The organism is Streptomyces sp. NPDC046379 (genome assembly GCF_055587785.1).
In genome coordinates, this window is record NZ_JBVJFP010000018.1 from 1 (window position 1) to 111,739 (window position 111,739).

Consider the following 111,739-nt stretch of genomic DNA (forward strand, 5'->3'; position numbering starts at 1 on the left):
CCGGATCCCCCCCCCCCCCCTCGCGCCCCCCCCCCCCCCCCCCCCCCCCCCCCCCCCACCCCCCCCCCTCCCCCTCCCCCCCCCTCCCCCCCCCCCCACGCCGGACCGCACGCCGAACCACCCGACGGCATCCGCCGGGACGGTCACTTCGCCGATTCGTCCAGGGCCCGCAGCACATCGGCGATCAGGTCCTCGGGGTCCTCCGCGCCGACCGACAGCCGGATGAAGCCCTCCGGCACCGCGTCGCCGCCCCAGCGCCCGCGCCGCTCGGCCGTGGAGCGCACCCCGCCGAAGCTGGTCGCGTCGTCGACGAGGCGCAGGGACTCGAGGAAACGGTCGGCACGCGCGCGTGAGGGCAGCGTGAAGGACACCACGCAGCCGAAGCCCCGCATCTGCCGCGCGGCGATCTCGTGGGAGGGGTCGTCCGGCAGACCCGGATAACGCACGGCCAGGTCCTCGTGCCGGTCGCGCAGGGCCTCGGCCACGGCCAGCGCCGTCGCGTTCTGCCGGTGCGCCCGCAGCTGGAGGGTGGCGATCGACCGGTGCGCGAGCCAGGCTTCCATGGGCCCCGGGATCGCTCCGACGATCTTGCGCCAGCGGCGTACGGCCGTCATCGCGTCGCCCGCGCGGCCGGTGACGTACCCGAGGAGGATGTCGCCGTGCCCGGTCAGCTGCTTGGTCCCGCTGGCCACCGAGAAGTCGGCGCCCAGTTCCAGCGGGCGCTGTCCGAGGGGGGTCGCGAGGGTGTTGTCGACGGCCACCAGCGCACCGCGCGCGTGGGCGGCGTCGGCCAGCCGCCGCACGTCGCACACGTCCAGCCCGGGGTTGGACGGCGTCTCGATCCACAGCAGCTTCGCGCCGTCGAGGACGTCGAGCTGGGCGTCGCCGCCGGTGGGCGCGGTGCGCACCTCGATGCCGTACGCCTCCAGCTGCGCGCGTACCAGCGGAAGCACCTGGTAGCCGTCGCCGGGCAGCACGACGGCGTCGCCCGCGCGCAGCTGGGAGAAGACCACCGAGGAGATGGCGGCCATGCCGGAGGCGAAGACGAGCGTCTCGACGCCGTCCTGCCCGGGCGCCTCCAGTTCCCCGATCGCCCGCTCCAGATGGGTCCAGGTGGGATTCTCGTCGCGGCCGTAGGTGTACGGGCCCGCGGCCTCGCCGGGCAGGTGGAAGTGGGCGGCGAACACCGGTCCCGGCAGGGTCGGCTCGTGCTTCACCGGTTCCGGAAGCCCCGCACGCACCGCGCGCGTGCCGTCGCCGTCGTATGCAGCGGAATCGTTCATGCCGCTCGTCCTTCCACTTGCTCGCGTACCGCGGCGAGCAGACCGTCGCTCGCCGCCTCCACCATCTCAAGGCACTCCTCGAAGCCGTCCATCCCCCCGTAGTACGGGTCCGGGACGTCGAGGTCGTCGCCCGCCGCGGGGTCGTAGGAGCGCAGCAGCCGCACCTTCGCCGCGTCCTGTTCCGTCGGCGCGATGCGGCGCAGCGCGCGCAGGTGGCCCGTGTCGAGGGCGATGACGAGGTCGAGGCGGGAGAACCACGACGGCTGGAACTGCCGGGCGACGTGCTCGCCGGCGTAGCCGTTCGCTTCGAGGACCGCCACGGTGCGCGGGTCGGCCGGGTCGCCCTCGTGCCAGCCGCCGGTGCCGGCGCTGTCGGCCCCGACCAGACCGTCGAGCCCCGCCTCGGCCACCCGGGCACGGAAGACGGACTCGGCCATCGGGGAGCGGCAGATGTTGCCGGTGCACACGAAACAGACGCGGTAGGTCATCGGCTCAGTCACCGTCGGGCAGGACCAGGTGGAGCGCCCAGGAGACGACCGAGACGATCAGGCCGCCCAGGACGGCGGTCCAGAAGCCCTCGACGTGGAAGCTCAGGGAGAACTCGTCGGCCAGCCAGGACGTCAGCAGCAGCATCAGCGCGTTGACGACCAGCGTGAACAGGCCGAGCGTGAGGATCAGCAGTGGCAGGCTCAGCAGCTTGACCACCGGCTTGACCAGGAAGTTCACCACGCCGAAGAGCAGCGCGACGACGAGCAGGGTGCCCGCCTTCTTCGCGGTGCCGTCACCGGTCAGCGTGATCCTGTCCAGCAGCCAGACCGCGACCGCCAGGGCCCCCGCGTTGGCGAGCGTCTTGACTAGGAAATTCATCATGTGTCTGATCGTGGCAGACGAGATCGGTGACGAGTACGGGCGCGAGGTCGACGAAACGATGAAGGCATTCCGGCTGGACGAACTGGAAGCGGAACGGGCCGCCAACGACGGCGCCTACCTCCAGTTCCTGCGGGAGCGGAACATGTCGGTCGGCCTGTACGCGCTCGACGCGGGGGACCACGACCCGCAGCAGCCGCACGCCCAGGACGAGGTGTACTTCGTGGTGAGCGGCCGCGCGGCGATCACCGTCGGCCTGGAGACCACCCAGGTGGCCCGCGGCAGCGTCGTCTACGTGCCGGCCGGGGTGGCCCACAAGTTCCACCACATCAGCGAGGATCTGCGGGTTCTCGTGGTGTTCTCTCCCCCCGAGAGCTGATCCGCCGTCTCGGGGTTCCCTAGGGGAACGGTCAGGGGAGGACAAGGGGCGCGGGACCCCCGCCGGCCCCCCGTGCCCGCCTAGCATCGAGGCAGGACATCCGAGAACCACAGAGAAGGACGAGGGCGATGCGAGAGATCTTCGCGGGTCTGCCGTGGTGGGTTAAGTGGATCGCGGTGCCGGTCATCGCCCTGGTCGTGTTCGGCGGACTGATCGCCAGCGTGGTCGGCTTCGTGATCGGCCTGCTGTTCAAGGTGTTGGTGTTCGTGGCGCTGGTCGGCGGACTCATCTACGTCGTCAGGAAGTTCACGACGAACTCGTCGTCGCGTAACGACTGGTGAGGGGTGCGGGTGACGGGAACCGGTAACAGGACGCGCCGGTTCCCTCGGCCGGGGGAAGTTTTCGGCACCGGCGGCGTGTGAGCGGTGGCAGAGGGTTAGAGTCCGGAACTCGACGCGGGAACACCCGCGCGTGGCGCACACCCCGTACTCCCCCCTCCCGTGTTCCCCGCACGGGCTGCCCTCTCGCGCTTCGGGAGCGACCCTTGGCCACGGTTGACACCGCACCCGCAGGATCCCCGGCATCCCTCCTCCCCGCCCGGCACGCCCTCCCGGAACCGACGCTGAGCGTCCGGCCCCCCGAACAGCCCTCCGCGCCGAGGGCGGCACCGGGGCGCAGCCGCCCGACGGGCGCCCCTGCGCAGCGCCGCCCCGCGGCCCCGCCGCCCCCGGACCGCTCCACGACGCTCATCGGATCCGTGCAGCGGGCGATGCGCCTGCTGGAAGCCGTCGCCCGGCATCAGCACGGCGCTCCCGCCAAACAACTGGCCCGCGAGACCGGCCTCGCGCTGCCCACCGCCTACCACCTGCTGCGCACGCTGGTGCACGAGGGCTATCTGCGCCGCGACCGGGGGCTGTTCTTCTTCGGGGAGGCGGCCGAGCGGCTCGGCCGCCGCGGAGCACAGCAGAAACGTCGCACCACCGTGAGCGACGTCCTGGCCCGCTGGCGGGATTCGATCGGTGCGCCCGTCTACTACGCGACGTACCGCGAGGGTGAAATCCAGGTCCTCTGTGTCAGCGACGGTCCGGGCCGTCCGGCGGGGCGGGAATGGGCCGACTTCCGGGAAACCGGCCACGCGCACGCCCTCGGCCAGTGCCTGCTCGCCCAACTGGACGACGCCGCCCGGCGTGACCACCTCGACCGCCATCCCGTGCGGCCGCTCACCCCGTACACCGTCCCGAACGGCCATGAGCTGCTACGACGCCTCGACCGCGTCGGCCGCACCGGGCCGGTGATCGAGCATCAGGAGTACGCGCTCGGGACGGTCTGCGCGGCGGTCCCCCTCACCATGGGGGACACGGTCGGGGCCCTCGCCCTCTCGCTCCCTCACCGGCAGGCCGATCGGCTTCTGGCCGCGGCGCGACAGCTCCAGCGGGAGATCGGCCGTCTGATCGAGCAGATCACGCCCTCTATCAGTATCTGAAAACTCACTCCTTGTGATCTGATGGGCACGTTCAGCAAGATGTCATCAGTATTCGAGGTCCATTCCCGGCCAGTCGACGGCGAACGACGGGGTAAGCGATGCGCGAGACCGTACAGGCAGAAGTCATGATGAGCTTTCTCGTGTCCGAGGAGCTCTCCTTCCGCATCCCGGTGGAGCTGCGTTATGAGACATGTGATCCCTACGCCGTGCGGCTGACCTTCCATTTGCCCGGTGATGCCCCGGTCACCTGGGCGTTCGGGCGGGAGTTGCTGATCGACGGCGTGGGCCGGCCCTGCGGAGAGGGCGATGTGCGGGTCGCGCCGGTCGAGGCGGAGACGCTGGGCGACGTCCTGATCCGGCTTCAGGTCGGGAGCGACCACGCCCTGTTCCGCTCCTCCGCCGCGCCGCTCGTCGCGTTCCTCGACCGCACCGACAAACTGGTGCCGCTGGGCCAGGAGGGGGCGCTCGCCGACTTCGACGCCCACCTCGACGAGGCGCTGGACCGCATCCTGGCGGAGGAGCAGAGCGCGGGCTGACGCCGCCGGGGCACCGCCGCCGGAGCACCGCCGCTGGAACGCCGCCGTCGGAACACCGCCGCCGGAACTGGCGGTGGCGTAACGCTTCGTGGGGCGCGGCGCCGCTCAAGTGCGCAGGCGGCGCCCTGTGCCGGTGCGCCGCCTCAGCGCTTACGACGGCGTCCCTTGCCGGTCCGCGTCGCCGGGGCCGCGACGCCCGGCTGCGTCGTCGGCGCCCCGCCGGACCGGTCGGCCGACACCACCAGGGCCGCCAGCGCCGTGGTCACCGGCACCGACGCGACCAGGCCGATGGATCCCACCAGCGTGCGCACGATCTCCTCGGCGACCAGCTCGCTGTTGGCGACCGTCCCGACACTGCTCTGGGCGATCGAGAACAGCAGCAGCAGCGGCAGGGCGGCGCCCGCGTAGGCGAGGACGAGCGTGTTGACCACGGAGGCGATGTGGTCGCGGCCGATCCGGATGCCCGCCCGGTACAGGCCGCGCCAGCCCATCGTCGGGTTGGCCCCGTGCAGTTCCCACACGGCCGAGGTCTGGGTGACCGTGACGTCGTCCAGGACGCCGAGGGAACCGATGATGATGCCGGCGAGCAGCAGGCCGCTCATGTCGATCGTCGGATACAGGCCGTGGATCAGGCCGGTGTTGTCGTCGGTGTTGCCGGTGAGGGCGGCCCAGCCGTTGAACAGCGAGCCGAGGACGCCGATCAGCAGCAGCGAGATCAGCGTGCCGAGTACCGCCACCGAGGTGCGGGCGGACAGGCCGTGACACAGATACAGGGCGATCAGCATGATCGCGCTCGCCCCGATCACCGCCACGACCAGCGGGTTCGATCCCTGCAGGATGGCGGGGAGGATGAAGAAGTTCAGCACCATGAAGCTGATCGCCAGGGACAGCAGCGCCATGACGCCGCGCAGCCGCCCGACGACCACGACGGCGAGCGCGAAGACGCCGGCGAGCAGCGCCATCGGGAACCGGCGGTTCACGTCGGTGACGGAGTACTGAAGATCCTCGGGCGCGGACGGCTCGTAGGCGACCACGACCTCCTGGTCCTCGTGCAACTGCCGTGACTGGTCGGGCTGAACGATCTCGGTGAACGTACGGCCCTTGTCCTCGCCGGTGTCGATCCGGATCGTCGCCCGCTTGCAGGTGCCGTTGGCCTGCTGCTGCGCCGAAGAGCCCTCGGCGGTGGAGGTGTCGCCGGTCGGGGTGTCGGCCGAGGCGTTGACCGAACCGCAGTCCAGTTCCTCGATCTCGGTGACCGTGGCCCGCTGCGTCTGCCGGTCGAAGCCGACGCCGGTGCGCTCGTGCGGCGGGGCGCCGCCCGGCCACAGGACCGCGAGCCCTACCAGCACGGCCGCGGCGAAGGGGATGAGAACGGCGGCGATCACCTTGCGCAGATGCAGGGAGACGGGGGCGGCGGGCCCGTGGGCGTGGCTGTGCGAATGCCCGTGGCCGCCGTGCCCCCCGCCGTGTCCACCTCCGTGGCCGCCGTCGCGCCCGCCCCCCTGCTCACCACCGCGTCCACCACCGTGGCCGCCGCCGTCACCGTCACCACCGTGACCGTGACCGTGCCCCGAGCCACCGCGACCGTCACTCGCGCCGTGCCCACTCCCGCCGAACCCGCCGAACCCACCCCCGCCGCGCCCGGAGGCCCCGCCCTGTCCTTGTGGGTCTCCCCCCTGCCCGGGGCCGAAGGCGGACCTGGCGGTCAGGCCCGTGTCGCCCGGGCCGGTTCCGCGTGGGGGTACGGGCGGCGGGAACGGAGGCTGCTGATTCGTGGTCACCGCCCGATCATCGCAAGAACGACCGGGGCCCTCTGTTCACCGCGCCCGAATTGACGCTAGCGTGGGGGCACCTTTGTACACGCGGGAGCTCGGAGCACCGGGCTGAGAGGGCGCTGACCTCCGTCTTCGCGATGTTTCACGTGGAACGTCACGCACCACGCGTGATGTTTCCCATGAGACACCGCCGAGCGGAAGCCGCTGCGTCGACCGCCGAACCTGTTACCGGGTAATGCCGGCGTAGGGAGATCGGTCTCATGACCAACAAGGACGCACGCACGCCTGCCTCCACGCGGACCCAGACCCCTGGAACGTCCGACGGGGAGGCCGGGAAGTCCATCGGCTGGCACAAGGCGTACGTCGAGGGCTCACGCCCCGACCTGCGGGTGCCGGTCCGTCAGGTGCATCTCAGCAACGGGCAGTCGGTCACGCTCTACGACACCTCGGGCCCGTACACCGACCCACTGGTCGACACCGACGTCCGCAGGGGCCTGCCGCCGCTGCGGGAGAACTGGATCGTCGCCCGCGGCGACACCGAGGAGTACGCGGGCCGTCCCGTCCGTCCCGAGGACGACGGCATCAAGCACACCTCGCCGCGCGGCGGGCTGCGCAACCTCGACGCGGTCTTCCCCGGCCGGCCCCGCCAGCCGCGCCGCGGCCGGAACGGGCAGGCGGTCACCCAGCTCGCGTACGCCCGCCGGGGCGAGATCACGCCCGAGATGGAATTCGTGGCCGTACGCGAAAACGTTTCGCCCGAGGTCGTGCGCGAGGAGATCGCGGCGGGCCGGGCCGTGCTGCCCGCGAACGTCAACCACCCGGAGATCGAGCCGATGATCATCGGCAAGCGGTTCCTGGTGAAGGTGAACGCCAACATCGGCAACTCGGCGGTGACGTCCTCCATCGAGGAGGAGGTCGAGAAGATGACCTGGGCGACCCGCTGGGGCGCCGACACGGTCATGGACCTGTCCACCGGCCGCAACATCCACACCACCCGCGAGTGGGTGCTGCGCAACTCCCCCGTCCCCATCGGCACGGTGCCGCTCTACCAGGCCCTGGAGAAGGTCGACGGCCGGGCCGAGGAGCTGACCTGGGAGATCTACAAGGACACGGTCATCGAGCAGGCCGAGCAGGGCGTGGACTACATGACGGTGCACGCGGGTGTGCGCCTCGCGTACGTGCCGCTCACCGCGAACCGCAAGACAGGCATCGTCTCGCGCGGCGGCTCGATCATGGCGGCGTGGTGCCTGGCGCACCACAAGGAGTCGTTCCTCTACGAGAACTTCGAGGAACTCTGCGAGATCCTCGCCGCGTACGACGTCACGTACTCCCTCGGCGACGGCCTGCGGCCGGGCTCCATCGCGGACGCCAACGACGAGGCGCAGTTCGCGGAGTTGCGCACGCTCGGGGAACTCAACCGGATCGCCAAGCGTTTCCACGTACAGAGCATGATCGAGGGCCCGGGCCACGTCCCGATGCACAAGATCAAGGAGAACATCGACCTTCAGCAGGAGATCTGCGATGAGGCTCCGTTCTATACGCTCGGCCCGCTGACGACGGACGTCGCGCCGGCCTACGACCACATCACCTCCGGCATCGGCGCCGCCATGATCGCCTGGTGGGGCACGGCCATGCTCTGTTACGTCACCCCGAAGGAGCACCTGGGCCTCCCCAACCGGGACGACGTCAAGACCGGCGTGATCACCTACAAGATCGCCGCCCATGCCGCAGACCTCGCCAAGGGGCACCCGGGCGCGCAGGAGTGGGACGACGCGTTGTCCGACGCGCGGTTCGAGTTCCGGTGGGAGGACCAGTTCAACCTGGCCCTCGACCCGGACACGGCCCGGGAGTTCCACGACGAGACGCTGCCGGCCGAGCCGGCCAAGACGGCGCACTTCTGCTCGATGTGCGGGCCGAAGTTCTGCTCGATGAAGATCTCCCAGGACATCCGCCGTGAGCACGGCGGCAACCGGGCGGAGATCGAGGAGGGCATGGCGCGGAAGTCGCAGGAGTTCGCGGCGGCGGGCAACCGCGTGTACCTGCCGATCGCGGACTGACGTCCGGGTCCGATGTCCGGGGGCCGATGGTCCGCGGACTGACGTCCGGGTGCCGACGGCCGCCCGTTTTCGCCGACGCCCGCCCTCCCCAGGGCGGGGCGGGCTCGGCGAGACTGGGGGCATGACCGTGCAATCCATGAGCAAGGGCTCCAACCTTCCCGTCGACGCCCCCGTGGTGCGCGTCGAACTCGCCTGGTCCGGCGGCCCCGGCGTGCCCGACGTCGACGCCTCGGCCCTGCTGCTCACGGAGGCGGGGCGGGTGCGGGACGACGGCGACTTCGTCTTCTACAACCAGCCCCGGCACGCGTCCAACGCCGTGACGCACCTCGGGAAGCGGAGTGCCGGCGGCAACGCCACCGACACGGTCGAGGTCGACCTGCGTTCGCTGGAGCCGGCCGTCGACCGGATCGTGCTGTGCGCGTCGGCCGACGGCGGGACCTTCGGGCAGGTGCCGGGGCTGTCGCTGAGGCTGCTCGACGCGGGGTCGGGGAGCGAGGTCGCCCGGTTCGACATGGAGGCCGGACCGGAGACGGCGTTCATCGGCGGGGAGCTGTACCGGCGGCAGGGCAAGTGGAAGTTCCGCGCGGTGGGCCAGGGATACGCCTCCGGCCTCGCGGGCCTCGCGACCGACTTCGGCATCACCGTGGACGACGCCCCGGCGGCCCCGCCCGCTCCGGCCCCCGCCCCGTCGGCACCGCCCGTCGACCCCCGGTCGGCCGCCTGGCCCGCGCCGACCCCGACCCGGCCGGCCACGCCGCCTCCGCCCGCCCCGCCGAGGCCCGTCCCGCCCGCCGCCACCCCTCACCCCACGGTCCCTCCCACCACCCCACCCCGCCTCACCAAGGGCGAGGAGCACCTCCCCGTCGACATGCGCAAGCGGCTCTCTCTGCGCAAGGAGCAGGTCGCCGTCAGCCTGCGCAAGCACGGCGCGACCGGCGTCACCGCGCGCGTCGTGCTGGTCCTCGACGCCTCCGGGTCCATGTCGTTCCTCTACTCCAAGGGCACCGTCGCCGACGTGGTGGAGCGGATGGCCGCGGTCGCCGCGCAGCTGGACGACGACGGTGAGATGCAGGCCTGGACGTTCGCCTCGAACCCCGCCCGGTTGCCGGACCTGCGGCTGGGCGAGCTTCCCGAGTGGCTGCGGCTGCACGTGCGCGTCGGCGAGATGAGCCTGTTCCGCCGTCGCGGCCGGAAGAAGGGGCTGGTGGAGGGCCAGGTCGACATGCGGGACGTCGGCATCCAGAACGAGGAGCAGAAGGTCATCGCCGAGGTGCGCCGGTTCGTCCGGGACAACCCGGCGGCGGCGCCCACGCTGGTGCTGTTCTTCTCCGACGGCGGCGTCTACCGCAACGCCGAGATCGAGCGTGAGCTGCGCGAGGCCGTGGAGGAGCCGGTCTTCTGGCAGTTCGTGGGGCTCGGCCGCGCCAACTACGGGGTGCTGGAGCGGTTCGACGCCCTGCCGGGCCGGCGCGTCGACAACGTCGGCTTCTTCGCCGTGGACGACATCAGTACCGTGCCGGACCAGGAGCTGTACGACCGCCTGTTGTCCGAGTTCCCGCTGTGGATCACGGCCGCACGCCAGGCGGGCATCATCTGAAGGGCACCCGATGGCGCCCCCACCCCGACGCGGAGCCTCGGGTGAGCCTCCGGGCCTCCGCAGGGGGAGGGAGCGCGTGAACCGGGCCCGAGCGGCCGTGGCCGTGCGACGCCCCAGCCATACGACGCCCCAGCCGTGCGACGTCGTGCCATGACGACGCCGTATCCGTGCGACGCCGTCGCGGTCGCGCAGTGCCGCGGCTACTCCGGCTGGTGTTCCGGCCCCCCGAAGTCCGGGCTGCTGTAGTCCGGGCTCGAGTAGCTGGGCCGGGTCCCGGTCGCCGGGCCGCCGCCCGGGCTGGTGAAGCCGGGACGGCCGTAACCGAGGTGCGGTATCCGGCTGGTCGTCGGTGCGGGCGGAGCCGGTTGCCGGGCGGCCGGTCCGGGCTCGGCGAGAAGCGCCTCGCGCAGGAACGGCAGGATGCCGTTCTCGAGCAGGGACGCGCGCCAGGCTTCCCTGGCCCTGGCCACCTCCTCGTTCAGCCGGTCCTGGGCGCGCGACGCGGGGGTGGGCCGGTTGCGCAGGGCGGTGCGCAGCAGGGCGACCGCCGCGACCAGGATCGCGACCGCCGTGATGCCGCCGAACGCCCACCCGGCGGTGAGCAGGGTGTCGGCGAACGCCGGTTCGGGCGAGAGCATTCTCAGGACGTAGCCGACGATCAGGAAGATCGCCGCGGCCGTGCCGGCCAGGACGGGCGCGAGGACCGCGACGACGGCGCCGGCGCCGGCGCCGGCGGCCTCGGCGGCCTCCCCCATGGTGGTGGCGAGCCCCACCGCGGAGGAGCCCGGTTCGCCGGAGCCGGACTCCCGCGCGGACGACGGGGTGGACGGCGCCGGGCGGCGCAGTTCCTCGCGGACCTTCACGTAGTGCTGGTACTCGGTCGCCGCGGCCGCCGTGATGAGGGCGGTGGCGTCGAGGGCCAGGGCGCGCAGTTGTTCGTGGGTCGGCCGCTGTCCTGCCATGGCCGGTCCCGGGCGGTGTGGTGCGGAGCGCAGCGCCTCATCGAGGAGCCGCACGTACTCCTGGCGGTCCTCGCTCAGCAGGTGCTGCGGAACGCTGTTCATCTGCATCCCCCGATGCTCCGTAGGGCTTGGGGCTCGCACGCTGACGAGCCGTCGGGCAGAAACGGAGGGGAGCCTGCTACGGATAAGCCGATGGTAGAGCGGTCACGGCGTGCCGTGACAGGGGGTTTCCGGAAATTGGGTCGTGGCCTGCGCCGTCGCGCGCGGCGCGGGACCGCCGGTCCGGGGTGCCGGTGAAGGGTCAGATGTCGAGGGGCAGTTGCTGGACCAGCAGTTTTCCGGCCATGGTCACGCCGCCGTCCATCGCGATGGCGAGCCCGTCGGCGTAGACGTGCGGTCCTTCGATCGTGGGCCCGGAGGTGTCCTCGCCGTCCTCGGAGCCGACCTCGCCCAGCAGATACGGGATCGGGCTGTGGCCGTGAACGATGCGGGTGCCGCCGTACGTATCGAGCAGGGAGCGCACGGCGTCGGCGCCGCCCTCGTCGCGGAAGGAGAAGCGCTTGGTGAACTTGCGGAACAGGTCCCAGACCTCGTCGGCGTCGTTGCGCGTCAGGGTCTCGCGGACGTTGTCGTTGACGGCCTCGATGGAGTCGCCGTAGTCGAGATAGGCCGTGGTGTCCGAGTGGACGAGCAGGTGGCCGTCGGTCTCGGTGAGCGCGTCGAGACGGGCCATCCACTGGAGGTGGTGGTCCTGGAGACGGTCCATGTCGGTCTTCTGGCCGCCGTTGAGCAGCCAGGCCGCCTGGAAGGTGGCGGTGCCCGCGCCGGAGTTGACGGGGGTGTCGCCGAACCGCTTGGCGCCGAGCAGGAGCAGCTCGTGGTTGCCCATCAGGGCCTTGCAGTAGCCGCCGGCCGCCGCGGCCTCGGCGGACAGCCGCATGACCAGGTCGATGACGCCGATGCCGTCGGGGCCCCGGTCGGTGAAGTCGCCCAGGAACCACAGCCGGGCGGTGCCCGCGCACCACTGGCCGGCGGCGTCGATCAGGCCCTTCTCCTGGAGTGCGGCGACGAGTTCGTCGAGGTACCCGTGGACGTCGCCGACGACGAACAGCGGGCCGGGTCCGGCGGCGGGCTGGGCGACCGGCGCGGCGGCGGGGTCGACGGTCACCTGAACCGTGTCACCGCGGTTGATGACCGGCAGGTCGCGCCGGGTGGGGGTGTACCCGTCCGGCGGGTCCACCGGCTCGGCGACGGGCACGGGCGCCGGGACGGGCGCCGCGGCCGCGGTCTCGCCGGGGTGGGCGCCGTGGACGTACGGGCCGGTCTCGTGGACGTATGCGGGCACCCGGAAGTCGCGCAACGTCGCCGTCCGCTCCACCTCGGGTCCGGGACCGGCCCCCTGAGTCATCGACCCCTCCACCATCGCGCCGCATCTGCACCGCTCGTGACTGCCTGGTCGCAACGGCCCGCGGTGCCGTGCGCCCATCATAGGAATGCGGATCGCGCTGTGTGATGACCCAGGGGTGGTGAATCGGAGCCGGACTCCGGTTCACCGCGGCTTTCGCCCCGATTGGGCAGGGCTTTCCCTGCCGGGCCGGCCTCCGTTCCCGACCCGGACGGGGCCGTCGCCGCCGTCGGGCCTTCCCTATTCGGGTGACCTCGGCGGGCTGACCGTGGTGCGCGGTGGTCGGCGCTGGGAGGAGGTCCGCACGATCAGCTCGGTGGGTATCACCTGCTCGACCGGCTGGTCGGAGTCGACGCCCTCGATGGCGTCGATCAGCAGCTGGACCACGGCCGTGCCGATGCGCCGGGGCTTGAGGGAGAGCGTGGTGACGGGTGGCTCGGTGCTGGCGTACACGGTGGACTCGCTGCAGCAGACCAGCAGCAGGTCGTCCGGGACGCGCAGTCCGTAGCGGCGGGCGGCGGCGAGCAGGTCGGTGCCGTTGGGGTCGAACAGGCCGTACACGGCGTCGGGCCGGTCGGGCCGGGCGAGCAGCCGGTCGGCGGCGACGGCGCCCGCGCACGGGTCGTGCGCCGGGTAGGCCTCGTACACCGGGTCCTGGCCCACCCGCTCGCACCAGCGCAGGTAGGCGGTGGTCGACAGATGGGTGTAGGTGTCGGTGGTCGTGCCCGTCAGCAGGCCGATGCGGCGGGCGCCGGCGTCGGCCAGGTGGTCGAGGATGCCGAGGACGGCGGCCTCGTGGTCGTTGTCGACCCAGGCCGTGACCGGGAGCGAGCCGGCCGGGCGGCCGTCGGAGACGACCGGTAACCCCTGGCGGACCAGCTCGCTGACGACCGGGTCCTGGTCGGAGGGGTCGATGACGACCGTGCCGTCCAGGGCGACGTTGGACCAGACGTCGTGGCGCGAGGTCGCGGGGAGGATCACGAGGGCGTAGCCGCGGGCGAGCGCGGCCGAGGTGGCGGCGCGGGCCATCTCCGCGAAGTACGCGAACTCGGTGAAGGTGAAAGGTTCATCCCCGTACGTGGTCACGGTCAGGCCGATCAGCCCCGACTTGCCGGTACGGAGGGTCCGGGCGGCGGCGGAGGGCCGGTAGCCCAGTCGGTCGGCGACCTCACGGACGTGGCGTCGGGTGGCGTCCGGGAGCCTGCCCTTTCCGTTGAGGGCGTCGGAGACGGTCGTGATGGAGACCCCGGCGGCGGCGGCAACGTCTCTGATGCCCGCCCGGCCCGGCCGACTGCCTCGACGTGAGGTTTCCGCGCGGCTCACCTGGTGCTTCCCTGCTGCTGTCATGGCGAGCCGATAGTAGGGCGCAGAGGACGGGGTAGCGCGGACGCATATGCACCCACTGACAGGCACGTTTCTGCAAGGTTATGACCTGTCAACTGCCTTGGAATGAAAGGATGTTGTCGTTCTCTGGTGCAGGAGGTGACCTATCCGCGCTCATGGGCCTGTCGAGCCCCCGATGTTTCGAAGAGGTCTCAACTCACCTGTACGGGGGACGCGCGCCACGGCGCAAGCCACCGGCGCATAGATATATGTGTAGCGCGCCCCTCGATTCGTACGCCTTCCTGCCGTGATGCCCATGATGCCGGTGCGGTGGGGCCGGACGAGCGGGTTCCGGCCTGTTCAGTGCGGAGCCGAATCCTCATAAGGTGAGAAGTATTGGAAGCCGGCGCCGCTCAGGGGCCGCCGGTGATCGCGAGGAGGACTGCGGTGAGCGAGACGAGCCCCAAGCTGCGCGCGGTGCTGGAGGGGATCCCCACCTACAAGCCGGGCAAGCCGGCCGCGGCGGACGGCCCGGTGGCCTACAAGCTGTCCTCCAACGAGAACCCCTATCCGCCGCTGCCCGGCGTGCTGGAGAGCGTGGTGGCCGCCGCCTCGTCCTTCAACCGCTACCCCGACATGGCGTGCACGGGGCTGATGAACGAGCTGTCCGAACGCTTCGGCGTCCCGGTCTCCCACCTCGCCACCGGCACCGGTTCGGTCGGTGTCGCCCAGCAACTGCTGCAGTCGACCGCGGGACCGGGCGACGAGGTGATCTACGCCTGGCGCTCTTTTGAGGCTTATCCGATCATCACGCAGATCAGCGGGGCGACGCCCGTGCAGGTGCCGCTGACCCCGGGCGCCGTGCACGACCTGGACGCGATGGCGGAGGCGATCACCGAGCGGACCCGGCTGATTTTCGTCTGCAACCCGAACAACCCCACCGGCACGGCCGTCCGCCGGGCCGAGCTGGAGCGTTTCCTCGACCGGGTGCCGGACGACGTGCTGGTCGTGCTGGACGAGGCGTACCGCGAGTTCGTCCGGGACCCCGAGGTGCCGGACGGCCTCGAGCTGTACCGCACCCGCCCGAACGTCTGCGTCCTGCGGACCTTCTCCAAGGCGTACGGCCTCGCCGGTCTGCGCGTCGGCTTCGCCGTCGCCCACGAGCCGGTCGCGGCGGCGCTGCGCAAGACCGCCGTCCCGTTCGGCGTGAGCCACCTCGCCCAGGAGGCCGCCGTCGCCTCGCTGCGCGCCGAGGACGAGCTGCTGGGCCGGGTCGGCTCGCTGGTGTGCGAGCGCAACCGTGTGCTCGACGGGCTGCGCGCGCAGGGCTGGACGGTGCCGGACACCCAGGCGAACTTCGTCTGGCTGTCGCTGGGGGAGCGCACGACCGCCTTCGCGGCGGCGTGCGAGCAGGCGGGCGTGGTGATCCGCCCGTTCCCGGGCGAGGGCGTGCGCGTCACGATCGGGGAGACCGAGGCGAACGACATCTTCCTGAAGGCTGCGGAGGCGTTCCGCAAGGAGTCCTGACCCCCGCCACCCGCTGGAATCCGAGGCCGCCGGCCCGCCGTGAGGCAGGCCGGCGGCCTCGGCGTCATGTGGCCGCCATGTGGTCGCGTCCAAGGGGTTGACGTCACACCGGACCCCCCTTCCGGGTCTGAAAAGCAGTAGGTCATAATTGCTTGTGAATGTGAACGCGTTCACAAGCGTGTCTGTTTTCACCCGAGATTGGCGACGACGTGGACATGGCTCTGGCGCCGGAAACCCTGGCGCGATGGCAGTTCGGGATCACCACCGTCTACCACTTCCTGTTCGTCCCCCTGACGATCTCCCTCGCCGCGCTGACGGCCGGCCTGGAGACCGCCTGGGTGCGCACGGGGAAGGAGAAGTACCTCCGGGCGACCAAGTTCTGGGGCAAGCTCTTCCTGATCAACATCGCGATGGGCGTCGTCACCGGCATCGTGCAGGAGTTCCAGTTCGGCATGAACTGGTCCGACTACTCGCGCTTCGTCGGCGACGTGTTCGGCGCGCCCCTCGCCTTCGAGGCCCTGCTGGCCTTCTTCTTCGAGTCCACCTTCATCGGCCTGTGGATCTTCGGCTGGGACAAGCTGCCGAAGCGCGTCCACCTGGCCTGCATCTGGCTCGTCTCGGTCGGCACGCTGCTGTCGGCGTACTTCATCCTCGCGGCCAACTCCTGGATGCAGCACCCCGTCGGCTACCGCATCAACGAGGAGAAGGGCCGCGCCGAACTCACCGACTTCTGGCTGGTCCTCACCCAGAACACCACGCTCAACCAGGTCTTCCACAGCTTCTCGGCGGCCTTCCTGACCGGCGGCGCCTTCATGGTGGGCATCGCCGCCTTCCACCTGATGCGCAGGCGCCACATCCCGGAGATGCGCACCTCCCTGCGGCTCGGCCTGGTCACGCTGGCCGTCGGCGGACTGCTCACCGCGGTCAGCGGCGACAGCCTCGGCAAGGTCATGTACGAGCAGCAGCCGATGAAGATGGCCGCGGCCGAGGCGCTGTGGGACGGCGAGGGGCCGGCGCCCTTCTCGTTGTTCGCCTACGGCGACGTCGACGAGGGGCACAACAAGGTGGCCCTGGAGATCCCCGGCCTGCTGTCCTTCCTCGCCCACAACGACTTCGACGAGTACGTGCCGGGCATCCACGACACCAACAAGGCCCTCCAGGAGCAGTTCGGCCCCGGCGACTACAAGCCCATCGTGCCCGTCGCCTACTGGGGCTTCCGCTGGATGATCGGCTTCGGCATGGTCTCCCTCTCCCTCGGCCTGCTGGGGCTGTGGCTGACCAGGAAGCGGTTCCTGCTGCCCGCCGCCCTGCGCACCGGAGAGGACGAGGTGCCGCGTCTGGTGCTGCTGCGCAAGCCGCTCGGCGCCCGGCTCACCCGGACGTACTGGCTGCTCGCGCTCTGGACCATGGCGTTCCCGCTGGCCGCCAACTCCTGGGGCTGGATCTTCACCGAGATGGGCCGCCAGCCCTGGGTCGTCTACGGCGTGATGCAGACCCGCGACGCGGTCTCCCCCGGCGTCTCCCAGGCCGAGATCCTCACCTCGATGATCGCCTTCTCGCTGCTGTACGCCGTCCTCGCCGTGATCGAGGTCAAGCTGCTCGTGAAGTACGTCAAGGCCGGCCCGCCGGAGCTGACCGAGGCCGACCTCAACCCGCCCACGAAGATCGGCGGCGACGTCCGTGACGCCGACAAGCCGATGGCCTTCTCCTACTAGGCCGAGGGAGCCGCACAGTCATGGAACTGCACGACGTCTGGTTCGTCCTCATCGCCGTCCTGTGGACCGGCTACTTCTTCCTGGAGGGCTTCGACTTCGGAGTCGGCATCCTCACCCGGCTGCTGGCCCGCGACCGGCCCGAGAAGCGGGTGCTGATCAACACCATCGGCCCCGTCTGGGACGGCAACGAGGTCTGGCTGCTCACGGCGGGCGGGGCCACCTTCGCCGCCTTCCCCGAGTGGTACGCCACCCTCTTCTCCGGCTTCTACCTGCCCCTGCTCGCCATCCTGCTCTGCCTGATCGTCCGCGGCGTCGCCTTCGAGTACCGCGTCAAGCGGCCCGAGGAGAGCTGGCAGCGCCGCTGGGAGGCGGCGATCTTCTGGACCTCGCTGCTGCCCGCGTTCCTGTGGGGCGTCGCCTTCGGCAACATCGTGCACGGGATGAAGATCGACGCCGACTTCGAGTACGTCGGCGGGCTGGGGGACCTCCTCAACCCCTACGCCCTGCTCGGCGGGCTGGTGACGCTGACGCTGTTCACCTTCCACGGGACCGTGTTCGTCGGGCTCAAGACGGTCGGGGAGATCCGGGAACGCGCCCGCGCGCTGGCCCTGAAGGTCGGCGCCGTCACCACCGGCGTGGCCGTGCTCTTCCTGCTGTGGACCCAGGTCCACAGCGGCGACGCCAAGAGCCTGGTCGCCCTCGTGGTGGCCGCAGGTGCACTGCTCGCCGCGCTGAACGCGGTCCGGGCCGGGCGCGAGGGGTGGGCGTTCGCCCTGTCCGGCCTGACCATCGTGGCCGCCGTGGCGATGCTCTTCCTGTCCCTCTTCCCGAACGTCATGCCGTCGTCGCTCGACGAGAGCTGGAGCCTGACGGTCACCAACGCCTCGTCGAGCCCGTACACCCTGAAGATCATGACCTGGTGCGCGGCGATCGCCACGCCGATCGTCCTGCTCTACCAGTCGTGGACCTACTGGGTGTTCCGCAAGCGGATCGGCACCCAGCACATCGCTCCCGACGTCGCGCACTGAGGTGTGTTTCACGTGAAACCAATCGACCCCCGGCTCCTTCGGTACGCCCGCGCCACCCGTCTCTTCCTGGTGGCGGTCGTCGGCCTGGGCGCCGTCGGCGCCGGGCTGGTCGTCGCGCAGGCGATGCTCATCGCGGAGATCGTGGTCGGCGCGTTCCAGCACGGCATGACCGCCGGGGAACTGCGCACTCCGCTGCTCCTGCTGGTGGCGGTCGCCGGTGGCCGGGCGGTGGTCTCCTGGCTCACCGAACTCGCCGCCCACCGGGCGAGCGCGGCGGTGAAGTCGGAGCTGCGCGGCCGGTTGCTGGAGCGTGCCGCGCGGCTCGGACCCGGATGGCTCGCCGGTCGGCCCACCGGTTCGCTGGTCGCGCTCGCCACGCGCGGCGTCGACGCCCTCGACGACTACTTCTCCCGCTATCTGCCCCAGCTCGGTCTCGCCGTGGTCGTGCCCGTGGCGGTGCTGGCGCGGATCGTCACCGAGGACTGGGTCTCCGCCGCGATCATCGCGGGCACGCTGCCGCTCATTCCGGTCTTCATGATGCTGATCGGCTGGGCCACGCAGTCCCGGATGGACCGTCAGTGGCGGTTGCTGTCCCGGCTGTCCGGGCACTTCCTGGACGTCGTCGCGGGGCTTCCGACCCTCAAGGTGTTCGGCCGGGCCAAGGCGCAGGCCGAGTCGATCCGGCGGATCACCGGCGAGTACCGGCGGGCGACGATGCGGACGCTGCGGATCGCGTTCCTGTCGTCCTTCGCGCTCGAACTGCTCGCCACGATCTCGGTCGCGCTGGTCGCCGTGACCATCGGCATGCGGCTGGTCCACGGCGACATGGACCTCTACGTCGGCCTCGTCGTCCTCGTCCTCGCCCCCGAGGCGTATCTGCCGCTGCGGCAGGTGGGCGCGCAGTACCACGCGGCGGCCGAGGGGCTGGCGGCGGCGGAGGAGATCTTCGAGGTGCTGGAGACGCCCGTCCCGGCTGCCGGCGCCGGTGCCGCTCCCTCGGGCGCGCCGGCGCTCTCCTTCGAGGGCGTGACGGTCCGCTACCCCGGGCGGACCGCCGACGCCGTGTCGGACGTGTCGTTCGAGGTCGAGGCCGGGGAGACGGTCGCGCTGGTCGGGCCGAGCGGAGCGGGCAAGTCGACGCTGCTGCACGTGCTGCTGGGCTTCGTGGAGCCGGTCCGGGGCCGGGTGCGTGCCGGGGGAGTCGATCTCGCCGACGTCGACCCCGAACAGTGGCGGTCCCGGATCGCCTGGGTGCCGCAGCGCCCGCACCTGTACGCCGGGACGATCGCGGAGAACGTCCGGCTGGCCCGCCCCGACGCGGACGACGCCGCCGTACGCCGGGCCCTCGCGGACGCGGGCGCGCTGGAGTTCGTCGACGCCCTGCCCCGGGGCGCCGACACCCCGCTCGGCGAGGACGGCACCGGGCTGTCCGCCGGGCAGCGGCAGCGGCTGGCGCTCGCGCGGGCGTTCCTCGCGGACCGTCCGGTGCTCCTGCTGGACGAGCCGACGGCCGCGCTCGACGGGCGGACCGAGGCCGAGATCGTGGCGGCGGTACGGCGGCTGGCGGCCGGGCGGACCGTGCTCCTGGTGGTGCACCGGCCCGCGCTGCTGGCCGCGGCCGACCGGGTCGTACGCCTCGACGGCACCGGCTCCCCCGCCGCCCCGCGCTCCGTGCGGCCGGTGTCGGCTGCGCTGGGGCGTGCCGGGACAGGTCTGTTGCCGGGTGCGGGGCTCGACCTGGACGCGACCGGGCCGGTTGCCCCGCCCTCCGCGCGGCCCGCGCGGGCCGAGGCACGGCTCGCCGGGACGGGCCTCTTGCCGGGCGCCGGGCCGGTCCCGGACCCTGCCGCCCCGCGCTCCGTGCGGCCGGTGTCGGCTGCGCTGGGGCGTGCCGAGACGGGTCTGTTGCCGGGTGCGGGGCTCGACCTGGACGCGACCGGGCCGGTTGCCCCGTCCTCCGTGCGGCCCGCGCGGGCCGAGGTGCGGTTCGCCGGGACGGGTCTCCGGCCGGGCGCCGCGGCGGTCCAGGAGCCGATTGGGCTTGCCGATCCGCCCTCCGTGCGGCCCGCGCCGGGTGCGGTACAGCCCGCCGCGACGGGCCTCCTGCCGGACGCCGGGCCGGAACCGGACGCGAGCGGGCCCGCGGCCCCCGCCGTGCGAGGCGTCCTCGCCCGTGTCCGCGCCCTCTCCGGCGCCCGGCGCGGCCGGCTGGGCCTGGCCCTGCTGCTCGGCAGTCTCGCCCTCGGCAGCGCCGTCGGCCTCATGGCCACGTCCGGCTGGCTCATCTCCCGGGCGTCGCAGCAGCCGCCCGTGCTGTATCTGATGATGGCCGTGACCGCCACGCGGGCCTTCGGCATCGGCCGCGCGGTGTTCCGGTACTCCGAGCGGCTGGTGTCGCACGACGCCGTGCTGCGGATGCTCGCCGACACCCGGGTCGCCGTCTACCGGCGGCTCGAACGGCTGGCGCCCGCCGGGCTGCGCCGGACCCGCCGGGGCGACCTGCTGTCCCGGCTGGTCGCCGACGTGGACGCCCTCCAGGACTACTGGCTGCGCTGGCTGCTGCCGGCCGGCGCGGCGGTCGCCGTCTCCGTCGCCTCCGTCGCCTTCACCGGTCGGCTGCTGCCCGAGGCCGGGGCCGTCCTCGCCGTCGGGCTGCTCGCGGCCGGGGCGGGCGTGCCGCTGGTCACCGGCGTGGTGGCGCGGCGGGCGGAGCGAAGGCTCGCCCCCGCGCGGGGGGTGCTGGCGACGCGCGTGGCCGACCTGCTCACCGGCACCGCCGAACTGACCGTCGCGGGCGCCCTGCCCGCCCGTACCGCCGAGACCCGGCGGGCCGACGCCGAGCTGACCCGGATCGCGTCACGGCAGGCCACGGCCACCGCCGTCGGGGACGGCCTCACCGCGCTGGTCTCCGGCCTGACGGTCACCGCCGCCGCACTGGTGGCCGCGCAGGCGGTCGCCGCCGGGCGGCTGAGCGGCGTCGCGATGGCCGCGGTCGTACTGACGCCGCTGGCCGCCTTCGAGGCCGTGCTGGGGATGCCCGTCGCGGTGCGGTTCCGGCAGCGGGTACGGCACAGCGCCGAGCGCGTGTACGAGGTGCTGGACGCCCCGGCGCCGGTGCGCGAGCCGGAGCGTCCCCGGCAGGCGCCCGCCGCTCCGTTCCCGCTCGTCGTCAAGGGCCTGACCGCACGGCACGCGGGGCAGGACCGGGACGCGCTCGCCGGTGTCGACCTCACCCTCCGGGAGGGGCGCCGCGTCGCCGTCGTCGGGGCGTCCGGCTCCGGCAAGACGACGCTGGCCCAGGTGCTGCTGCGGTTCCTGGACGCGGACGCCGGCTCCTACACGCTGGGCGGCGTGGACGCGTCCGCGCTGGACGGCGACGACGTGCGACGACTCGTGGGGCTGTGCGCACAGGACGCGCACCTCTTCGACAGCTCGGTGCGGGAGAACCTGCTCCTCGCCCGCCGCGGGGCCACCGAAGCGGAACTGCGCGCCGCCCTCGCCCGGGCCCGGCTGCTGGAGTGGGCCGACAGCCTGCCCGAAGGGCTCGACACGCTCGTCGGCGAGCACGGGGCGCGGTTGTCCGGCGGGCAGCGGCAGCGGCTCGCGCTGGCCCGTGCGCTCCTCGCCGGCTTCCCCGTCCTCGTCCTCGACGAGCCCGCCGAGCACCTCGACCTGCCCACCGCCGACGCCCTCACCGCCGACCTGCTGGCCGCCACCGAGGGCCGCACCACCCTGCTGGTCACCCACCGGCTGGCGGGCCTGGAGGCGGTGGACGAGGTGATCGTGCTGGCGGGCGGGCGTGTGGTGCAGCGGGGCACGTACGCGGAGCTGATCGCTGTCGACGGGCCCCTGCGGGCGATGGCGGCACGGGAGGCGGAGGCGGATCTGCTCGTGGCCGCGCGGTAGAGCCGACGGGGCGTCGGACGAGACAGAGCCGACGGGGCGTCAAAAGCGGGCCCCCGACACGCCGAAGGTCCCCCATAAGGGCCGCGGTGTCCCCCATGCGTACGACGTGAACAGGCCGCGGGCGCCCCGCGCGGGCCACGATCGCTGACATGCGCTCATCCCGCCGCCGTCTCCTGATCGTTCCGGTGCTGCTGTGCGCGCTCGCCGTGCTCGCGGCCAGGCCGGCCGGCGAGGCACCCGCGGGCGGTGCCGGTCCCGGGGCCGGTGCGGAGGTGGCGCGGCTGTACGAGGAAGCGGCCGTGGCGACGCAGCGGTACGAGGAGGGGCGGCGCGAGGCCGAGGCGCAGCGGGCGCGGGCGCGGCGGTACGAGGAACTCCTCGACCGGCAGCGGCGGGAGCTGGGAGTGCTGCGCGAGGACCTGGGCCGGATCGCCCGCTCCCAGTACCGCACCGGGGGCGGGCTGCCGTTCACCGCGCGGATGCTGCTGGCGGACGATCCCGAGGAGCTGATGCGGCGGCAGCGGGTCGTCTCGCAGGCCGATCAGGCGGTGGAGAAGGCGATCGAGGACAGCCGCCGTGCGGAGGCCGGGCTCGCCGCCGACGAGGCGCGGGCCGCCGCCGAGTGGCAGGAGCTGGAGCGGCGCAACGCCGAGCTGGCGGAGGTCAGGAGGACGATCGAGCGCAAGCTGGAGGAGGCACGGCGGCGGCTGGAGGGGGAGGCCGCGGCGTCGGCCGCCGCGGGCAGCTGCCGTGGCGCGGTCCGGCTCGACCAGCCGCCGACGACGCTCGCCGAGGACTGGGTCGCGCCGGTGGAGACGTACGCGATGTCCGCGGGCTTCGGCAGCGGCGGCGCGCGCTGGGCGAACCGGCACACCGGGCAGGACTTCGCCGTGCCCGTCGGCACGCCGGTGCGCTCGGTCGGCGCGGGCCGGGTGGCGGCGGTGTCGTGCGGGGGCGCCTTCGGCATCGCGGTCGTGGTCGGGCATCCGGGCGGCTACTACACGCAGTACGCCCATCTGTCGTCGGTCGCCGTGGACCAGGGGGAGCGGGTGCGGCCGGGGCAGTGGATCGGGCTGTCGGGCTCGACCGGGAACTCCACCGGCCCGCATCTGCACTTCGAGGTGCGGGTGACCCCGCACCTCGGCTCGGGTGTCGACCCGGTGCCGTGGCTGGCCGCACGCGGCGTGCGGCTGTGACGCCCGGTCGACAGAACGTTTCCTCAGCCCTGCCGCTCCGCCACCAGCCGCTCGATCACGACCGCCACCCCGTCGTCGTTGTTGGCGACCGTCCGCCCCGAGGCGGCGGCCAGCACGTCCGGGTGGGCGTTGCCCATCGCGTACGAGCGCCCGGCCCAGGTCAGCATTTCCAGGTCGTTCGGCATGTCGCCGAAGGCGACGACCTCCTCGTGCGAGATGCCGCGCTCGGCGCAGCACAGGGCGAGCGTGCTGGCCTTGGAGACGCCGGGGCCGCTGATCTCCAGCAGGGCGCTGGGGCTGGAGCGGGTGACGTTGGCGCGGTCGCCGAGGGCGAGGCGGGCGAGGGTGAGGAAGGCGTCGGGGTCGATGGCGGGGTGGTAGGCGAGGATCTTGAGGACCGGCTCGTCGGCGGCGGGCGCGCCGGGACCGAGCAGCTCCTCGGCGGGGGCGCAGACGTCCGGGCGTTCCATGTGCAGCCTGGGGTAGTCGGGCTCCTGATGGAAGCCGTACGTCTGTTCGACCGCGTACACGGTCCCGGGCGCCGCCTCGCGCAGCAGCCGTACGGCGTCGAGGGCGTTCTCGCGCGCCAGTTCGCGCACCTTCACGAACCGGTGGGCGCCCGGGCCGCCGTGCAGGTCGACCACGGCGGCGCCGTTTCCGCAGATGGCCAGGCCGTGACCGTGGACGTGATCGCTGACCACGTCCATCCATCGGGCCGGGCGGCCGGTGACGAAGAAGACCTCGATGCCGGCCCGCTCGGCGGCGGCCAGAGCGGCGACCGTGCGCGGGGAGACCGACTTGTCGTCCCGGAGCAGGGTGCCGTCGAGGTCGGTGGCGATCAGCCGGGGCGGGATCGTGGGGGCCGGGGTCTCGGGCTGTCTGGTCGCTGAGGTCACCCGGCCATTCTCGCGCATATGCCCGCACGCCCGTGCGGGACTGCGCACAGCTGAGTGAATACCGATGGTGTGCGCGGTTCCCGGCCCCGCCGGAGGCCGCCGTAGGCTCTGGGGCATGAGTCTGCGCCTGAGCACCGTGATCCTGCCCTACCGCCGCTGGCACGAGGGGGGCCGGGAGACGTGGCGGCGGGCGGAGGAGCTCGGGTTCCACGCCGCCTACACCTACGACCACCTGTCGTGGCGGTCCTTCCGGGAGGGGCCGTGGTTCGGCGCGGTGCCGACGCTGACGGCCGCCGCGTGCGTCACCGAGCGGATGCGGCTGGGCACGCTGGTCACCTCGCCGAACTTCCGGCACCCGGTGACCCTCGCCAAGGAGCTGATCTCCCTGGACGACGTCTCCGGCGGCCGGATCACGCTCGGCATCGGCGCGGGCGGCACCGGCTTCGACGCCACCGCGCTCGGGCAGGAGCCGTGGACCCCGCGGGAGCGCGCCGACCGCTTCGCCGAGTTCGTCCCCCTGCTCGACCGGCTGCTGACCGAGAACGGCCCGGACGGCACGTCGTACGCGGGTGATTTCTACTCGGCGCACGAGGCGCGCAACATCCCGGGCTGTGTGCAGCGGCCCCGGCTGCCCTTCGCGGTGGCGGCCACCGGGCCGCGCGGGATGCGGCTCGCCGCCCGGTACGGCCGGGCGTGGGTGACCACCGGCGATCCCCGGCTGTACGAGTCGGGGACGCCCGAGCAGTCCCGGCAGGCCCTGGGCGACCAGGTGGAGAAGCTCGGCAAGGCGTGCGCGGAGACCGGCCGGGACGCGGACTCGGTCGACCGGATCCTGCTCACCGGGTTCACCCCGGACCGGGGCCGTCCCCTGGAGTCCCTGGACGCGTTCGTGGACTTCGCCGGCCGCCACCGTGACCTGGGCTTCGACGAGCTCGTCGTCCACTGGCCGATTCCCGACTCGGACTTCGCCGCGGACGAGACCGTCTTCGAGCGCATCGCCACGGAGGCGCTCGCCCAGCTGGGCTGAGCCCTTGGAGACCCGGCGGCCGGACCCGCAGGGCGGGTCAGTGCGGCTCGGAGAAGCGCAGGTAGCGGGCCGGAACCGCGTCGGTCAGCCAGACGCCGTTGGCGCTGACGTGGAAGACGTGGCCGGCACGGTGCATGGCGGCGGCGTCGACGGTGAGGACGACGGGCTGGCCCCGGCGCGCGCCGACCCGGGTCGCCGTCTCCCGGTCGGCCGACAGGTGCACGGCGTGGCGGCTCATGGGGCGCAGGCCCTCGGCGCGGATGGCGTCCAGGCTGCTCGCGACCGTGCCGTGGTAGAGGAACGGCGGCGGCGTCGCCGGTGGCAGCCCGAGGTCGACCTCGACGCTGTGGCCCTGGCTGGCGCGGATCCGGTCGCCCTCGACGGCGAAGCGTTTCTTGTCGTTGGCGGCGACCACATGGTCCAGCTCCTCCCGGCTGAACCGGAACCCGTGCGCCGCCGCCGCGGCGATCAGCGCGTCGATCCCGACCCAGCCGCCCTCGTCGAGGACCAGCCCGATCCGCTCGGGCTGGTGGCGCAGATGCTTGGCGAGGTACTTCGACACCTTCACGGCGCGTCTTTCGTCCATCCCGACAGGGTGCCGAATGAGACGTGGATCACGCACATGATTTTGGACCCGATGTTTGATCCACAGCGAACTCGGGTTATCCACAGGGGAATTGAAGAAACTGTGGACAACCCGCCTTGCATTTCAGGGTTGTTCGTCGACTCCTGTGACGGATGGGGTCTTTGATGCCAACGCGTCCAACGCCCGTGCCTGCACCTCTCGTTCGGCAGCCAGCGCGATGAACCGCTCGGCGGCCTCCGCGCCAACCAACGCCTCCACCGCCCGCATCGTGTCCGCGGGAACGCGCACGAAACGGGCCTCCTCCGCCGCTGTACCGGCGTCCTTCGCGACCAGGTGGCGGCGCAGGTGGCGCGACGCCAACATCCCCATTGCGCGCGCCAGTTCCGCATCCACCGTCTGCCGTGCGAGGGGACGCATCCGGCGTACCAGGGAGGCCGCCTCGTCGGCGTCCGGGCCGGCCGGTCCGTGCGGGCCCCGCAGATACGGAGCGAAGACGTGCTCGGTGGCGAACTCCAGGAAACGGGACGCCATGTGCTCGACCTGCGTCCTCAACTCCCGCAGATGCCCGGTGATCGCGGACAACGGCACCCCGGCGGCGTGCAACTCCACGGCGACCGCCAGCTCTTGCGGGCTCGGTACGACGAACTCCTCCCCGTCGCCCGGGACCTGCTCCAGCACGCCCAGCTCCACCGCCTCGGCGATCGCCGCGTCGTCGGGGGCGTCGCCGCCGAAGCGTTCGGCGAGTTGTGCGCGGGAGATGCGCGCCGGCTCCTCGGTGCTCCACGGACCGTCCGCCTCGGCGATCAGCCCGAGGACGCCGCTCAGACCACGGCCGGTGTCATGGGCGTCCAGCAACTCCTTGATCGAGGCGAGGGTGTAGCCCCGGTCGAGGAGGTCGGCGATCCGGCGGAGCCGGACGAGGTGGGCGTCGGTGTAGGCGCCCGCCCGGCCACGGCGCTCCGGCCTCGGCAGGACGCCGCGATCCTGGTAGGCGCGTATCGTGCGGACCGACGTGCCGGTGAGGTGGGCCAGGTCCTCGATACGGTAACTCCCGGACGTGCCGCCGCTCATGGCGCCGCCCCGCTCACAGCCGCGGCTCCACCCGGGCCAGCGCCCGCAGCGCCCCCGGCGCGAACCGGGAGAGCAGCCGCCCGCCCCGCGCCTCCCAAGTGATCGCCACCACCGGCTCGTTGCGCGCCACCGCCCGCACGATCGCGGCGGCGACCTTCTCCGGCCGGTAGTTCCGCAGCCCGAACAGCCTGACGACACGCTGCCGTCGGCGCTTCTCCTCCGCCGCGTCCACCCCCACGAAACGCGCCGTCGACGTGATGCCGGTGTTGACGAAGCCGGGGCAGACCGCGCTCACCCCGATGCCCCGGCCCGCCAACTCCGCGCGCAGGGACTGGCTCAGCATCAGCACCGCCGCCTTCGACGTGCCGTACGCGGGCAGGGTCCGGGTGGGCAAGTACGCCGCCGCGGAGGCGACGTTGACGATGTGGCCGCCCTGCCCGCGCTCGGCCATCTGCCGGCCGAAGAGGCGGCACCCGTGGATCACGCCCCACAGATTCACGTCGAGGACCTGGCGCCAGTCCTCCGCCGTCGTCTCCAGGAACGGCCCGGCCAGCCCGATCCCGGCGTTGTTGACCAGGACGTCCACCACGCCGTACTCGGCGGCGACCTTCCGCGCCAGCTCCTCCATCGCCCGTTCGTCCGACACGTCGGCCGTCTCCGCCCAGGCTTCCCGCGCCCCCGACCGCAGGGCCTCCTCCGCCGTGCGCACCGCGCCCCCGGCGTCCCGGTCGACGGCGATCACCCGAGCCCCGGACGCGGCGAACGCGAGCGCCGTCGCCCGGCCGATCCCGGAGGCCGCGCCGGTGACCAGCACCAGCTGCCCGCCGAACCGGTCGGCGTACCGGCCCATCGGCGTCGGCCCGCGCCGGCCGCCCTCACCGCCGCCTCCGCCGCCTCCGCCGTCCTCGTGGGCGAGCACGAACTCGCCGATCCAGTCGGCCAGCCGGTCGGGACGGGTGCGCGGGACCCAGTGCTTGGCGGGAAGCGAGCGGCGGGTCAGCCGGGGGACCCAGCGCTCGAGTCCGTCGTAGAGGCTCTTGGAGAGGAAGACGTCGTCCAGCGGCGTGATGAGCTGCACCGGAACGTGCGCGTGCGCGTCCTCGCGGGGTCTGCGCAGTCGGCGCCGGACGTTGTCCCGGTACAGCCATGCCCCGTGCGCCGCGTCCGACGGCAGCGACGAGGTCGGGTAGTCGCCGCGGGGGATGCTCTCCAGACGCTCCAGCAGGCGCGGCCAGCCCTTGCCGAGGGGCCCGCGCCAGGCCAGTTCGGGCAGCACCGGCGTGTGCAGCAGGTAGACGTACCAGGACTTGGCGCCCTGCCCGAGCAGCTGGCCCACCCGCCGTGGCGTGGGGCGCCTGAGCCGTCCGCCGATCCAGTGGCCGAAGTGGTCGAGGCAGGGCCCGGACATCGACGTGAACGACGCGATGCGGCCCTCGGTGCGGCGCACGGTGACGAACTCCCACGACTGCACCGAGCCCCAGTCGTGCCCCACCAGGTGCACCGGACGGTCCGGGCTGACCGCGTCCGCCACGGCCAGGAAGTCGTCCGTCAGCTTCTCCAGCGTGAAGCCGCCGCGCAGCGGACTCGGCGCCGTCGACCGGCCGTGGCCCCGGACGTCGTACAGCACGACATGGAAGCGGCCGGCGAGGCGGGCGGCCACCTCGGACCAGACCTCCTTGCTGTCCGGATAGCCGTGCACCAGCACGACCGTCGGCCGCTCCGGGTCGCCCAGCTCGGCGACGCACAGCTCGACCCCACCGGTCCGCACCCGGCGCTCACGCGCGCCCTCCAGTACCGTCACCAGTCCTCCGCCCCCGGCGCCGAGCCGTCGTCCTTGACATCAGCGAATGTGACAGTCACCGGTGGCCGCGTCAACAGGGCCCCTCCGCCTGTGGAAAACCTCGGCCCCGCCCGTCTCCCGGCGCGCCCCCTAGACCTCAAGCACGGCTCCCCCCACCGACCCGTACGTCTGAGGTCGGAGACAAGACGGCTCTCCGGGCTGACGACCGGCGTGGTCCGTGTCACTACCGTCGACGTCGTGACTGTGATCGTGACCGAAAGCCTGAGCAAGCGGTTCCCCCGGGTGACCGCGCTTGACCGGCTCTCCGTGGACGTCGGGCCCGGTGTGACCGGACTCGTCGGAGCCAACGGGGCCGGCAAGTCCACACTGATCAAGATCCTGCTGGGTCTGTCCCCCGCGTCCGAGGGCCGTGCCGAGGTGCTCGGACTCGACGTCGCCACCGAGGGCGCCGCCATCCGCGAGCGCGTCGGTTACATGCCCGAGCACGACTGCCTGCCGCCCGACGTCTCGGCCACCGAGTTCGTCGTCCACATGGCGCGCATGTCCGGGCTCCCGCCGACGGCCGCGCGGGAGCGCACCGCGGACACGCTGCGCCACGTCGGCCTCTACGAGGAGCGCTACCGTCCCATCGGCGGCTACTCCACCGGCATGAAGCAGCGCGTCAAGCTGGCCCAGGCCCTCGTCCACGACCCCCGGCTGGTCTTCCTGGACGAGCCGACCAACGGCCTCGACCCGGTCGGCCGCGACGACATGCTCGGCCTGATCCGCCGCATCCACACCGACTTCGGCATCTCCGTGCTGGTCACCTCGCACCTGCTGGGCGAGCTGGAGCGGACCTGCGACCACGTCGTCGTGGTGGACGGCGGAAAGCTGCTGCGCTCCAGCTCCACCACCGACTTCACCCAGATCACCACCACCCTGGCGGTCGAGGTCACCGACTCCGACGAGCACCCCGACGGCACTCGCGCGGTGCGCGAGGCGCTGCACGCGCGCGGGGTCGGCGTCGAGGACGGCAGCGGACTGCCCGGCGCCGGCCACGTCCTGCTGCTCACCAGCCAGGGCGAGGAGACGTACGACCTGGTCCGGGACGTGATCGCCGACCTCGGCCTCGGTCTGGTGCGCATGGAACAGCGCCGGCACCACATCTCGGAGGTCTTCCGGACCGACGGGACCGGGGCGGCGGACGCGAACGGCACGAACGGCGACGGACAGCGGAAGGAGGCGGTCGGCCATGGCGGTTGAGCAGCCCCTGACCACCCCCGCGGGCGACCAGTCCCGCATCCACAACATCGGCTACCGCAGCTACGACGGACCCCGCCTCGGCCGCGCCTACGCCCGCCGCTCGCTGTACTCGCAGTCCCTGCGCGGCGCCTACGGACTCGGCCGCTCGGCGAAGACCAAGGTGCTGCCGATGCTGCTGTTCGTGGTGATGTGCGTGCCCGCGGCCATCATGGTCGCCGTCGCCGTCGCCACCAAGGCGAAGGAACTGCCGCTCGAGTACACCGAGTACGCGATCGTGATGCAGGCCGTCATCAGCCTCTACGTCGGCTCCCAGGCGCCGCAGGCCGTCTCGCGGGACCTGCGCTTCAAGACCGTGCCGCTGTACTTCTCCCGGCCGATCGAGACCGCCGACTACGTCCGCGCCAAGTACGCGGCGCTCGCCTCGGCCCTGTTCGTCCTCACCGCGATGCCGCTGCTGGTGCTCTACGTGGGCGCGCTGCTGGCCAAGCTGGACTTCACCGACCAGACCAAGGGATTCGCACAGGGACTCGTCTCGGTGGCCCTGCTCTCCCTCCTCCTCGCCGGCATCGGCCTGGTCGTCGCCTCGGTCACCCCGCGCCGCGGCTTCGGCATCGCCGCCGTGATCGCCGTGCTGACCATCAGCTACGGCGCCGTCTCCACGCTCCAGGCCATCGCCGACGCGCAGGGCACCACGGACGCCATCGCCTGGATGGGCCTGTTCTCGCCGACGACCCTCATCGACGGCGTGCAGTCCGCCTTCCTCGGCGCCCCGTCGTCGTACCCGGGCGGCGTGGGCCCGAGCAGCGCGGAGGGCGTCGTCCACGTCCTCGTCACCCTCGGCCTCATCGCCGCCTGCTACGGCCTGATGATCCGCCGCTACAAGAAGGTGGGACTGTGACGACGCTCTCCCTCGACCATGTCTCCCGCTGGTTCGGCAACGTGGTCGCCGTCAACGACATCACCATGACCATCGGCCCCGGCGTCACCGGTCTGCTCGGCCCCAACGGCGCCGGCAAGTCCACCCTGATCAACATGATGGGCGGCTTCCTCGCCCCCTCCACCGGCACCGTCACCCTCGACGGACAGCAGGTCTGGCGCAACGAGGACATCTACCGGCACATCGGCATCGTCCCCGAGCGGGAGGCGATGTACGACTTCCTCACCGGCCGCGAGTTCGTCGTCGCCAACGCCGAACTGCACGGCCTCGGCGCCAAGGCCGCCCAGAAGGCGCTCGCCACCGTCGAGATGGAGTACGCGCAGGACCGCAAGATCGCCACGTACTCCAAGGGCATGCGCCAGCGCGTGAAGATGGCGTCCGCGCTGGTCCACGAGCCGTCGCTGCTGCTGCTGGACGAGCCGTTCAACGGCATGGACCCGCGCCAGCGCATGCAGCTGATGGACCTGCTGCGGCGGATGGGCGACGAGGGCCGCACGGTGCTGTTCTCCTCCCACATCCTGGAGGAGGTCGAGCAGCTCGCCCGCCACATCGAGGTCGTCGTCGCCGGACGGCACGCGGCCAGCGGCGACTTCCGCAGAATCCGCCGCCTGATGACCGACCGGCCGCACCGCTACCTGGTGCGCTCCAGCGACGACCGGGCCCTGGCCGCCGCGCTGATCGCAGACCCGTCGACGTCCGGCATCGAGGTGGACCTCGCGGAGGGCGCACTGCGCATCCAGGCCGTCGACTTCGGCCGTTTCACCGCTCTGCTGCCGCGGGTGGCGAAGGACCACGGCATCCGTCTGCTGACGGTCTCGCCGTCCGACGAGTCCCTCGAGTCCGTGTTCTCTTACCTGGTCACGGCGTAGGAGGCCGAAAAATGTACGACCCCACAGTCGCCCGGCTCACCTACCGGGCCCTGCTCGGCCGCCGCCGGGCCCTCATCCTCGGCGGACTCCCGCTGCTGCTCATCGTCATCTCCGTGGTGGTCCGCGCCCTCACCGGCGCCGACGACCAGACCGCGGCCGACCTGCTCGGCGGGATCGCGCTCGCCACCATGGTGCCGATCATCGGCGTCATCGCGGGCACCGGCGCGATCGGCCCGGAGATCGACGACGGCTCCGTGGTGTACCTGCTGTCCAAGCCGCTGAAACGGCCTACGATCATCTTCACCAAGCTGATCGTCGCGGTCGCCGTCACGATGGTCTTCTCCGCGGTGCCCACGCTCGTCGCGGGCCTGATCCTCAACGGCAACGGCCAGCAGATCGCGGTCGCCTACACGGTGGCCGCACTGGTCGCCTCCATCGCGTACGCGGCGCTGTTCCTGCTGCTGGGCACGGTGTCCCGGCACGCCGTGGTCTTCGGCCTCGTCTACGCACTGGTGTGGGAGGCGCTGTTCGGCTCCCTGGTGCCGGGCGCCCGCACGCTCAGCGTCCAGCAGTGGTCGCTGGCCGTCGCCCACAAGGTCGGCGACGGCTCGCTCATCACCTCCGACGTGGGGCTGACGACGGCGACGGTGCTGCTGGTGGCGGTCACGGTGCTGGCCACCTGGTTCGCCGGCCAGAAGCTGCGGACGCTGACGCTGGCGGGCGAGGAGTAGGCCCCGCACGCGGGGGCGGGTCCGCCGGTGGGCCGGGGCGTCGGGGGGCGTCCCGGCCGAGACGGGGCCGCCTCCCGGCCGGCCACGTTCCGGTGGTGCGGCCGGTCTCCATGGCTGCGACCTGTCTCCATGGGTGCGACCTCGCCCAGTGGACGCGGCTTCCCATGGACAGCGGCCCGTCTTAATGAGTGGCGGCCGGCCCGGCGGCACCGGCACAGTGGTGGCACCGGTAACGCCGGGTCCTCCGGCCTGCCGGCAGGGCAGCCGACGGCGGCCTCCGGAGCAGCGCCGACGCTCCGTCGAGACCGCCGCGCACGGGGGGCTGCCCGGGGGCGGCCGCTTCGAGCACGCGGGCACATGCCCGCGTGGGCCGCCCTTCCCGCCGTTCCCGCGTGTGCGCCGTTCGCTCCGACCGTTCCCGTCCGGCCCGTCAGGCCGCCGATCCCGGGCGTCTCGGCCGACCGCCTCGGTCCAGTCCTGTCACCGGTCCGGGCCGTCTCAGCCGGCCGCCACGCCCGCGTCCAGCAGCCGTTCCAGCACGACCGCGATCCCGTCCTCCTCGTTGGAGGACGTCACCTCGTCCGCCACGGCCTTCAGCTCCTCGTGGGCGTTGGCCATCGCCACGCCGTGCTCCGCCCAGCCGAACATCGGGACGTCGTTGGGCATGTCGCCGAACGCGATGGTCTGCGCGGCCTTCATACCGAGGCGCCGGGCCGCCAGCGAGAGCCCCGTGGCCTTGGACAGGCCCAGCGGCAGCAGTTCCACTATGCCCTCGCCGGCCATGGCGACGGTGACGAAGCCGCCCGCGGACCGGCGGGCCGCCTCGGCCAGCTCGTCGTCCGTCAGCGTCGGATGCTGGATGTAGATCTTGTTGAGCGGCGCGGCCCACAGGTCCGCCGCGTCCGTGAAGGGCGTAGCGGGCAGCCTGCCGACGACCGCGTACCCCGGCCCGACCAGCACCTCGCCGTCCAGCCCGTCCCGGCTCGCCGCCAGATACAGCGGACCCACCTCGGCCTCGATCTTGGCCAGGGCCACCCCGGCGAGCTGCCGGTCGAGCGTCACCGACGTCAGCAGGCGGTGCTCACCGGCGTCGTACACCTGCGCGCCCTGTCCGCAGACGGCGAGGCCCCGGTATCCGAGGTCGTCCAGGATGTGCCGGGTCCAGGGGACCGCGCGCCCGGTGACGACGATGTGCGCGGCGCCCGCCGCGGTGGCCGCGGCGAGCGCGTCCCGGGTGCGCCGCGAGACCGACTCGTCGGAGCGCAGCAGTGTGCCGTCGAGATCGGTGGCGACGAGCCGGTAGGGGAAGGCGGCGCTCACTTGGCGACCGGCTCCAGCACCTCTCGGCCGCCGAGGTAGGGGCGCAGCACCTCGGGCACGTACACCGAGCCGTCGGCCTGCTGGTGGTTCTCCAGGATCGCCACGATGGTGCGCGGCACGGCGCACAGGGTGCCGTTGAGCGTGGCCAGCGGGCGCACCTGCTTGCCCTCGCGGTAGCGGATCTGCAGCCGGCGGGACTGGAACTCGGTGCAGTCCGACGTCGACGTCAGCTCGCGGTACTTGCCCTGCGTCGGGATCCACGCCTCGCAGTCGAACTTGCGCGCGGCCGAGGAGCCGAGGTCGCCCGAGGCCACGTCGATGACGCGGAACGGCAGCTCCAGCGCGCTCAGCCACTGCTTCTCCCAGGCGAGCAGCCGCTGGTGCTCGGCCTGCGAGTCCTCCGGCGCGACGTAGGAGAACATCTCGACCTTGTCGAACTGGTGCACGCGGAAGATGCCGCGGGTGTCCTTGCCGTGCGAGCCGGCCTCGCGGCGGAAACAGGGCGAGAAGCCCGCGTAGCGCAGCGGGAGCCGCTCGGCGTCGAGGATCTCGTCCATGTGGTAGGCGGCGAGCGCGACCTCGGAGGTGCCGACCAGGTAGAGGTCGTCGGCCGGGAGGTGGTAGACGTCCTGCGCGGCTTGGCCGAGGAAGCCGGTGCCGGCCATCGACTGCGGGCGGACCAGCGCCGGGGTCAGCATCGGCGTGAAGCCGGCCTCGCCGGCCTGCGCCATCGCGGCGTTGACCAGGGCCAGTTCCAGCAGCGCGCCGACGCCGGTGAGGAAGTAGAAGCGCGATCCGGAGACCTTGGCGCCCCGCTCGACGTCGATGGCGCCGAGCAGCTGGCCGAGCTCCAGGTGGTCCCTGGGCTCGAAGCCCTCGGCGGCGAAGTCGCGGATCGTGCCGTGCGTCTCCAGGGTGACGAAGTCCTCCTCGCCGCCCACGGGCACGTCCGGGTGGACGAGGTTGCCCAGCTTGAGGAGCAGCTCCTGGGTCTCGGCGTCGGCCGCGTCGCGCTCGGCGTCGGCGGCCTTGACGTCGGCGGCGAGCTGGCTCGCCTTCTTCAGCAGCTCGGCCTTCTCGTCCCCGGCGGCCTTGGGGATCAGCTTGCCGAGCGACTTCTGCTCGGCGCGCAGCTCGTCGAAGCGGACGCCGGACGACCTGCGCCGCTCGTCGGCGGACAGGAGGGCGTCGACGAGCGCGACATCCTCTCCTCGGGCGCGCTGGGACGCGCGCACACGGTCGGGGTCCTCACGGAGCAGGCGAAGGTCAATCACGGGATCAAGGCTACCGGTGCGGGGTGAGCGCTCACGACTCACTATTCCGAGGTGCGGCTTCCGTCAGGGTATGCGTTAATTGTCCACCGCAGTCAATAAAGATCTTGCCGGTACCCGGATCGAAGCAGCCGGAAGGCGGCCGGTTGACCGGATTCCCTTGTGGGCACCCGGACTTGGCGCCCTTCTCGTCCACAGGGGTGGGCTCGGATCCACATCCCGCGAAAAGTTATCCACAGGCTGTGCGGAAGATCTGTGGACTTCCGAATTGGCCGCCATTGATCACCCCGCAAGTGCGGGACGACCTCGAAGATTCCCGGCGGAAACTCCCCTTACGCTCACGTTCGAGTGGAAATGAGTCGCCCCAAAGGGTTATCCGAAGGAAAAGAGTGGACGACGGGCTCCCGGCCCCCCGGTGGCCGGCCCAAGGCACCGCAGACTGATTTGTCGACTCGACCCCCTGTCGCTGTCGACTTGTCCCCAGGTCGAGAAGCGGACCTGTGGATAACTTCTGTGGATAACGAAAATATGCAGGTAGGACCAGTGTTGCAGGCGGGACGAGGGTGCACGCAGGGGCAGCTGTGCCCCCTGTGGCTCCTGCCACCAGTGCTACTGGAACCGGCCGTCCTGGCAGCGCGCCACCCAGTCGGACGCGGCGACGAACTCGGCGTCCGACGTCCCCGGCAACGGCGGCCGCAGATCCCCGGCGACCGCGTCCGCGCGCGGATACGAGCCCAGGAACCGCACCTGGAGGCAGATCCGCTTCAGCCCCATCAGCGCCTCGGCCACCCGCCGGTCGGAGATGTGCCCCTCGGCGTCGACGCAGAAGCAGTAGTTGCCGATGCCCGCGCCCGTGGGCCGGGACTGCAGCAGCATCAGGTTGATGCCCCGGGTCGCGAACTCGCCCAGCAGATCCCGCAGCGCGCCCGGATGGTCGTCGCGCTGCCACAGCACCACCGACGTCTTGTCCGCACCCGTCGGCGCGGCCGGCCGGGCCGGGCGGCCCACCAGCACGAACCGCGTCTGCGCGTTCTCCGCGTCGTGGATCTCGGTCTCCAGCGCCTCCAGACCGTACCGGGCGGCGGCGAACTCGCCCGCGAAGGCGGCGTCGTAGCGGCCCTCCTGCACCAGGCGGGCGCCGTCCGCGTTGGAGGCGGCCGACTCCCAGGCGGCGTCCGGCAGATGGGCCTGCAGCCAGTTGCGGACCTGCGGCTGCGCGGCCGGGTGGGCGGTGACCGTCTTGATGTCGGACAGCTTGGTGCCCGGCCTGACCAGCAGCGCGAAGGTGATCGACAGCAGCACCTCGCGGTAGATCATCAGCGGCTCGCCCGCGACCAGCTCGTCGAGGGTCGTGGTGATGCCGCCCTCGACGGAGTTCTCGATCGGCACGAACGCGGCCTCGGCCTCGCCGCCGCGCACCGCGTCCAGGGCGGACTGCACCGAGACGTACGGGATCAGCTCCCGGGTCGCCGCCTCCGGAAGCGTGCGCAGGGCGACCTCGGTGAAGGTGCCCTCGGGACCGAGATAGGCATAGCTCGCTGGCATGACCTCACCCTAATGGGCTCGCGGCCGGGCGGACCGCCCGTCTCACGAGGACTCCTCCGGAGGGTGATTCCGGGCCGTTCTCACCCCTCCAGCAGGGCCTGCCCCACATACTCGCCCTCCGCCGCCCCGCCCGGCACCGCGAACAGCCCGCTCGCCTCGTGCCGGACGAACCTCGACAGCGCGTCCCCGCGGTCCAGCTTCCGCTGCACGGTGACGAAGCCGCGCAGCGGATCCGCCTGCCAGCAGATGAACAGCAGCCCCGCGTCCGGCGTGCCGTCCGCGTCGAAGCCGTCGTGGTACGAGAACGGCCGCCGCAGCATCGCCGCGCCGCCGTTCTGGTCGGGCCGTGTGATGCGCGCGTGCGCGTTGACGGGCACGAGCGGATCGCCGGCGGCGTCGGTCTTCTCCAAGTCCATCTCGGTCATCTCGCCGCCCCCGGACAGCGGCGCCCCGTCGGACTTGCGGCGCCCGATGACGGCCTCCTGCTCCTTGAGCGAGAGCCGCTCCCAGTCGTCGAGGAGCATGCGGATGCGGCGTACGACGGCATAGGAGCCGCCCGCCATCCACGCGGGGTGGTCGGGGCCGGACTCCGGGACGAAGATCCGCTGTTCGAAGTCGGGTTCCGTCGGCTTGGGGTTGCGGGTGCCGTCGACCTGGCCCATGAGGTTGCGAGTGGTCATGGGGTGCGCGGTGGCGCCCGGGGACCGGTTGAAGCCGTTCATCTGCCAGCGGACCCTGGCCGCGCCGCCCGCGTCCTTCTGGATGGCGCGCAGGGCGTGGAAGGCGACCAGGGCGTCGTTCGCGCCGATCTGCACCCACAGGTCGCCGTTGCTGCGGGTCTTGTCGAGCCGGTCGGAGGAGAAGTCGGGCAGCGGGTCGAGGGCGACCGGGCGCCGCCCCTCCAGTCCGGTGCGGGCGAAGAAGCTGTGCCCGAAGCCGAAGGTGACGGTCAGCGAGGAGGGGCCGGCGTCGCGGGCCACGTCCGTGTCGTCCTGCGTGGCCGGCTCGCCGGCCATCAATCGGCGTGCCGTTTCCGACCAGCGGCGCAGCAGGGCCGCCGCCTCCTTGCGGCCCGCGCCGGCCGCGAGGTCGAAGGCGACGAGGTGGCCGCGGGCCTGCATCGGGGTGGTGATGCCGGGCTGGTGTTTCCCGTGGAACGGCACCTGCTCGGCGCCGAGCGAGGCGAGCGGGGTCACCTGCGAGGGCGCCGCCGCGTACCCGGCGGCGGCGCCCGCCGCGCCGAGCACCAGCCCGGTGGCCCCGGCGGTGCCGAGCACCTGGCGCCGGGACAGGCCGGCGCCGGCGCCGCGGTTCTCCGGGGACGCCGGTGCGGAGGCGACGGCGGTGGCGGAGGGCCGGGACTTCGCCGCGGCGACGCCCCGCCGGCCCGCCGTGCCGCTCGCGGTGGTGTCCGCGGTGCTGTTCGCGGCCCTGCCCGGTGCCCTGCCCGGAGCCTTGCCCGATGCGGTGCCCGGGGTCTGGTCCGCGGCCCTGCCCGTTGTCCTGTCAGCCATCGTGGTTCGTTCAGCCGATCTTCGCGTTCTTGGAGACGGTCACCTGGTCGACGTCCGAGGTCCGCACGGTCACGGCGACCTCCCAGTCGCCCGCCATGGGGATCTGCACACCGCTCGCCGTCCAGTGTCCGGTGGTGATGCGGTCGGGGACGACGGGCAGCGGCCCGAGGTCCTGGGCCTCAAGGGTCAAGGCGATCTTCAGTTCGGGCACGTCGAAGGCCTGCCCGTCGGGCCGCTCCGCGTAGACGTGCAGGGTGTTGGCGCCCGTCCGGGCGGGGGTGACGTCGATGCGGACGACGCCCTTGCCGTCCTTGCCGCCGGTGTCGAAGGCCAGGTCCAGGGTCACCACGCCGTTCGCGGGTGCCGACGGGGACGAGGACGGCGAGGACGACTGCGCCGCCGACGTGGCCGCCGCGGCCTCCTCCGCCGTGCGCCCCGGCTCGGTGGACGTCAGCATCGTGGTCACCGTCAGCAGCACGGCCGCGATCCCGGCCTCGGCCAGCACCGAGCGGCGCAGCCCGAACCTGCCGGGGTCGGCGTCCCGCGCCCGCTTCCGCCGGGCGGCGTCCATCGCGGCCCGCTGCCGGGCGAGCTGAGCGGCCCGCTCGGAGCCCGGGCCGTCGGCGTTCCGCGCACCGCCCTCCCCGGCCTCCGCCACGGCCACGGATCCCACGGCGACGGGCTCGTCGGCCTCGGCCCCGGACGCCCCGGAGACCTCGGCCCCGGACGCCCCCGAAGCCTCCGCCCCGGACTCCGCCGTGCTCGAAACCGGCGACGCCTCCGTCACCGGCTGCTCCGCCAGCCGCCGCGTCCACCGCCGCGAGGTGTACGCCACGCCCACGATCAGCGCCACGAGCCCGATCTTCACCAGCAGCAGCTGCCCGTACCGGGTGTCCGTGAAGGCCGACCAGGTGCCGACCTGACGCCAGGTCTGGTAGACGCCGGTCGCGGCCAGGGTGACCACGCAGCCGTAGGCGATCCGCGAGAAGCGCCGTACGGCGGCCGTCTCCAGCGGGATGCCGGCGGGCGCGCGGTACAGGGACAGCAGCAGCGCGGTCAGACCGCCGAGCCAGGTGGCGACCGCCAGCAGGTGGACGATGTCCACCGGCATCGCGATGCCCGTCTGGATGCCGGTCGAGGCGTGCTCGGACATCGCCCAGGTCGCCGCGATCCCGGCCGCCACGACACCCCCGCCGAGCGCCAGCCCGAAGGTCAGGTCCCGTTTCTCCTCGTCGTCCCGCTTCTCGTACGTCCCGAAGAGCACGGCGATGAACAGCGCCGCCGCCGCGAGCAGCAGCAGCCGGGACACCAGTGCCGCGCCCGTCCTGGTCTGGAGCACGTCGCCGAGCAGGTCCGGGTCGACGACGTCGCCGAGCTTCCCGGACGTCGTGTACGAGCCGCGCAGCAGCAACAGGGCCAGCGTCGACGCGGTGAGCGTCAGCCACCCGGCGACGACCAGCCGCTGCACCGCCCGCACGCCGGCGCCGCGCGGCCAGCAGGCCAGCACGAAGGCGGAGCCGCCGGCCAGCACGATGAACCCGGCGTACGACAGATACCGCCCGACCGCGTACGCCCGGCCCACGCCCCCGCCGTCCGCCGACTGCTCGGACACCGTGACGGAGGTGGCGGAGGGCGCGCCGATGGAGAAGGTGAAGGCGCCGGCGACGGGATGGCTGTCGGCGGACACGACCTGGTACGACACCGTGTAGGTGCCGTCGGGCAGCCCCGAGTGCAGCCGCACGGCGTACGTCGTGCCGCCGCTGTTGACGGCCTCGCCGGTGTCGGCCCGCTCGCCCTTGGGGTCGAGGACGCGCAGGGAGTCGTCGGAGAGCGAGACTGCCTCGGAGAAGGTCAGCGAGACCTGTACGGGGGCCTTGTCGACCACCGCCCCCTGCCGGGGGTCGCTGCCGGTCAGCGCGGCGTGCGCGGAGGCCGGCGTGGCGCCCGACAGGAGCAGGCCGACGGCGGCCAGGAGCAGCAGTGCCAGGCTCCGGACGCGGGGGGCGATGGTCTGCGTCAAGGTGGTCCCTCCCTCAGTGCGCGGTCTTCGGGCTGTACGTCGCCGGCTTGACCGGCATCTTCACCGTGACGGTTCCGGATTCGGCGAACCGCAGTTCGACGGTGACGGTCTCTCCTTGCCTGGGCTTGCGGGTGAGCTGTTCGAACATCAGGTGGTTGCCGCCGCTCTCCAGCACGAGCCTGCCGCCCGCCGGGACGGTGAGCCGGTCCACCGGCCGCATGGCCTGCCCGACGGTCTCGTGCACGGTCACCTCGCCGACGTCGCTGTGCGCGGACGTCAGCCGGTCGGCCGTACCGCCCTCGTTGACGATCGTCAGGAAGCCCGCGGCCAGGGAGTCGGACACCGGCTGCGGCATGTAGGCGGAGCTGACGGAGATCCGCGGGGCGCTCCCGCCGGAGCCGGAGTCCGTGCCGGAGCAGCCGGCCGCGGCCAGGGCCAGGGCCGCGGCGAGCGTCCCCGCGAGCACCGGCTCCCGGACCGTCCGGCGCCTCACGGGTTCTTCCCCTCGACGATCCTGGGAAGGTCCTTGATGTAGTCGTCGACGGTGGCGTCCTCCCCGTACAGCACGTACCCCGCGTCGGTCTTCGGCGAGAACGCGATGACCTGGGTGCCGTGCATGGAGACGATCTCGCCCTTCTCCTTGTGCGGGGGGTCGATCGAGATGCCGACGGTCCGGGCGCCGGCCTGGATGGCGTCGAAGTCGCCGGACAGCCCGACCACGTCGGCGTCGATGCCCTTGAGCCACTTGCCGAGCGCGGCCGGGGTGTCCCGCTCGGGGTCGGTGGTGACGAACACGACCCGCAGCGCGTCCTGCTGCGCCGGGGACAGCCGCTTCTTGGCGACCGCGATGTTGTTCATCGTCAGCGGGCACACGTCGGGGCAGTTGGTGTAGCCGAAGTAGAGCAGCGTCGGCCTGCCGGCGGTCTCCTTGCGGAGGTCGTACTCCTCGCCCTCCGTGTCGGTCAGGACGAGGTCGGGCTTGTCGAACGGCTGGTCGAGGACGGTGGCCGCCTTGTCGGAACCGGGCTCCTCGGAGACCACGGAGACGGGGGTGCCGCCGGATTCGTCGTCGCCGCTGCCGCAGGCGGAGAGGGTCAGGGTGGCCGCGGCGAGCAGCGCCGCCGCGGCGAGGGTCTTGGTGCGCATAGAAAAATGTCCCAGATGTGAGGTGCACGGCGTGCGCCGGGGTCGACCCCGGCGCACGCCGTCATGGAGCGAGGGCTCAGGCGGTGGTCCGACGCCGCCCGGCCAGCACCCCGTACGCGACGCCGGCGGCGCCGACGACGATGCCGATGATGCCGAGGACGCGGGCGGTGGTGTCGGTGTCGTCGCCGGACCCGGCGTCGGCCGAGGCGTTGGCTGCGTCGGCCGCGTCGTCGGCATCGGCCTCGGCCTCGGCGCCGGAGGTGGGCTCCGACGCCGCCTCCGACTCGGCGGCGTCGTCGTCCGAGCCGCTGGAGCCGTGACCGTCGGCGGCCTCCGACAGGGCGAGCACGGGCGCCGGGCTGTCGGGCTCCTCCTGGCCCTCCTGCGGGACCTCGATCCAGCGGACGACCTCCTTGTTGGAGTACGTCTGCACGGCCTTGAAGACCAGTTCGTCGGCGTCCTCGGGCAGCTGGCCGACGGAGACCGGGAACTTCTGCATGAAGCCGGGCCGGACGCCGTCGCCCTCGGCGGTCCAGGTGATCTTGCTGACGGCCTCGGTGATCTGCCGGCCGTGGACCTCGAGCGGCTTGTCCAGCTTGGCCTTGTCGACCTTGACGTCCCAGCCGGCGACGGGCACCGGCAGCGCCGAGGCCAGCGGGTGGTCGGCCGGGAAGGTGATCTCGAGCTTGACCGTCGAGGCGTTGTCGCGCTCGTTGGGGACGCGGAAGTCGACCACCGCGTAACCGCCCTTGGCGGCGGTGCCCTCGGGCTGCACGGTGACGTGCGCGAGCGCGGGGGAGGACAGCACGACGACGGTCGAGGCGGCGACGGCGCAGGCGGCGGCGAGACGGGAAAGCTTCATGGTGGTGGGCACTCCACTTCGAATGAGGTAGTCCGGTGAACGCACGGAGGTACGCGCGACGGCGCCCTCCGGCTCCCGGACCCGCGGGAAGCGCGGTGGAGCGGACGGTCGCGTCGCGTCAGGCGGCGAGGCCGAACGAGCCGTACGCGCCGCGGGGGCGGTACGGGCCGTACGACGGCTCCGCAGCCGGCGGACCGCGCCGGATCACCGTGTGCTGGAGTGCGGTGGTACGGGGCTCGGGCCGGGTCGGCTCGGGCGCGCGCAGGAGGCGCGGACCGGCGTCCGGCGTGGTCGGGAGCCCGGCGCACAGGGCGCGCACCAGGGCGAGAGCCCCGCGCAGCGCCCGTACGAGCGCCCCCTCGGCGACGGAGTGCGCCGAGTGCGCGGACAGTTCGGCGAGCCTCAGCAGGGCGAGGTCGCCGCGCCGCAGCACCCACCCCGCGACGACGGCCGCGAGAACGTGGCCGAGCAGCATGGGCAGGGACGGCAGCAGCGCCCCCGAGGCGTCGGCGGCCGTGGACACGGCGTCCGCCGCAGGCCGGTGCCCCGTGTGCGGGACGGCCCCGGGATAGAGCCGGGCGTCGGTGAGGACGCGCTGGGCCTGCGTCGGGCTGATCGCCGCCGCGGTGGTCCCGCACAGCAAACGCGCGGCCTGTTCCACGAGCGCCGCGTCGGACACCGCGCCCGCGGAGGCCGCCGGAGCCGGGACGGGGGCCGCTCCGTGCTGCCCCAGGCCGAACAGCATGTGCAGCAGCCCCTGCGCGAGTGCGAGCAGCGCCGCGATGCCCGGCAGCGAGCGCTCCCGCCCGCAGAACGGCACGGCGACCGCGAAGACCCCGAGGAAGCCGGCGCCCAGCGTCCACGCCGGGACCGACGCGTGGGACGCCAGGGCGTGCCCCACTCCGGCCAGCACGACGCAGACCGCGGCGAACACCGCGGCCCGCAGGGTCCGGAGTCCGGCTCCGGAGCGCGCCGTGCACGGGTGGGGGGCAGTCATGGCGGGGACATCATCGCACCGGCCGCGCCCGTTGCCTACGGCCGGGTCACACCTGCCTCACATACACCGGCCGCCCCTCGCGCGCTTCTGCCATATGGGCGGCGTCACCTCGCCGGCGCGCTTACGCACGGCCACGGGCGGTAATACGTAACGGTATGTCGAGCCGCGGCCAGGAGGCTGGAGCATGAGCATCTGGTGGTCACTCCATCTGCGGCGCGAGGCTGCCAGCGTGCCGCTCGCCCGGCGTCTGCTGCTGGGCACGATGGAGACCGCGGGCGTGGACCCCGACATCTCCTACGACCTGTCCGTCGCCCTCACCGAGGCCTGCGCGAACGCCGTGGAGCACGGCGGCGGGGGGCAGGACCGCTCCTGCTCGGGCGCCTACCGCGTCACCGCCTACCTCGACGGCGAGAAGTGCCGCATCGAGGTCACCGACTCGGGACCCGGCTTCGGCCGCTCCGAGGTGCGCACCCTCTCCCCCCGCCCGGACGCCGAGCACGGCCGCGGCCTGTGCCTCATCGAACAGCTGGCGGACCACGTCCACATCGGCGACAAGCCGGACCGGTCCGGCGCGGTGGTGAGCTTCGACAAGATCCTCAAGTGGCGGGAGGACGCCCCCCTGGTGGCGGCGTCCTGACCCGCGTCCCCGAGGCGGTGCGGCCGCTCAGCCCTTGAGCGCGGCCATCCACTCCTCGACCTCGTCCGACCGGCGCGGCAGGGCGGCGCTGAGGTTGCGGTTGCCGTCCTCCGTCACCAGGATGTCGTCCTCGATCCGCACGCCGATGCCCCGGTACTCCTCCGGCACGGTCAGGTCGTCGGCCTGGAAGTACAGGCCCGGCTCGACGGTGAGCACCATGCCCGGCTCCAGCGTGCCGTCGACGTACGTCTCCGTGCGCGCGGCGGCGCAGTCGTGGACGTCCATGCCGAGCATGTGACCGGTGCCGTGCAGGGTCCAGCGGCGCTGCAGCCCCAGCTCCAGCACCCGCTCGACCGGGCCCTCGACCAGGCCCCATTCGACCAGCCGCTCGGTCAGCACCCGCTGCGCCGCGTCGTGGAAGTCGCGGTACTTGGCGCCCGGCCTCACCGCCGCGATTCCGGCCTCCTGGGCGTCGTACACGGCGTCGTACACCTTCCTCTGCAGCTCGCTGTAGCGGCCGCTGATGGGGAGGGTGCGGGTGACGTCGGCGGTGTAGTACGTGTGCGTCTCGACGCCGGCGTCCAGCAGCAGGAGGTCGCCGGAGCGGACCGGGCCGTCGTTGCGGACCCAGTGCAGGGTGGTCGCGTGCGGGCCGGCGGCGCAGATGGAGCCGTAGCCGACGTCGTTGCCCTCGACGCGGGCGCGCAGGAAGAACGTGCCCTCGATGTAGCGCTCGCTGGTCGCCTCGGCCTTGTCGAGGACCTTCACGACGTCCTCGAAGCCGCGCACGGTGGAGTCGACGGCCTTCTGCAGCTCGCCGATCTCGAAGTCGTCCTTGACCAGCCGCATCTCGGAGAGGAAGACCCGCAGCTCCTCGTCCCGCTCGGCGGTGACCTTGTCGGTCAGGGCGGCCTCGATGCCGGCGTCGTGGCCGCGCACCACGCGCACCGGGCCGGTCGCCTCGCGCAGCGCGCCGGCCAGCTCGCGCACGTCGGAGGCGGGGATGCCGTACAGCTTCTCGGCCTCGGTCAGGGAGTGCCGGCGGCCGACCCACAGCTCGCCCTGGCCGTCGAGCCAGAACTCGCCGTTGGCCCGGTCGGAGCGCGGCAGCAGGTAGAGGGTCGCCCGGTGGCCGCCGTCGACGGGCTCCATGACCAGGACGCCGTCCTCGGTCTGGTTGCCGGTGAGGTAGGCGTACTCGACCGAGGCACGGAAGGGGTACTCGGTGTCGTTCGAGCGCGTCTTCAGCCTGCCCGCGGGGATCACCAGGCGCTCGCCCGGGAAGCGGGCGGAGAGCGCGGCGCGCCGGGCGGCGGTCTCGGCGGCCTGGGCGATCGGCCGCAGGTCGCGCAGCTCGGTGTCGGCCCAGCCGCACTTCATGTTCTCGGCCAGCTCGTCGGACACGCCCGGGTACAGTCCGTTCTTCCGCTGCTTGATCGGTTCTTCGCCCGCTGCGTCAGCGGCATCGTCGGGAACGGCGTCCGGGGTCTCCGGCGTGAGCTCCTCCGCCACGGTCATCCTCCTAGGTACGGCACTGGACCTCACCCATCGTACGTTCGTGCGGTCAGGCGCCGGGGCGGCCGGACGCCCGCGCGCTCACTCGAACCGGGCGGCGAGCAGGACGACGTCCTCCGCGCTGTCGGCCTCGTCCAGCCCGTCCGGCAGCACCGTGCGCAGCACATGGTCGACGACGGCCTCCGGGTCGCGCCGCTTGGCGCGGGAGAGCCCGGCCGCCGCCGCGTGCAGCCTGGCGAAGGCGCGGTCGGTGGTGTCGCCGGTGCGGTGCAGCAGCCCGTCGGTGTACAGCAGAACCGTCTCTCCCGGTTCGGCCTGCACCTCCACGCCCGGCGCCTCCCAGCAGGCGAGCATCCCGAGCGGCGCGGAGACGGAGGTCTCCACGAACTCCGTGCGCCGCTCCCCGATCAGCAACGGCGGACTGTGCCCGGCCCCGGCCAGCGTGATCCGGCCGAGCGCGGGCTCGCAGTAGGCGAACAGGGCGGTGGCCGAACGGGCGGGCTCGGTCAGCCGCAGCAGCAGCTCCAGGTCGGACAGCACGGCGACCGGGTCCTCGCCCTCCATCACGGCGTACGCCCGCAGCGACGCCCGCAGCCGGCCCATCGCGGCGACGGCGCTGGGCCCGGACCCGGTGACGGAGCCGACGGCGAGGCCGAGGGCGGCGTCCGGCAGCGGCAGCGCGTCGTACCAGTCGCCGCCGCCGCGCGGGCCGGTGCGGTGCCGGGCGGCGAGCTGGACGCCGCCGACCCGGGGGAGCCGGGAGGGCAGCAGTTCCCCGGCGATGGTCGCCATGGCGGCGCGGGTGCGTTCGACCTCCAGCAGCCGGGCCAGATGGTCGGTGGCGTGCCGGGTGTAGAGGCCGGCCAGATGGCGCTGGCGTTCGAGCGGTTCGGCGGGTTCGTCGTACAGCCAGACGGCGGCGCCGATGCGGCCGGCGGACTCGGTGGACAGGGGGAGCGCGTAACTGGCGGCGTACCCGAGGCGGACGGCGACCTCGCGGTGGCGGGGGTCGAGCCCGTCCTCGGCGAACAGGTCGGGGTGGACGACGTCGCGGGCGTCGCCGGGCGGTCCGGCCGGGACGTCGAGCAGGTCGCCGTACGGCAGGGAGCCGCTGGGGACGGTCTCCAGGTGGCCGAGGTCGGAGGCGGCGAGGCCGAAACCGAGGGTCGTGCGGGGGCCGAGACCGTCGGCCGGTTCGAGGACGACCAGTCCGCGCCCGGCGCCGACCAGGGCGGCGCCGGCGCGCAGCAGTTCGTCCAGTGCGTCGCCCAGGGCGCTGGTACGGGTCAGTCGTTCGGTGAGTTCGTGCAGCGTGGTGAGGTCGGAGACCCAGCCGGCGAGCCGGTCCTGGAGAAGGGCGCCGGGGCCGGTGGCGACGGCGGCCGGCACCGGAGCGGCGGTAGGAGGGGCCGCCGACGCGGGCGCGGCAGTGTGGGCGGGGGAGGGAACCGTTGAATCGATTCCGGCCACTTTCGGAGGGTGCGGGGCGTTCATGTCGACCGGCTTTCCGACCGGTGCGTTCTGCTCAAAAGCATCGCAAACCCCCATGTCATTCTGCGCCGCCAGCAGTGTCTCCACATGTACACGCACTCGTGAGGAGATGTCCAGCATTGTCCTGCCGGGATTCCTGGTGTCCCACGGTCGACGCGGACACTTCGAGCGGATGTCTTGCATAAAACGGAAGTTGGCTGAAAACTGCCTCGGGTAACGCCTCATTGCGGTCGACTGGGCTTGCTCGACGGAGCGTCACAACGGTCGTGATGGGTACGTACTCGGAGAAGGCCAGGGGTGGTTGGGGGCCACCCGGAACCTGGTGACGGACCCGGGCGTCTTAGCCACCGACGACCGAGCCCCATCCTCCCGTGACGGCGGCGAAGAGAAATACGCGAGACGGCAAGCGCCACACTTCGCCACCCCACGCCACGCCCATGCTCTTGCCCGACGCAGTATGGACGTGTCGGCCGCGGACGCGGCCGGCGATCGACCCCCAGGGGTTCCCCGTGCTTCAGAGCAGGGGTGTGATGCGCCAACAGGTACGCACAGTGAAGTGATCGACACATGATGTGATCCACGGTGTTGCCGGCGTGCAACGGAAAGGACGAGCGCTCATGCGCGAGATCCCCGGAAAGCGACGCAGGCTCCTGTCCCGGCGGAAAGGCGGGAGGCCTGATGCGATCAGCGCGGCCCTGACCTTCGCGACGGAATGGAATTGGCCGGTCCTCCCCGGCGTGGGGACGGACCCGCAGGGCCGGGACCGCTGCGGCTGCCCCGACCCGGAGTGCACGGTGCCCGGCGCCCATCCCTTCGATCCGGGCCTGCTCGCGGCGACGACCGACGAGCGCATGGTGCGCTGGTGGTGGACCAACCGGCCCACGGCGCCCGTCGTCCTGGCCACCGGCGGTCGCGCTCCGTGCGCGGTCAGCCTCCCGGCCCCCGCGGCGGCGCGCGCCCTGGAGGCGCTGGACCGCATGGGTATGCGGCTCGGCCCCGTCGTCGCCTCGCCGGACCGCTGGGCGGTACTGGTCCGGCCGTACTCCATGGAGCAGCTCGGCGAGCTGCTCTACGCCAAGGACTTCGTCCCCGGCTCCCTGCGCTTCCACAGCGAGGGCGGCTATCTCGCCCTGCCCCCGTCCGAGACCGGCCGGGGCGCGATCCGCTGGGAGCGGGCCCCGCTGCCCGGATCGGCCTCGCCCTGGCTGCCGGACGTGGAGGCCGTGGTGGACGCGGTGGTCGAGGCCCTCACCCGTACGGGCGTGAGCGCTCCCGAGTTTTAGGGGGTGTCTGACAAATGCCCGCGGCGTCGCGGCTTCTGGCACGCCCTCCCCCAGAGGGGGCACCCCCAGCCGCGTTGCCGAACCGCCCTAGTAGCTCCGCTACGAGGGCGGCCCGGCGCCTTGCGATCGCACGCACCAGAAGCCGCTCCTTCTCCCGCGCTCATTTGGCAGACACCCCCTGGGGGTGTCGGGCGCACCCGGGCCGGGCGGCCGGGACCCGTCGTTAGAGTCCCGGCCATGAACCTTCGCCTGATCGCCCTCACGGGCGCCGCCGTGGTGTGCGCGCTGACGCTTTCCCTGGCGCCGGCCTCCGTGGAGTCCGGGGGTTCCGCACGTTCCGCGGATGCCATGGGGCCCGGGAGGTCCGAGGGCTCCGCGGGGACGGCGGGTTCTCCGGGTTCCGGTGCCGAGGACTCCCCGGCGATCCCGCGCACCGCGGAGGCGGCCCGGGACGGCGGCGCCGCGTCCGCCGTCGACCCCGACGCCAAGCCCGCCTCGGACCCCACCGCCGTACGGGATTCCCCGAGCGGCGATCCGGGGCGAGGTCTGCTCGGCCTCGGGGTGGCCACCGCGGCCCGGTGCGGGCCCGCGGCCGTCTCCCCCGCCGGGGTGGAGGCACAGGCGTGCGTCATGGCACAGGGCGAGCGGATCTGGGCGCGCGCCGCCTACCGCAACACCGGCGGGGACGACCTGGACGCCGTGCTGAGCCTGACGGGGCCGCTGGGGCCCGTGGCGCGGACGCGGTGCGTGGTGGGCGCCGGCGGTGAGCCGGCGAGCTGTGAGACGTCCCGTGAGCGGACCCGGGGCGGACCGGCGCGGTACTCGGCGGTCGTGGAGATCGCGCGGCGGGGTGAGGAAGGCCCGCCGCTGCTGCGCTCCGGCAGCGACCCCCGGCCCGGCGGCTGAGCAACTGGCGCGGTCCTGCCGGGAGTTGGCACCCGGCGTCCACTGTCGAGCGGCGGCGCACATGGAAAGACCCGGTTGCTGGCGACGGGGGATGCACCAGCAACCGGGCTACTGGAACGGTAACAAGAGATCGGCGGTTCGCAAATTCCGTCTCAGGTTTTCCACGGCTATTCGGACACCGACTGGCTTGCGGGCGACGGGAGTTCGGCCGGAAGGGACCGGAACCGGCCGCCCGCGGGCCGGGCGCGTCAGCTCAGGGTGACCTGCCGGTTGGTGAGCCCGCCGCGGGCCCGCCGTTCGTCGGCGGTGAGCGGGGCCTCCACGGCCAACGCGGCGGCCAGCCGCTCGGCGAACTCGGCGGCAGGCTTCTCGGTGTCGTCGGCCGACATTCCGCTCGGCAGGTCCCAGACCGGCACGGTCAGGCCGTGCGCGCGGAACGAGCCGACCAGGCGGGTGCCCTCGCCGAGGGAGGAACGGCCCGCCGCGTGCAGCCGCGCGAGCGCGTCCAGAAGCTGCTCCTCGGGGTGGGGCATGACCCAGCGCAGGTGGTTCTTGTCCGGGGTCTCGCACCAGTAGGCGGCGTCGACGCCGCGCAGCTTGACCGTCGGGATGGCGGCGGCGTTGGCCCGCTCCAGGGAGGCGCTCACCTCGGGCGCGGCGTTCTGCGCGTCGGGCACCCAGAACTCGAACCCTTCGTGGACGGCCGGCTCCAGCGCGGCCTCGGGGTCGAGCAGGTCCTGCAGCCGGGGCCCGTCGGCCGGGGCGCGGCGGCCCTGCACGGGCGTGCCGGGCTTCGCCTCCAGCGCGCGCAGCAGGGTGTCGGCGAGGTCGCGGCTGATGTCGCCGGACGCCGTGTCGTTCTGGAGTCCGAGCAGGACCGAGCCGTCCTCACGGCGCAGCGCGGGCCACGCCATCGGCAGAACCGTGGCCAGCGTGACCGACGGGACGCCCTCGGGCAGGCCGTCCTTCAGGGTCAGGGGGGCGGTGGCCGCGGGGACCAGCTCGCGCAGGGCCACCCAGTCGCACTCGCCGGCGAGCCCTTCGAAGGGGCGGTGCACCAGCTCGGTCACGGCCTGGGCGGCGGCCCGTCCGTGGCAGGCCTTGTAACGGCGCCCGCTGCCGCAGGGGCAGGGCTCACGGGCGCCGACGACCGGGATCTCCCCGTCCGTGAGCTGCGGGCGCGTGGCCTTGGTCTGGGGTCGCTTCTTGGCCATGTGGGGTCTCCCGGAAACGGCTCGTCTGGTACGGCGGGAGCCTAGTCCCTCGGGATGGCCGGTTCGCTTCAGCGAGGTCGTCGCCGGTCCGCTTCGGCCGCGGTCGTCGCCGGTTCGCTTCGTCGCGGTCGTCGTGCCGGTCCGGTCAGTCCAGGTCGTCGAAGACGTCCGCGAAGTCCAGGCCGGGCAGGGCCGACACCGGGGGAGCCGTGACCCGCGTGGCGAAGTCGTCGCGGCGCCGTCCGGCGTCCGGATCGTGTACGTCGTCGTGGACCACCACCCAGACGGTGACCTCGCCGCGGGCGTCGTCGCGCACGCCCCAGTCGTCGGCCAGCGCCGTGATGATGTTCAGCCCCCGGCCGCCGTGCGCGGTGACCGACGGAGTCGCCGGGGCGGGACGGGTCGGTCCGCCGCCGTCCGTCACCTCGACCACGAGTCTGCCGCCGGGATCGACGCGCCACGCGGCCAGGACGTCGCCGTCCCCGGCCGGGGCGTCGCCCAGGGGCCGTCCGTGCTTGCACGCATTGCTCAGCAGTTCGGAAAGGATCAGTACGGCGTCGTCGACGACCGATTCCGCCACGCCTCCCCTGCGCAACTCGTCGCGCATCCGGCGCCTCGCCCTCCCCACGCCCGCAGGGCCATGGGGCACGGCCATGCTCGACGACGTGGGCACCTCCTGTGCCACCACCAACGCCACCCCCGAGACCTCCTTCGCCCCACGCCACGGTGTGGATGCCCCCTTGGCCTGTACCGGAAACCGGCCAATCCCCGCTCGGTGACGTATTCGACACACTCGAACACGGACCGAACGCGCCGGAGCACACCCTGTGAGGAAACGGTTGTCGCGTGGCTGGATTTCGACGGTGTGGCCGAGGTTGGAGGATGCTGGACCCCTCGCCGCCGGGTCAAGAGGCGTGCAGAATCAGCCGCCGAGCTGTTGCCGCACCGCGCGCGGGCGATTGGTGATGATGGCGTCCACGCCCAGGTCGGCGCAGAGATCGACGTCTTCGGGATCGTTCACGGTCCACACGTGCACCTGATGACCGACGTGTTTCAGCCGCTCCACATATCCCGGGTGGTGGCGCACGATCCGGATGGAGGGGCCCGCGATCCGGACACCCGCGGGCAGCCGTCCGTCACGCAGCCTGGGCGAAAGGAACTGCAGCAGATAGACGGTCGGCAGGGTCGGCGAGACCGCGCGGACGCGGTGCAGCGAGCGCGCCGAGAAGCTCATCACGCGCACCGGCGACTCCTCCGGCGAGGCCGGGGCGTCCAGGCCGAACCGCTTCAGCAGTTGCAACAGCCGTTCCTCGACCTGGCCCGCCCAGCGCGTGGGGTGCTTGGTCTCGACGGCCAGCTCCACCCGCCGCCCCGCGTCGGCGACCAGCTCCAGCAGCCGCTCCAGCGTGAGCACGGACGTATCCGCCGGGTCCTCCGGACGGTGCTCCCAGTCGGGCTCCTCGCTCCGTCCCCGCCAGGCGTCCCGGTTCCGCCGGGAGCCGAAGTCCAGCGCCGCGAGATCGGCCAGCTCCAGGGCCGAGACCGCCCCGCGCCCGTTGGACGTGCGGTCGACGCGGCGGTCGTGGACGCAGACCAGATGGCCGTCGGCGGTGAGGCGGACATCGCACTCGAGGGCGTCCGCCCCGTCCTCGATGGCCTTCCGGTACGCGGCCAGGGTGTGCTCGGGGGCGTCCTCGGACGCGCCGCGGTGGGCGACGACCTGGATACGGTGCCGGCGTGCGTGGGTCACTGCGTCATGGTGCCACCGGGACGGGGTAGCCGTGGGAGCGGAGACGCCGTGCGGGCGTCCGGGCGCGCTGGAGATGCGCCCCATTAGTCGTACAGGTCCTATATAAAGGATGGTCGGGGACCCACAGGAACCGCTTATGGTGCCCTGACGGCTCGTGGGAAAAGCTGACGGCATACACATGCACACGCGAGCACCAGCCGTGGACCGTGATCGAGGAGACAAGCTGTGAGCACCGAGAACGAGGGCACTGCGGTACCCCCGGCCCCGTCCGCACCTCCCGTGCCGGTGGACACTCCCGCAGCCTCCCCGCAGAACGCCCCCGAGGCAGCCCACCCGGGCCCCGACCCCGCCCCGCAGCACACGGGGAGCGCCCCCGAGTCGAGCTGGCCGCCTCCGCCGCCGCCCGCCACCCCGTCGTACGCCGACGCCGGCCCGGTCGGCGCGACGGGCGGGGACGGGACGCACGGCGCGGCGGGCTTCGGAGGCGCCGGCTGGGGGACGCCGTACCCGCAGGTGCAGCCGCAGGCCCCCAGGCAGGGCGGACGCCGTGGCGGACTGGTCGCCGGGGCGCTGGTCGCCGCGCTGGTCGCGGGCGGCCTCGGCGGCGGGCTGGGCTACACCCTCGCCAAGAACGACGACGGCAGCTCCACCACCGTCGCCGCCACCGACAGCGGCGGCGACTTCAAGCGCGATCCGGGCACGGTCGCGGCGGTGGCCGACCGGGCGCTGCCGAGCACGGTCACCATCGAGGCGGCGAGCAGCAGCGGCGAGGGCGGCACCGGCACGGGCTTCGTCTTCGACACCGAGGGCCACATCGTCACCAACAACCACGTGGTGGCCGAGGCCGTCGACGGCGGCAAGGTGACGGCCACCTTCCCGGACGGCAAGAAGTACGACGCCGAGGTCGTCGGCAACGCGCAGGGCTACGACGTCGCCGTCATCAAGCTGGAGAACAAGCCCTCCGACCTCAAGCCGCTCCCCCTCGGCAACTCCGACCGGGTGGCCGTGGGCGACTCCACGATCGCGATCGGCGCGCCCTTCGGGCTGTCCAACACGGTGACCACGGGCATCATCAGCGCCAAGAACCGCCCGGTGGCCTCCAGCGACGGCACCGGCAGCCAGGCCTCCTACATGAGCGCCCTGCAGACCGACGCCTCGATCAACCCCGGCAACTCCGGCGGCCCGCTGCTGGACGCCAAGGGCAACGTCATCGGCATCAACTCCGCGATCCAGTCCTCGGGCAACGGCGGCTTCGGCTCGGGTCAGGCCGGCTCCATCGGCCTGGGCTTCGCCATCCCGATCAACCAGGCGAAGTACGTCGCCCAGGAGCTGATCAGGACGGGCAAGCCGGTGTACGCCAAGATCGGCGCTTCGGTCTCCCTGGAGGACACGACGGACGGCGCGAAGATCACCGACACCGGGGCCGGCGGCGCCGAGGCGGTCGAGGAGGGCGGCCCGGCCGACAAGGCGGGTCTGCGGCCCGGCGACGTCATCACCAAGCTGGACGACACGGTGATCGACAGCGGCCCGACCCTGATCGGCGAGATCTGGACCCACAAGCCCGGCGACAAGGTCGAGATCACCTACGAGCGCGACGGCAGGACCGACACCGTCGAGGTCACCCTCGGCTCCCGCGTCGGCGACAGCTGACCGCCGCCGGTCCCGCACCGGCCGACGACCGGGCCCCGCCTCCCGTGAGGGAGGCGGGGCCCGGTGCCGTGCGGTGCCGAAGCGGATCAGGCGGTGCTGCAACTGACGGTCGGCCAGGTGCGGTTGCCGTTGTGCTGGATGGTGACGCCGAAGGTGTTCCCGCTGCCGTTCGGCTTGGCGACGAGGGTCTGGGTGCTGGGGTAGGTGACGCTCGCGTTCCAGGTGGACAGGACACGGGCCGGGGACGGGACGTTCATGGTGACGGTCCAGTTGCTGGATCCGCTGACCGTGACGTTGAGGTTGTAGCGGTCGGTCCAGCTCTGACCGGCCGACAGCGTGGCGGTGCAGCTGCCGGTGCCGCCACCGCCCCCGCCGCCGGAGCCGTCGGGGGCGACGGCACGGCCGGTGGACGGCGAGATCATGCCGGCGCACAGCCCGCGGGAGGCCAGGTTCTGGGCGATCCGCGGCAGGGCGTTGATCGAGTTGGTGGACCAGTCGTGCATGAGCATGACCTGGCCGTTGCCCAGCCGGGACGCGGCCTGCACGATCTGGTCGGTGCTCGCGCCGTTCCAGTCCTGCGAGTCGACGTCCCAGATGATCTCCGTGAGGCCGTACTTGGCGGCGACGGACTTCACCGTCGCGTTGGTCTCGCCGTACGGCGGACGGAACAGCTTGGGCGTCCCGCCGCCGGCGTTGGCGATGGCCTGCTGGGTGCGGGAGATCTCGGAGTCGATCTGCGCCTGGCTCAGCTGGGTCAGGTGCGGGTGGGTGTAGCTGTGGTTGGCGACCCACATCCCGGCGTCGACCTGTGCCTTGACCAGCGAGGGGTTGGCGGCGGCGTACTGGCCCTGGTTGAACATGGTCGCCCGCAGGCCGTTCTGCCGCAGGGTGTTGAGCAGGGTGTTCGTGGTGCTGGACGGGCCGTCGTCGAAGGTGAGGGCGACGTATCCGTTGCAGGGCGCGGCCTGGGCCGGCGCGGAGGTGACGGTGAGCGTGCCGGCGGCGGCCGTGGCCAGGACGGCGAGTCTGACGAGCAGCGAACGGAGAGTCCTCCGCGGGTTCTTGCGCATGGGTGGTCCTCCTGGGGGACGGGAGCGGTCGAGGGGCCACCGCCCCTCGACCGCTCCGGTGGGCTCAGCGGCCCGGGGTCAGGACGCGGAACAGGAGACGCTCGGCCAGGTGTGGTTGCCGTTGTGCTGGATGGTGAGGCCGAAGGTGTTGCCGCTGCCGTTGGGCTTGGCGACCACCTGCTGGCTGCTCGGATAGGTGACGGCCGCGTTCCAGGTGGAGAGCACCTTCGCGGGGGACGGCACGTTCATCGTCACGGTCCAGTTGCTGGAGCCGCTGACCGAGACGTTGAGGTTGTAGCGGTCGCTCCACTGCTGGCCCGCGGAGAGGGTCGCGGTGCAGCCGCCGGTGCCGCCACCGCCGCCGCCGTCACCCGAACCGGTGCCGCCGACCGTGATGTTGGAGCTGCCGCTGCTCTGGTAGCCCTCGGTCGCCATGATCATGTAGTTCATGGTGCCGAGCTGCATGCCCGCCCGGGCCCAGGCGTCGAAGTGGTTGCCCGTGGTGATGGTGCCGCCGGTGCGCTTCGACTGCCGGACGCTCCAGTACTGGTTGAACGTCTTGGTGCCCTCGATGGAGGGGGCGTTGTACCGGGTGGTCTGGTAGATGTCGTAGGTGCCGCCGTCGGTGGTGACGGTGCCCTTGAAGGTGCCGGTGGGCCGGTAGGTGCCCCAGTTGTCGACGATGTAGTACTCGACGAGCGGGTTGGTGGACCAGCCGTACAGCGTCAGGTACGCGTTGCCGGACGGGTTGAAGGTGCCCGAGTACGTCACCGCCCGGCGGCTGCCGGTGGCCCAGCCCTTGCCGGCCACGAAGTTGCCGGTGTTGCGCCACTGGGTGCTGTACTGACCGCCGGCGCCCATGTCCATGGAGACGGTGCCCTGGCTGTCGGTCCAGAACGAGTAGTAGTACCCGTTGTTGGTGCCGGTCTGGTTGGTCGAGACGACGGTTCCGGCACTGGCGGAGCCGGGCAGCGTCAGCGCGACCACGAAGGCCAGCGCGACGGTGCAGACGGTTCTTATCAGCCCTGTGAGGCCGCGGCTTCGGCGGCCTCCCGTGCGGACGAGCGCGTTCATGTACGTGCTTCCTCCTGGTACTTGTACGCCGTGAGGTGCGGGGAGTGCGCGGCGTCGTGCGACGTCGCGAAGCGGGTGCAGCTGCGGAGCGGTTGAGGCATGCCGGACGCCGTGCGCGCGACGTCCGGAGCTGCCGGACCGCGGTGGCGGTCCGAGCGGGAGTGGCGAGATCTGCCAATGGCGACCAGTGTGGCGAGCCGTGACGGCGTGTCAACGGTTTCGGCACGACTTTCGAAAGGTTCGACGGAGCGTAGAGATCGCGAAGACGACGTCCATGCAGCTCAGTTGATGTGTGGGGTAGTCCGCATCGAAGCAACTGGAAGGGCGTTGATAGCAGTGATCGCGAAGTGCGAGAGGGTGATGCGAAACTTTCGCAAGATCGATAAGGGTGGGAGGGTCGGCCGTCGGCCTCAGAGGGGGGCGGGAATGCGCGGCTGGAAAGGGGTGGGGAGGGCGTCCGCGCATGGCCGGGGGGATACGGGCGGCCGTAGGCGCACTACGGGCGGACCGCGGGCGGCTGTCACAAAAGCGGTCGCACACCCCGAACATTGTCGGGGTCACGTCACCGACTGGTGCGGCTTCCCCACATCGCTGGGCGGGGGGCGCCGGATCTTGCCATCGTGACGACTCGTCGGGAACCTCGCACGCCACCTGACGAACACCTGCAACGTCAGCCGTTGGCAAGCCTGTTCACACCGGCGGGCCACGACACGAGGAAAAGGAACACGGGGGAATCATGTCTCTTCGCAACCGGCTCACCCGCCGCGCGCAGATCACGCTCATCGGCGTCACCGCGCGGCTCAGCAGCGCCGGCCAGCTCAGGAAGGGCGACCTGCTGATCGACTACAGCACCACCGACGGCGACTTCCGCCACGTGGTGATCTTCGAGAAGTGGGCCAACACGGCGCACACCTCCTACTGGGCCTACGAACAGCGCGGCACCTACGGCACCACCTACCGCAAGCTCAGCTACGGCATCGGCAGCGACAACTACGACCCGTTCCGCCCGGTCAAGCTGGGCGGCGGCACCGGCGGCGGTGGCGGTGGCGGCCAGGTCCCGGCGCCGAGCGTCTCCTGGCCGATCCTCAAGAGCGGCTCCCAGGGCGCGGACGTGCGGGCCGCCCAGCACCTGCTCAGCTCGCGGGGCTACGCGCTCGACGCCGACGGCGCCTTCGGCCCCAAGACCCGCTCCGCGGTGATCCAGTTCCAGCGGTCCCAGTCCCTGGCGGCCGACGGCGTCATCGGCCCGAACACCTGGTCCAAGCTGATCAGGACGGTGCAGTACGGGTCGTCGGGCCGCGCGGTGAAGGCGGTGCAGACCCAGCTGAACGTCTACGGCTACGGCCTCTCGGTGGACGGCGCGTTCGGCGCGAAGACGAAGTCGGCGGTGACCGCCTTCCAGCGGAACAACGGCCTTCAGGTCGACGGCGTCGTCGGCCCGCAGACCTGGCGCACCCTGCTCGGCAAGCGCTGACGGTGCGCCCGGCCGGCCGGGCGACCTGCCGACCGGCCGACCGGCCGGTTGAGAACGGCACTCATCGGCTGGTCCCTTCCCCCTCGTAGGTCGAGGGGGAAGGGACCAGCCGCCTTCCCTGGTTCTCCCCGGTCTCCCCGTTCTCCCCGTCCCGTTCGGTCTCCTCGCCGTGCTCCGTGTTGCTCAGTGCGGGCCGAGCACGCAGAACGCGTTGCCCTCCGGGTCGGCCAGGCAGGTCCACGGGACGTCGCCGCCCTGGCCGAGGTCGAGGTCGGTGGCGCCGAGGGCGCGGAGCCGGGCGACCTCCGCCTCCTTGTCGTCACCGGGGCGGGGAAGCAGGTCGAGATGGACCCGGTCCGACACGGTCGTCGCGCCGGCGTCCGGAGTGCGCAGAAACTCCAGATACGGGCCGCCGCCTTCCGCGGAGCGCAGCACGGCGTGCTCGTCGGTCACCTCGAGCAGGGTCCAGTCGATCGCCTGTTCCCAGAAGCGGGCCATGGCCCGGGGATCGGCGCAGTCGACCAGCACCACGGCGACGGGCCCGGTGTCCCGGTGCACGTCCCGGGGCTCCAGCACACAGAACTCGTTGCCCTCGGGATCGGCGAGGACGGTCCACGGGACGTCCTCGCCCTGACCGACGTCGACGGGCGTGGCGCCGAGCGCCTTCAGCCGTGCGACCAACTCCGCCCGATGGGACTCGGAGGCGGTGGCGAGATCCAGATGGACCCGGTTCTTCGCCGCCGTCTTGCGCTCCGGTACGGGAACGACGTCGATTCCGAGGACGACCGGGTCCGGCCACACGAGGCCGCCGCCCGGTCCGACGTAGGTGGTCACGCCGGAGCTGTAGGCGCTCCAGCCGAGCGCCTCCGCCCAGAACCGGCCGATCGCCGGGGCGTCGAGGGCCTTGATGTTCACGTGAGCGGGACGCAGTGCCATGCCGGTGATCCTATGCACCCGCTGCCGGGCCCGGGGCGGTGAGACGAGCACCGGTTTCCGGCCAACTTTGGGAGCGCTCCCACGCGTTGGCGCAAAGCTGCTGGGCGGATGTGACCGGCGTCGCCACCCTGTGCGCATGGGACTTCTGAGGAAGGCCGCCGTCGCGCTGGCCACCGTGACCGCCGTGCTGATCACGACACCCCCGACCGCCTCCGCGGCCCCCGGCCCCGGAGGCCCGTGGCTCGCCCGCGAGGACTTCAACCGCCTGCCGCTCGGCCCGGTCGACGAGGGCCGGGCGTGGACGGCGGACACGGCGAACGGCTCGCTGACCGTCACCCGGGGCACGGACGGCCGCGGCGACCGCGAGCTGCGCATCCGCACGCAGGGCAACGGCAAGGCCTTCCTCGTCTTCCCCGACCTCGCCCCGCCCGGCAACAGCTTCTGGGCGCGGATGCGGCTGCGCGTGGACGCCTTCCCGACGGCGCCCGACTGGGCGCACTGGACGCTCGCCGAGGCATCCGGCACCGGTTCGCCGACGCTGGTCCGACCGCTCGGCGGCCAGTACGCCCCCACTGAGCAGGGCAATTTCTGGGGCGTCGGCTCCGACCTCGGCCCCACCGGCGACTGGACGTCCTGGCAGACCTCCGCGCCGGCCGAGGCCGGGAAATGGATCTGCGCGGAGTTCCACCTGGACGCCCGCGACAACCGCGTCACGGTCTACTTCGACGGCCGGCCCCGCCCCGACCTGACCGTCTCGACCCACGACCACGGCGGCACCGCCGACCCCTTCGTCTTCCCGTCCTTCGACACGCTCAGGCTGGGCTGGCAGCTCTACCAGGCCGACCCGACGCCGACGTCGTACGACGTCCGCCTGGACGACATCGCACTGAGCACGAGGCGGGCGGGGGGCTGCGACCGCTGAGGGCCGACGCTTGGCGGCCCGCCGCCCTCGTCGCACGGACCACACCGCTGCCCGCCGTCGAAGGCCGGTAGGCTGTAGCCGCCCCACCCCTGGTGGGCCGGGGGCGAGGTGGGTTGCCTGAGCGGCCTAAGGCAACGGTCTCGAAAACCGTAGTGATCTTGAAGGGTCGCCGTGGGTTCGAATCCCACCGCCTCCGCAAGTCAAAGACGTACTGGTCAGAAGGGGTGTCCCCTCCCATGAGGGGCGCCCCTTTTGCATGGATCCTGTCTCACCTTGATACGGCCCTGTCGCGTTGTGGATCAGTGCGTGTGGACCGGGCGTGGACCAAGAACCGGCGGAGCGGGGCTGGGAACCGGCTGGTCAGCGGCCTAGCCTAGCTCGACCCCGGCCAGCGCGGCTTTCAGCTTGCGGGGCAAGGTCGTCTTGCCGATGCCCGTCCTGTTGGAGCACCACGACGTTGTCGCGCCGGAGTCGAGGTCCTCGACATCGAAACCCGCGTCAGGGCTGTGCCGCAGGTGCCCAGTGACTCCTGAACGCCGACTCTCGGACGCAAGACCGCAAAAGGGCCGCGCGTCCCTCAGAAGATCGAGAACTACCGGTGAGCTGCCAGCCCTTGGTGTTACCGGGGGAAGCGACACAAATCGCTTGGCGCGATGCGCCTGGTTTGACTGAAATCATCCGTCACCAAATCACTACAAAGGGCGGAATTTTGGCGGTCGCCCAACGAGCGGTTTGGCGCATTTGATCCTTTATAGCGCGAATATGGCCCACTTGAATGATCTATGACGGATCATTCAAAGAGGAGGCGTTATGCGCACCCTGTGGAAGCTGCTTGTCGGAGCCGCTGCCATATCAATGACCATTACCGGAATGGTCAGCTCTCCGGCCCTGGCCGCGGAAACTACTGCACCGACTCAAGGGGTCGTTATCGAGGGTGCTTTACAGCCGGCGGCAACGGGCAAATGGAAGGTCCGTACGACGTTCTTCGGGAAGAGCGGTGAGGATATCCCGCTTCGCGAGGGAGACCTGGCGTTCGGCTACAAGCACATCCAGGACCGACACCCGATGAACGATGTGTCCCTCTACGGGTTCATAGACATAACCTTGGACAAGGGCACCTACGGGCGCCCGCAAGACGGCAAGGTCACCGCCCGGTACCTGACGCCCTCGGGCTGGTTCCGGGTGGTCTTCTCAGAGCGAGTGGACAGCCGGTCCGGGGACGGTCGTCCCGTAGGCGTCATCACTGCCTTCATGGAGTGATTCGCCAGAAAGGTGTTGGTCTTGGCTGACAGTGAGTCGCACGGTGGCATTTCTCCAGATGACTGGCTTGCCAGATTCGCGACATCCGCAGCAGAAAAGGTGCGCGTTCAACTTTCCTCGGAAGAGGATGCAGGCGAGCTGCTCGATCTTGCCATCGAAACGCGGAGAGATGGCATCTGGGCCAAGGCGACTTTCACGATGCGCTCAACCCCAGGCGTTACCTACATCCGAAGCCAGCGGATTATGCCTGACCTGAGCGCGGGATGGGAACCCGAATTCGCAGCAACGCTCTTCGAAACGCACCTGATCGAATGGTTTTACACAGACGCCAAGCGCAGAGGACCTGATGCCAGCGGTACCGTCCGGGGCTGAACACGGCAGTACCCGATTCTCATGCCATCCCTGGTTGATACGTACGCTGGGCTGCGCTCGCCTGAGCGACGCCCACCCCTGCTTGGGCGTGGTCGTGGTAGGACAACGAGAAGGCGCCACCCTCTCCCGGTAGGGGGGAGGATGGCGCCTTGAATCGGAGTGCCGCTCGGCCTATTCGCCGTCGGCAGCCTCCAAGGCCCGTTCGATCTGCTCGTTCGAGCGTTGCTGATTCCGGTGAATCGCCTTGGCGTAGAAGCGGAAGAGGACAGCGATGCTGTGGCCAGCCCGCCGCGCGACCTCAGCCGGGGAGACTCCGGACTCAAGCCAGAGTGAGACCCCCGAACTTCTTGATGTGTTCGCGGACCAGGCGCACGAGGACGGGCGGAATTGGCACGGGCCGCGTCGCCTTGCGGGCCCGCTTCTTCAGACCGCGCGTATCGAACGACTCGCCCGTGTCGGTCCAGCCGGAGCCGACGCGCGGCGTGCTTGTGGACAGCAGCACTTCGCCCCAGCCCTCTTCGGGCAAGGTGAAGTCCTCCTCCCGGAGATTTGCCGCCTCACCAGGGCGGTTGGCCGCGTAATAGAGGCAGCCGAAGAACGCCTTCAGGTGGCGTATGCGTGCCCCTTGCTCGCCTACAGCGTCGATCAGCGCCTTCGCCAGCTTCGGACCGGGGACGAACCGGAAGTCGATCTCGTCGTCAGTTTCGGGCGGGGTCCAGTCGACCTTGTCGAGGGGCAGGGCCGTCAGCAGCTCCCGTTCCACCGCGTACCGGAGGCAGTTGCTGAAGACCGTACGCTTGCGATTCACCGTGTTCTCGGCAGCGGCCGTGCCGTCTTGCTTCAGCTTCAGCGCGTCGAGCGCCGTACGCACGAGGCGTTCCGTCGAAGACGGGAGCGAGGTCGTACGGCGCAGCTCACGCATGATCGCTGCGGCAGAGACCTGCCACTGATTCTCGGCTGGAGAGCTGTTGTACGGCCGTCCGATCAAGTCGTTCGGGTGTACGTGAAGCTCCGAGGCGATCAGGTTAAGCAGGCCGACGCGATCGAGTTCGATGTGCCCACGCTCCATCTTGGACACCCAGCCCTGCGTCTTGCCCAGGGCAGCAGCTAGGTCGGCCTGAGTCATGCCGAGGCGGAGTCGGGCGCGGCGTACGCGACGGCCGCTCTCTTCGGCTTCTTCCAGCATCAGCGCGCCCCCCTGAAGGTGAGGCGTCGGCGGTCCAGCAGGCGGCGAGGCATCGTGCTTCATGTGTCGGGGCTTCTACCCTTGACGGTGCCGAGGCCGCGTGCCGCGTGTGGAGTGCTCCAGGTCGGGAAGCGCCCCGAAAGGGAGCCAGTGGACCCCGTGTGGACCACGGACCCCGCGCGAGGCCCGAGGCCGGTAGTCTGTAGGCGCTCCGTCCCAGGTGGGACGGGACGAGGTGGGTTGCCCGAGCGGCCTAAGGGAACGGTCTTGAAAACCGTCGTGGCGTGAGTCACCGTGGGTTCAAATCCCACACCCACCGCCAGCAGGAACGGCCCCTGACCAGTGAGATGGTCGGGGGCCGTCGTGCTGCGAGGTGCCCTCTCGGCACCGTGATTCCCCGTGGTTCCCCGCCTGATCGGGCACGGATGGGGCACGGGCACCTTCTGATCCGTAGCTCTATGTGGATCGGTCGGTGGCGGCCATACCGGCCTCATTACAGCTTTACGAGGACACTGCTGGACGAGGCTGGTTGCTGTACTTCACTGCTGTACTGACCCCGCCAGTGAAGAGCGCTGCAACAGCTACCGCATCGGCGTAGGCGCTCACCGCCTCCCAAACAGGCGGCCAAAGGATCATCAGCACGAGGACGATCACAATCGCCCACGGGTACCGTGGCTGGTTTGACAGATGCCTTGGGGTTGGGTCCAAACTCACTGTAGAACCTCCGGGTTCGGAGCCCATCACGCAGCCCTTGCTTCCAGGTCTGAGCCGCGTGGTGGGCTTCTGGCTGTCACGAACATGGTGCCTCGTGAATGAACTCAAGAGGTCGGCTTCAGGCGTTGATCGGCCGCTTCGCGAGGGGCCCTGCGTCGGCTAGCGCATAGTGCGTACCCACTACGAGAACAAGCCAGAGTGTTTTTCCTGCTCAGAGTGGATGTAGGCGTTACACGCTCACCGCGAAAGTTCGCAAAAGTACGCACTAACGCAGGTCGGGGCGATGACCTTTACCTAGCAGTACCTAGCAGCTTCTTGCGGAAACTAGCGCGAGGATGCACGAGAATGTGGCTGAAATTCACTTACCAACAGACTGTGATCGCCACTGAGAGTGGCATGAGGCTTCGACCCTCACCACCACTCGCCCCAGCTCCCATCCCGTCCGCCGTCGACCCACACACCGTGGAGCGGGCGTGGTTCAGGGCGTCCAGGTGGAGCGCGCCACTGTACGAACGACCTGGACGCCCTGGGCCGCGTCTGCTCGGCTCTGCCTGGGTCGACGGTGGACGGGATGGGAGCACCCCGCGCACGCCCCCACGTGCCCGCGGTCGGCGACGGCGCCCCCTCCATCCCGGTGCCGGCCGATCCCCCGCCGGAGGCATCGTCTTTGACCGCGGGCCGCTCTATGCGGTGATCGACTCATGGCTCCCGGCCCTATCCACGTGTGGGCGCGCGTCGGCGTAGCGCGGGCGGAGCGGGCCGAAGGCAGGAGCGTCGCCCGGAGCGGAGCCGGGAAGCGCGCCCGGCGGAGCGGAGCGCAGCCGGGGCTTGATGAGGTAGAGAAACCTGTAACAGCTCATGGCCGATACGGGCCTTGGCGCTGCTGATGCCTTCATGGTGGCCTGGTCAGAGGACGTTGGCACTGGGGGTGGGATGCAGCCCGTACAGGGGGACTTGGCGCGGAACCGGCCTGGCGATGCAGTACGGAGAAAGATCCGAGACCTCCAGCCGAGCAGCCTGAGACGGTTGATCAAACGCTGGTCGCGCGATTCGGAGATCCAAAGTTGGGCGGATGGCCTTGTCGGCGAGCGGGTGACCGGACGCAGATTAGAGAGGCTGAAGCGGCATGGGTGGTTCACCCTTCACGCCGTGCAGTGGTCGAGCGGCGCTGACATCGATCACCTCGTCATCGGCCCTGCTGGGGTTTTCTCCATCAACTCGAAGCGCCATAAGGGCAAGGTCGTCTGGTACGGCGATTACGCCATCACCGTCAACGGAGCCTCGACACGTCACATAGCGGTCAGCCAAGCCGAAGCGCGCCGAGTCTCGCAGACCTTGTCTCGTCACTGCGGATTCTCTGTCATCGTCCGCCCAGTGATCTCTGTAGTACATGCCGCCAAGGTCACTGTGAAGAGCGCGGCCCCGCCAGTCCTGGTGTTACCGGCAAGCGACCTCGACCGGGTGCTGTCCGGGCTGTCCCCAACGCTGCCGCATGACCAGGTCACGCGCATCTATGAAGTTGCCCGTGATCCGCGCACCTGGGCCTGACGGTCACGCGTCGAAGTCGTACTCCAGGATGTAGGAGGCGGCATCGAGCGTCATCTCATTTATCTCCACTGGACGGCCCTCGTCCGCGAAGGCAGTCCGGCAGATCAGGATTACCGGCGTCCCCGCGGAGATGCTCAACTGTGCCGCCTCGTCCTTCGTGGGCATCCGTGAGCGGATCTCTTCCCGGAAGTGCACTGGCTTGTAGCCAAGCTCCGCAAGACGCGCGTACGTACCACCGGGCCCGGTGTCCTCCTGGGTGATCGCAGAGCCAGCGACCACAGAGGTCGGGAGGTAGCTCGTCGCCAGAAGCACGGGCTTCTCGTCCAGAACGAACCGTCGCCGCCGTACGCAGACGGTGTCGTCGTCGGCCAGGTCGAGAACCGTCCCGATGCGCTCCGGCGCCGTCTCCTCAGACACGGTCACCTGATCCACGACCAGCGTGCGGTTCTCGATGTCGGCGGACCAGATGGAACGACCGCTTCCCCATTGCTCCTGTGAGAGTCGCTGAATACCTCGACGCCGCAGAGGACGGAAGGACCGCACGAAGACGCCGGCGCCCTTGCGGGACTCGGCAACTCCCTCGTCCTTCAGAACACTCAAGGCCTGCCGGGCCGTCATGCGGGCCACGCCATGCGCGGCCATCAGCTCGTTCTCCCCCGGAAGCCGATCACCGGGACCGTATTGACCCGACTGGATCGCCTCTCGGAGTGAGTCCGCGATCCGCTGGTACTTCGGCCGACGGTCGTCATCGGTGTTGGCCATTCCGGAGCCCTCCTCTCTTCTCTAGACAGCCTAGGCCATGGGCGGGACACCCGCTCGGTGCGTGTAGCCGCAATGGCTCACTCTCAACATCTCTAGACATCTACCTTGACGTCTCTAGAGATGTACGCTTCCCTGGAGATGTCTAGAGAGGTCGCACAGGCGGCCTCCAAAGAGCTAGGGATGCGCCCATGCCGTCTTTCAAGATCGACACGTCGACCGCTGCGGTGTTCGTTGCCACCGCGCCGGTGCCGAAGCTGGCGAATGCCAAGACTGGGGAGCGGGCCATCGACCGCGAGACGAACGCGCCGCTGTCGACGGTGGGGCTTCTGGTCTCCGATGAGGGGGAGGGAAACCTGTACCAGGTGACCATCCCCGAGACCGGCTACCCGGAGGGCCTGACGCCGGGCATGCCGGTCAAGGTGATCGGCCTGAAGGCGCGGGACTGGGAGAACGAGTTCAACGGCCAGAAGCGCCACGGCATCTCGTTCCGCGCGGTCGCGATCACCCCGGCAGCCTGACCATGGCCGACGTGACGATGTGGCTGGAGGCCACAGGAGCCTTAGCCGGTGCTGGCGGACTCGGCTACGCCAGGTTCCGCGCTCCGCGTGTGTATTGGTCGCTGGTCGGGGCGCCGCTCACCTGGGGCCGGTTCGCCCTCACCTACCGCTCCACGATGGACGTGTGCGGTCTGACGGTGCAGCCGTCCGGCCTGCGGGCGTTCGTCACCCGCAACGTCGCCCGCCGTGAGGTGCAACCGGTACCGCCGAAGATCCGCCGGATCCGCCCCACCTCAACCGGCCTGCGGGTCACCCTGCGTCTGCCTGCTGGTCTGGAACCGGCGGACGTAATGGCCTCCTCCGAACGGCTCCGCCACGCGTGGGGTGTGCACTCGGTGACCGTGGTGGCGACCAAGCCCGGATACGTTGAGCTGCGCATGACCGGCTACGACGTGCTGCGCCGGGTGCGGATGCCGCGCAAGGCACGGCCCCGCGACATGGTGGTGCCGGTCGCACTGCGGGAGGACGGGACCGCCTTCGAGCGGGACTACCGCAAGGCCCCCATGGCCCTCACCCTGGGTGCCAACCACTCCGGCAAGTCGATGTACCAACGTTCCCTGATCAAGGGACTCGCACAGCTCCCTGTCGCGCTGGTGGGCATCGACTGCAAGCGCGGGGTGGAACAGACAGCCTTCGCACCCCGCCTGTCAGCGCTGGTCACCAACCCGGATGAAGCCGTGTCGCTGCTGGATGTGCTGGTCGCGGAGATGGAAGACCGCTTCGACCTCCTGAGCCTGCACGGAGCCTGCGACATCTGGGAACTCCCCGAGGCGATACGCCCGGTGCCGGTCGTGGTCCTGGTCGACGAGGTCGCCGAGCTGTTCCTGATCTCCTCGCGCAAGGATGAGGAACGCCGGGAACGGATCGTCACCGCGCTGATCCGGCTCGCGCAGATGGCCCGCGCGGTCGGCATCTACCTGGAGATCTGCGCCCAGCGCTTCGGCTCCGAACTCGGCAAGGGCGCCACCATGCTCCGCGCCCAGCTCACCGGCCGCGTGGTGCATCGGGTCAACGACAAGCAGACCGCCGAAATGGGCCTCGCCGACATCGCCCCGGACGCGGTCCCGGCCGCCAGCCTGATCCCGATGGAGCGCCCCGGTACGGCTGTTGCGGCGGACTCTACGGGCGGCTGGTCGAAGATCCGCACCCCGCACACCTCCCGCGCCGACGTGGTTGCTGCCTGCCGGGAGTTCGCTCACCTGGTCCCGGACCTTCCCGCGCTGGAGTCCTTCCGGCCCTTCGTGCCCGCCGAGACGCCGGCGCCTTGCCCATCGCTGGTCAAGCCCCGCCCGGTCATCGACTGACACCCGCTGGACCAGGGGCGGCATGCCCCTCGTGCTCCGCCCCTGACCGGCCCGACTTCCCTTCGAAGGGAGGTGCCCCATGCTCCGCCCGATCCGCCCTGACGCCGTACTCGTCCAGGCCGTCATCGCCGGTGCTCTGTCCTTCGCCCACCTGCACGACCTGGCTGCGGCGGCTGGACAGTCCGGCTGGAAAGCCTGGGCCTACCCGGTCTCCGTCGACCTGCTGTTGGTCGCCGCCTGGCGACGGCTGCGCACGGCCCGCCGCGACCGCTCGGCCTGGACGTGGTTCGTCATCGCCTTGGCGGCCTCGCTCGGCGCGAACGTCGCCACCGCCGGACTGCTCGACCTGGCCCACGTGCCCGCCTGGCTGCGCATCCTCGTCGCTGGTTGGCCCGCCCTGGCCTTCCTGGGCGGAACACTCCTCGTCCACAGCCCCGCCACCTCGGTGGAACCTGCACGGCCTGTGGACGACGAACCGGCCGCGCCGGAAGCCGAGACACCCCGCGACGATGCCCCCGCACCGAGCCCTGCGCCGAAGGTGCCCGAACTGACACCAGTCCCGGCTCCGGCCCCACCGCAGTCCGCGCCCGCGGCTCCTCCGGTACCGGCCGCGCTGCTGGACCACGCCCGCAAGATCGCTGACGCCCACCAGGCATCCACCGGCACGCCGATGCCCGCCGACGCCCTGTCGGCCCGGCTCGGCCTGCCCGCCCCGATGGCCGACGCCATCGCCGCTCAGCTCCAGCTCACCTGACCGGGAGGGACTACAGCTCATGCCCCAGACCTTCGACCGCGGCGCCGACTACATCGACGCGGCCCGTGAGATGGCCGCCGCCGGCCGTCCCGGCCTGGCCCGGCTGCTCGCCGAGGAGGCCGCCGACCGCACTCCGGACGCCGACACCGCCGCCCGCATCCTGGCCGAGTTCCCCGGCCCCAGCCTCCGGCGGGAGGGCTGACCTCATGGCCGTCTACCGCCGCTTCCGCGACCGCATCCGCATCGGCCCCGTCCAGGTCGCCACGTACTACGACGGCCGGGGCCGCGACAAGCACACCGCCGCGTGCATCGCCCCCGGCTGCGGCTTCTCCGCCGACTACGCGGACCGCTCCGCCGCCGAACTCGCCGCCCGCACCCACCGCTGCAAGGCCTAGGAGACCCCCGCCATGAACGTCCCGCTCTGGCTCGCGCTCCTCGTCGTCGGCTACCTCGGCATCAAGCTCGTCCGCCCGCCCTGGTGGCTTGTGATCGTGCTCCTCCTCGGCGGCTACCTCGTCGCCGACAGCTTCCTCAGCCCCGTCATCGGCACCGCCCTCGACAAGTGACCTGACCGAAGGGAGACCCATCGTGTTCATGTTCACCCCGAAGTACCCGCCCCAGGACACCGCACCGCCCCCGGCCGACCCGGCGCCGCGCACCAACATCCCGGCACCCGTCGCCCCGGTTCCGGTCGTCCCGGCCTCGACCCGGCCCACCGTTCAGCTCACCCCGGGCAGCGCGCTCGCCCTGGCTGCCGGCGGTGGTGCCGTGGTCCTGGTCGTCGGCGCGGTCCTGGTCTCGATGCTCCTCGCGGTCGCCGTCACCGGCGTCTCCGTCGCCGTGGTCTCGATCGTGCTCCGCCTCCTCGTCAAGGACCTCCAGAAGGAGCGGTGACCCACATGGACACGCACGTGATCGCCGCCGGGTTACCGGCCCTGGGCTGGGCCCTGCACAGCGGCCTGTTGGTGCGCCGCCTCTCGACGGCCCGCCGCGACCCCCTGACCGGCCTGCACACCCGCGCCGGATGGACCGCCCGCGCCGAACACCTGCTGGCCAGGCACCCCAACGCCCTGGTGCTCCTGGTCGACCTCGACGACTTCAAGGCCATCAACGACACCCACGGTCACGCCTCCGGAGACGCCGTCCTCACCGCGACGGCCGGCCGCCTCGCCGCCTGGTGCGGACGCCACGGCATCGCCGCCCGCCTCGGCGGAGACGAATTCGCGGCCATCGTCACCGACCCAGCCCGCACCCCCGGCCTGGACGCCCTCCAGGCCGCCCTGGACCAGCCCGTCGAGCACAACGGCCGCGCCCTGCCGGTCTCAGCCTCGGTCGGCCACTGCCACCGAACACACCTGCGCGTCCCGACCCTCACCGACGCTCTCTCCGCCGCCGACTCCGCGATGTACGCGGTCAAGGGCCACGGCAGGCGCAACACACGCTAAGCGGCCCCCGGAGCGGCCTCGGTCGCCAAACTTCGTCCGCTCCGGGCGCCTGACCCCTTCCACATCCAACGGACCCGAAAGGGAGCCCCATCATGCCCCAGCACACCCCGGCCCGGCGGATCTGCCGCGACTGCGACGGCTTCGCCACCGCCGCCATCACCACCGGCACCCGCCACCCGGACGGCACCCGAGCCACCTTCCGCGTCACCTGCTCCAGCTGCAAGGGCACCGGCCACCAGCTCCCCGCCGCCACGCTCGCCCGCGCCGGGAGGTGACCAGTTGACCGACACCGCCACCATGGCGGGCCTGGACCCGGCCACCCTCGCCGACGTGCTGAGGCTGGCCGGATCCACCGGCTTCGACCGTATCCAAGACCAGATCCGCCGCACCGGCGGCTGCTCCGACCCAATCCACCTGCAAGGCTCCGTCGTCGTCCGCGACAAAGAGACCCGGCACGTCCTGCACCGCTACTCCACCGACACCGAGCCTGGCGGACGGCTCCGTATCGCGTGCGGCAACCGTCGCGCCTCGCGCTGCCCGGCATGCGCCTGGACGTACGCGGGCGACACCTACCACCTCATCCGCGCCGGCCTCATCGGCGACCCCGCCAAGGGCACCCCGGACACGATCCGCGATCACCCCCGCGTCTTCGCCACCCTCACGGCCCCCTCCTTCGGCCCCGTCCACAACCGCCCCGGCAACCGGCCCTGCGCCTGCGGCACCCGCCACCCGGAAGACGCCCCCGAACTCGGCACCCCCCTCGACCCGGACACCTACGACTACGCGGGCGCCGTGCTGTGGAACAACCACGCCTCCGACCTGTGGCGCTACTTCACGATCTACCTTCGCCGCGAAATCGCCCGCCGCGCCGGACTCACCCAGAAGGACGCCCACGAACAGTCCCGCGTCTCCTTCGGCAAGGTCGCCGAATACCAAAAGCGCGGCGCCGTCCACTTCCACGCCGTGATCCGCTTCGACGGCCCCGACGGACCAGACAGCCCGCCCCCGGCCTGGGCCACGCTCGACCTGCTCACCGACGCCATCCACGCCGCTGCCGCTCGCGTCGTGGTCGACGTTCCCCCGGTCGGGGACCAGCCCGCCCGCGCTCTGCGCTGGGGCACCCAGCTCGACGTCCGACCGATCCGCGCCTTTGGCGACGGCGTAGAGATCACCGAACAGGCCGTCGCCTCCTACGTCGCGAAGTACGCCACCAAGGCCGCCGAGACCACCGGCACCGTGGACCGCCGCATCGGCAACAAAGAGGCCCTGGCCCTCCTCGGCGTACCCGACCACCCGGCCCGGCTCATCGCCGCCTGCCTTGACCTCCACCCACTCTACCCCGACCGCAAACTCCGTGACTGGGCCCACATGCTCGGCTTCCGCGGCCACTTCTCCACCAAGTCCCGCCGCTACTCCACCACCCTCGGCGCCCTCCGCCAGGTCCGCGCCGACTACCGCGCCGCCCAGCAACGCCAGGCCCTCGGCCTGCACGACCCCGACGACCAGGAGGCAACCACCCTGACCCTCGCCCACTGGGCCTACGCCGGCCACGGCCACACTCCCGGCGAATCCTGGCTCGCCGCCAACATCCGCCGCGACCTCCAACAAAGCCGCGAACTCGCCCGCGAGGCGCTCAACGACGCCCATTCGGAAGGAGACGACTGGTGACCATGGACCGACTGCTCACTGTGCAGGAAGTCGCCGAACGCCTTGGCACGGGTGTGAGGTTTCCTCGCCGACTCATCGAGGAACGGCGGATCACCTTCGTGAAGGTCGGACGGCACGTGCGCATCCCCGAAAGCGCCGTGAGGGCATTCGTGGCTGCCAACACCGTGGAGCCGGTCACCCTTCGTCCTTTGGCTCTGCGGGGTGCTGCCTGATGGCCTCGAAACGCAGGTCTCGCCGAACGTTCGGCCGCGTTCGAAAGCTTCCGTCCGGCCGCTACCAAGCCCGCTACCCCGGCCCGGACGGCGTCCTGCGGCCTGCCGATCGGACGTTCGCCACGACGACGGATGCCGACCGGTGGCTCATGCGGAAGCGCATCGAGATAGAAGAGGGCCGCTGGCTCGACCCTGTTGAGGGACAGATGACTGTCCGCGACTGGGCCGCCCGCTGGCTGGCTGCCGTTGCTCCGCAGCTCAAGCACAAGACGCAGGCGTCGTACCGGTCTCTGATCAACTCGCGGATCAATCCGGCGCTCGGTGATCGTAAGCTGTCGAGTCTGCGGCCGATCACGGTCACTGAATGGGTGGCCGCGATGCGTACTGAGGGGTTGAGCGCTTCGCGTATCCGTCAGGCGTACCGGGTGCTGTCGCAGATCATGGCATCGGCCGTGGACAACGACCTGATCCCGCAGACTCCCTGCCGAGGCGTACGACTCCCGCGCATGCCGCAGACCGAACCGCACATCGTCACGCCGCTGGAAGCCTCACGCATCGTCCGCAGCGCGGAGAGGCCGCATGATCTGTTGATCGCGCTGCTTGCCTTCGCAGGCCTGCGGGTGGGGGAGGCGTTCGCCCTTCGGCGCTCGGACGTGGACACCGCCGGCGGCTTCCTCCTGGTCGATGAGAACCTGGCCGAAGCGAACGGCTCCCTCGTCTTCGACACCCCCAAGTCGCATCAGAAGCGGGTTCTGCGGCTGGCACCCTCGCTGGCGAAGCGGCTCGGGTCATACCTCGAAGAGCTGCCCGGAGGAAGCGACGCGCTGTTGTTCACCACGCCCGCGGGCAAGCCGCTGCGCTACAACCAGTGGCGCAAGGCCTACTTCGACCCCGCCGTCTCGGCGGCCGGCCTCACCGACGTGACCCCACACGACCTTCGGGCCTCCCACGGGACTTGGGTCGCCGACCGGTACGGCGTCATGACTGCCGCTCACCGCCTCGGCCACTCAAATGCGAGCGTGACCACTCGGCACTACGCCAGGCCGGTCGCCGGCCGTGACGACCAGGTGGCGGAGGCGGCCGACGCATGGCTCAGATGGCAAGAGGGAGACGCCTCTCCTGAGGGGCGTAAGCCCTTCTGAGCAGCCTGCACTTACTGATGCCCCTGGCCAGGATGTAGCCAGGGGCATCACCGTTTGTGACCCTCAGCGTCCGCAGGAGGCCTTCACCTCACGTCACTGACCAAATCATCTCTATGCGCCATGCATATGCACGGATACTCTGCGTGCTCATGGCGAAAGTGGTGCATCTGTACTGGGGATACATGGTGGCCGCGGCTTTGATCGTTGCTTGGAGTCAGCAATGGTCGTTGCCCGTGATCGTGGCTCTGTCGCTTGGCGTCTCGGCCTACGCGGCCTTCCAAGTGCCTGTCTGGTGTGGAGCCGTCAACCGGGATGGGCAGACCTACTGCCGCAATAACGCCTATGGCGTGTTGATGGGCTGTTCGAAACGTCAACACAGGTGGCAGAAGGTGAAGATGATCGTCTTGCGTAGCAAGGTCGGTAACGCGAGTCGCTCCGTGTTCCCTACGGCCAAAGAGAAGTTCAACGGCGCCCTCGCTGTGGCAGGGCTGCTGTCGGCCGTCGCGGCCGTGATCGTTCCCGTTGTGACGGGAGGCTGAGGGGCACGATCGTGCTGCCTGGGGCACGCAGAGGGCACGACATCGCTGGCGACGGCTCCGCAAGGGCTTTCACACTTGCTTGACCTGGGGCGGAGCACAATGCGCGCCATACGTCGGGAAGGTCTTGAAAACCGTCGTGGCGCGAGTCACCGTGGGTTCAAATCCCACACCCACCGCATAGGTCGACGGCCCCCTGACCAGTGCATTTGGTGGTCAGGGGGCCGTCGACGTGTCGGGTAAGGGACACGGGCAGCCTGCGTGCCAAGGCTGTCGACGACCGATGCCGTCGCTCAGGAGATCAACGCCGACGGGCCGTCAGGCGTGCCGCCGAGGCCACCGTCGCCCGGGCCTCCCGTTCGGTGAGGCCCGTTGTTCTCGCCGCCTCGATCAAGGAAATGATCAGGTCGGGGTCCGGGCCGTTCTCGTAGGCGCGGCATGCCGCCCAGAACAGGCGGGTGTTGCGCTGCCCCTCGTGGGCCGCGAGGACGAACTGGATCAGGCCGTGGCCGTCCCCCCGTTTCGGGAGTCGGTCCGTTCCCCTTCCCGGTGTTGTGCGAGGCGGCGGCAGCAGCAGCCGGAGCAGTGCCGGTGGGCAGGCGGCCGGCGCGAGGTGGGCGGTGCCGGGGGCGGTCTCGTAGACGCCGTGCTCGGTGCGGGAGCCGGGACCGACCAGGTAGCCGCCGGCGCCCCGTACGTCGATGCCGGGCGCGAGCCGGCCGGCCGAGTTGGGGACGGCCGCGTCCGGTGGGCCGGTCAGCCAGAGGTGGCGGCCGCCGCTCGGTGTCACGATCACCACGGTCGCGGGGATCGTGAACAGATGCCGTAACGCCAGTTCGCGCAGCGCTGCCGAGGAGTCCGTACCCGACTTGGTGTCCAGGTCGATGCCGATCAAGTGGTGCGGCGGCAGGCCGCAGGCGATGCCGTAGCCGGTGGCCCAGGGGGCCGCGGCGAACAGTTCCCGGATGCGGCGCGGGTCGGTCGAGGCGTCGTACACCCCGTGACCGAAGCGGCCGCACTCGCCGTGGCAGGGCGGCAGGCCGACGGGGTCGTGGCGGTGGGGGGAGCGCAGCGCCGGGAGTTTCGTCCGGGACAGGGGGATGACGGCGAGGCCGCGTTCGGCGGCCGAGAGCGCGTGGGCGAGGGCCAGCGTCGTGGCCTGCCGGTCGGTGGTGGCCATGACGCTATTTTCGTACTCATGTTCGAAGAAGGGAAGAGGGTGCAGGTGACCCCCTCGCGGGCGCCGGAGTTCGCTCCTGAACGGGGTTTATCGGCTTCTTCTCACGCTTGAGAGCGAAAGAGAGGTTCCGGGACGGTTCGTTACGGAATCGGTGGGCAACTCTGGTCTCGCGACGTCGTGATCAGTACGCCGGGGCAGTGCTCCAACTGGCCAGGTCAAAGCCCTACTTCATGCTGGAGGAACTCGTATGGCAAGCACCCGTACCGCCCGCGTCGCCGCAGGCCTCGCCGCCCTGCCGCTCGCCGCCGTGCTCTTCACCGGCGTCGCGGCGGCGGACGACTTCGCCTTCGCGTACGACGGCAACGCGTCCGCCACCCAGCAGGTGACGGTCGGCCCCGGCGCCTCGAACCAGAGCAACACCGCCCAGTTCGGCGATTCCGCGTTCACGCCGGTCAGTCAGGGCAACGACAACGCGGCCGTCGATTTCACGCCACTGTGGTGGTGATCGGTGGTGGGCGGAGGAGTGGCCGGGGGGTGGGCCCGAGGGAGGGGTAGCCCAAGGGGGGATGGTCCGAGGGGTGGGGTGGGCCCAAGGGAGACAGGCCCGAGGGGGGAGGGGGACAGGCCCGAGGGGGACGGAAAGGGAACCAAGGCCGGGGGGCCTCTGTGGGTGGAACAAGGTCAGCTGCGCGGCGGTACTCCGGTACCGCCGCGCGGTGTTTCCGGACCCCGCCGGGCCAGCCACGTCCGCGGCGGCCTGCAGCGGCCCACAGCGTCCCGTCCTGCGATGCCGCCGACCCCGCCCCGGGTGACGCCCCCGCTCCCCACCGCCGTAACCCGCAGGGGTAAACCCCCACCCGCCCTCCTCCCCCAGTCCACCTCCAGGAGGTGCAGTCGGCCCCGCCCCTACAACCAGAGGGGGATTCGCCTTCGGCACCTTTGGGCGATCCGCGCGACGGCCGGTCGAACCTAGCGTTGAGCCATGACCACACCCGTCTGCACCAGCGCCTCGAACGCCGCTCACGCCGTGACGCCGGCGAGGCGGACGGCGCCGTACACGCCGCGCCCGGCGGCCACCCAGGGGCCGCACCCGCACCCCTCCTCCTCGCCCTACCCCTCCTTCGCCTCCTACGTCAGAGCCCGCCAGCCCGTCCTCCTGCGCACCGCGCGTTCCCTCACCGCGAACCCCTCCGACGCCGAGGACCTGCTGCAGACGGCGCTGACCAAGACGTACGTCGCCTGGGAGCGCATCGAGGACCACCGCGCCCTCGACGGCTATGTGCGCCGCGCGCTGGTGAACACCCGCACCTCGCAGTGGCGCAAGCGCCGGGTCGACGAGTTCGCCTGCGACGAACTGCCCGAGCCCGAGCCGGCGCCCGGCGGCGGCAACGACCCGGCCGAACTCCAGGCGCTGCGCGACGCGATGTGGCGGGCGATCATGCGGCTGCCCGACCGCCAGCGGGCGATGGTCGTTCTCAGGTACTACGAGGACCTCAGCGAGGCCCAGACGGCCGAGGTGCTCGGCGTCTCCGTCGGCACGGTCAAGTCGGCGGTGTCCCGGGCCCTCGGCAAGCTCCGCGAGGACCCCGAACTCGGGCTCGCCCGATAGCGTCCGGCGGTCAGCGGCCGTCCCTCCCGCCGTCCCTCATGCAGCCGTCACGCCCACTTTCCTCCCGCGCGCCATCCGCCGTCCCTCCCGCGCGCCATCCGCCGTCCCTCCCGCGTGCCGTCACGCACGCGCCACCCAAGCCGTCACGCAGGCGCCACCCCCCAACCCGTCACGCAGGCGCCACCCCCCAAGCCGTCACGCCCGCCACCCCGCCCGCGTTCAGGCCCCCACCGTCCCGCCCACCCCACGCACACCGTCACCGACCGTCAATATGTGAAACAGCACGTGATGGATCGCCCGGATCTAGTGACATACCGAGCGGTACGTGCGCAGAATCAGCGCAAACGTTACCGCCGCGTAGGCAATGTCGCCCCGGGAGGACGCCGTGCTGAGCACCATGCAGGACGTACCGCTGCTGATTTCGAGGATCCTCACCCATGGGTCGACGATCCACGGCACATCGCAGGTGACCACCTGGACGGGCGAGGACCAGCCGCACCGCCGTTCCTTCGCCGAGATCGGCGCCCGCGCCGCCCAGCTGGCCCACGCCCTGCACGACGACCTCGGAGTCGCGTCCGACGACCGCGTGGCCACCCTGATGTGGAACAACGCCGAGCACGTCGAGGCCTACTTCGCGATCCCCTCCATGGGCGCGGTCCTGCACACCCTCAACCTCCGGCTGCCCCCCGAGCAGCTCGCCTGGATCGTCAACCACGCCGCCGACAAGGTCGTGATCGCCAACGGCTCGCTGCTGCCGCTGCTCGCCCCGCTGCTGCCGCACCTCAAGACGGTCGAGCACGTCGTCGTCTCCGGCCCGGGCGACCGCTCGGCGCTCGCCGCCGCCTCCGTGCGCGTGCACGAGTACGAGGACCTGATCGCCGGCAAGCCCACCGCGTACGACTGGCCGGAACTGGACGAGCGCCAGGCCGCCTCCATGTGCTACACCTCCGGCACCACCGGCGAGCCCAAGGGCGTGGTGTACAGCCACCGTTCGGTCTACCTGCACTCGATGCAGGTCAACATGGCCCAGTCGATGGGCCTGACCGACGAGGACACGTCGCTGGTCGTGGTGCCGCAGTTCCACGTCAACGCCTGGGGCCTGCCGCACGCCACCTTCATGACCGGCGTGAACATGCTGATGCCGGACCGCTTCCTCCAGCCGGCGCCCCTCGCCGAGATGATCGAGACGATCAGACCGACGCACGCCGCGGCCGTCCCCACCATCTGGCAGGGCCTGCTCACCGAGCTGACCGCCAAGCCCCGTGACGTCTCCTGCCTCACGCAGGTGACCATCGGCGGCTCCGCCTGTCCGCCGTCCCTGATGGAGGCCTTCGACGAGCTCGGCATGCGGGTCTGCCACGCCTGGGGCATGACGGAGACGTCCCCGCTCGGTACGGTCGCCCGTCCGCCGGCCCACGCGGTGGGCACGGACGAGGAGTTCGGCTACCGCCTCACCCAGGGCCGTTTCCCGGCCGGCGTGGAGGGCCGCCTCACCGGGCCCGGGGGCGAACGCCTCCCCTGGGACGGCGAGTCCGCCGGCGAGCTGGAGGTCCGCGGCCCGTGGATCGCCGGCGCCTACTACAACGGTCCCGACGCCGAACCGCTGCGTCCCGCCGACAAGTTCAGCCAGGACGGCTGGCTGAAGACCGGCGACGTCGGCACCATCAGCCCCGACGGATACCTCACCCTCACCGACCGCGCCAAGGACGTCATCAAGTCCGGCGGCGAGTGGATCTCCTCGGTGGAGCTGGAGAACGCCCTCATGGCCCACCCGGAGGTCGCCGAGGCAGCCGTCGTCGCCGTCCCCGACGACAAGTGGGGGGAGCGCCCGCTGGCCACGGTCGTCCTCAAGGAGGGCGCCACCGCCGACTTCGAGACGCTGCGCACCTTCCTCGCCGAGGAGGGCAAGATCGCCAAGTGGCAGCTGCCGGAGCGCTGGACGGTCATCGAGTCGGTTCCGAAGACCAGCGTGGGCAAGTTCGACAAGAAGGTGCTGCGCCGGCAGTACGCGGAGGGCGAGCTGGACGTCACCCGCATCTGAGCCCACAGTCCGGGCCGTTCCCCGACCGTCGCCGCCACCTGCCGTGCGGAGGCGGTCGGGGAAGGCGTTGAGGGCCGCGGGGGGCCGTACGGTCCGTACAGTCCGTCGGTCCTCTAGTCCGTACGCCTGCTGGCCCGTACGCCTGCTGGCCCGGACGTCACCGGCCTCCGTAAGGTATCCGGCCGTGACGTCCTACGAGCGGTGGTCCCTGATCGTCTCCTCCGGCGCCCTGTTCGTCAGCGTGATCGCCTTCGGCGGGCTGGCGTGGCAGCTGCGGATGCTGTCCCGCAGCACGGCGCAGGACCACGACCGGCGCCGCAAGCAGGCCACGATGGAGTACCTCACGGCGATCATGGACCGCCGCAAGGTGCTGTACGACGAGGGGATCCCGGACGAACGGGACGAGGCGGCCGTCTCCGAGCTGATCGCCCGGGCGAGGTCGGGCGACCGCCCGGCGGTGAAGCTGATCACGTCCTACCTCACCACCTTCAACTACCTGGGCGTCGGCGCCCGCACCGACGCCTTCGACCGGGCCGTCATCGACCAGGCGTGGGGCGGCCTCGTCATCGCCGTGTGGAGCCACTACCGCCCCTGGGTGGAGACCCAGCGCACGGAACGCGGCGAGCCCCGCCTGTACGAGGACCTGCAGTGGCTCGCGGACGGGATGACCCCGCGCCGCACGGGCGTGGTGCCGGCGCAGGGCGACGCGGTGCGGGGCTGAGCCGTACGGGAGTTCTACGGGTCGTCCCGCAGGACTCCCGTACGACTGGAGCCGTATCTACGGGTCGACGGTGAACCCGTGATCGGCGGTGGTGGCGGGCCGCGCGGCCCGCTGGGCCAGCCACCCCGACACCCGCGGCCCACCACTGACCGCCCGCCCCTCCCGCACGGTGCGGACGTGCGCGAAGCCGTGCCGCAGGTAGTAGGACTGGAGGGACGTGTTGGTCGTCCAGGCGTCCAGGCGCAGCCACTTGGCCCCGGACCGGTATGCGCGGTCCCCGGCCCAGTCCAGCAGCCGACCGCCCACGTTCCGTCCGGCGTGCGTGCGCGCGACGGCCAACTTGCTGACGTAGAGGGAGGGTTCGTCCAGCTCGGATTCCGCCCACAGCCCGGTGGGACCGTCCGCGGACACGGTGATCGTCGCGGCCGCCGTCCCGCCGTCGAGGACGAGGAAGACGTCACCCGCCTCGACGGCGCCCAGCAGCCGCTCGGCCGGGTAGGGCCGCTGCCACTGGTCCGACCCGATGCGGGCCAGCCAGCCCGCGGCTTCCTCCCGGAACGCCAGCAGGAGGGGGAGGTCGGCGGGCCGGGCGGGGACGATTCTCACGGGGCGATTGTCGCTGCGGCGGGGCGGGGGTTCCAGGGCGGGCAGGCGGTGCCCCACGAGCTCGCCGCATAAGCGATCACGGCCTCATGCTGTCCGAGCCTGCCCGAATCCCGCGAGCGCAGTCGGCGCCACACGTGACCCGGGCCGACCGGCCTCCGTCAGATCGGCGCACTGATCCGGGCCGATCGGCCCCGGCCGTCGACCGCGTTGCCGCATGTTCCCGAAACGCGAGAGGCCCCGGATCTCTCCGGGGCCTCTCACCTGTGTGCACTCGGCAGGATTCGAACCTGCAACCTTCTGATCCGTAGTCAGATGCTCTATCCGTTAAGCTACGAGTGCTTGTCTTGATTTGTTCTCCCCGCTTCGTTCCTTCCGGCCCGTCGCGGCGACAGGAAGAACATTACATGACTGCCGCCGTCATGTGAAATCCATTGGGTCCACCCCTTGTGACCTGCGGAAACGTACAAACGATCGAAGCCCCGGTCCTGGGGACCGGGGCTTCGGTGATGGTGCGGAGGCGGAGGGATTTGAACCCTCGATGGGCTTTAAGGCCCAAACCGCATTAGCAGTGCGGCGCCATAGACCGGACTAGGCGACGCCTCCAGCACAGCCGCTCGCGCGAGCGCGAGTGGTGCGTGCAGATGATGACACAGTCGAGCGTGCTGTCACCAATCGTGTCCCCTACGGTACTAGGGAGGCGGGTCGCAGAGCAAAGGGGTTCCGGGGGCGGTGCGCCGCCCGTGGGGGTGTGCGCAACGTACGGGGGCGTGGGGCGTTAAGCAGGGCATGTACCAGGTCATCCTCCGTGCCGGCGCCTCTCTCGCCGTCCTCGCCTCGCTGTCCGCCGCCCCCGTCGCCGCGGCCGCCGCCCCCCTCCCCGCCACGCCTCCCGGGCGGGTCGGCGGGGACCACCTCACCGTCACGCTCCTCGGCCTGTCCGGAAAGCCGGACCGGGTGACGTACCAGGTGCGCTGTCACCCCGACGGCGGTGACCACCCGGACGTGGCGGGAGCCTGCCGGGCGCTGGAGCGGGAGACCCGGTGGGGCAAGGACCCCTTCGCGCCGGTCGCCGACGGGACCATGTGCACGATGCAGTACGGCGGACAGGGCGCCGCCCATGTGACCGGCACCTGGGCCGGGCGCTCGGTGAAGGCCGTGTTCGACCGCACCAACGGCTGCGAGATCGCCCGCTGGGACCGCCTCGTGCCGCTCCTTCCCGAAGCGCGAGGTTAGGGCCGGGTTCCGGGCGCAGGGCGTGCCCCGGTGGCGGTCCGGCGGGGCCGATCAGGCGTCGGCGGCGCACCATGTCGTCGTGCGATCTCTCTCTCATCCGGCGTCCCGAGCGGGGTCCCAGCGCTTAGACTCCCTCGCGTGACACGTCGCGGGCAGGTTGGCAAGATGGCCCGAGCGGTCGGCAAGGTGCGGTAACAGGGAGGAAGCGTCTCGTGAGCAGCAGGCCATCCCGAGGCGCTGCTCGCCTCGCAGCCATACTGGACGCGCTGCCCGACGCGCTGCTCCTGGTCAACGCCAACGGAACCGTCGTCAACGCGAACACCATCGCCCTCGAGGCCTTCGAGACGCCCGGCACCGCGCTGGTCGGGCGCGGGTTGCTCGACCTGCTGCCGCAGTTCGACTCCAAGCTCATCCCCGGCTCGATGCGCCGGCCCGACCACATGGACCCGCGCGGGCGCACCAAGCCGACGCGGATGGTCGCCCGCCGGACCGACGGCTCGGAGTTCCCCGTCGAGGTCACCAGCGCCAGCCTGGAGAACGGCCAGCAGGCCTACGACAGCTACGGCTACGCCAGCGACGAGCTGCTCATGCTCGTCGTGCGCGACCTGTCCGGCACCGTCGACACCGAGGCCGAGCTGGCCCGTTCACAGCGCCAGACCGAGATGATCCTGCGGGCCGCCTCCGAGGGCGTCGTCGGCACCGACACCGACGGGCGGATCGTGCTCGTCAACCCGGCCGCCGCGCAGATCCTCGGCTACCGCGCCGGCGAACTCGGCGGCAAGGAGCTGCACACCCTCGTCCTGCACTCGCGCGCCGACGGCTCCCCCTTCCCGTACGACGAGTCCCCGCTCGCCGACACCCTGCGCTCGGGGCGCAAACACCGGGTGCGCGGGCAGGTGGTGTGGGCCAAGAGCGGCGACAAGGTGTCCGTCGACCTGACCACCGCGCCCGTCCGCGACGGCGACCAGCTCGTCGGCGCCGTGATGACCTTCCTGGACCGGCGGCCGTACGACGCGCTCGCCGACGAGAAGGCCGCCGCCGAGAAGCGCCACGCCGACGAGCTGGAGCGGCTCGCCGAGGAGCACGCCTCCGACCTCACCGCCCTGCGCCAGCAGCACGTCACCGAGCTGGAGGACCTCCAGGAGCGGCACGCGGAGGAACTGGCCGCCGGAGAGGAGCGGTACGCCGCGCTCGGCGAGCGGGAGAAGGACCGCTACGAGGCGCTGTCCGCACGGCACGAGCAGTTGCTGACCCTGCTGGGACGCTCGCTGCGCGGCCCGCTCGACGAACTGCGCCGCGAGCTGTCCGCCCTGGCCGCCGACGACGCCGGACAGCTGTGGCCCGAGGCCAACCAGGTGCTGCATCACCTCTCGGCCGGCTACTCCCGCATCACCACCCTCATCGACAACGTCCTCGGCTACCAGCGGCTCGACGCCGACGGCGCCGACGGCGCGGGCATCACCCGTACGAAGGTGATGCTCGACGCGGTCGTCGCCGGGGGTGTGGACGGCGCCGTCGACCTGATCGGCCCCGGCCGGGTGCAGTTCGCGGTGCACGCGCCGCCCATCGAGGCCGAGGTCGACCCCAAGCTGCTCGCCACCGCCCTCGCCCACCTCGTCGCCGACGTGGCCGGCGTCGACTCGACCGGCAACGCGCCCGTCACGACCGGCGGCTACATGGACAACACCGTCGTGGTCGCGGCGGCGCAGCGCGGCGAGGTCGTACGCATCGAGGTGCGCGGACCGTACGCCGGCGGGGACCCGGTGCACCAGCCGATCGTGCGCGGGATCGTGCGGGCGCACGGAGGTGTGCTGCAGACCCACGAGGTGCCGGGGATGAGCGGCAGCGCCTACGTCCTCGAGGTCCCGCTCGGCGGCGGGGCGGGGGCCGTCGCCGCGCCCTCCTCGGGGGCCGAGGTCGCGGTGGCCGGTCCCCGGGACGCCGCCGAACAACAGACGTCGGGCGGGGGACGCCGCCGGGCGCGTCGCTCCTCCGTGGACGCCTTCCTGGACAGCGAGGTGCCGGGGGCGGGCGCGGGGGCGGACCCGGTGCCCGACGCCGCGGCCCCCACCGGACGGCGTCGCCGGCGCGCCGCCGCACCGGCGGACGAGGCCGTGCAGGCACAGGGTCCGGAGAGCGCGGGCGAGTCCGGCGGCAGCGTCGGCGGTGCCGGCGGTGTGGGGGGCGCCGGCGGTACTGGCCGGCGGCGGGGGCGGCCTGCGGAGGGGGCGGTGCCGGGCGACGGCTCCGGTGCCTCTGGTGCGTCTAATGGCCCTGGTGGCCCTGGTGCGCCCGGTGCGGGCGTCGCCGAGGGTGCCGTCGTCACGGCCGCCGAACATGCCGCGGGGACCGCGGCGGCGGGTACGGGGCTGGGCGGGACCGTTCCTCCGCAGGGAGTTCCGTCGCAGGGCGTCCCGGCGCAGGGTGCTTTGCCGCAAGGCGTGCCGCCGCAGGGTGTGCCGCCGCAGGGTGTGCCGGCCTCCGGTGGGGGCCGGGCCGCGCTGCCCGCCGCCGCGGCTCCGGGGAACGAGCAGGGGCAGGGGAACGAGCAGGGGCACGGCCAGGAAGGGGCGGCGCCCACCGGACGGCGTCGGCGTGCTCTCGCCGCCGCCCAGGAGCGCGCCGCCGCGCAGGAAGCCGCGCCGCGTACGGTGTTCGCGCTGCCGCCGGCCGACGCGGACCGGGCGTCCGATGCCGATGCCGACGCCGGAGGAGCGGCGGGTCCGGGACCCGTTCCGGCCGTCTCCGCCCCGCCTCCGCAGGGCCCTGCCGCCCCGGTGGCTCCCGTTCCGGCGGCCCCGGCCCCGGCCCCGGCGCCTATGCCGGTGCCCGCCCAGGTGCCGGTGCAGCCCCCCGTGCCGGGCGCGTTGCCCACGGACGACCATGGGCGGCACGACGCCGTACCGCACGACCAGTCCGACGATCACACCCCGCCTCAGCCCCACCCGGCGAGCGCGCCGACCGGCCGCCGCCGTCGAGCCGTCGGACAGTCGGCCGAGGCCACCGGAGCGAGTGGATCGGCCGGGGGGAGCGGATCGGCCCGTCCGACCGGGGCCGCGATTCCGGCCCAGAGCACGGGAACGCCGGGACAGGCACCTGCCGTGCCGCAGGCGCAGGTACCGGCTCAGGCGCCCGCACCGGCCCCGGCCCCCGCTCAGGCACTGGCCAAGTCCGTCGCCCAGCCCCTCCCTCCGCCCCTGCCCGCCAAGCCGCAGCCCGTCGTCCCCGGCACGCCCGCCGCGGGCACCCCGTCGGCACCCCAGCAGTGGCCCGGCGTGGCGGGCGACACCCCCGGCGCGGGGACGCCCCTGCCTCCCGAGGCGCCCGCCACGCCCACCCCGCCGCCCGCTCGCGCGCAGGCCCAGGCCCAGGCGAGGGTCGCCCAGCCGCTCCCCGCCGAGAACGCCGCGTCGGCGCCCGTCGACCCGAACTCCACCCAGGGCCGCTCGATCAGCGTGCGGACGCTGGGGCAGGGCGTGCCCTTCACCCGGCAGACGGCACAGGCCCAGCAGGCCCAGCAAGCTCAGCAGGCCCAGCAGGCGCCGCAACCGCAGCACACGCCCGCCGGAGGCACCGGCACGAACGGCGGCCGCCGCCGCAAGCTCGGCACCCCGCCCGACCCGGCGACCGGTGCGCGCCCCCACCCGCAGGGCGACCAGGCCAAGGCCTCCGGGCCCCAGGCCCCGGCGCCCCAGATCCCCGGGCAGACCCCCGCGCCGCAGCCTCAGCCGCAGCCTCCGATGGGCGGTGGTGGGCCCGCCAGCGAGGGCGCCGGACGGTCGTACGCCATAGGAGCCCCGGACGAGAACGCCGCCGAGGGGCCCGAGCCGCTGGACGGGCCGGGCGGCGCGGTCGAGGTCGCCGATCCGCCGCGCCCGCAGCCGATGGACGACGAGCTGCCCCCGGAGCCGCTCGACAACCCGCGCCGGCTGCTGGTGTGGCCGGCGCCGGACGTGAGCACACAGCAGGCGCTCAGCGACCGCGGCTACCGGCCCGTCATCGTGCACTCGCGCGAGGAGGTCGACGCGCAGATCGCGGCCTTCCCGGCGGCGCTGTTCGTGGACCCGCTGACGGGGCCGATCACCCGCACGGCTCTCCAGGCGCTGCGGCAGGCGGCGGTGGCCGCCGAGGTGCCGGTGATGGTGACGGCGGGGCTCGGGCAGGCGACGCGCGAGGCGGCGTACGGCGCCGACCCGGCCGTGCTGCTCAAGGCGCTGGCCCCGCGCGACAGCGAGCAGCATCCGCCGCGGGTGCTGCTGATCGAGGAGCACGCGGAGATCGCGCTGGCGCTGACGGCGACGCTGGAGCGGCGCGGTATGCAGGTGGCGCGGGCGGCGAGCGACCCCGACGCGGTGACGCTGGCGGGGCAGTTCCGACCGAACCTCGTCGTGATGGACCTGATGCAGGTGCACCGGCGACGGGCCGGGATCGTGGACTGGCTGCGGGCGAACGGGCAGCTCAACCGCACGCCGCTGGTCGTCTACACCGCCGCCGTCGATCCGGCCGACCTGCCGCGCCTGGCGTCGGGCGAGACGGTGCTGTTCCTGGCGGAGCGGTCCACCAGCACCGAGGTGCAGAGCCGGATCGTGGACCTGCTGGCGCGCATCGGCACCAACTGATCCTCTCGTCCGTCCCACCTCTTCGCCTGCTCCTGCTCCTGCTCCTGCGCCGGGGCCGTTGTCAGTGGTGCCCTCTACAGTCGAAGGCGATGGCACGGGTGTGGAGGTGCTCGGGGCTGCGGTGGTCCGCCGACGGTCCCGTGCTGATGTGGGACGGCGGGCGGGGCAGCGCGCTGTCGTGGGGGAAGCGAGTGGCCTTCGCGGTCGCGGAAGGGGGTGTGCGGACGTGTACGGGAGCGCGGGGACACGCGTGTCCGCGGCGGGCGGCGGTGCCGGGGCGGAGCACGGGGGCGCGGTGCGAGGAGTGCGCGCGGCTGGACCGGGCGCACTCGGTGGCCGCCGACACTCTCGCGGACGATCCCCGGCCGTACCGCGTATATCTGGCGTGGTTCGGGCCCGGGATGGTCAAGGTCGGCATCACCGCGGTGGAGCGGGGCGAGGCGCGGCTGCTGGAGCAGGGGGCGGTCTGTTTCGGCTGGCTGGGCGTCGGGCCGCTGATGGCCGCGCGGCGGGCCGAGGAACTGCTGCGGGCCGCGCTGGGGGTGCCGGACCGGATCCCGTACGCCGACAAGCGCGCGGTGCGTGCCCGGCTGCCGACGTCCGAGGTCGAGCGGACGGCTGAGCTCGCGGAGCTGCACGCACGGGCGGTGGCGCTGCCGGGGTGGCCGGAGTCGCTGGCGCGTGAGCCCTTCCGGGCAGTGGACCATGTGCGCGCGTTCGGGCTGGCGGGGGCGCCCGGTCCGGTGGGGGAGGTGCGCGAATTGGTCCCCGGTGGGGTGGTGAGCGGCGAGCTGGTGGCCGCGGCCGGGCCCGACCTGCACTTGGCGGCCGGACCGGTGGCTGGACGCGCCGCCGGCCTGCCGGCCGGATCTGCTGCCGGTCCGTCGGCTGGGCCTGGCGCCGCACCGGGGACCGGAGCGGCGGTCGACCCGGCGACTGCCGCGACGACCGGTGTGACGACCGGTAGGGGGGTCGGTGCGGGGGCGGTCGTGGTGCTGGACACGCGGCTCATGACCGGGTGGGAGCTGACCGCGGCCGAGGGCGACCTCGTCGGCGGAGTCACTGTGCCGGTACGGGAGTTCAGGGAGACGGGACATGCGCAGGAAGGGCTGTTCTGAGGTCCGCCCGTCCGTGATGTCTCCCAGGTGCCGCCCGGCAGCCGGCTGAGGGTTTCTCAGAGAAATCACAGGTTTCCGAAAGGGGTCTCTCAGAGCACGCCGACACGGTGGTTGCATGACCACGACCGCGCCCCAGGGGCGTACCGAACTGCTGAGGCCGGACGGGAGCCCCGTCCGGGTGCTGGTGGTGGACGACGAGCTGTCGATCACCGAGCTGCTGTCCATGGCCCTGCGCTACGAGGGATGGCGGATCCGGAGTGCCGCCGACGGGAACGGCGCGATCCGGGCCGCGCGTGAGTTCCGGCCCGACGCCGTCGTCCTCGACATGATGCTGCCGGACATGGACGGGCTGACCGTCCTCGGGCGGCTGCGGCGGGAGCTGCCGGACGTGCCGGTGCTGTTCCTGACCGCGAAGGACGCCGTCGAGGACCGGATCGCCGGGCTCACGGCCGGGGGTGACGACTACGTCACCAAGCCGTTCGGCCTGGAGGAGGTCGTCGCCCGGCTGCGCGGGCTGATCCGGCGCTCCGGCGCCGCCGACCGGCGGTCCGAGTCCCTGCTCGTCGTCGGCGACCTCACTCTGGACGAGGACAGCCACGAGGTGACGCGGGCCGGTCAGAACATCCATCTGACCGCGACCGAGTTCGAACTGCTGCGCTTCCTGATGCGCAACCCGCGCCGGGTGCTGAGCAAGGCGCAGATCCTCGACCGGGTGTGGTCGTACGACTTCGGCGGCCAGGCCAACGTGGTCGAGCTGTACATCTCCTACCTGCGGCGGAAGATCGACGCCGGCCGGGAGCCGATGATCCACACCCGGCGTGGGGCCGGTTATCTGATCAAGCCCGCGGCGTCATGAGCGGGCGACGGCGGCCGGGTCCGCGCGGCCGGCGGGACCGCGGCCGGCTTCTCGCGCGCACGGCACGGGCGGTGGCGCGGGCGGCTCCGGCACCGGCACGTCCACGCAGATCAGCGCCTGGGGCCAGGGGATCCACGAGGGGGTGACGGTGGGTTCGGCCACCTTCCCCGGCCTGACCCGGCCCACGGGCACCGACGACTGATCCTTTCGGCACAGGAATTCCCGCCGCGCGGGGCCATCGGCCCGTGCGGCGGGAATCGTCGTTGTACGGCGTATGGGAACTGTTCTACGGTGTATGGCATGTCGACGTCACCCTCGCCTCCCCAGCCCACCGAGGCATCGTCCACGGCGCATCCTCCGGTGCCCGCCGCCGTCCCCGCGGGCGGGCATCCGCAGCGCTGGCTGATCCTCGGCGTCATCTGTCTCGCCCAGCTCACCGTGCTGCTCGACAACACCGTGCTGAACGTGGCCATCCCCTCGCTCACCGCGGAGCTGGGCGCGGCCACGTCCGACATCCAGTGGATGATCAACGCCTACTCGCTGGTGCAGTCGGGTCTGCTGCTGAGCGCGGGCAGCGCGGCCGACCGCTACGGGCGCAAGAAGATGCTGCTGACGGGCCTGGTGCTGTTCGGCGCCGGTTCGCTGGTGGCGGGACTCGCCGATTCCACGGCCCAGTTGATCGCCGCGCGGGCCGGGATGGGCGTCGGCGGGGCGCTGCTGCTGACCACCACGCTGGCCGTGGTGATGCAGGTGTTCACGCCCGAGGAGCACGTCCGGGCGATCGGCATCTGGAGCGCGGTCAACGCGCTGGGTTTCGCGACCGGGCCGCTGGTCGGCGGGTTCGTGCTGGACCACTTCTGGTGGGGCGCGATATTCCTGATCAACCTGCCGGTGGTGGCGCTGGGGCTGGTCGCGGTGGTGGCGCTCGTCCCGGAGTCGAAGAACCCGCGGGGCGACCGGCCCGATCTGCTCGGCGCGCTGCTCTCCACGATCGGCATGGGCTCCCTGGTCTTCGCGATCATCTCCGGCCCGGAGGAGGGCTGGACGTCGCAGCGGGTGCTGGTGAGCGGCGGCGTGGCGGTGGCCGTGCTGGGCGCGTTCGCCTACTGGGAGAGCAGGATTCCGTACCCGATGCTCGACCTCGGCTTCTTCCGCGACCGGCGGTTCACGGGCGCGGTCGCGGGCGCGGTACTGATCACCTTCGGGATGGGCGGGGCGCTGTTCCTGCTGACGCAGCATCTGCAGTTCGTGCTCGGGTACGGACCGCTGGAGGCGGGGCTGCGCACCGCTCCGCTGGCGCTGACGGTCGTGGCGCTGAACTTCACGGGCCTGTCGGCGCGGTGGACGGCGCGGCTCGGGACGCCGGTGTCCGTGGCGCTGGGCATGGTGCTGATGTCGGCGGGGCTGGCGACGATAGCGGTGGTCACCTCGGGCGGGTATGCGGGGACGCTGTGCGGGCTGGTGCTGGTGGGGGCGGGGTGCGCCGTCGCCAACCCGGCCATGGCCCACGCCGTGATGAGCGCGATCCCGCCCGCCAAGGCGGGGGTCGGGGCCGGGATCAACGGCACGCTGGCCGAGTTCGGCAACGGCCTCGGGGTGGCGGTTCTGGGGGCCGTGCTCAACGCGCGGTTCGCCGCGCTGGTCGCGGTGGGGGCGGGTTCGCTGCCGGCGGCGCTGGCCGCGGCCGGGTCGGGACAGGAGCGGGCGCGGGTGGTGGCGGCGTTCTCGTCGGGGCTGGAGGTCAGCCAGTTGGTGGGGGCGGTGGCCGTGCTGCTCGGCGGGCTGGTGGCGGCGGGGTTGCTGTGGCGGGCGGAGAAGAGGGGCGTCCAGGGGAGCGTGGACGCCTAGCATCATGAGCAGTTACCGCGAGCCGAGGAAGGTACAGCCCATGGTGAAGGCTGCTGGGAAGGGTGCGGCTCGGCCCAGTGTCTGGCTGGCGGGACAGGCGCGCGGGGGCAGGCGGGGCGGTGGCCAGCCGTCGGGTCTCGACCGGGAGCGGATCACCGAGGCGACCGTACGGCTGCTGGACGCGGAGGGGCTGGCGAAGTTCTCCATGCGCCGGCTCGCCGCGGAGCTGAACGTCACCGCGATGTCCGTCTACTGGTACGTCGACACCAAGGACGACCTGCTCGAACTCGCCCTCGACGCCGCCTTCGGCGAACTGCGGCTGCCGGACGCGGACGGCGACGACTGGCGGGAACGGCTGCGGGCGCTGGCCGGGGAGTACCGGTCGCTGCTGGTCCGCCACCCGTGGCTGTCGCCGCTCGCCGGGCGGTATCTGAACATCGGGCCCCACGCGCGGGCCTTCTCGCGGACCGTGCAGGACGTGATCCGCCGGGCCGGGCTGCCCGCCCACGGGGTCACGGGGGCGCTCTCAGCGGTCTTCCAGTTCGTCTACGGCTACGGCACCATCGAGGGCCACTATCTCGCCCGCGCCGCCGACGCCGGGATGACCCCGGACGACTACTACCGGCACGCCATGCGCGCGGTGACCGAGGACCCGGCCGCGTCGGGCGCCGTCGAGCAGTCGCGGGACATCATGGCGGCCCGCGGCGGCGACACGGTGTCCGAGATGCTGGAGCGGGACTTCGACTTCGCGCTGGAGTTGCTGATCGCCGGGATCGAGGCGATGGCCGCCCGCGGGTGAGCCGTACGGTTTCCGTGGGCCGTGGGCCGTGGGCCGTGGGCCGTGGGCCGTGGGCCGTGGGCCGTGGACCGTGGGGCCCCGCTGCCGGCGACGGTCGCTCACGGGTGAGCCGTAGCGCTTCCTTCCGCCCGCGCGCCGCCCCCCTGCCGGTGCGGGCCTACTCCTGCGGAGCCAGCCGCGCCGGGAAGCCCCCCGTCGCCACCGGACCCCACCGCTCGGGAGTCACCCGGATGATCGACTTGCCCTGCCGGATCATCGCCGCCCGGTACTCGTCCCAGTCCGGGTGCTCCCCGGCGATGTTCCGGTAGTACTCCACGAGCGGCTCCACCGAGTCCGGGACGTCGATCACCTCGGCCGTGCCGTCGACCTGCACCCAGGGACCGTTCCAGTCGTCGCTGAGCACGAGGACGCTCACCCGGGGGTCCCGGCGGGCGTTGCGGGTCTTGGCGCGCTCCGGGTAGGTGGAGATCACGATCCGGCCGGAGTCGTCGACCCCGCAGGTCAGCGGCGACGCCTGGGGGTCGCCGTCGGCCCGGCGGGTGATGAGCAGGGCGCGGTGCCGGGGCCGTACGAAGTCCAGCAGTTCCTCGAGCGAGACGCGGGTGTTGGTCGCGATGTTGGGTGCCATGAGGGCAAGACTAGGCGCGGCCGGGGAGGTTCACGCGGCGAGCGCCTCCGTCAGGTCGTCGTACACCGGCACGTCCCGGCGGACCCCGGTCACCTCCAGGACCCGGCCCGGCAGCCCGCCCGGTTCCGCGACGACCCGCAGCCGGACGCCGTCGTCGAGGTGCTGGTGGATGTCCTGGACCAGACGGGCGCCCTGGGAGTCCATGAACTCGGTGCCGGTGAGGTCCAGCACCAGCATCCGCAGCCGCCGGGCGCGGGCGTCGGCCGCGGAGGCCACGGCGGTGTAGAGGGCGGGGGCGTTGCACACGTCGATCTCGGTCGGCAGGACGGCGAGCAGGGCGTGCCCGGGCAGATCGCGCACCCGGCACGGGCTCGGGAAGAACTTCACGGCACTCACCTGACGAAGGGGCGGACTCCGGCTTGCGCTGGGGCCGATTCCTGACCCGTCGGGCCCATTCCACCACGCCCGCCGAAGACTTCAAAGGTCTCCGAAGCTACCGTCAGCCGGGCGTCACCTCGTCGCAACAGAGCAGATAAAGTGCTGCTCGTCCTGTGCTCGCAGTCGGGAATGTGCTGCGGAGCTCTCCTGCGCACGGCCTGAAGCCGTGCTTGTAGAAGAGGTTCGTGGTGTCTACGTCCGAGTTTTCTGGTTTGCCCCGTTTTACGGCTGGCATGGAGCTGGCCGATGCACTGACGGTGGCGGCTCAGCAACTGCACGAGACGGTCACCCCGCACAACACCCTGCGCACCGCGGTCCGGCTGGCCGTGCATCTGCTCCCCGGCGCCGAGCACGCCGGGATCTCCGTGGTCGAACGCGGCGACCACCGCCGTACCGTCGCCTGGACCGACGACGTCGTCCGCACCGCCGAGGAGGCCGCGCCCGACGAGCGTGACCGGCCCCCGTACTGGGCGCAGCTGTGGAACTCCCCCGTCGTGCGGCTCGGCGACGGCGAGGCCGAGGACGGCGGCAGCGCGCCCGCCGCCGTGGGCCTGCGGTCGGCGCTCGCGCTCCGGCTGCGCGCCGACCGCCGCAGCCTGACCGTCCTGACCGCCTACGCCCGCAAGCCGCACGCCTTCGACGACGCCGCCGTCCGGGTCGGCCGGCTGTTCACCGCGCACGTCAGCATCGCCCTCGACTCGGCGACCGTGCGCGAGCAGCTCACCGAGGCCATGCGCACCCGCGACCTGATCGGGCAGGCCACCGGCATCCTCATGGAGCGCCTGGACATCGACGCGGCGGAGGCGTTCGAGAGCCTGGTGCGCGCCTCACAGCGGGAGAACGTCAAACTGCGCGAACTCGCCCGCCGCATCGTCGGTCGGCACCGCACCAAGGACGCGGCGCCGTAGGCGGTCCGGCGGCCGGCCCCTTGCCCGGCCCCTTGCCCGGCCCCTTCCCGGTCCGGCAGCCGGCGCTCTGCCGGTCCGGCGCCCGCCCTTTTGCGAGGGCGTTTCCGGGATATCCGTACGGTCATGAGTCCTGAGACGCCCGAGACGCTGGACCAGGCGATGGCCCGCAGCAGTGGACTCGACACACTGCTGCGGGACCTGACGGACCGTGCCGTCCAGGCGGTGCCCGGCGCCGCCGCGTGCAGCATCACGGTCCGCCGCGCCGACCGGCTGCTCACCCTGGCCGGCAGCTCCGGCATGCCGAGCGGACTGGACCAGCGGCAGTACGAGAACGGCTCGGGGCCCTGCGTCGAGGCGGCCGACACGGGCGCCGAGCAGTACGCCGCCGACCTGGCCACGGACGGCCGCTGGACGGGCTACCGGTCGTACGCGCTGTCCACGGGCGTCCGCTGCGTGCTGGCGCTGCCGCTCTCCATACCCCTCGGCCGGACCGGCGCCGCGCTGAACTTCTACGGCACCGAGCCGGGCGCGCTGGGCCGCGGCCGGGAGGCGGCCCTGCGGTTCGCGGAGCGGGCGACGGACGCCATCGACATCGCCCTGCGCATCGAACAGGAGCGCACCACCGCGGCCGACGTGCGCACGGCGCTGCTCTCGCGCAGCGTCATCGACCAGGCCGTCGGCATCCTCATGGCGCAGGAGCGGGTCGACGCCCAGGCGGCGCTCGCCCGGCTGCGCCGCGTCTCCCAGGACCGCAACGTCAAGCTCCGCGACCTCTGCTCCGACCTGGTGGCCCGGGTCTCCGGCGGCAACCGGCAGACACGGGACCGGCGTTCCTGAGCGGCACCCCCGGGCTCCGGCACGGGACCGGCGTTCCTGGGCAGCACCCCCGGGCCCCGGCACGGGACCGGCGTTCCTGGGCAGCACCCCCGGGCCCCGGCACGGGACCGGCGTTCCTGGGCAGCACCCCGGACCCCGGCACGGGACCGGCGTTCGTAGGCAGCAGTCCCGGGCCGGCACCGAACCGGCTATCCCATGGGGCCGCCCCCGGCAGACACGGGACCGGCGTTGCCGGGCCGCTCCGGGCAGACAACACCGGACCGGCGTTCTAGGCCGCCCCCGGCACGGCGGGCGGTTCCCCCCGTACCGCCTGCACGTCCAGCTCGACCCGCAGTGTCGTCCCGATGGCGGCGATCCCGGCCTGGACGACCTGGTTGTAGTGCATGGCGAAGTCCTCGCGCCGCAGCTCGGCCGTCGCGCGGAAGGCGACGCGGGTGCCGCCCCACGGGTCGGGCCCGGTGCCGAGGTGGACGAGGTCGAGGTCGACCGGGCGGACCACCCCGTGCAGGGAGAGGTCGCCGCGCAGGGTCCAGCGGTCCGGGCCGGCCGGGGTCAGGACCGTCGAACGGAAGACGATCTCCGGGTGGCGGTCGACGTCCAGGAAGTCCGCCGACCGCAGATGGGCGTCCCGCGTCCGGTTGCCCGTGTCCAGCGAGGCCGCCCGGACGACCGCCGTCACCCGGGACCGGGCGACCCGCACCGGGTCGATCTCGATCGTCCCCGAGAAGTCGGTGAACCGCCCGTGCACGCTGGAGATCCCCAAATGCCGGGCCACCGCGGCCACGCTCGAGTGCGCCGGGTCGATGGTCCACGTCCCCGGCGGCGGCAGCTGCGCCCCGCCCTGCCGGGCCAGCGTCACCGTCCCGACCTCCGCCCGTCCGCTCGCGGTGACGATCGCGCTCACGGCGGCGGGCGCGTACCCGACCGCCGTGACGACGACCGTGTACGCCCCCGGCTGCAGCGGCGTCCCGTCCCGGACGGCCCCCTCGGCGTCCGCCTCGGCGCGCAGCACCTGCGCGCCCCTGGCGTCCGTGACCGTGACGACCGCGTGCGACACGCCCCAGCCGTCGCGGGTGCGGATCGTGGCGGTCAGTCCCGTGGCGGCGGTCAGTCCCATGGCTGCAGTCCCATCGCTGTCGGCTCCTCGTGCCCGGTGGCTACTCGCCGGGGTGGGCGAGCTCGGTGTGGTGGTCGTCGACGCCGGGCCCGGCGACCGTGAGCGCCGTGGCCACGGGCGGGTAACCGGTCGCCACGACCGTGTACTCGCCGGCGTCCAGATCGGTGAAGGCGTACGCCCCGTCCGCGCCGGTCGTCGCGGCGCCGACGACGTTGCCCGCCGCGTCGACCAGCGTCACCCGGGCGTCGGCCAGCGGACCGTGCGCCGTCCGTACGACGCCCCGCACGCGGGCGCCCGCTTCGAGGCCGACCTCGATCCGGGTGGTCCCCGCGCCGCCCACCTCGACGGGCAGGGCGCGCGGCCGGAACCCGGCGGCGTTCACCGCGACGGTGACGGCGCCCGGCACCAGCTCCGTGAAGCCGAACTCGCCCCGCTCCCCGGTCGCCGTGCTCGCCAGCAGGTCGCCCCGCACATCGGTGACGATCACCATCGCGCCCGGCACCGGCCGCGCGTCCTCGGCGGCCCGGACCAGGCCGGCCAGCCCGCCGGTGCCGCTGAGCAGGACGTCGTACGACAGCGGGTCCTCGCCCACGACGATCGTGGACGCCTGTGGCTGGAAACCGTCGGCGGAGGCGATCAGGACGTAGGTGCCGGCGCCGGGCGCGTCGAGCGTGTAGGCGCCGTCGGGTCGCGCGACCGACCGGCCGAGCTGGCGGCCCGTCAGGGAGATGAGGGTGACGGCGGCACCGGCGACCGGGGCGCTCTCGGCGCCGTGGATCCGGCCGGTGACGGGTATGCCGGCGGCAGGGGAGGACGGGGCCGGGGCCGGCGCCTGCGCCGGTACGGGTGCTGGTGCGGGCGTGTCGGTCTTCGCACCGCTCGCCGCCCCGCTCGCCGCATCGCCCGTCGCCCCGCTCGCTGCATCGCCCGTCGCCCCGCTCGCCGCCTCCGCGGCCTGGACCAGCGCGCCGGACGTCCGCAGCGGGACCTCCTTGATGAACAGCGTCACCAGGAAGGCCAGGAAGGCGATCGGGGTGACGTACAGGAAGACGTCGGCGATGCCGTGCCCGTAGGCGCTTTCCAGCCACGTGCGGATCGGGGCGGGCAGCAGGTCCATGTCGGGGATCTGTCCGCTGCCCGCGGCCTGGCCCGCGGCCCGCTGCGAGGCGGGGTCGAGCGTGCCGATGGTGTCCTCGGCGTAGTGGGTGATCCGGGTCGACATCACCGAGCCGAGCGCCGAGACGCCCACCGCGCCGCCGAGGGAGCGGAAGAAGGTGACGACCGAGCTGGCCGCGCCGAGTTCGTGCGGGGCGACCTGGTTCTGCGTGGAGAGCACCAGGTTCTGCATCATCATGCCGACGCCGAGGCCCATCAGCGCCATGTACGCGCCGATCCTCCAGTAGTCGGTGTCGTAGCGCATGGTGCCCAGCAGGCCCAGGCCCGCCGTGAGCAGCAGGCCGCCGGCGACCAGCCACGCCTTCCACTTGCCGGTCTTGGTGATGATCTGGCCGGAGACCGTCGAGGAGACGAACAGACCGGCGATCATCGGGATCGTCATGACGCCGGACATGGTCGGGGACTTGTCGCGGGCCAGCTGGAAGTACTGGCTGAAGAAGACGGTGCCCGCGAACATCGCGATGCCGACGAACAGCGAGGCGACCGACGCCAGGCTGATGGTGCGGTTGCGGAACAGGTGGAGCGGGATGATCGGCTCGGCGGCCTTGGTCTCCACGAAGAGGAAGACGAGGGTCAGCACGGCCGCACCGCCGACCATGGCGCCGGTCTGCCAGGACAGCCAGGCGTACTTGTCGTCCGCGAAGGTGACCCAGATCAGCAGCAGGCAGACGGCCGCGGTGATGAAGAAGGCGCCGGCCCAGTCGACCTTGACCTTCCGCTTCGTCTCCGGCAGGTGCAGCGTCTTCTGCAGGACCAGCATGGCGATCAGCGCGAACGGCACGCCGACGTAGAGGCACCAGCGCCAGCCGAGCCAGCTGGTGTCGGTGATCACCCCGCCGAGGAGCGGACCGCCGACGGTGGCGACGGCGAACGTCGCGCCGAGGTAGCCGGAGTACCGGCCGCGCTCCCGCGGGGAGATCATCGCGGCCATGATGATCTGCGCCAGGGCGGCGAGACCGCCGGCGCCGAGGCCCTGGACGACCCGGGCGCCGATCAGCATGCCGCTGTTCTGCGACAGACCGGCGAGCACCGATCCGGCGATGTAGACGCACAGGGCCAGCTGCACCAGCGCCTTCTTGCTGACCAGGTCGGCCAGCTTGCCCCACAGGGGCGTGGAGGCGGTCATCGCCAGCAGGGCTGCGGTGACGACCCAGGTGTACGCGCTCTGGCCGCCGCCGAGGTCCTGGATGATCTCGGGCAGGGCGTTGGAGACGATGGTCGAGGACAGGATGGCGGCGAACATGCCGAGCAGCAGCCCGGAGAGCGCCTCCATGATCTGCCGGTGGGTCATCGCCTCGCCGCCGCCGGGGGAGGGGTGCTGGGCGCCGCCCCCGTGCTTGGCGTGAGCCCGCACACCGGTTGGTGTGGTGGTTGCCATGGGCTTCCTTCTCTTGCGTCGTCGGTGTGGGGGTCCGGGTGCGGGGTGCGGCCGTCACTGCGTCGGCGCGGGCGGCCGGTCGCCACCGCGGGCGGTCACTCCGCCGTCACGGGCTGGGGGTCCGTCAGCTCGGCGGTCACTCCGCCGTCACGGGCGGGGGGTCTGCCGTCACGAGCGGTCGGTGCGGCGCCCCGGCCGGTGCGGCTCGGCAGTCGCCGAAACTCGCGCGGAGGCGAGTCATGAGCTGGACGAGCCGGCCGACCTCGTCGTCGGACCAGTCGGCGAGACGATCGGCGAGCAGCCGGCCGGTCCGCCGGGACAGCTCGTCGAGCCGGGTCCGGCCGGCAGGAGTGAGGCGCAGGATGCGCGAGCGCCGGTCGGACGGGTCGGGGGAGCGTTCGATCCAGCCGCGCTCGCAGACGTGCGCCACATGGCGGCTGGTCACCGACATGTCCACGCTCATCAGCTCGGCGAGCCGGCTCATCCGCATGTCGCCGTGGCGACCCAGCAGGGCGAGCACGGCGGCGGACCCGGTGGGGCAGTCGGCCGGCAGCGCCCGGGCCATCTCGCGCTTCACGGCACCGAAGGCGCTGAACTGACGTGCCAGTTCCACGTACTGCGCCTGCTCGGCCATGATCCCGCCGCCCTCTCCGTGGCCTCGCCCTCATTTGTTGCTTAGAGCAACCATAGATTCCGTTGGTTGCTACAGGCAAATGAATCCGGGCGACCAGGGCATAAAAACTTGGCAAAGCGACGGATCGGCGGATGTGAAGACGCAGGTGGACGCCGCTCCACCCCGCCCTTGGTCCCGCCCCGGGTCTTCGCTAGGGTCTCGGGGCATGGCCAACTCCCAGAACCCCCAGGGCAACTACGACCCCGCGGGCAGCACCCAGATGTTCCGCGCGTTCGTCGACGAGTCTCCCCAGGCCCAGCAGCAGCCGGCGGCTTCGGCGGGGCCGCGCATCGGCCTGATCATCGGTGTCGTCGCCGTGATCGCCGTCGTGGCGGCGGTGGCCTGGCTGGCGCTGAAGTAACCCGCCCGCGCCCGCCCGCACTCCGCCGACCGCCAACGGACGACGACCGCCGACGGACGACGACCGCCAGCGGACGACGGCCGCCGACGGAGGACGGCCGCCCAGTGCTCTGCCGAGCGCCGCGGCGGCCGTCGTCGTGAGGGTGAGCAGAGCCGGAGGCCGGAAGCCTCCGGTCGGCCGACGGGTCGATCAGTCGGAGATGAGGCCCTCGCGCAGCTGGGCGAGGGTGCGGGTCAGCAGTCGGGAGACGTGCATCTGCGAGATGCCGACCTCCTCGCCGATCTGCGACTGGGTCATGTTGGCGAAGAAGCGCAGCATGATGATGCGCCGTTCGCGGGGCGGCAGCTTGGCCAGCAGTGGCTTGAGGGACTCGCGGTACTCGACCCCCTCCAGCGCCGCGTCCTCGTAGCCGAGGCGGTCGGCCAGGGAGCCCTCGCCGCCGTCGTCCTCGGGGGCGGGCGAGTCCAGCGAGGAGGCGGTGTAGGCGTTGCCGACGGCGAGACCGTCGACCACGTCCTCCTCCGACACCCCGAGCACGCAGGCCAGTTCGGTGACCGTCGGGGAGCGGTCCAGCTTCTGGGACAGCTCGTCGCTGGCCTTGGTCAGCGCCAGCCGCAGCTCCTGGAGCCGGCGCGGCACACGCACCGACCAGGAGGTGTCGCGGAAGAACCGCTTGATCTCGCCGACGACGGTCGGCATCGCGAACGTCGGGAACTCCACGCCGCGTTCGCAGTCGAACCGGTCGATGGCCTTGATCAGGCCGATCGTGCCGACCTGGACGATGTCCTCCATGGGCTCGTTGCGCGAGCGGAAGCGGGCCGCCGCGTACCGCACGAGGGGGAGGTTCAGCTCGATCAGGGTGTCCCGGACGTACGCGCGCTCGGGGCTGTCCTCGTCGAGTGCGGCGAGCCGCAGGAACAGGGAACGGGACAGGGTGCGGGTGTCGATGGATCCCGAGGCCGGGAGCGCCGGGACCGGCGGGGCGGCGAGGGCCGGGACGTCGTCGATGGGGTCGAGCGCGCCGGGCGCGTCGAGCGCCTCGGGCGCTGCCGCGCTCTTGGTGAGCGTGAGCACCTTCGAGCTGCCCTGATCTGCGGACATGCCACCCCCTTTGGGTCGCGGGACGGTCGCGGCGGACGTTCCCATGCGAGGAACGCAGCCTTCACCTGAATACCGGCGCCGGGGCACCGGCAAACGCGCTTCCGGCAGAATGTCACATGTCGGCAACACGCTGTAGAGACATGTCGACATGTGAAACGCGAATCCCCCCTGGACAAAAGGGGTCTGACGGCCTTTCGGTGCTCATGACGGGGCAACGGCCCAGGTGGGCGATTCGCTCGTGCCGGTTACCCCTCGCTCCCGCTTTCGGTTGTGCGCCGGTTCCACGGGGCGGGTTGGAAGGGCCGGTTATGCCTCGATCCGGTTCGCCGAACGCAACCGCTGAAAGCTGCGTGCCAGTAGCCGGGAGACGTGCATCTGCGATACGCCGAGTTCCGCGCTGATCTGTGACTGGGTCAGATTGCTGTAGTAGCGCAGCAGCAGGATCCGCTGCTCCCGCTCGGGGAGCTGGACGAGGAGGTGGCGTACGAGGTCGCGGTGTTCGACGCCGTCCAGGGCCGGGTCCTCGTAACCGAGCCGGTCGAGCAGCCCGGGCAGGCCGTCGCCCTCCTGGGCGGCCTCCAGTGAGGTGGCGTGGTAGGAGCGGCCCGCCTCGATGCAGGAGAGCACATCCTCCTCGGTGATGCGCAGCCGCTCGGCGATCTCGGCGGTCGTCGGGGAGCGCCCGAAGGCGGTGGTGAGGTCCTCGGTGGCGCTGTTGACCTGCACCCACAGCTCGTGCAGCCGGCGCGGTACGTGCACGGTGCGGACGTTGTCGCGGAAGTAGCGCTTGATCTCGCCGACGACGGTCGGCATCGCGAAGGTCGGGAACTGCACGCCCCGGTCCGGGTCGAAGCGGTCGATGGCGTTGATCAGACCGATGGTGCCGACCTGGACGACGTCCTCCATGGGCTCGTTGCGGGAGCGGAAACGGGCGGCCGCGTAGCGCACGAGCGGTAGATTCGCCTCGATGAGCGCCCCGCGTACGCGGTTGTGCTCCGGCGTGCCCGGCTCGAGATCCTTGAGCTGGGCGAAGAGGACCTGGGTGAGCGCCCGGGTGTCGGCGCCCCGGCGCTTGGCGGGCGTGAGGGCGACGGCTTCGGCGTCCTCGGCGGTCGGGTCGTTGTCGGCGTTCTCGGCGGTCCGGGCGTTCTCGGCGTTCTCGGCGGTCCGGGCGTTCTCGGTGGTCGGGGCGGGCGTGGCGTTCTCGGCCGTTCTTGCGGGCGCGGTGTTTTCCGGAGTCGCGGCGGGAGCTTCTTCCTGGGGCGGCGCAGTACTGGCCGACACGGTCAACGCCACCTCTTCATCGGTCAATCATCCGTCAAAAGCGGTCATAGCATCACAAGACATGTGCACTGTGTGCAAGCACCGCATAACGCCGTGTTGAGGGAGAGTTGAGGCATATGACACAAAAAGACCCCGCACCGTTCGGTGCGGGGCCGGGGCCCGAGGGCTGCGGACCAGGGGTCGGCGGGACGTCCGTCAGGCAGCCGGGAACGCGTAGTCGGCGATCACCCAGGTGGAGAACTCCCGCCACAGGGCGACGCCCGCCTGGTGCTCGGGGTGCTCGACGTACCGGCGCAGCGCGTCCGCGTCGTCGAAGGCCGAGTTGATGGCGAAGTCGTAGGCGATGGGCCGGTCGCTGACGTTCCAGCCCAGCTCCCAGAAGCGGATCTCCGGGATCTTTCCGTCCAGCGCGCGGAAGGCGTCGACGCCCGCCACGACGCGCGGGTCGTCGCGGTCCACGCCGTCGTTCAGCTTGAACAGCACCAGATGGCGGATCATCACTTACCTCCGTTGGCGACCCAGGTGGCGAAGTCGCCGAGGGCCTTGGCGGCGTCCGATATGCCCTCGAACCCTATCTGGACGTAGTCGGCGGCCTTGGCCGGGTCAGTGATGATCAAGTACAGCACGAAGACCACGAGTACGTAGACGGCGATCTTCTTGGCGTTCACCGCCACGGCGGCCTCCCCTGTCCTGTGCCTGCCCCTGCCCACTGTCCGGTCGCGCGCCATGATCGCACGAAGGACCCCGCCTGACGACGGGGTCCTTCCAGAGCGGTAGCGGAGGGATTTGAACCCTCGGTGACTTGCGCCACACTCGCTTTCGAGGCGAGCTCCTTCGGCCGCTCGGACACGCTACCGAGGGAGACCTTACAGCAAGGTGCGGCATGGTTTGAAATCGATTGGGGAGGGCTGGTCAGCGGTTCCGGAAGAACGCCGTCAGCCGCCCGGCGCACTCCTCGGCGAGCACGCCCTCGATCACCTCGGGTCGGTGGTTGAGCCGCCGGTCGCGGACGACGTCCCACAGGGAGCCGGCCGCCCCCGCCTTCTCGTCGCGGGCGCCGTAGACGACGCGGTCGACGCGGGACTGCACGATCGCGCCCGCGCACATCGTGCAGGGTTCCAGGGTCACGACGAGCGTGCAGCCGGTCAGCCGCCACTCGCCGAGCGCGTCGGCCGCGCGCCGGATGGCGAGGACCTCGGCGTGCGCCGTCGGGTCGCCGGTGGCCTCGCGTTCGTTGTGGCCGGTGGCGAGCACGGTGGCGCCGTCGCCGGCCAGGACGACGGCGCCGACCGGGACGTCGCCGCCCCGGGCGGCCGACTCGGCCTGGTCGAGGGCGAGCCGCATCGCGTCCCGCCAGGGGTCGCGCACCGGGTCGGGAACGGTCAGCGGACGGTCTCCAGGGTCTCCGAGGCGCCGAGGGCCTCCGCGATCTCGGTGACCGCGTCCTCCGACAGCGACCGCAGCTCCTTCTCGGTGACGCCGAGGTCGTCGAGGATGCCCGCGTCGCCGACCGGGCCGTGCGGCACGGCCTCGCCGGAGGCTCCGGCGACGTCGTCGTCGGGTCCGGCGTCGTCGGAGTCGCCGTCCTCGGTGCCGTCGAGGTCGAGGGAGTCCAGGTCGGCGACGTCGTCGCCGGGCTCCCTGCCGAGCAGTTCGTCGGTGAGCAGGATCTCCCCGTAGCTGCTGCGGGCGGCCGCGGCGGCGTCCGAGACGTAGATCCGGGGGTCGTCCTCGCCGTCGACCCGGACGACGCCGAACCAGGCGTCCTCCTGCTCGATCAGGACGAGCACCGTGTCCTCGTCGGGAGAGGCTTCCCGGGCCAGGTCGGCCAGATCCGACAGGGTCTCCACATTGTCGAGCTCCGTGTCGCTCGCTTCCCACCCGTCTTCGGTGCGCGCGAGCAGTGCGGCGAAGTACACCGTGACTCTCCCACTGGTCATAGGTGTGCCGGTTGGGGGTCCCCCCGGCGGAGGTCTGCGGGCGGGGAGAGCTCGGGCTCCGAGCCCCACCCACTCGGAATCGTGGCAGAAACAATGCGTTCAGGGGACGTCTTCGGCTCCCTGTGTCCGGCAGTTTCGATCGCATGCCCACAGGCACGCCTGTGAACGGCTCACGAACGACTCACCAGCGCACTTGTTGCCGCCACCTGCGGATCGTACGCGTCTTCACGTCTTCCTCACGCACGCCCACCCCCGCAACGATCCCACGCGGCGCGCTTCTTCCCGGCGGGGGTCCCGGCGGAGGGCACGATTGCAGCGCTCGCCCTGGGCGCGGCGCGGGCCGCCGGCGGCGCGGGCCACAGCGGCGCGGGCGAGCAGCGGCGCCGGCTACCAGCGGCGCCGGCTACCAGCGGAACGTGCGCATGCGCATCGCGTGCCGCAGCCGGGCCGTCTTCGCCCGGCGCGGCTGCACCCGGTCGCGCAGTTCGCGGGCCTCGGCGAGATCCCGCAGGAACTGCGCCCGGCGCCGCCTGCGCTCGGCGTCGGTCTCCCGCGCCGGCGGATCGCGCCGTACGCGCTCGCCCTCCCGCGTGTCGCGGTCGGGCAGGTCAGGCAGGTCAGGCATAGGCACACCACCCCAGTCCGTCCCTCTCACCTTCCCCCGGACGGCGGGTTTGACGCCAGAGCGCGGCGGCGGGAAGCGCGGTTACTGTTGTGGACATGCGTCTCCACGTCGTCGACCACCCCCTGGTCGCCCACAAGCTCACCACGCTGCGCGACCAGCGCACCGACTCCGCGACCTTCCGCCGTCTCGCCGACGAGCTGGTCACCCTGCTTGCCTACGAGGCCACGCGCGACGTGCGCACCGAACAGGTCGACATCACCACGCCGGTGGCCCGGACCGCCGGCGTCAAGCTCTCCCACCCGCGTCCGCTGGTGGTGCCGATCCTGCGCGCCGGTCTCGGCATGCTGGAGGGCATGGTCCGGCTGCTGCCGACCGCCGAGGTGGGCTTCATGGGCATGATCCGCGACGAGGAGACCTTGCAGGCCTCCACCTACGCCACCCGTATGCCCGAGGACCTCTCCGGGCGTCAGGTGTACGTCCTGGACCCGATGCTGGCCACCGGCGGCACGCTGGTCGCGGCGATCCGGGAGCTGATCGCGCGCGGCGCGAACGACGTCACGGCCGTGGTGCTGCTGGCCGCCCCGGAGGGCGTGGAGGTCATGGAACGCGAGCTGGCCGGCGCCCCGGTGACGGTCGTGACGGCCTCGGTCGACGAGCGCCTCAACGAGCACGGCTACATCGTCCCGGGCCTCGGCGACGCGGGCGACCGGATGTACGGCGCGGCGGAGTAGCCGGGAGGGGCGGGCCGCCGGCGGGGTCCGGTCGTCGACTTGGACGGGACCCGGGCAATCGGCGACCGGCGGGTCCCGGGCGACCGACGGGCCCCGGCGGCCGGCGGGTTCGAAGCGCCGGCCGGTACCGCCGTTCTACGGGCCTCAGCAGCCCTTCTTCGACGTGGTGGGCGTCGGCTGCGGCGCGGCGAGCTTCGCCGTGGCGCGGTCGGCGTCCTTCTTCGTGGCCAGGGACTTGAAGGCGTCGCCGATGATCAGGTCGACGGCGGCGCCCTTGCGGGCGGCGTCGGTGCGGCGCTCGGCGGCCGGGAGCTGACCGGCCAGGACCGGCAGCGAGGTGTCGCGGGAGGCGGTCGCGCCGAGGAGTATGCCCGTGCCCTTGACCTTCTTGTCGAACTCCTTGGGCGCGTTGCCCACGTCGCCGATGCGGAAGCCGCGCTTCTTCAGCTCGTCGGCGGTCTTCTGGGCGAGGCCGGTGCGGGTGGTCGCGTTGAGCACGTTGACGGTGATCGTGCGGGGCGCGGGCAGGTCCTTCACCGCGCTCGCCGCGTTCGCCGTGGCGTTCGCGGTCTTGGTCTTCGTCCTGCCGTCGGGGGCGCAGGTCCCGCCCGGACCGGCCGCCGAGGCCCGGTCGCCGCCGGTGAAGACGTCCACGAGCTGGAGCGTGCCCCAGCCGAGCATGCCGAGCGCGACGACGGACGCGGTGATCAGGAGCACGAGCCTGCCACGCCGGCGGGGAGGACGCATCCGAGGGTATTTGTCCCCCGTGATGCGGTACTGGCCGCCCATGCCGGGGGGAGTCAGCATGCTCATGGGCGCAGCGTAGTGCGCCCGGGCGGCAATGCCTACTAGATGATCATTCGATGCCGTCCAGGTGAACCCGAAAGGGGCAACCCGTTGCCGGTAGGCGTCGTCAGTCCAGCTCGAGCACCCGCGCGTGCAGCACTTGACGCTGCTGGAGCGCCGCCCGCACCGCGCGGTGGAGGCCGTCCTCCAGATAGAGGTCGCCCCGCCACTTCACGACGTGCGCGAAGAGGTCGCCGTAGAACGTGGAGTCCTCGGCGAGCAGGGTTTCCAGGTCGAGCTGCTGCTTGGTCGTCACGAGCTGATCGAGGCGGACCGGGCGCGGCGCGACGTCCGCCCACTGCCGGGTGCTTTCCCGGCCGTGGTCGGGGTACGGCCGTCCGTTTCCGATGCGCTTGAAGATCACACGGAAAGCCTACCGGCCCCGACGTTGCGGGCGCAGCCATGGAGGTCGAGTGCGACCCTGGAAAAGGCGCGGTAAATGCGGTGAAGCGGGGCGAAAGTGATCGGCTGCGCTTCGGTCGTGTCCGTTCGGCGTCCGGCCGACCGCACAGACCGCGCGCGGACCGTCTGCGCAGACCCACTGCACAGACCCACTGCGCAGACCGACCGCACAGGCCGACCGCACAGAACGACCACCCGGACCGTAGCCCGGACCGGCACCGGGCGAGTCCGACGACAGGCCCGAGAGACCGCGAGACCGAGGGGTCGTCCATGACAGACCGCGAGACCGTGCCGTCGCCCTCCGCATCCGTACCCGGCAGCGGGCAGGCCCTCCCCGAGGAGGCCCTGCGGATCGCCTCCGGTTACGCCTTCGCCGGGCCCGCCCTCGACCTGGGCGCGCTGCTGTGGGACGGCCGGTGCCTGCCCGACGCGCAGGTGCGCATCCCGCTGCCGATGCTCAACCGGCACGGCCTGGTCGCCGGCGCGACCGGCACCGGCAAGACCAAGACGCTCCAGCTGATCGCCGAGCAGCTCTCGGCGCAGGGCGTGCCCGTGTTCCTGGCCGACATCAAGGGCGACGTCTCCGGGATCGCGGCGCCGGGCGAGGCGGGCGACACGGTGCGCTCGCGCGCCGCCGAGGTGCGCCAGGAGTGGGCGGCGACCGGTTTCCCGGCCGAGTTCTACGCGCTAGGCGGCATCGGCCACGGCATCCCGGTCCGGGCGACCGTCACCAGCTTCGGTCCGGTGCTGCTGTCCAAGGTGCTCGGGCTGAACCCGACCCAGGAGCAGTCGCTCCAACTGGTCTTCCACTACGCGGACGCCAAGGGCCTGGAGCTGGTCGACCTCAAGGACCTCCGGGCGGTCGTCGCCTTCCTCACCTCCGACGAGGGCAGGGCCGAGCTGCGCGGGCTCGGCGGGGTGTCCACGGCCACGGCCGGGGTGATCCTGCGCTCCCTCACGGCGTTCGAGGCGCAGGGCACGGGCGCGTTCTTCGGGGAGCCGGAGTTCGACACGGCCGAGCTGATCCGCACGGCGGACGACGGGCGCGGGATGGTCTCCGTCCTGGAGCTGGCCGCCGTACAGGACAGACCGCAGCTGTTCTCCACGTTCCTGATGTGGCTGCTGGCCGATCTCTTCCACGACCTGCCGGAGGTCGGCGACGTCGAGAAGCCGAAGCTGGTCTTCTTCTTCGACGAGGCGCATCTGCTGTTCGAGGACGCGTCCGAGGCGTTCCTCGACTCGATCACCCGGACCGTGCGGCTGATCCGCTCCAAGGGCGTCGGCGTCTTCTTCGTGACGCAGACCCCGAAGGACGTGCCCGCCGACGTCCTCGGCCAGCTCGGCAACCGGGTCCAGCACGCCCTGCGCGCGTTCACCCCCGACGACCAGAAGGCGCTCAGGGCGACGGTGCGGACGTTCCCCCGTTCGGCCTACGACCTGGAGGAACTGCTCACCGGGCTCGGCACCGGCGAGGCCGTCGTCACCGTCCTCAGCGAGAAGGGGGCCCCGACCCCGGTCGCCGCGACCCGGTTGCGCGCCCCGGAGTCCCTGATGGGCCCGATCGACCCGGCCGCCCTGGACGGGGCCGTGCGCTCGTCGCCGCTGCACGGACGCTATGCACAGGCTGTGGACAGGGAGTCGGCGCACGAGCGGCTGGCGGCGGAGAAGGAGACGCGGTCGGAGGAGAAGCGGGCGGAGGAGGAAAAGCGGGCGTCGGAGAAGAAACGGCCGACGGACGCCCCCGGGGAACAGCAGCCCCGGCAACGGCGGGAACCGCGCACGAGGGAACCGCGCACGAGGGAACCGCGCGACGACCGGGACGTCTCCGTCGTGGAGCAGGTCGTCGGCAGCGGGGTGTTCCGGTCGCTGGCCCGCTCGGTCGGCACCCAGCTCGGCCGGGAGATCACCCGCTCCCTCTTCGGCACGGCCCGCCGCAGGCGCTGAGGCCCCGCGCCAGGGCGATCCGGGAGGTCACGGCCCGTCCCCGACCGGAGCCAAGCCCGAGCCCGAGTGGCGAAGGCCACAAAGGCCTTTGGCGCCCGAAAGCCTTGAAGCGCCCGACAGCGTACGAATGTGGATATGCGGGAATCGGCTTGCATTCGGGCGGAGTGCAGGGTGGTTGTCTTGACGCCAAGGTGATTATCGATCAATGGGGTCAGAAACGAAAGGGCAGTGCGGGCGGGAAAAAGAAACCGCCTCCGGAAAATGTTTTCCGGAGGCGGGTGCCGGGCGGATTGTTGACTACTGGACTTCCGTCGACCCCGTGACGGTCTGGGAAGGCCTCCTGACCCTGCCGAACGCAGCGATCTTCCGCTCGTCGGGGAATCGGTACTGGCGGTAGCCGGTGGTGACCAGCCCGGCCTCGCGCAGGACCTTGAGGGCGTTCTCGACCGTGGCGCGGCTGACGCCGAGCGCGTCGGCGAGGTCGGTCTGCGAGGGGCCCTCGATCATCCGGCCATAGCTCGCACAGGGGACGGCGCACCGGTCGAGAAGGTGGACGAAGAGCCCGGCGAGTCGCTGCTCGGGAGGCAGGGTGCGACGGTTGTAGACGCGCTCTCCCGTGACGAGCTGGTCCGCCAGCACCTTCCCCAGGGCGGTCGCCAGGGTGCCGTTGTACTCGGCGAAGGCGCGCATGCGCGACAGGGGGACGGCGAGGGTGAGGGTGGTGTTGAGACACCGCGCCGTCGGTGCGTGGAGCTCTTCGTTGAAGATCTCGGCAACGCCGAGGACGGCCCCGGCCCCGTGGATGCGCACGGTCGCGTCCTCGCCGTAGACGGACTCCTCGTACACGCAACCGGACAGCACTATGTGGACCGTCGAACCGACCGAACCCCGCAGTTGGGAGCCGCGGCTGCTCGACCGGGTCGACAGGCTGCCGGCGAACTCGTGACGCGCACCGGGGGAGAGCTCGGACAGGAACGGGTTGAGGTCGATCAGCGCCTGCATCGCGCGGGAGCCGGACAGGCCGTGACCCACCCGGCCGGTCTCCGCGTCGAAGGCGTACACCGAGTTGCCGAGGACCATGGGCTGCGTACCGCTCATGCGGTACCGGGGGACGCGCCTGGCCAGCGGGGCGGCGCTGCGCCTTTCCGTCTCGCCCATCAGGAGGGCACCCCCCGGGCTGCGCCGGCGTCCGGTGTGACCGAAGGGCTTGCTGCCGGGGCCGCGCCACCGGGCGCGGCCGGCTCCACCGTCACGGTGGCCGTGGGTGCGGGCGCCGACGGCGTCGAGAGCGGCTCGATGATGCGGGGGACCACGGCGAACAGAACGGCGACCGCCCCCAGCGCGACCGCGATGCGTGCGGGGGCGGACGACAGCGTCCTGACGACGAGTACGGCAGTTGTCGCGGTGATCGCAACGATCGTGACCGCGGCCGTGAGGTAATCCATTTCCTCGGTCCTTCTGAAGTTGTGCGAGAGCTTTGGCCGGTCCAGCGATGTAAGTTGGACATAAGCGGTTCCCGGTCGAGTGGTTAGGTCGACAAAGAAGGGACACCGCCTTGATCCAGCAGGATATAGCACGGCGCATGAGTCGCGGAAACATCACCCTTGAAACAGGGATTTGCCGCTCCGGCTGCTGGGTGGTGCCGCCGTTCGGATTCCATAGAGAACGGGAATTACTGACGGGTAACGCTCGACACTCCCGAACTCTAGGGAATGGTTCTGCGGTGTCGGCCGTTACATTGAGCGGAGCTGACGTTGTGCCTGGCCGGTCCAGCGACAGCTTGTCGGGGTTCCCTCCGGGGGTGGTTCCCCGGAGGGCCCCGACCATTGACCAGGCCCCTTACCTGCAGCAACGCAGTGGCGAAGCACAGAGGATGAACGGAACAGTGGCGGCGCCCCAGGCGCCGCCACTCGTCGCTTCCAAGGGGCGCTCGAACCCGGACGTCCACGGTTTCGGGCACAGGGGAGACCGAATCATACCGGCGGACTTCGACATCGCGGGTGCGCAGCGCGCAGCGTGTCCCCCAGAGGGAGGACCGGGCCGACGCCGGTCCTGGCGGCGCTTCTCCGGCAGGGCGTGCGACTCCTGTCGTGGCCGTGGGAGCCGGCCGACGGGGCCGACCGGGCGACGCCTAGGCCCCGGCCTTCCCGCCGCCCTTCCCCCCGGTCTGCCCGGCCTTCGCCGTCTTGGCCGCCCTGGCCGCCGCCTTCATCTCCTGCTTGTGCGCCCGCACCTTGACCAGTGACTCGGGCCCGGTGATGTCGGCGACCGAGCGGAAGGAGTCCGGCTCTCCGTAGGAACCGGCGGCCTCGCGCCAGCCGGTCGGTCGGACGCCGAGCTGCTTGCCGAGCAGGGCGAGGAAGATCTGGGCCTTCTGCTGGCCGAACCCGGGCAGGTCCTGGAGCCGGCGCAGCAGCTCGCGCCCGTCGGTCACACCCTTCCAGACCAGCTCGGCGTTGCCGTCGTAGTGCTCCACGAGGTACTGGCACAGCTGCTGCACGCGCTGGGCCATCGAGCCCGGATAACGGTGCACGGCCGGCTTCTCGGAGAGCAGCGCCGCGAACGCCTCCGGGTCCTGGGCGGCGATCCCGTGCGCGTCGAGGTCGTCCGAGCCGAGCCGGTCGGCGATCGTGCGGGGCCCCTTGAACGCCCACTCCATGGGGATCTGCTGGTCCAGCAGCATGCCTACCAGCGCGGCGAGCGGGCTGCGCCCGAGCAGCGCGTCGGCCTCGGGGTCCTGGGCGAGGTGAACAGTGACGTCCATGCACCGATGATCCCGCACCCGGCGGTCCGGGGCGCGCGCAAGAGGGCGCGCAAGACGGCGACCGGCGGCCTGCCCACGGGCGCCTGCCTCCCGCGACCGGGCGGCCGGGGCGGGACGCATCCAGGCGTCCGCGGGCAGGCGGCCAGGCGGGACGCATCCCAGTGTCCCCGGGGCAGCAAGCCCGCGGACACCTGCCCGCGGTCGGGTGCCGGGGAGCGGGCGGCGGGGCCGGGGACGCCGTGACGCGACGTGCGGGGCACGGGCCGGGGTCGCTGGAAGTCCCGTGCCCCGCCCGTCGCCCCGATGGCGTGCCCTGCTCCTGCCGCCCGCACCCGGTCGGTGATCGTCGTGCGCGGAGAGCCGGGTACGATGCGGCACGACGAACTTAGGCGAGCCTAACCTAAAGCGCTGCCCGACCTGAAAGCACTGAGGGACCACAGGGTGACCATCGAGATCTACCGGGATGCCTGGGGCATTCCGCATCTGCGTGCCTCCGGCGTGCTGGAGCTGGCCCGTGGGCAGGGCCGCGTCACCGCCCTCGACCGCGCCTGGCAGCTCGAGGTCGAACGGCACCGCGCGCAGGGCACGTCGGCGTCCTTCCTCGGGGCCGGGGGTGGGGCCGTGGCCTGGGACGTCCTGGCCCGGCGCGCCCGGCTGGACGACACCGCCCGGTGCTGCTTCCGGCAACTCGCCGACCGGGACCCCGAGTCGGCGGACTGGATACGGGCGTACGTCGACGGAGTCAACGAAGGGCTCCTCGAAGGAGCCCGCCGGACACCGGAGTTCGCCGAGACGGGGCTGCGGGTGGGCCGTTGGGAGCCCTGGACGCCGTTCGGCATCTGGCTCGCCACGCATCTGCTGTTCGCCGGGTTCCCGGCCAAGCTCTGGCGCGACCAGGTCGTACGGCACCTGGGCGCGGACGCGGTCGGGCTGTTCGCCGCCGACGGTCCCGGCACCTCGGGCAGCAACGGCTGGCTGGTGGCGGGGGAGCGGAGCGTGAGCGGGCGGCCGGTCATCGCCGGCGACCCGCACCGGTTCATCGAGGAACCCGGCGTGTACCAGCAGATCCGGCTGGCCTGCCCGGAGTTCGACGTCGTCGGCCTCGCCGTCCCCGGCATCCCCGGGGTCGCCCACTTCGGCCACGCCGGCTCCGTCGCCTGGGCCATCACCAGCGCCATGGCCGACTACCAGGACCTGTACCGGGAGCGGCTGCGGCGCACCGGGGCCGGTGTGGAGGCCCTCGGCCCGGACGGACGCTGGCGGCGGGCCCACCGGCACACCGAGTACGTGGAGGTCGCCGGCGAGGAACGGGCGCCCGTCGAGGTGATCGAGACGGACCGCGGACCGGTCGTCGCCGGGGGCCCCGAGGGCCTGGACGACGGCACGCCCCTCGCGCTCGCCCTGCGGTACCCGCCCCGCGTCACCGGCGACCTCGGCTTCGGCGCGCTGCTGCCGCTGCTGCGGGCCCGCACGGTGGCCGACGTCGACCGTGCGCTCGACCGCTGGGTGGAGCCGGTCAACGTCGTGCAGGCCGCCGACGCCGACGGGGGCACGCTGTACCGGGTCGCGGGACGGGTGCCGGTGCGGTCCGACGAGAACCGGCTGCGTCCGGTGCCCGCCTGGGAGCCCGGCCACGAGTGGACCAGCTGGCACGAGACGCCGCGGGGCCGGCTCGCCGACGGGACCGCCGTCATGGCCAACCAGCGCAGCGGCCCCGCCGGCCCGCTCGGCACCGAGTTCGCCCCCGAGCACCGCGCCGACCGCATCACGGCGCTGCTCGGCGAGAAGGAGCGCTGGGCCCCCGGCGACATGCCGGCCGTCCACATGGACACCCACCTCGCCTCCGCCGCGCCCCTGCTCGACCGCGTCGCCGCCCTCGACGGCCTCACCCCGGCCGCCGCCGGGCTCCGCGCCGGCCTGCTGGCCTGGGACCGCCGCATGGACGCCGGCAGCGAGACGGCCGCCGCCTTCGCCGACCTGCGCACCGCGGTCGTACTCCGGATCGCCGCCCACCCCGCGTTCGCCGCCCTCGCCGAGCCGCCCGCCTACCCGGAGGCCCTCCAGCCCTGGCTGTCGCTGACCGTGCGCGTCGGCTACGCGCTGGAGCATCTGCTGCGCGCCGACGACCTGTTCGGCGTCGACCGGGACGCGATCGTCCGCGAGGCCCTGGAGGAGACCGCCGGGCTGCCCCGGCGCGCCTGGGGCGACACCCACCGCCTCGCCCCCTGGCGGGCGCTGGGCGGCGGGACGTACGACGAACCGGCGCTGTCCGGGGACCACGACTGCGTGCTGTGCACCTCGTCCGTCCCGGGACTGACCGACCTCGCCGCACGCTGCCCGGCCGCCCGCTACGTGTGGGACCTGGCCCGGCGCGAGGACAGCCTGTGGGTGGTGCCGCTCGGCGCGTCCGGCGTGCCCGGATCACCGCACCACCGCGACCAGCTCGCCCGGTGGCTCCGGGGAGAACTCGTGCCGGTCGTCACCGACTGGGCCCGTCTGACGAAGGAGACCGACCATGTCTGACCCCAACGCCGGTACCGAGACCGGCCCCTACGCCGCCCGCGACGCCGTGCACGTCGAGGAGATCGACGGCTTCGGCGCCGTACGCGTCCTGCCGCTCGACGCGAAGGGCGACGCCGAGCTGATCCACGGCTGGGTCAGCGAGGAACGGGCCGCCTTCTGGGGCATGAACGGCCTGACGCGGGACCAGGTCGCCGAGACGTACGCCCACCTGGACACGCTCACCACCCACCACGCCTTCCTGCTGGTCAAGGACGGCGTCCCGGCCGCCCTGCTGCAGACCTACGAGCCGGAGGCGGACCGCGTCGGCGAGTGCTACGAGGTGCGCCCCGGCGACATCGGCATCCACCTGCTCGTCGCGCCCCCGCCCGCGGACGGGGCACGGTCCGGCTGGACGTCGGCGCTGGTGGCCGCCGTCACCGGATACATGTTCCGCACCCTGGACCGGACGCGCATCGTCATCGACCCCGACGTGGGCAACGAGAAGGCGATCGCCCGCTACGTGCGCCAGGGCTTCGTCGCCGGGCCGGCCGTGGTGCTGCCGGAGGTGGACCTCCCGGACGTGTACCTGCCGGAGAAGCGGGCCCAACTCGCCTTCCTGGAGCGGCAGTAGCCGCGGACCGCCAGGAGCCATGACCGGCAGCGGCCGGGCAGTAGCCTTCCGTACGTGACCCCAGACGACGACCGTGTCACCGCACAGGCCCTGATCGCGCACTACGGGATGGAACCGATCCCGCGCGAGGGCGGGCTGTTCCGGCGGACCTGGGCCGGCCCGCCGCGCCCCGACGGACGGCCGGAGGGCACCGCCATCGTCGCCCTGCTGCGGCGCGGCGACCACTCCGCGCTGCACCGGCTGCCCACCGACGAGATCTGGCACTTCCACCTCGGCGACCCGCTGGAACTGCTGCTCCTCGCCCCCGACGGCACCTCCCGCACGGAGGTCCTCGGCCCGGACGTGCTGGGCGGGGAGCACGTCCAGCTGACCGTGCCGGCCGGGACCTGGATGGGCGGGCGGGTGGCCGGGGACGGGACGTGGACGCTGTTCGGCTGCACGATGGCCCCCGGGTTCGCGTACGAGGGGTACGAGCACGGGGACGCGCGGGAGCTGGCGGCGCGGTACCCGGACCGGGCGGCGCTCATCGCCGAACTGGGCCGCCCCTGAAGGGCCGGCCGAGGGCGG

105 protein-coding genes, 5 tRNA genes and 1 pseudogene are annotated in these 111,739 nt (G+C 72.0%); 58 read left to right on the forward strand and 53 right to left on the reverse strand.

Annotated elements, in window-relative coordinates; all coding sequences use genetic code 11:
• Positions 1–143 precede the first annotated feature (143 nt).
• The 3 genes from ACZ6KF_RS27285 to ACZ6KF_RS27295 are packed head-to-tail and all read right to left on the reverse strand — an operon-like array spanning position 144 to position 2,153.
• Positions 144–1,283, reverse strand: coding sequence for a cystathionine gamma-lyase (locus ACZ6KF_RS27285; RefSeq protein WP_469240810.1), 1,140 nt, complete (start codon positions 1,281–1,283; stop codon positions 144–146).
• Positions 1,280–1,771 carry a low molecular weight protein-tyrosine-phosphatase gene (locus ACZ6KF_RS27290; protein WP_356629525.1) on the reverse strand — a complete coding sequence of 164 codons (492 nt, stop codon included), beginning with the start codon at positions 1,769–1,771 and terminating at the stop codon, positions 1,280–1,282. The genes ACZ6KF_RS27285 and ACZ6KF_RS27290 overlap by 4 nt, the downstream gene beginning before the upstream one ends.
• Before the next feature lie 4 nt (positions 1,772–1,775).
• Positions 1,776–2,153 carry a phage holin family protein gene (locus ACZ6KF_RS27295; RefSeq protein WP_356629439.1) on the reverse strand — a complete coding sequence of 126 codons (378 nt, stop codon included), beginning with the start codon at positions 2,151–2,153 and terminating at the stop codon, positions 1,776–1,778.
• A gap of 58 nt (positions 2,154–2,211) precedes the next feature.
• Between ACZ6KF_RS27295 and ACZ6KF_RS27300 the strand changes: the two genes are divergently transcribed.
• From ACZ6KF_RS27300 to ACZ6KF_RS27315, 4 genes are all read left to right on the forward strand, one after another.
• Positions 2,212–2,529, forward strand: a complete 318-nt coding sequence (locus ACZ6KF_RS27300) for a cupin domain-containing protein (protein WP_356629527.1) — start codon at positions 2,212–2,214, stop codon at positions 2,527–2,529.
• 128 nt (positions 2,530–2,657) lie between these two features.
• Positions 2,658–2,870, forward strand: coding sequence for a DUF5326 family protein (locus ACZ6KF_RS27305; RefSeq protein WP_356629441.1), 213 nt, complete (start codon positions 2,658–2,660; stop codon positions 2,868–2,870).
• 407 nt (positions 2,871–3,277) lie between these two features.
• Positions 3,278–4,012, forward strand: coding sequence for an IclR family transcriptional regulator (locus tag ACZ6KF_RS27310; RefSeq protein ID WP_469240911.1), 735 nt, complete (start codon positions 3,278–3,280; stop codon positions 4,010–4,012).
• A gap of 98 nt (positions 4,013–4,110) precedes the next feature.
• Positions 4,111–4,548, forward strand: a complete 438-nt coding sequence (locus ACZ6KF_RS27315) for an SsgA family sporulation/cell division regulator (RefSeq protein ID WP_356629443.1) — start codon at positions 4,111–4,113, stop codon at positions 4,546–4,548.
• A gap of 143 nt (positions 4,549–4,691) precedes the next feature.
• On the opposite strand, the gene ACZ6KF_RS27320 is transcribed toward ACZ6KF_RS27315, so the two are convergent.
• Positions 4,692–6,329, reverse strand: a complete 1,638-nt coding sequence (locus ACZ6KF_RS27320; RefSeq protein ID WP_469240813.1) for a YibE/F family protein — start codon at positions 6,327–6,329, stop codon at positions 4,692–4,694.
• A gap of 254 nt (positions 6,330–6,583) precedes the next feature.
• Between ACZ6KF_RS27320 and thiC the strand changes: the two genes are divergently transcribed.
• Positions 6,584–8,380: a phosphomethylpyrimidine synthase ThiC gene (gene thiC / locus ACZ6KF_RS27325; RefSeq protein WP_469240815.1), complete on the forward strand. Its 1,797-nt coding sequence runs from the start codon at positions 6,584–6,586 to the stop codon at positions 8,378–8,380.
• A gap of 121 nt (positions 8,381–8,501) precedes the next feature.
• Positions 8,502–9,977 carry a VWA domain-containing protein gene (locus ACZ6KF_RS27330; protein ID WP_469240817.1) on the forward strand — a complete coding sequence of 492 codons (1,476 nt, stop codon included), beginning with the start codon at positions 8,502–8,504 and terminating at the stop codon, positions 9,975–9,977.
• Positions 9,978–10,177: 200 nt separating this feature from the next.
• On the opposite strand, the gene ACZ6KF_RS27335 is transcribed toward ACZ6KF_RS27330, so the two are convergent.
• From ACZ6KF_RS27335 to ACZ6KF_RS27345, 3 genes are all read right to left on the reverse strand, one after another.
• Positions 10,178–11,047, reverse strand: a complete 870-nt coding sequence (locus ACZ6KF_RS27335; RefSeq protein ID WP_356629451.1) for a hypothetical protein — start codon at positions 11,045–11,047, stop codon at positions 10,178–10,180.
• Positions 11,048–11,240: 193 nt separating this feature from the next.
• Complete coding sequence (locus ACZ6KF_RS27340) at positions 11,241–12,362, reverse strand: metallophosphoesterase (protein WP_356629453.1); 1,122 nt, start codon at positions 12,360–12,362, stop codon at positions 11,241–11,243.
• A gap of 222 nt (positions 12,363–12,584) precedes the next feature.
• Entirely contained in the window at positions 12,585–13,691 is a 1,107-nt protein-coding gene (locus tag ACZ6KF_RS27345) for a LacI family DNA-binding transcriptional regulator (protein WP_356629455.1), read from the reverse strand.
• 423 nt (positions 13,692–14,114) lie between these two features.
• On the opposite strand from ACZ6KF_RS27345, the gene hisC reads away from it, so the two are divergent.
• The 5 genes from hisC to ACZ6KF_RS27370 all read left to right on the forward strand — a co-directional run bounded on the left by hisC (position 14,115) and on the right by ACZ6KF_RS27370 (position 23,039).
• The gene (gene hisC, locus ACZ6KF_RS27350) at positions 14,115–15,194 is read left to right on the forward strand and encodes a histidinol-phosphate transaminase (protein WP_469158897.1); all 1,080 of its coding nucleotides are present in this window, start codon (positions 14,115–14,117) and stop codon (positions 15,192–15,194) included.
• A gap of 209 nt (positions 15,195–15,403) precedes the next feature.
• Positions 15,404–16,909: a cytochrome ubiquinol oxidase subunit I gene (locus ACZ6KF_RS27355; protein WP_356629459.1), complete on the forward strand. Its 1,506-nt coding sequence runs from the start codon at positions 15,404–15,406 to the stop codon at positions 16,907–16,909.
• Between the two features lie 20 nt (positions 16,910–16,929).
• Positions 16,930–17,937, forward strand: coding sequence for a cytochrome d ubiquinol oxidase subunit II (cydB, locus tag ACZ6KF_RS27360; protein WP_469240820.1), 1,008 nt, complete (start codon positions 16,930–16,932; stop codon positions 17,935–17,937).
• 12 nt (positions 17,938–17,949) lie between these two features.
• Positions 17,950–21,843: a thiol reductant ABC exporter subunit CydD gene (gene cydD, locus ACZ6KF_RS27365; RefSeq protein WP_469240822.1), complete on the forward strand. Its 3,894-nt coding sequence runs from the start codon at positions 17,950–17,952 to the stop codon at positions 21,841–21,843.
• A gap of 149 nt (positions 21,844–21,992) precedes the next feature.
• Positions 21,993–23,039 (forward strand): M23 family metallopeptidase, encoded by a 1,047-nt coding sequence (locus ACZ6KF_RS27370; protein ID WP_469240824.1) that lies wholly within the window; start codon positions 21,993–21,995, stop codon positions 23,037–23,039.
• 23 nt (positions 23,040–23,062) lie between these two features.
• Here ACZ6KF_RS27370 and ACZ6KF_RS27375 read toward each other — a convergent pair whose 3' ends face one another.
• Positions 23,063–23,953 carry an HAD family hydrolase gene (locus tag ACZ6KF_RS27375; RefSeq protein ID WP_356629467.1) on the reverse strand — a complete coding sequence of 297 codons (891 nt, stop codon included), beginning with the start codon at positions 23,951–23,953 and terminating at the stop codon, positions 23,063–23,065.
• A 97-nt stretch (positions 23,954–24,050) separates the two neighbouring features.
• On the opposite strand from ACZ6KF_RS27375, the gene ACZ6KF_RS27380 reads away from it, so the two are divergent.
• Positions 24,051–24,962 (forward strand): LLM class flavin-dependent oxidoreductase, encoded by a 912-nt coding sequence (locus tag ACZ6KF_RS27380; protein ID WP_356629469.1) that lies wholly within the window; start codon positions 24,051–24,053, stop codon positions 24,960–24,962.
• A 37-nt stretch (positions 24,963–24,999) separates the two neighbouring features.
• Here the strand turns inward: ACZ6KF_RS27380 and ACZ6KF_RS27385 are convergent, their stop codons facing one another.
• From ACZ6KF_RS27385 to ACZ6KF_RS27395, 3 genes are all read right to left on the reverse strand, one after another.
• The gene (locus tag ACZ6KF_RS27385; RefSeq protein WP_469240826.1) at positions 25,000–25,548 is read right to left on the reverse strand and encodes an RNA 2'-phosphotransferase; all 549 of its coding nucleotides are present in this window, start codon (positions 25,546–25,548) and stop codon (positions 25,000–25,002) included.
• A gap of 123 nt (positions 25,549–25,671) precedes the next feature.
• A complete protein-coding gene (locus ACZ6KF_RS27390; protein ID WP_469240828.1) occupies positions 25,672–26,619 on the reverse strand; it encodes a MerR family transcriptional regulator in 948 nt (315 codons plus the stop codon).
• 13 nt (positions 26,620–26,632) lie between these two features.
• A complete protein-coding gene (locus ACZ6KF_RS27395; RefSeq protein ID WP_469240830.1) occupies positions 26,633–28,420 on the reverse strand; it encodes an SDR family oxidoreductase in 1,788 nt (595 codons plus the stop codon).
• A 243-nt stretch (positions 28,421–28,663) separates the two neighbouring features.
• Here ACZ6KF_RS27395 and ACZ6KF_RS27400 point away from each other — a divergent pair, with 243 nt between their 5' ends.
• Genes ACZ6KF_RS27400 through ACZ6KF_RS27415 form a run of 4 tightly spaced genes read left to right on the forward strand, consistent with a single transcriptional unit; the run spans position 28,664 to position 32,199 of the window.
• Positions 28,664–29,662 (forward strand): ABC transporter ATP-binding protein, encoded by a 999-nt coding sequence (locus tag ACZ6KF_RS27400; protein ID WP_356629531.1) that lies wholly within the window; start codon positions 28,664–28,666, stop codon positions 29,660–29,662.
• Positions 29,652–30,560, forward strand: coding sequence for an ABC transporter permease (locus ACZ6KF_RS27405; RefSeq protein ID WP_356629477.1), 909 nt, complete (start codon positions 29,652–29,654; stop codon positions 30,558–30,560). Before ACZ6KF_RS27400 ends, ACZ6KF_RS27405 begins: the two co-directional genes overlap by 11 nt.
• A complete protein-coding gene (locus ACZ6KF_RS27410; RefSeq protein WP_356629479.1) occupies positions 30,557–31,468 on the forward strand; it encodes an ABC transporter ATP-binding protein in 912 nt (303 codons plus the stop codon). Before ACZ6KF_RS27405 ends, ACZ6KF_RS27410 begins: the two co-directional genes overlap by 4 nt.
• Before the next feature lie 11 nt (positions 31,469–31,479).
• Entirely contained in the window at positions 31,480–32,199 is a 720-nt protein-coding gene (locus tag ACZ6KF_RS27415) for an ABC transporter permease (protein WP_356629481.1), read from the forward strand.
• A 498-nt stretch (positions 32,200–32,697) separates the two neighbouring features.
• Here the strand turns inward: ACZ6KF_RS27415 and ACZ6KF_RS27420 are convergent, their stop codons facing one another.
• The 9 genes from ACZ6KF_RS27420 to ACZ6KF_RS27460 all read right to left on the reverse strand — a co-directional run bounded on the left by ACZ6KF_RS27420 (position 32,698) and on the right by ACZ6KF_RS27460 (position 42,874).
• Positions 32,698–33,519 carry an HAD family hydrolase gene (locus tag ACZ6KF_RS27420; RefSeq protein ID WP_356629483.1) on the reverse strand — a complete coding sequence of 274 codons (822 nt, stop codon included), beginning with the start codon at positions 33,517–33,519 and terminating at the stop codon, positions 32,698–32,700.
• Positions 33,516–34,793, reverse strand: a complete 1,278-nt coding sequence (serS, locus tag ACZ6KF_RS27425; RefSeq protein WP_356629485.1) for a serine--tRNA ligase — start codon at positions 34,791–34,793, stop codon at positions 33,516–33,518. Before serS ends, ACZ6KF_RS27420 begins: the two co-directional genes overlap by 4 nt.
• A 606-nt stretch (positions 34,794–35,399) precedes the next feature.
• Entirely contained in the window at positions 35,400–36,335 is a 936-nt protein-coding gene (pheA, locus tag ACZ6KF_RS27430; protein ID WP_356629487.1) for a prephenate dehydratase, read from the reverse strand.
• Positions 36,336–36,415: 80 nt separating this feature from the next.
• Positions 36,416–37,849 (reverse strand): iron uptake transporter deferrochelatase/peroxidase subunit, encoded by a 1,434-nt coding sequence (gene efeB / locus ACZ6KF_RS27435; protein ID WP_469240832.1) that lies wholly within the window; start codon positions 37,847–37,849, stop codon positions 36,416–36,418.
• A 10-nt stretch (positions 37,850–37,859) separates the two neighbouring features.
• The gene (locus tag ACZ6KF_RS27440) at positions 37,860–39,869 is read right to left on the reverse strand and encodes a copper resistance CopC/CopD family protein (RefSeq protein WP_469240834.1); all 2,010 of its coding nucleotides are present in this window, start codon (positions 39,867–39,869) and stop codon (positions 37,860–37,862) included.
• A gap of 13 nt (positions 39,870–39,882) precedes the next feature.
• Complete coding sequence (locus tag ACZ6KF_RS27445; RefSeq protein WP_469175772.1) at positions 39,883–40,362, reverse strand: copper chaperone PCu(A)C; 480 nt, start codon at positions 40,360–40,362, stop codon at positions 39,883–39,885.
• Positions 40,359–41,015: an SCO family protein gene (locus tag ACZ6KF_RS27450; protein WP_356629495.1), complete on the reverse strand. Its 657-nt coding sequence runs from the start codon at positions 41,013–41,015 to the stop codon at positions 40,359–40,361. Before ACZ6KF_RS27450 ends, ACZ6KF_RS27445 begins: the two co-directional genes overlap by 4 nt.
• Positions 41,016–41,091: 76 nt before the next feature.
• Positions 41,092–41,877: a YcnI family copper-binding membrane protein gene (locus ACZ6KF_RS27455; protein WP_469240836.1), complete on the reverse strand. Its 786-nt coding sequence runs from the start codon at positions 41,875–41,877 to the stop codon at positions 41,092–41,094.
• Between the two features lie 118 nt (positions 41,878–41,995).
• A complete protein-coding gene (locus tag ACZ6KF_RS27460; RefSeq protein ID WP_356629499.1) occupies positions 41,996–42,874 on the reverse strand; it encodes a hypothetical protein in 879 nt (292 codons plus the stop codon).
• 184 nt (positions 42,875–43,058) lie between these two features.
• Between ACZ6KF_RS27460 and ACZ6KF_RS27465 the strand changes: the two genes are divergently transcribed.
• Positions 43,059–43,511: an ATP-binding protein gene (locus ACZ6KF_RS27465; RefSeq protein ID WP_356629501.1), complete on the forward strand. Its 453-nt coding sequence runs from the start codon at positions 43,059–43,061 to the stop codon at positions 43,509–43,511.
• 27 nt (positions 43,512–43,538) lie between these two features.
• Here ACZ6KF_RS27465 and ACZ6KF_RS27470 read toward each other — a convergent pair whose 3' ends face one another.
• Positions 43,539–45,023, reverse strand: coding sequence for an aminopeptidase P family protein (locus ACZ6KF_RS27470; protein ID WP_469240838.1), 1,485 nt, complete (start codon positions 45,021–45,023; stop codon positions 43,539–43,541).
• Positions 45,024–45,107: 84 nt separating this feature from the next.
• Positions 45,108–46,637 carry a PP2C family protein-serine/threonine phosphatase gene (locus tag ACZ6KF_RS27475; RefSeq protein WP_356629505.1) on the reverse strand — a complete coding sequence of 510 codons (1,530 nt, stop codon included), beginning with the start codon at positions 46,635–46,637 and terminating at the stop codon, positions 45,108–45,110.
• A 497-nt stretch (positions 46,638–47,134) separates the two neighbouring features.
• Here ACZ6KF_RS27475 and ACZ6KF_RS27480 point away from each other — a divergent pair, with 497 nt between their 5' ends.
• Together ACZ6KF_RS27480 and ACZ6KF_RS27485 are read left to right on the forward strand one after the other, a co-directional pair.
• Positions 47,135–47,800, forward strand: coding sequence for a bifunctional DNA primase/polymerase (locus tag ACZ6KF_RS27480; RefSeq protein WP_356629507.1), 666 nt, complete (start codon positions 47,135–47,137; stop codon positions 47,798–47,800).
• A gap of 237 nt (positions 47,801–48,037) precedes the next feature.
• Positions 48,038–48,706 (forward strand): hypothetical protein, encoded by a 669-nt coding sequence (locus ACZ6KF_RS27485; RefSeq protein ID WP_469240840.1) that lies wholly within the window; start codon positions 48,038–48,040, stop codon positions 48,704–48,706.
• Between the two features lie 248 nt (positions 48,707–48,954).
• On the opposite strand, the gene ACZ6KF_RS27490 is transcribed toward ACZ6KF_RS27485, so the two are convergent.
• From ACZ6KF_RS27490 to ACZ6KF_RS27500, 3 genes are all read right to left on the reverse strand, one after another.
• A complete protein-coding gene (locus ACZ6KF_RS27490) occupies positions 48,955–49,920 on the reverse strand; it encodes a DUF5926 family protein (protein WP_356629511.1) in 966 nt (321 codons plus the stop codon).
• 145 nt (positions 49,921–50,065) lie between these two features.
• Entirely contained in the window at positions 50,066–50,704 is a 639-nt protein-coding gene (locus ACZ6KF_RS27495) for an ATP-binding protein (RefSeq protein ID WP_469240913.1), read from the reverse strand.
• Positions 50,705–50,842: 138 nt separating this feature from the next.
• The gene (locus tag ACZ6KF_RS27500) at positions 50,843–51,670 is read right to left on the reverse strand and encodes a glycerophosphodiester phosphodiesterase (protein ID WP_356629513.1); all 828 of its coding nucleotides are present in this window, start codon (positions 51,668–51,670) and stop codon (positions 50,843–50,845) included.
• 225 nt (positions 51,671–51,895) lie between these two features.
• Between ACZ6KF_RS27500 and ACZ6KF_RS27505 the strand changes: the two genes are divergently transcribed.
• On the forward strand, positions 51,896–53,320 hold the full coding sequence (locus ACZ6KF_RS27505; RefSeq protein ID WP_469240842.1) for a S1C family serine protease: 1,425 nt from the start codon (positions 51,896–51,898) through the stop codon (positions 53,318–53,320).
• Between the two features lie 86 nt (positions 53,321–53,406).
• On the opposite strand, the gene ACZ6KF_RS27510 is transcribed toward ACZ6KF_RS27505, so the two are convergent.
• Positions 53,407–54,390, reverse strand: coding sequence for a polysaccharide deacetylase family protein (locus ACZ6KF_RS27510; RefSeq protein WP_469240844.1), 984 nt, complete (start codon positions 54,388–54,390; stop codon positions 53,407–53,409).
• 78 nt (positions 54,391–54,468) lie between these two features.
• Complete coding sequence (locus tag ACZ6KF_RS27515) at positions 54,469–55,464, reverse strand: glycoside hydrolase family 11 protein (RefSeq protein ID WP_356635876.1); 996 nt, start codon at positions 55,462–55,464, stop codon at positions 54,469–54,471.
• Positions 55,465–56,200: 736 nt separating this feature from the next.
• On the opposite strand from ACZ6KF_RS27515, the gene ACZ6KF_RS27520 reads away from it, so the two are divergent.
• Complete coding sequence (locus ACZ6KF_RS27520) at positions 56,201–56,938, forward strand: peptidoglycan-binding domain-containing protein (protein WP_469179305.1); 738 nt, start codon at positions 56,201–56,203, stop codon at positions 56,936–56,938.
• Positions 56,939–57,121: 183 nt separating this feature from the next.
• On the opposite strand, the gene ACZ6KF_RS27525 is transcribed toward ACZ6KF_RS27520, so the two are convergent.
• Complete coding sequence (locus tag ACZ6KF_RS27525; RefSeq protein WP_469160200.1) at positions 57,122–57,874, reverse strand: VOC family protein; 753 nt, start codon at positions 57,872–57,874, stop codon at positions 57,122–57,124.
• Between the two features lie 136 nt (positions 57,875–58,010).
• Between ACZ6KF_RS27525 and ACZ6KF_RS27530 the strand changes: the two genes are divergently transcribed.
• The 4 genes from ACZ6KF_RS27530 to ACZ6KF_RS27545 all read left to right on the forward strand — a co-directional run bounded on the left by ACZ6KF_RS27530 (position 58,011) and on the right by ACZ6KF_RS27545 (position 60,428).
• On the forward strand, positions 58,011–58,796 hold the full coding sequence (locus ACZ6KF_RS27530) for a hypothetical protein (RefSeq protein ID WP_469179307.1): 786 nt from the start codon (positions 58,011–58,013) through the stop codon (positions 58,794–58,796).
• A gap of 99 nt (positions 58,797–58,895) precedes the next feature.
• Positions 58,896–58,992 (forward strand) — tRNA-Ser (locus ACZ6KF_RS27535).
• A gap of 614 nt (positions 58,993–59,606) precedes the next feature.
• Positions 59,607–60,056 (forward strand): hypothetical protein, encoded by a 450-nt coding sequence (locus ACZ6KF_RS27540; RefSeq protein ID WP_469179309.1) that lies wholly within the window; start codon positions 59,607–59,609, stop codon positions 60,054–60,056.
• 21 nt (positions 60,057–60,077) lie between these two features.
• Positions 60,078–60,428 (forward strand): hypothetical protein, encoded by a 351-nt coding sequence (locus tag ACZ6KF_RS27545; protein WP_469179311.1) that lies wholly within the window; start codon positions 60,078–60,080, stop codon positions 60,426–60,428.
• 319 nt (positions 60,429–60,747) lie between these two features.
• On the opposite strand, the gene ACZ6KF_RS27550 is transcribed toward ACZ6KF_RS27545, so the two are convergent.
• Together ACZ6KF_RS27550 and ACZ6KF_RS27555 are read right to left on the reverse strand one after the other, a co-directional pair.
• The gene (locus ACZ6KF_RS27550; protein ID WP_469160204.1) at positions 60,748–61,191 is read right to left on the reverse strand and encodes a site-specific integrase; all 444 of its coding nucleotides are present in this window, start codon (positions 61,189–61,191) and stop codon (positions 60,748–60,750) included.
• Positions 61,192–61,240: 49 nt separating this feature from the next.
• Positions 61,241–61,614: pseudogene (locus ACZ6KF_RS27555) on the reverse strand (helix-turn-helix domain-containing protein); the annotation flags it as partial.
• A gap of 234 nt (positions 61,615–61,848) precedes the next feature.
• On the opposite strand from ACZ6KF_RS27555, the gene ACZ6KF_RS27560 reads away from it, so the two are divergent.
• Both ACZ6KF_RS27560 and ACZ6KF_RS27565 read left to right on the forward strand, forming a co-directional pair.
• Positions 61,849–61,936, forward strand: a tRNA-Ser gene (locus tag ACZ6KF_RS27560).
• A 1,418-nt stretch (positions 61,937–63,354) separates the two neighbouring features.
• Positions 63,355–63,876 (forward strand): nuclease-related domain-containing protein, encoded by a 522-nt coding sequence (locus tag ACZ6KF_RS27565; RefSeq protein ID WP_469240846.1) that lies wholly within the window; start codon positions 63,355–63,357, stop codon positions 63,874–63,876.
• Between the two features lie 3 nt (positions 63,877–63,879).
• Here the strand turns inward: ACZ6KF_RS27565 and ACZ6KF_RS27570 are convergent, their stop codons facing one another.
• Positions 63,880–64,638, reverse strand: a complete 759-nt coding sequence (locus ACZ6KF_RS27570; protein WP_469240848.1) for a GntR family transcriptional regulator — start codon at positions 64,636–64,638, stop codon at positions 63,880–63,882.
• 188 nt (positions 64,639–64,826) lie between these two features.
• Here ACZ6KF_RS27570 and ACZ6KF_RS27575 point away from each other — a divergent pair, with 188 nt between their 5' ends.
• The 13 genes from ACZ6KF_RS27575 (at position 64,827) to ACZ6KF_RS27635 (ending at position 72,259) form a co-directional block, all read left to right on the forward strand.
• Positions 64,827–65,156 carry an SCO3933 family regulatory protein gene (locus ACZ6KF_RS27575; RefSeq protein ID WP_469240850.1) on the forward strand — a complete coding sequence of 110 codons (330 nt, stop codon included), beginning with the start codon at positions 64,827–64,829 and terminating at the stop codon, positions 65,154–65,156.
• 2 nt (positions 65,157–65,158) lie between these two features.
• Positions 65,159–66,499: an FtsK/SpoIIIE domain-containing protein gene (locus ACZ6KF_RS27580; RefSeq protein ID WP_469240852.1), complete on the forward strand. Its 1,341-nt coding sequence runs from the start codon at positions 65,159–65,161 to the stop codon at positions 66,497–66,499.
• A gap of 79 nt (positions 66,500–66,578) precedes the next feature.
• The gene (locus ACZ6KF_RS27585) at positions 66,579–67,253 is read left to right on the forward strand and encodes a DUF2637 domain-containing protein (RefSeq protein WP_469240854.1); all 675 of its coding nucleotides are present in this window, start codon (positions 66,579–66,581) and stop codon (positions 67,251–67,253) included.
• A 19-nt stretch (positions 67,254–67,272) separates the two neighbouring features.
• Positions 67,273–67,455: a hypothetical protein gene (locus ACZ6KF_RS27590; RefSeq protein WP_469240856.1), complete on the forward strand. Its 183-nt coding sequence runs from the start codon at positions 67,273–67,275 to the stop codon at positions 67,453–67,455.
• Positions 67,456–67,459: 4 nt separating this feature from the next.
• Positions 67,460–67,648, forward strand: coding sequence for a mobile element transfer protein (locus ACZ6KF_RS27595; RefSeq protein WP_469240857.1), 189 nt, complete (start codon positions 67,460–67,462; stop codon positions 67,646–67,648).
• A gap of 12 nt (positions 67,649–67,660) precedes the next feature.
• Positions 67,661–67,819 (forward strand): hypothetical protein, encoded by a 159-nt coding sequence (locus ACZ6KF_RS27600; protein WP_386579960.1) that lies wholly within the window; start codon positions 67,661–67,663, stop codon positions 67,817–67,819.
• A 28-nt stretch (positions 67,820–67,847) separates the two neighbouring features.
• A complete protein-coding gene (locus ACZ6KF_RS27605) occupies positions 67,848–68,147 on the forward strand; it encodes a SpdD protein (RefSeq protein ID WP_469240915.1) in 300 nt (99 codons plus the stop codon).
• Between the two features lie 5 nt (positions 68,148–68,152).
• Entirely contained in the window at positions 68,153–68,698 is a 546-nt protein-coding gene (locus ACZ6KF_RS27610) for a GGDEF domain-containing protein (RefSeq protein WP_469240860.1), read from the forward strand.
• A gap of 92 nt (positions 68,699–68,790) precedes the next feature.
• A complete protein-coding gene (locus ACZ6KF_RS27615; protein ID WP_469240862.1) occupies positions 68,791–68,973 on the forward strand; it encodes a hypothetical protein in 183 nt (60 codons plus the stop codon).
• A gap of 4 nt (positions 68,974–68,977) precedes the next feature.
• Positions 68,978–70,366 (forward strand): replication initiator protein RepSA, encoded by a 1,389-nt coding sequence (repSA, locus tag ACZ6KF_RS27620; RefSeq protein ID WP_469240864.1) that lies wholly within the window; start codon positions 68,978–68,980, stop codon positions 70,364–70,366.
• 2 nt (positions 70,367–70,368) lie between these two features.
• Positions 70,369–70,578, forward strand: a complete 210-nt coding sequence (locus tag ACZ6KF_RS27625) for a helix-turn-helix domain-containing protein (RefSeq protein WP_086742060.1) — start codon at positions 70,369–70,371, stop codon at positions 70,576–70,578.
• Positions 70,578–71,720: a tyrosine-type recombinase/integrase gene (locus ACZ6KF_RS27630; protein WP_469240866.1), complete on the forward strand. Its 1,143-nt coding sequence runs from the start codon at positions 70,578–70,580 to the stop codon at positions 71,718–71,720. The genes ACZ6KF_RS27625 and ACZ6KF_RS27630 overlap by 1 nt, the downstream gene beginning before the upstream one ends.
• 149 nt (positions 71,721–71,869) lie before the next feature.
• Entirely contained in the window at positions 71,870–72,259 is a 390-nt protein-coding gene (locus ACZ6KF_RS27635) for a hypothetical protein (RefSeq protein WP_031067308.1), read from the forward strand.
• Positions 72,260–72,557: 298 nt separating this feature from the next.
• Here the strand turns inward: ACZ6KF_RS27635 and ACZ6KF_RS27640 are convergent, their stop codons facing one another.
• Positions 72,558–73,436, reverse strand: coding sequence for a bifunctional DNA primase/polymerase (locus tag ACZ6KF_RS27640; RefSeq protein WP_469179313.1), 879 nt, complete (start codon positions 73,434–73,436; stop codon positions 72,558–72,560).
• Between the two features lie 247 nt (positions 73,437–73,683).
• Between ACZ6KF_RS27640 and ACZ6KF_RS27645 the strand changes: the two genes are divergently transcribed.
• The 4 genes from ACZ6KF_RS27645 (at position 73,684) to ACZ6KF_RS27660 (ending at position 77,807) form a co-directional block, all read left to right on the forward strand.
• Positions 73,684–73,941 (forward strand): hypothetical protein, encoded by a 258-nt coding sequence (locus ACZ6KF_RS27645; protein WP_469160206.1) that lies wholly within the window; start codon positions 73,684–73,686, stop codon positions 73,939–73,941.
• A 477-nt stretch (positions 73,942–74,418) separates the two neighbouring features.
• A complete protein-coding gene (locus ACZ6KF_RS27650; RefSeq protein WP_469160207.1) occupies positions 74,419–75,045 on the forward strand; it encodes a SigE family RNA polymerase sigma factor in 627 nt (208 codons plus the stop codon).
• 364 nt (positions 75,046–75,409) lie between these two features.
• Positions 75,410–77,086: a long-chain fatty acid--CoA ligase gene (locus tag ACZ6KF_RS27655; protein WP_469160208.1), complete on the forward strand. Its 1,677-nt coding sequence runs from the start codon at positions 75,410–75,412 to the stop codon at positions 77,084–77,086.
• Between the two features lie 184 nt (positions 77,087–77,270).
• Positions 77,271–77,807 carry a DUF4760 domain-containing protein gene (locus ACZ6KF_RS27660; RefSeq protein WP_356635860.1) on the forward strand — a complete coding sequence of 179 codons (537 nt, stop codon included), beginning with the start codon at positions 77,271–77,273 and terminating at the stop codon, positions 77,805–77,807.
• A gap of 57 nt (positions 77,808–77,864) precedes the next feature.
• Here ACZ6KF_RS27660 and ACZ6KF_RS27665 read toward each other — a convergent pair whose 3' ends face one another.
• The 3 genes from ACZ6KF_RS27665 to ACZ6KF_RS27675 all read right to left on the reverse strand — a co-directional run bounded on the left by ACZ6KF_RS27665 (position 77,865) and on the right by ACZ6KF_RS27675 (position 79,016).
• On the reverse strand, positions 77,865–78,413 hold the full coding sequence (locus ACZ6KF_RS27665) for a GNAT family N-acetyltransferase (RefSeq protein ID WP_469179315.1): 549 nt from the start codon (positions 78,411–78,413) through the stop codon (positions 77,865–77,867).
• Positions 78,414–78,679: 266 nt separating this feature from the next.
• A tRNA-Arg gene (locus tag ACZ6KF_RS27670) sits at positions 78,680–78,752 on the reverse strand.
• Between the two features lie 173 nt (positions 78,753–78,925).
• Positions 78,926–79,016, reverse strand: a tRNA-Ser gene (locus ACZ6KF_RS27675).
• Positions 79,017–79,199: 183 nt separating this feature from the next.
• On the opposite strand from ACZ6KF_RS27675, the gene ACZ6KF_RS27680 reads away from it, so the two are divergent.
• The 6 genes from ACZ6KF_RS27680 (at position 79,200) to ACZ6KF_RS27705 (ending at position 88,886) form a co-directional block, all read left to right on the forward strand.
• Positions 79,200–79,646 (forward strand): SSI family serine proteinase inhibitor, encoded by a 447-nt coding sequence (locus tag ACZ6KF_RS27680; protein ID WP_356635856.1) that lies wholly within the window; start codon positions 79,200–79,202, stop codon positions 79,644–79,646.
• Positions 79,647–79,858: 212 nt separating this feature from the next.
• The gene (locus ACZ6KF_RS27685) at positions 79,859–84,265 is read left to right on the forward strand and encodes a hybrid sensor histidine kinase/response regulator (protein WP_469179317.1); all 4,407 of its coding nucleotides are present in this window, start codon (positions 79,859–79,861) and stop codon (positions 84,263–84,265) included.
• Between the two features lie 146 nt (positions 84,266–84,411).
• The gene (locus ACZ6KF_RS27690; protein ID WP_469179345.1) at positions 84,412–85,383 is read left to right on the forward strand and encodes a DUF2797 domain-containing protein; all 972 of its coding nucleotides are present in this window, start codon (positions 84,412–84,414) and stop codon (positions 85,381–85,383) included.
• 115 nt (positions 85,384–85,498) lie between these two features.
• Positions 85,499–86,239 (forward strand): response regulator transcription factor, encoded by a 741-nt coding sequence (locus ACZ6KF_RS27695; protein ID WP_356635850.1) that lies wholly within the window; start codon positions 85,499–85,501, stop codon positions 86,237–86,239.
• Positions 86,240–86,539: 300 nt separating this feature from the next.
• Positions 86,540–88,087 carry an MFS transporter gene (locus ACZ6KF_RS27700; RefSeq protein WP_469179319.1) on the forward strand — a complete coding sequence of 516 codons (1,548 nt, stop codon included), beginning with the start codon at positions 86,540–86,542 and terminating at the stop codon, positions 88,085–88,087.
• Positions 88,088–88,127: 40 nt separating this feature from the next.
• Positions 88,128–88,886, forward strand: a complete 759-nt coding sequence (locus tag ACZ6KF_RS27705) for a TetR/AcrR family transcriptional regulator (protein ID WP_469160216.1) — start codon at positions 88,128–88,130, stop codon at positions 88,884–88,886.
• 157 nt (positions 88,887–89,043) lie between these two features.
• Here the strand turns inward: ACZ6KF_RS27705 and ACZ6KF_RS27710 are convergent, their stop codons facing one another.
• Complete coding sequence (locus ACZ6KF_RS27710; RefSeq protein ID WP_356635844.1) at positions 89,044–89,514, reverse strand: PPOX class F420-dependent oxidoreductase; 471 nt, start codon at positions 89,512–89,514, stop codon at positions 89,044–89,046.
• Between the two features lie 30 nt (positions 89,515–89,544).
• The gene (locus ACZ6KF_RS27715) at positions 89,545–89,901 is read right to left on the reverse strand and encodes an STAS domain-containing protein (protein ID WP_356635842.1); all 357 of its coding nucleotides are present in this window, start codon (positions 89,899–89,901) and stop codon (positions 89,545–89,547) included.
• A 284-nt stretch (positions 89,902–90,185) separates the two neighbouring features.
• Here ACZ6KF_RS27715 and ACZ6KF_RS27720 point away from each other — a divergent pair, with 284 nt between their 5' ends.
• The gene (locus ACZ6KF_RS27720; RefSeq protein ID WP_356635840.1) at positions 90,186–90,860 is read left to right on the forward strand and encodes a GAF and ANTAR domain-containing protein; all 675 of its coding nucleotides are present in this window, start codon (positions 90,186–90,188) and stop codon (positions 90,858–90,860) included.
• A 123-nt stretch (positions 90,861–90,983) separates the two neighbouring features.
• Positions 90,984–91,697: a GAF and ANTAR domain-containing protein gene (locus ACZ6KF_RS27725; protein WP_356635838.1), complete on the forward strand. Its 714-nt coding sequence runs from the start codon at positions 90,984–90,986 to the stop codon at positions 91,695–91,697.
• A gap of 268 nt (positions 91,698–91,965) precedes the next feature.
• Here ACZ6KF_RS27725 and ACZ6KF_RS27730 read toward each other — a convergent pair whose 3' ends face one another.
• From ACZ6KF_RS27730 to ACZ6KF_RS27740, 3 genes are all read right to left on the reverse strand, one after another.
• Complete coding sequence (locus ACZ6KF_RS27730; protein ID WP_469240869.1) at positions 91,966–92,814, reverse strand: YceI family protein; 849 nt, start codon at positions 92,812–92,814, stop codon at positions 91,966–91,968.
• Between the two features lie 40 nt (positions 92,815–92,854).
• Positions 92,855–95,281, reverse strand: coding sequence for an MFS transporter (locus tag ACZ6KF_RS27735; RefSeq protein ID WP_469240917.1), 2,427 nt, complete (start codon positions 95,279–95,281; stop codon positions 92,855–92,857).
• Between the two features lie 223 nt (positions 95,282–95,504).
• Positions 95,505–96,002, reverse strand: coding sequence for a MarR family winged helix-turn-helix transcriptional regulator (locus ACZ6KF_RS27740; protein ID WP_469179321.1), 498 nt, complete (start codon positions 96,000–96,002; stop codon positions 95,505–95,507).
• 205 nt (positions 96,003–96,207) lie between these two features.
• Between ACZ6KF_RS27740 and ACZ6KF_RS27745 the strand changes: the two genes are divergently transcribed.
• A complete protein-coding gene (locus tag ACZ6KF_RS27745) occupies positions 96,208–96,402 on the forward strand; it encodes a hypothetical protein (protein ID WP_356635830.1) in 195 nt (64 codons plus the stop codon).
• Positions 96,403–96,591: 189 nt separating this feature from the next.
• Here ACZ6KF_RS27745 and ACZ6KF_RS27750 read toward each other — a convergent pair whose 3' ends face one another.
• From ACZ6KF_RS27750 to ACZ6KF_RS27785, 8 genes are all read right to left on the reverse strand, one after another.
• Positions 96,592–97,503 carry an RNA polymerase sigma factor SigF gene (locus tag ACZ6KF_RS27750; protein WP_356635828.1) on the reverse strand — a complete coding sequence of 304 codons (912 nt, stop codon included), beginning with the start codon at positions 97,501–97,503 and terminating at the stop codon, positions 96,592–96,594.
• Between the two features lie 306 nt (positions 97,504–97,809).
• Positions 97,810–98,787 carry an RNA polymerase sigma factor SigF gene (locus tag ACZ6KF_RS27755; protein WP_469179323.1) on the reverse strand — a complete coding sequence of 326 codons (978 nt, stop codon included), beginning with the start codon at positions 98,785–98,787 and terminating at the stop codon, positions 97,810–97,812.
• A 195-nt stretch (positions 98,788–98,982) separates the two neighbouring features.
• Positions 98,983–99,285 (reverse strand): Dabb family protein, encoded by a 303-nt coding sequence (locus tag ACZ6KF_RS27760; protein ID WP_356635824.1) that lies wholly within the window; start codon positions 99,283–99,285, stop codon positions 98,983–98,985.
• Positions 99,285–99,461, reverse strand: coding sequence for a hypothetical protein (locus tag ACZ6KF_RS27765; protein ID WP_356635822.1), 177 nt, complete (start codon positions 99,459–99,461; stop codon positions 99,285–99,287). The genes ACZ6KF_RS27760 and ACZ6KF_RS27765 overlap by 1 nt, the downstream gene beginning before the upstream one ends.
• A 97-nt stretch (positions 99,462–99,558) precedes the next feature.
• Positions 99,559–99,643, reverse strand: a tRNA-Ser gene (locus ACZ6KF_RS27770).
• 56 nt (positions 99,644–99,699) lie between these two features.
• Positions 99,700–100,131, reverse strand: coding sequence for a tRNA adenosine(34) deaminase TadA (gene tadA / locus ACZ6KF_RS27775; protein ID WP_469240920.1), 432 nt, complete (start codon positions 100,129–100,131; stop codon positions 99,700–99,702).
• A gap of 38 nt (positions 100,132–100,169) precedes the next feature.
• Positions 100,170–100,706: a tRNA adenosine deaminase-associated protein gene (locus tag ACZ6KF_RS27780; RefSeq protein WP_356635882.1), complete on the reverse strand. Its 537-nt coding sequence runs from the start codon at positions 100,704–100,706 to the stop codon at positions 100,170–100,172.
• A gap of 424 nt (positions 100,707–101,130) precedes the next feature.
• Complete coding sequence (locus ACZ6KF_RS27785; protein ID WP_356635820.1) at positions 101,131–101,352, reverse strand: hypothetical protein; 222 nt, start codon at positions 101,350–101,352, stop codon at positions 101,131–101,133.
• A 95-nt stretch (positions 101,353–101,447) separates the two neighbouring features.
• On the opposite strand from ACZ6KF_RS27785, the gene upp reads away from it, so the two are divergent.
• Positions 101,448–102,083, forward strand: a complete 636-nt coding sequence (upp, locus tag ACZ6KF_RS27790) for a uracil phosphoribosyltransferase (RefSeq protein WP_356635818.1) — start codon at positions 101,448–101,450, stop codon at positions 102,081–102,083.
• 144 nt (positions 102,084–102,227) lie between these two features.
• On the opposite strand, the gene ACZ6KF_RS27795 is transcribed toward upp, so the two are convergent.
• Both ACZ6KF_RS27795 and ACZ6KF_RS27800 read right to left on the reverse strand, forming a co-directional pair.
• Entirely contained in the window at positions 102,228–102,872 is a 645-nt protein-coding gene (locus tag ACZ6KF_RS27795; protein WP_469240922.1) for a LytR C-terminal domain-containing protein, read from the reverse strand.
• A 124-nt stretch (positions 102,873–102,996) separates the two neighbouring features.
• The gene (locus ACZ6KF_RS27800) at positions 102,997–103,293 is read right to left on the reverse strand and encodes a type II toxin-antitoxin system VapB family antitoxin (RefSeq protein WP_004929488.1); all 297 of its coding nucleotides are present in this window, start codon (positions 103,291–103,293) and stop codon (positions 102,997–102,999) included.
• Positions 103,294–103,601: 308 nt separating this feature from the next.
• Between ACZ6KF_RS27800 and ACZ6KF_RS27805 the strand changes: the two genes are divergently transcribed.
• On the forward strand, positions 103,602–105,275 hold the full coding sequence (locus ACZ6KF_RS27805; protein WP_469240871.1) for a helicase HerA-like domain-containing protein: 1,674 nt from the start codon (positions 103,602–103,604) through the stop codon (positions 105,273–105,275).
• A gap of 297 nt (positions 105,276–105,572) precedes the next feature.
• Here the strand turns inward: ACZ6KF_RS27805 and ACZ6KF_RS27810 are convergent, their stop codons facing one another.
• From ACZ6KF_RS27810 to ACZ6KF_RS27820, 3 genes are all read right to left on the reverse strand, one after another.
• Positions 105,573–106,433 carry a Crp/Fnr family transcriptional regulator gene (locus ACZ6KF_RS27810; protein WP_356635813.1) on the reverse strand — a complete coding sequence of 287 codons (861 nt, stop codon included), beginning with the start codon at positions 106,431–106,433 and terminating at the stop codon, positions 105,573–105,575.
• Positions 106,433–106,720, reverse strand: a complete 288-nt coding sequence (locus ACZ6KF_RS27815; RefSeq protein ID WP_356635811.1) for a hypothetical protein — start codon at positions 106,718–106,720, stop codon at positions 106,433–106,435. Before ACZ6KF_RS27815 ends, ACZ6KF_RS27810 begins: the two co-directional genes overlap by 1 nt.
• Positions 106,721–107,406: 686 nt before the next feature.
• Positions 107,407–108,039, reverse strand: a complete 633-nt coding sequence (locus ACZ6KF_RS27820; RefSeq protein WP_469240872.1) for an HhH-GPD-type base excision DNA repair protein — start codon at positions 108,037–108,039, stop codon at positions 107,407–107,409.
• Positions 108,040–108,480: 441 nt separating this feature from the next.
• Between ACZ6KF_RS27820 and ACZ6KF_RS27825 the strand changes: the two genes are divergently transcribed.
• Genes ACZ6KF_RS27825 through ACZ6KF_RS27835 form a run of 3 tightly spaced genes read left to right on the forward strand, consistent with a single transcriptional unit; the run spans position 108,481 to position 111,721 of the window.
• Positions 108,481–110,562 carry a penicillin acylase family protein gene (locus tag ACZ6KF_RS27825; RefSeq protein WP_469240874.1) on the forward strand — a complete coding sequence of 694 codons (2,082 nt, stop codon included), beginning with the start codon at positions 108,481–108,483 and terminating at the stop codon, positions 110,560–110,562.
• Positions 110,555–111,172, forward strand: a complete 618-nt coding sequence (locus ACZ6KF_RS27830; RefSeq protein ID WP_469240877.1) for a GNAT family N-acetyltransferase — start codon at positions 110,555–110,557, stop codon at positions 111,170–111,172. The genes ACZ6KF_RS27825 and ACZ6KF_RS27830 overlap by 8 nt, the downstream gene beginning before the upstream one ends.
• 54 nt (positions 111,173–111,226) lie before the next feature.
• Positions 111,227–111,721, forward strand: a complete 495-nt coding sequence (locus tag ACZ6KF_RS27835) for a cupin domain-containing protein (RefSeq protein WP_356635803.1) — start codon at positions 111,227–111,229, stop codon at positions 111,719–111,721.
• Positions 111,722–111,739 lie beyond the last annotated feature (18 nt).

Coding starts and splice junctions, on each gene's coding strand:
- ACZ6KF_RS27700 (WP_469179319.1), top strand. CDS start 86,540: ATGTCGACGTCACCCTCGCCTCCCCAGCCCACCGAGGCATCGTCCACG.
- ACZ6KF_RS27585 (WP_469240854.1), top strand. CDS start 66,579: ATGCTCCGCCCGATCCGCCCTGACGCCGTACTCGTCCAGGCCGTCATC.
- efeB (WP_469240832.1), bottom strand. CDS start 37,849: ATGGCTGACAGGACAACGGGCAGGGCCGCGGACCAGACCCCGGGCACC.
- ACZ6KF_RS27635 (WP_031067308.1), top strand. CDS start 71,870: ATGGCGAAAGTGGTGCATCTGTACTGGGGATACATGGTGGCCGCGGCT.
- ACZ6KF_RS27460 (WP_356629499.1), bottom strand. CDS start 42,874: ATGACTGCCCCCCACCCGTGCACGGCGCGCTCCGGAGCCGGACTCCGG.
- ACZ6KF_RS27750 (WP_356635828.1), bottom strand. CDS start 97,503: ATGTCCGCAGATCAGGGCAGCTCGAAGGTGCTCACGCTCACCAAGAGC.
- ACZ6KF_RS27680 (WP_356635856.1), top strand. CDS start 79,200: ATGTACCAGGTCATCCTCCGTGCCGGCGCCTCTCTCGCCGTCCTCGCC.
- ACZ6KF_RS27345 (WP_356629455.1), bottom strand. CDS start 13,691: ATGACAGCAGCAGGGAAGCACCAGGTGAGCCGCGCGGAAACCTCACGT.
- ACZ6KF_RS27740 (WP_469179321.1), bottom strand. CDS start 96,002: ATGGCCGAGCAGGCGCAGTACGTGGAACTGGCACGTCAGTTCAGCGCC.
- ACZ6KF_RS27820 (WP_469240872.1), bottom strand. CDS start 108,039: ATGGACGTCACTGTTCACCTCGCCCAGGACCCCGAGGCCGACGCGCTG.
- ACZ6KF_RS27745 (WP_356635830.1), top strand. CDS start 96,208: ATGGCCAACTCCCAGAACCCCCAGGGCAACTACGACCCCGCGGGCAGC.
- ACZ6KF_RS27590 (WP_469240856.1), top strand. CDS start 67,273: ATGCCCCAGACCTTCGACCGCGGCGCCGACTACATCGACGCGGCCCGT.
- ACZ6KF_RS27515 (WP_356635876.1), bottom strand. CDS start 55,464: ATGAACGCGCTCGTCCGCACGGGAGGCCGCCGAAGCCGCGGCCTCACA.
- ACZ6KF_RS27730 (WP_469240869.1), bottom strand. CDS start 92,814: ATGGGACTGACCGCCGCCACGGGACTGACCGCCACGATCCGCACCCGC.
- ACZ6KF_RS27725 (WP_356635838.1), top strand. CDS start 90,984: ATGAGTCCTGAGACGCCCGAGACGCTGGACCAGGCGATGGCCCGCAGC.
- ACZ6KF_RS27595 (WP_469240857.1), top strand. CDS start 67,460: ATGGCCGTCTACCGCCGCTTCCGCGACCGCATCCGCATCGGCCCCGTC.
- ACZ6KF_RS27830 (WP_469240877.1), top strand. CDS start 110,555: ATGTCTGACCCCAACGCCGGTACCGAGACCGGCCCCTACGCCGCCCGC.
- ACZ6KF_RS27290 (WP_356629525.1), bottom strand. CDS start 1,771: ATGACCTACCGCGTCTGTTTCGTGTGCACCGGCAACATCTGCCGCTCC.
- tadA (WP_469240920.1), bottom strand. CDS start 100,131: ATGCGGCTCGCCCTCGACCAGGCCGAGTCGGCCGCCCGGGGCGGCGAC.
- ACZ6KF_RS27295 (WP_356629439.1), bottom strand. CDS start 2,153: ATGATGAATTTCCTAGTCAAGACGCTCGCCAACGCGGGGGCCCTGGCG.
- cydB (WP_469240820.1), top strand. CDS start 16,930: ATGGAACTGCACGACGTCTGGTTCGTCCTCATCGCCGTCCTGTGGACC.
- ACZ6KF_RS27695 (WP_356635850.1), top strand. CDS start 85,499: ATGACCACGACCGCGCCCCAGGGGCGTACCGAACTGCTGAGGCCGGAC.
- ACZ6KF_RS27335 (WP_356629451.1), bottom strand. CDS start 11,047: ATGCAGATGAACAGCGTTCCGCAGCACCTGCTGAGCGAGGACCGCCAG.
- ACZ6KF_RS27570 (WP_469240848.1), bottom strand. CDS start 64,638: ATGGCCAACACCGATGACGACCGTCGGCCGAAGTACCAGCGGATCGCG.
- ACZ6KF_RS27315 (WP_356629443.1), top strand. CDS start 4,111: ATGCGCGAGACCGTACAGGCAGAAGTCATGATGAGCTTTCTCGTGTCC.
- ACZ6KF_RS27805 (WP_469240871.1), top strand. CDS start 103,602: ATGACAGACCGCGAGACCGTGCCGTCGCCCTCCGCATCCGTACCCGGC.
- pheA (WP_356629487.1), bottom strand. CDS start 36,335: ATGCCAGCGAGCTATGCCTATCTCGGTCCCGAGGGCACCTTCACCGAG.
- ACZ6KF_RS27530 (WP_469179307.1), top strand. CDS start 58,011: ATGGGACTTCTGAGGAAGGCCGCCGTCGCGCTGGCCACCGTGACCGCC.
- ACZ6KF_RS27465 (WP_356629501.1), top strand. CDS start 43,059: ATGAGCATCTGGTGGTCACTCCATCTGCGGCGCGAGGCTGCCAGCGTG.
- ACZ6KF_RS27450 (WP_356629495.1), bottom strand. CDS start 41,015: ATGCGCACCAAGACCCTCGCCGCGGCGGCGCTGCTCGCCGCGGCCACC.
- ACZ6KF_RS27510 (WP_469240844.1), bottom strand. CDS start 54,390: ATGCGCAAGAACCCGCGGAGGACTCTCCGTTCGCTGCTCGTCAGACTC.
- ACZ6KF_RS27475 (WP_356629505.1), bottom strand. CDS start 46,637: ATGCTGGACATCTCCTCACGAGTGCGTGTACATGTGGAGACACTGCTG.
- ACZ6KF_RS27600 (WP_386579960.1), top strand. CDS start 67,661: ATGAACGTCCCGCTCTGGCTCGCGCTCCTCGTCGTCGGCTACCTCGGC.
- ACZ6KF_RS27650 (WP_469160207.1), top strand. CDS start 74,419: ATGACCACACCCGTCTGCACCAGCGCCTCGAACGCCGCTCACGCCGTG.
- ACZ6KF_RS27610 (WP_469240860.1), top strand. CDS start 68,153: ATGGACACGCACGTGATCGCCGCCGGGTTACCGGCCCTGGGCTGGGCC.
- ACZ6KF_RS27815 (WP_356635811.1), bottom strand. CDS start 106,720: ATGGATTACCTCACGGCCGCGGTCACGATCGTTGCGATCACCGCGACA.
- ACZ6KF_RS27405 (WP_356629477.1), top strand. CDS start 29,652: ATGGCGGTTGAGCAGCCCCTGACCACCCCCGCGGGCGACCAGTCCCGC.
- ACZ6KF_RS27540 (WP_469179309.1), top strand. CDS start 59,607: ATGCGCACCCTGTGGAAGCTGCTTGTCGGAGCCGCTGCCATATCAATG.
- ACZ6KF_RS27370 (WP_469240824.1), top strand. CDS start 21,993: ATGCGCTCATCCCGCCGCCGTCTCCTGATCGTTCCGGTGCTGCTGTGC.
- ACZ6KF_RS27525 (WP_469160200.1), bottom strand. CDS start 57,874: ATGGCACTGCGTCCCGCTCACGTGAACATCAAGGCCCTCGACGCCCCG.
- ACZ6KF_RS27300 (WP_356629527.1), top strand. CDS start 2,212: ATGAAGGCATTCCGGCTGGACGAACTGGAAGCGGAACGGGCCGCCAAC.
- ACZ6KF_RS27630 (WP_469240866.1), top strand. CDS start 70,578: ATGGCCTCGAAACGCAGGTCTCGCCGAACGTTCGGCCGCGTTCGAAAG.
- ACZ6KF_RS27655 (WP_469160208.1), top strand. CDS start 75,410: ATGTCGCCCCGGGAGGACGCCGTGCTGAGCACCATGCAGGACGTACCG.
- ACZ6KF_RS27375 (WP_356629467.1), bottom strand. CDS start 23,953: ATGCGCGAGAATGGCCGGGTGACCTCAGCGACCAGACAGCCCGAGACC.
- ACZ6KF_RS27810 (WP_356635813.1), bottom strand. CDS start 106,433: ATGGGCGAGACGGAAAGGCGCAGCGCCGCCCCGCTGGCCAGGCGCGTC.
- thiC (WP_469240815.1), top strand. CDS start 6,584: ATGACCAACAAGGACGCACGCACGCCTGCCTCCACGCGGACCCAGACC.
- ACZ6KF_RS27690 (WP_469179345.1), top strand. CDS start 84,412: ATGTGGGACGGCGGGCGGGGCAGCGCGCTGTCGTGGGGGAAGCGAGTG.
- ACZ6KF_RS27625 (WP_086742060.1), top strand. CDS start 70,369: ATGGACCGACTGCTCACTGTGCAGGAAGTCGCCGAACGCCTTGGCACG.
- ACZ6KF_RS27415 (WP_356629481.1), top strand. CDS start 31,480: ATGTACGACCCCACAGTCGCCCGGCTCACCTACCGGGCCCTGCTCGGC.
- ACZ6KF_RS27760 (WP_356635824.1), bottom strand. CDS start 99,285: ATGATCCGCCATCTGGTGCTGTTCAAGCTGAACGACGGCGTGGACCGC.
- ACZ6KF_RS27480 (WP_356629507.1), top strand. CDS start 47,135: ATGCGCGAGATCCCCGGAAAGCGACGCAGGCTCCTGTCCCGGCGGAAA.
- ACZ6KF_RS27580 (WP_469240852.1), top strand. CDS start 65,159: ATGGCCGACGTGACGATGTGGCTGGAGGCCACAGGAGCCTTAGCCGGT.
- ACZ6KF_RS27795 (WP_469240922.1), bottom strand. CDS start 102,872: ATGGGCGGCCAGTACCGCATCACGGGGGACAAATACCCTCGGATGCGT.
- ACZ6KF_RS27710 (WP_356635844.1), bottom strand. CDS start 89,514: ATGGCACCCAACATCGCGACCAACACCCGCGTCTCGCTCGAGGAACTG.
- ACZ6KF_RS27340 (WP_356629453.1), bottom strand. CDS start 12,362: ATGGTGGAGGGGTCGATGACTCAGGGGGCCGGTCCCGGACCCGAGGTG.
- ACZ6KF_RS27735 (WP_469240917.1), bottom strand. CDS start 95,281: ATGACCCACCGGCAGATCATGGAGGCGCTCTCCGGGCTGCTGCTCGGC.
- upp (WP_356635818.1), top strand. CDS start 101,448: ATGCGTCTCCACGTCGTCGACCACCCCCTGGTCGCCCACAAGCTCACC.
- ACZ6KF_RS27385 (WP_469240826.1), bottom strand. CDS start 25,548: ATGGACGAAAGACGCGCCGTGAAGGTGTCGAAGTACCTCGCCAAGCAT.
- ACZ6KF_RS27330 (WP_469240817.1), top strand. CDS start 8,502: ATGACCGTGCAATCCATGAGCAAGGGCTCCAACCTTCCCGTCGACGCC.
- ACZ6KF_RS27490 (WP_356629511.1), bottom strand. CDS start 49,920: ATGGCCAAGAAGCGACCCCAGACCAAGGCCACGCGCCCGCAGCTCACG.
- ACZ6KF_RS27640 (WP_469179313.1), bottom strand. CDS start 73,436: ATGGCCACCACCGACCGGCAGGCCACGACGCTGGCCCTCGCCCACGCG.
- ACZ6KF_RS27705 (WP_469160216.1), top strand. CDS start 88,128: ATGGTGAAGGCTGCTGGGAAGGGTGCGGCTCGGCCCAGTGTCTGGCTG.
- ACZ6KF_RS27380 (WP_356629469.1), top strand. CDS start 24,051: ATGAGTCTGCGCCTGAGCACCGTGATCCTGCCCTACCGCCGCTGGCAC.
- ACZ6KF_RS27575 (WP_469240850.1), top strand. CDS start 64,827: ATGCCGTCTTTCAAGATCGACACGTCGACCGCTGCGGTGTTCGTTGCC.
- ACZ6KF_RS27305 (WP_356629441.1), top strand. CDS start 2,658: ATGCGAGAGATCTTCGCGGGTCTGCCGTGGTGGGTTAAGTGGATCGCG.
- ACZ6KF_RS27455 (WP_469240836.1), bottom strand. CDS start 41,877: ATGAAGCTTTCCCGTCTCGCCGCCGCCTGCGCCGTCGCCGCCTCGACC.
- ACZ6KF_RS27645 (WP_469160206.1), top strand. CDS start 73,684: ATGGCAAGCACCCGTACCGCCCGCGTCGCCGCAGGCCTCGCCGCCCTG.
- ACZ6KF_RS27615 (WP_469240862.1), top strand. CDS start 68,791: ATGCCCCAGCACACCCCGGCCCGGCGGATCTGCCGCGACTGCGACGGC.
- ACZ6KF_RS27285 (WP_469240810.1), bottom strand. CDS start 1,283: ATGAACGATTCCGCTGCATACGACGGCGACGGCACGCGCGCGGTGCGT.
- ACZ6KF_RS27485 (WP_469240840.1), top strand. CDS start 48,038: ATGAACCTTCGCCTGATCGCCCTCACGGGCGCCGCCGTGGTGTGCGCG.
- ACZ6KF_RS27720 (WP_356635840.1), top strand. CDS start 90,186: ATGGAGCTGGCCGATGCACTGACGGTGGCGGCTCAGCAACTGCACGAG.
- ACZ6KF_RS27520 (WP_469179305.1), top strand. CDS start 56,201: ATGTCTCTTCGCAACCGGCTCACCCGCCGCGCGCAGATCACGCTCATC.
- ACZ6KF_RS27785 (WP_356635820.1), bottom strand. CDS start 101,352: ATGCCTGACCTGCCTGACCTGCCCGACCGCGACACGCGGGAGGGCGAG.
- ACZ6KF_RS27390 (WP_469240828.1), bottom strand. CDS start 26,619: ATGAGCGGCGGCACGTCCGGGAGTTACCGTATCGAGGACCTGGCCCAC.
- ACZ6KF_RS27605 (WP_469240915.1), top strand. CDS start 67,848: ATGTTCACCCCGAAGTACCCGCCCCAGGACACCGCACCGCCCCCGGCC.